92 protein-coding genes, 1 tRNA gene and 4 pseudogenes (1 of these 97 only partly in view) are annotated in these 110,338 nt (G+C 72.3%); 47 read left to right on the top strand and 50 right to left on the bottom strand.

Features of this window, described 5'->3' with window-relative positions; translation table 11 throughout:
* From OO52_RS52905 to OO52_RS23915, 3 genes and pseudogenes are all read right to left on the bottom strand, one after another.
* Window positions 1–637: pseudogene (locus OO52_RS52905) on the bottom strand (twin-arginine translocation signal domain-containing protein); the annotation flags it as partial.
* Between the two features lie 449 nt (window positions 638–1,086).
* Window positions 1,087–3,389 (bottom strand): annotated as a pseudogene (locus OO52_RS23920) (ATP-binding protein).
* Between the two features lie 908 nt (window positions 3,390–4,297).
* Entirely contained in the window at window positions 4,298–4,786 is a 489-nt protein-coding gene (locus OO52_RS23915; RefSeq protein WP_030646234.1) for a TetR family transcriptional regulator, read from the bottom strand.
* A gap of 192 nt (window positions 4,787–4,978) precedes the next feature.
* On the opposite strand from OO52_RS23915, the gene OO52_RS23910 reads away from it, so the two are divergent.
* Window positions 4,979–6,421, top strand: coding sequence for an aldehyde dehydrogenase (locus tag OO52_RS23910; RefSeq protein ID WP_030646235.1), 1,443 nt, complete (start codon window positions 4,979–4,981; stop codon window positions 6,419–6,421).
* Between the two features lie 119 nt (window positions 6,422–6,540).
* Here OO52_RS23910 and OO52_RS23905 read toward each other — a convergent pair whose 3' ends face one another.
* From OO52_RS23905 to OO52_RS23880, 6 genes are all read right to left on the bottom strand, one after another.
* Window positions 6,541–6,945 carry a hypothetical protein gene (locus OO52_RS23905; RefSeq protein WP_030646236.1) on the bottom strand — a complete coding sequence of 135 codons (405 nt, stop codon included), beginning with the start codon at window positions 6,943–6,945 and terminating at the stop codon, window positions 6,541–6,543.
* A 44-nt stretch (window positions 6,946–6,989) separates the two neighbouring features.
* The gene (locus OO52_RS23900; RefSeq protein WP_030646237.1) at window positions 6,990–7,847 is read right to left on the bottom strand and encodes an oxidoreductase; all 858 of its coding nucleotides are present in this window, start codon (window positions 7,845–7,847) and stop codon (window positions 6,990–6,992) included.
* Window positions 7,848–7,973: 126 nt separating this feature from the next.
* On the bottom strand, window positions 7,974–8,807 hold the full coding sequence (locus tag OO52_RS23895; RefSeq protein ID WP_030646239.1) for an oxidoreductase: 834 nt from the start codon (window positions 8,805–8,807) through the stop codon (window positions 7,974–7,976).
* Between the two features lie 206 nt (window positions 8,808–9,013).
* Entirely contained in the window at window positions 9,014–12,760 is a 3,747-nt protein-coding gene (locus tag OO52_RS23890; RefSeq protein WP_234339707.1) for a S8 family serine peptidase, read from the bottom strand.
* 379 nt (window positions 12,761–13,139) lie between these two features.
* Window positions 13,140–13,502: a hypothetical protein gene (locus OO52_RS23885; RefSeq protein ID WP_030646251.1), complete on the bottom strand. Its 363-nt coding sequence runs from the start codon at window positions 13,500–13,502 to the stop codon at window positions 13,140–13,142.
* Between the two features lie 140 nt (window positions 13,503–13,642).
* Window positions 13,643–14,221 carry an RICIN domain-containing protein gene (locus tag OO52_RS23880; RefSeq protein WP_051818518.1) on the bottom strand — a complete coding sequence of 193 codons (579 nt, stop codon included), beginning with the start codon at window positions 14,219–14,221 and terminating at the stop codon, window positions 13,643–13,645.
* 212 nt (window positions 14,222–14,433) lie between these two features.
* Here OO52_RS23880 and OO52_RS23875 point away from each other — a divergent pair, with 212 nt between their 5' ends.
* From OO52_RS23875 to OO52_RS23855, 5 genes are all read left to right on the top strand, one after another.
* Entirely contained in the window at window positions 14,434–15,486 is a 1,053-nt protein-coding gene (locus OO52_RS23875; RefSeq protein ID WP_051854388.1) for an aldo/keto reductase, read from the top strand.
* Window positions 15,487–15,526: 40 nt separating this feature from the next.
* Window positions 15,527–16,351, top strand: a complete 825-nt coding sequence (locus OO52_RS23870; RefSeq protein ID WP_030646259.1) for an oxidoreductase — start codon at window positions 15,527–15,529, stop codon at window positions 16,349–16,351.
* A 65-nt stretch (window positions 16,352–16,416) separates the two neighbouring features.
* The gene (locus OO52_RS23865) at window positions 16,417–17,082 is read left to right on the top strand and encodes a TetR/AcrR family transcriptional regulator (RefSeq protein WP_030646261.1); all 666 of its coding nucleotides are present in this window, start codon (window positions 16,417–16,419) and stop codon (window positions 17,080–17,082) included.
* A gap of 188 nt (window positions 17,083–17,270) precedes the next feature.
* Window positions 17,271–18,050, top strand: a complete 780-nt coding sequence (locus OO52_RS23860; protein WP_030646263.1) for an SDR family NAD(P)-dependent oxidoreductase — start codon at window positions 17,271–17,273, stop codon at window positions 18,048–18,050.
* A gap of 286 nt (window positions 18,051–18,336) precedes the next feature.
* Window positions 18,337–18,639: a WhiB family transcriptional regulator gene (locus OO52_RS23855; RefSeq protein ID WP_030646265.1), complete on the top strand. Its 303-nt coding sequence runs from the start codon at window positions 18,337–18,339 to the stop codon at window positions 18,637–18,639.
* Window positions 18,640–18,894: 255 nt separating this feature from the next.
* Here the strand turns inward: OO52_RS23855 and rpmF are convergent, their stop codons facing one another.
* On the bottom strand, window positions 18,895–19,068 hold the full coding sequence (gene rpmF / locus OO52_RS47720) for a 50S ribosomal protein L32 (RefSeq protein ID WP_078629983.1): 174 nt from the start codon (window positions 19,066–19,068) through the stop codon (window positions 18,895–18,897).
* A gap of 716 nt (window positions 19,069–19,784) precedes the next feature.
* Here rpmF and OO52_RS23850 point away from each other — a divergent pair.
* From OO52_RS23850 to OO52_RS46130, 4 genes and pseudogenes are all read left to right on the top strand, one after another.
* A complete protein-coding gene (locus OO52_RS23850; protein ID WP_030646267.1) occupies window positions 19,785–20,720 on the top strand; it encodes an SDR family NAD(P)-dependent oxidoreductase in 936 nt (311 codons plus the stop codon).
* 68 nt (window positions 20,721–20,788) lie between these two features.
* Window positions 20,789–21,499 (top strand): alpha/beta hydrolase, encoded by a 711-nt coding sequence (locus OO52_RS50960; protein ID WP_030646269.1) that lies wholly within the window; start codon window positions 20,789–20,791, stop codon window positions 21,497–21,499.
* 55 nt (window positions 21,500–21,554) lie between these two features.
* Window positions 21,555–22,190 (top strand): TetR/AcrR family transcriptional regulator, encoded by a 636-nt coding sequence (locus tag OO52_RS23840; RefSeq protein ID WP_030646271.1) that lies wholly within the window; start codon window positions 21,555–21,557, stop codon window positions 22,188–22,190.
* A gap of 37 nt (window positions 22,191–22,227) precedes the next feature.
* A pseudogene (locus tag OO52_RS46130) lies at window positions 22,228–22,603 on the top strand (transposase); the annotation flags it as partial.
* 99 nt (window positions 22,604–22,702) lie between these two features.
* Here the strand turns inward: OO52_RS46130 and OO52_RS23830 are convergent.
* Window positions 22,703–23,176 carry a winged helix-turn-helix transcriptional regulator gene (locus OO52_RS23830; protein WP_030646275.1) on the bottom strand — a complete coding sequence of 158 codons (474 nt, stop codon included), beginning with the start codon at window positions 23,174–23,176 and terminating at the stop codon, window positions 22,703–22,705.
* Window positions 23,177–23,263: 87 nt separating this feature from the next.
* Between OO52_RS23830 and OO52_RS23825 the strand changes: the two genes are divergently transcribed.
* Window positions 23,264–24,577, top strand: a complete 1,314-nt coding sequence (locus tag OO52_RS23825; RefSeq protein ID WP_167347922.1) for an MFS transporter — start codon at window positions 23,264–23,266, stop codon at window positions 24,575–24,577.
* 59 nt (window positions 24,578–24,636) lie between these two features.
* On the opposite strand, the pseudogene OO52_RS23820 reads toward OO52_RS23825, so the two are convergent.
* Window positions 24,637–24,945, bottom strand: a pseudogene (locus OO52_RS23820) (GNAT family N-acetyltransferase); the annotation flags it as partial.
* Between the two features lie 275 nt (window positions 24,946–25,220).
* Here OO52_RS23820 and OO52_RS23815 point away from each other — a divergent pair.
* On the top strand, window positions 25,221–26,261 hold the full coding sequence (locus OO52_RS23815; RefSeq protein WP_030646281.1) for an alpha/beta fold hydrolase: 1,041 nt from the start codon (window positions 25,221–25,223) through the stop codon (window positions 26,259–26,261).
* A 112-nt stretch (window positions 26,262–26,373) separates the two neighbouring features.
* Window positions 26,374–26,571 carry a hypothetical protein gene (locus OO52_RS23810; protein WP_030646283.1) on the top strand — a complete coding sequence of 66 codons (198 nt, stop codon included), beginning with the start codon at window positions 26,374–26,376 and terminating at the stop codon, window positions 26,569–26,571.
* 710 nt (window positions 26,572–27,281) lie between these two features.
* On the opposite strand, the gene OO52_RS23805 is transcribed toward OO52_RS23810, so the two are convergent.
* Complete coding sequence (locus OO52_RS23805; protein ID WP_158712548.1) at window positions 27,282–28,706, bottom strand: hypothetical protein; 1,425 nt, start codon at window positions 28,704–28,706, stop codon at window positions 27,282–27,284.
* Between the two features lie 192 nt (window positions 28,707–28,898).
* On the opposite strand from OO52_RS23805, the gene OO52_RS50955 reads away from it, so the two are divergent.
* From OO52_RS50955 to OO52_RS23785, 4 genes are read left to right on the top strand one after another with little or no spacing between them, the layout of a single operon-like run.
* A complete protein-coding gene (locus OO52_RS50955) occupies window positions 28,899–30,626 on the top strand; it encodes an RNase A-like domain-containing protein (protein ID WP_037670885.1) in 1,728 nt (575 codons plus the stop codon).
* A 3-nt stretch (window positions 30,627–30,629) separates the two neighbouring features.
* Window positions 30,630–30,914, top strand: coding sequence for a contact-dependent growth inhibition system immunity protein (locus OO52_RS50950; RefSeq protein ID WP_030646290.1), 285 nt, complete (start codon window positions 30,630–30,632; stop codon window positions 30,912–30,914).
* Window positions 30,915–30,969: 55 nt separating this feature from the next.
* Window positions 30,970–31,263 (top strand): WXG100 family type VII secretion target, encoded by a 294-nt coding sequence (locus OO52_RS23790; protein WP_030646291.1) that lies wholly within the window; start codon window positions 30,970–30,972, stop codon window positions 31,261–31,263.
* A 36-nt stretch (window positions 31,264–31,299) separates the two neighbouring features.
* A complete protein-coding gene (locus OO52_RS23785; protein WP_234339714.1) occupies window positions 31,300–35,679 on the top strand; it encodes an FtsK/SpoIIIE domain-containing protein in 4,380 nt (1,459 codons plus the stop codon).
* A 91-nt stretch (window positions 35,680–35,770) separates the two neighbouring features.
* On the opposite strand, the gene OO52_RS23780 is transcribed toward OO52_RS23785, so the two are convergent.
* A complete protein-coding gene (locus tag OO52_RS23780) occupies window positions 35,771–36,439 on the bottom strand; it encodes a hypothetical protein (protein WP_031028544.1) in 669 nt (222 codons plus the stop codon).
* A 149-nt stretch (window positions 36,440–36,588) separates the two neighbouring features.
* Here OO52_RS23780 and OO52_RS23775 point away from each other — a divergent pair, with 149 nt between their 5' ends.
* On the top strand, window positions 36,589–36,885 hold the full coding sequence (locus tag OO52_RS23775) for a hypothetical protein (RefSeq protein ID WP_030646298.1): 297 nt from the start codon (window positions 36,589–36,591) through the stop codon (window positions 36,883–36,885).
* A gap of 10 nt (window positions 36,886–36,895) precedes the next feature.
* A complete protein-coding gene (locus OO52_RS23770; RefSeq protein ID WP_030646300.1) occupies window positions 36,896–37,531 on the top strand; it encodes a hypothetical protein in 636 nt (211 codons plus the stop codon).
* Window positions 37,532–37,591: 60 nt separating this feature from the next.
* Here OO52_RS23770 and OO52_RS23765 read toward each other — a convergent pair whose 3' ends face one another.
* The gene (locus tag OO52_RS23765; RefSeq protein WP_030646302.1) at window positions 37,592–37,864 is read right to left on the bottom strand and encodes a hypothetical protein; all 273 of its coding nucleotides are present in this window, start codon (window positions 37,862–37,864) and stop codon (window positions 37,592–37,594) included.
* A gap of 535 nt (window positions 37,865–38,399) precedes the next feature.
* Here OO52_RS23765 and OO52_RS23760 point away from each other — a divergent pair.
* Both OO52_RS23760 and OO52_RS23755 read left to right on the top strand, forming a co-directional pair.
* On the top strand, window positions 38,400–39,893 hold the full coding sequence (locus tag OO52_RS23760; RefSeq protein WP_208618270.1) for a catalase: 1,494 nt from the start codon (window positions 38,400–38,402) through the stop codon (window positions 39,891–39,893).
* 145 nt (window positions 39,894–40,038) lie between these two features.
* Complete coding sequence (locus OO52_RS23755) at window positions 40,039–40,425, top strand: ankyrin repeat domain-containing protein (protein ID WP_030646306.1); 387 nt, start codon at window positions 40,039–40,041, stop codon at window positions 40,423–40,425.
* A gap of 567 nt (window positions 40,426–40,992) precedes the next feature.
* Here the strand turns inward: OO52_RS23755 and OO52_RS23750 are convergent.
* A complete protein-coding gene (locus tag OO52_RS23750; RefSeq protein ID WP_037629360.1) occupies window positions 40,993–41,964 on the bottom strand; it encodes an Lrp/AsnC family transcriptional regulator in 972 nt (323 codons plus the stop codon).
* A 175-nt stretch (window positions 41,965–42,139) separates the two neighbouring features.
* Between OO52_RS23750 and OO52_RS23745 the strand changes: the two genes are divergently transcribed.
* From OO52_RS23745 to OO52_RS54635, 4 genes are all read left to right on the top strand, one after another.
* A complete protein-coding gene (locus tag OO52_RS23745; RefSeq protein WP_030646310.1) occupies window positions 42,140–42,730 on the top strand; it encodes an NADPH-dependent FMN reductase in 591 nt (196 codons plus the stop codon).
* A 32-nt stretch (window positions 42,731–42,762) separates the two neighbouring features.
* Entirely contained in the window at window positions 42,763–43,647 is an 885-nt protein-coding gene (locus OO52_RS23740; RefSeq protein ID WP_030646312.1) for an MBL fold metallo-hydrolase, read from the top strand.
* A 122-nt stretch (window positions 43,648–43,769) separates the two neighbouring features.
* Window positions 43,770–43,991 (top strand): hypothetical protein, encoded by a 222-nt coding sequence (locus tag OO52_RS54640; RefSeq protein ID WP_420711418.1) that lies wholly within the window; start codon window positions 43,770–43,772, stop codon window positions 43,989–43,991.
* The gene (locus OO52_RS54635; RefSeq protein WP_420711420.1) at window positions 43,919–44,194 is read left to right on the top strand and encodes an OsmC family protein; all 276 of its coding nucleotides are present in this window, start codon (window positions 43,919–43,921) and stop codon (window positions 44,192–44,194) included. The genes OO52_RS54640 and OO52_RS54635 overlap by 73 nt, the downstream gene beginning before the upstream one ends.
* Window positions 44,195–44,669: 475 nt before the next feature.
* Here OO52_RS54635 and OO52_RS23730 read toward each other — a convergent pair whose 3' ends face one another.
* The 3 genes from OO52_RS23730 to OO52_RS23720 form a co-directional block, all read right to left on the bottom strand.
* Window positions 44,670–45,221 carry a hypothetical protein gene (locus tag OO52_RS23730; RefSeq protein ID WP_030646317.1) on the bottom strand — a complete coding sequence of 184 codons (552 nt, stop codon included), beginning with the start codon at window positions 45,219–45,221 and terminating at the stop codon, window positions 44,670–44,672.
* Between the two features lie 373 nt (window positions 45,222–45,594).
* Complete coding sequence (locus OO52_RS23725) at window positions 45,595–46,533, bottom strand: alpha/beta fold hydrolase (RefSeq protein ID WP_030646319.1); 939 nt, start codon at window positions 46,531–46,533, stop codon at window positions 45,595–45,597.
* A gap of 111 nt (window positions 46,534–46,644) precedes the next feature.
* Window positions 46,645–47,610, bottom strand: a complete 966-nt coding sequence (locus OO52_RS23720) for an RNA polymerase sigma factor (RefSeq protein WP_030646321.1) — start codon at window positions 47,608–47,610, stop codon at window positions 46,645–46,647.
* Between the two features lie 896 nt (window positions 47,611–48,506).
* On the opposite strand from OO52_RS23720, the gene OO52_RS23715 reads away from it, so the two are divergent.
* Window positions 48,507–49,442 (top strand): pyridoxamine 5'-phosphate oxidase family protein, encoded by a 936-nt coding sequence (locus OO52_RS23715; RefSeq protein WP_030646322.1) that lies wholly within the window; start codon window positions 48,507–48,509, stop codon window positions 49,440–49,442.
* A 261-nt stretch (window positions 49,443–49,703) separates the two neighbouring features.
* Here OO52_RS23715 and mqnP read toward each other — a convergent pair whose 3' ends face one another.
* The 3 genes from mqnP to OO52_RS23705 form a co-directional block, all read right to left on the bottom strand.
* Window positions 49,704–50,609 (bottom strand): menaquinone biosynthesis prenyltransferase MqnP, encoded by a 906-nt coding sequence (gene mqnP, locus OO52_RS23710; RefSeq protein ID WP_030646324.1) that lies wholly within the window; start codon window positions 50,607–50,609, stop codon window positions 49,704–49,706.
* Between the two features lie 791 nt (window positions 50,610–51,400).
* Window positions 51,401–51,553, bottom strand: coding sequence for a hypothetical protein (locus tag OO52_RS52900; protein WP_234337932.1), 153 nt, complete (start codon window positions 51,551–51,553; stop codon window positions 51,401–51,403).
* A gap of 852 nt (window positions 51,554–52,405) precedes the next feature.
* On the bottom strand, window positions 52,406–53,212 hold the full coding sequence (locus tag OO52_RS23705) for a mycofactocin-coupled SDR family oxidoreductase (RefSeq protein ID WP_030646326.1): 807 nt from the start codon (window positions 53,210–53,212) through the stop codon (window positions 52,406–52,408).
* 362 nt (window positions 53,213–53,574) lie between these two features.
* Here OO52_RS23705 and OO52_RS23700 point away from each other — a divergent pair, with 362 nt between their 5' ends.
* Together OO52_RS23700 and OO52_RS23695 are read left to right on the top strand one after the other, a co-directional pair.
* Window positions 53,575–54,177 carry a VOC family protein gene (locus OO52_RS23700; RefSeq protein WP_030646328.1) on the top strand — a complete coding sequence of 201 codons (603 nt, stop codon included), beginning with the start codon at window positions 53,575–53,577 and terminating at the stop codon, window positions 54,175–54,177.
* Window positions 54,178–54,324: 147 nt separating this feature from the next.
* Window positions 54,325–54,807, top strand: a complete 483-nt coding sequence (locus OO52_RS23695; protein ID WP_030646331.1) for an SRPBCC family protein — start codon at window positions 54,325–54,327, stop codon at window positions 54,805–54,807.
* Window positions 54,808–55,026: 219 nt separating this feature from the next.
* On the opposite strand, the gene OO52_RS23690 is transcribed toward OO52_RS23695, so the two are convergent.
* Window positions 55,027–55,803 (bottom strand): GNAT family N-acetyltransferase, encoded by a 777-nt coding sequence (locus OO52_RS23690; RefSeq protein WP_030646333.1) that lies wholly within the window; start codon window positions 55,801–55,803, stop codon window positions 55,027–55,029.
* A gap of 184 nt (window positions 55,804–55,987) precedes the next feature.
* Here OO52_RS23690 and OO52_RS23685 point away from each other — a divergent pair, with 184 nt between their 5' ends.
* Window positions 55,988–57,097: a trypsin-like serine peptidase gene (locus tag OO52_RS23685; protein ID WP_030646335.1), complete on the top strand. Its 1,110-nt coding sequence runs from the start codon at window positions 55,988–55,990 to the stop codon at window positions 57,095–57,097.
* A gap of 113 nt (window positions 57,098–57,210) precedes the next feature.
* Here OO52_RS23685 and OO52_RS23680 read toward each other — a convergent pair whose 3' ends face one another.
* The 6 genes from OO52_RS23680 to OO52_RS23655 all read right to left on the bottom strand — a co-directional run bounded on the left by OO52_RS23680 (window position 57,211) and on the right by OO52_RS23655 (window position 63,178).
* Complete coding sequence (locus tag OO52_RS23680; RefSeq protein ID WP_234337931.1) at window positions 57,211–57,855, bottom strand: hypothetical protein; 645 nt, start codon at window positions 57,853–57,855, stop codon at window positions 57,211–57,213.
* Between the two features lie 795 nt (window positions 57,856–58,650).
* The gene (locus OO52_RS46125; RefSeq protein ID WP_051816334.1) at window positions 58,651–59,295 is read right to left on the bottom strand and encodes an HAD family hydrolase; all 645 of its coding nucleotides are present in this window, start codon (window positions 59,293–59,295) and stop codon (window positions 58,651–58,653) included.
* Window positions 59,292–60,440: a hypothetical protein gene (locus tag OO52_RS23670; protein WP_030646340.1), complete on the bottom strand. Its 1,149-nt coding sequence runs from the start codon at window positions 60,438–60,440 to the stop codon at window positions 59,292–59,294. The genes OO52_RS46125 and OO52_RS23670 overlap by 4 nt, the downstream gene beginning before the upstream one ends.
* A gap of 60 nt (window positions 60,441–60,500) precedes the next feature.
* Window positions 60,501–62,108: an amino acid adenylation domain-containing protein gene (locus tag OO52_RS23665; RefSeq protein WP_030646343.1), complete on the bottom strand. Its 1,608-nt coding sequence runs from the start codon at window positions 62,106–62,108 to the stop codon at window positions 60,501–60,503.
* Window positions 62,109–62,140: 32 nt separating this feature from the next.
* A complete protein-coding gene (locus OO52_RS23660) occupies window positions 62,141–62,878 on the bottom strand; it encodes a thioesterase II family protein (protein ID WP_234339716.1) in 738 nt (245 codons plus the stop codon).
* A 51-nt stretch (window positions 62,879–62,929) separates the two neighbouring features.
* Window positions 62,930–63,178, bottom strand: a complete 249-nt coding sequence (locus OO52_RS23655) for a phosphopantetheine-binding protein (RefSeq protein ID WP_030646346.1) — start codon at window positions 63,176–63,178, stop codon at window positions 62,930–62,932.
* Window positions 63,179–63,496: 318 nt separating this feature from the next.
* Between OO52_RS23655 and OO52_RS46120 the strand changes: the two genes are divergently transcribed.
* The 8 genes from OO52_RS46120 (at window position 63,497) to OO52_RS23615 (ending at window position 80,777) form a co-directional block, all read left to right on the top strand.
* Window positions 63,497–64,741: an ATP-grasp domain-containing protein gene (locus tag OO52_RS46120; RefSeq protein WP_051818526.1), complete on the top strand. Its 1,245-nt coding sequence runs from the start codon at window positions 63,497–63,499 to the stop codon at window positions 64,739–64,741.
* A 144-nt stretch (window positions 64,742–64,885) separates the two neighbouring features.
* Window positions 64,886–68,071 carry a non-ribosomal peptide synthetase gene (locus OO52_RS23645; RefSeq protein ID WP_051818528.1) on the top strand — a complete coding sequence of 1,062 codons (3,186 nt, stop codon included), beginning with the start codon at window positions 64,886–64,888 and terminating at the stop codon, window positions 68,069–68,071.
* The gene (locus OO52_RS23640) at window positions 68,068–71,256 is read left to right on the top strand and encodes a non-ribosomal peptide synthetase (protein ID WP_030646352.1); all 3,189 of its coding nucleotides are present in this window, start codon (window positions 68,068–68,070) and stop codon (window positions 71,254–71,256) included. The genes OO52_RS23645 and OO52_RS23640 overlap by 4 nt, the downstream gene beginning before the upstream one ends.
* Window positions 71,243–74,248: a type I polyketide synthase gene (locus OO52_RS23635; protein ID WP_037629344.1), complete on the top strand. Its 3,006-nt coding sequence runs from the start codon at window positions 71,243–71,245 to the stop codon at window positions 74,246–74,248. The genes OO52_RS23640 and OO52_RS23635 overlap by 14 nt, the downstream gene beginning before the upstream one ends.
* Window positions 74,245–75,390: a MupA/Atu3671 family FMN-dependent luciferase-like monooxygenase gene (locus OO52_RS23630; RefSeq protein ID WP_051818532.1), complete on the top strand. Its 1,146-nt coding sequence runs from the start codon at window positions 74,245–74,247 to the stop codon at window positions 75,388–75,390. Before OO52_RS23635 ends, OO52_RS23630 begins: the two co-directional genes overlap by 4 nt.
* A gap of 2 nt (window positions 75,391–75,392) precedes the next feature.
* Window positions 75,393–78,422, top strand: coding sequence for a condensation domain-containing protein (locus OO52_RS23625; protein ID WP_158712547.1), 3,030 nt, complete (start codon window positions 75,393–75,395; stop codon window positions 78,420–78,422).
* Entirely contained in the window at window positions 78,419–79,723 is a 1,305-nt protein-coding gene (locus OO52_RS23620; protein WP_051818534.1) for an MFS transporter, read from the top strand. Before OO52_RS23625 ends, OO52_RS23620 begins: the two co-directional genes overlap by 4 nt.
* An 82-nt stretch (window positions 79,724–79,805) precedes the next feature.
* Entirely contained in the window at window positions 79,806–80,777 is a 972-nt protein-coding gene (locus OO52_RS23615) for an LLM class flavin-dependent oxidoreductase (RefSeq protein ID WP_051818536.1), read from the top strand.
* A gap of 288 nt (window positions 80,778–81,065) precedes the next feature.
* On the opposite strand, the gene OO52_RS23610 is transcribed toward OO52_RS23615, so the two are convergent.
* The 4 genes from OO52_RS23610 to OO52_RS23595 all read right to left on the bottom strand — a co-directional run bounded on the left by OO52_RS23610 (window position 81,066) and on the right by OO52_RS23595 (window position 84,472).
* On the bottom strand, window positions 81,066–82,286 hold the full coding sequence (locus OO52_RS23610; RefSeq protein ID WP_030646364.1) for a cytochrome P450: 1,221 nt from the start codon (window positions 82,284–82,286) through the stop codon (window positions 81,066–81,068).
* On the bottom strand, window positions 82,283–83,689 hold the full coding sequence (locus OO52_RS23605) for an NAD(P)/FAD-dependent oxidoreductase (RefSeq protein ID WP_051818538.1): 1,407 nt from the start codon (window positions 83,687–83,689) through the stop codon (window positions 82,283–82,285). Before OO52_RS23605 ends, OO52_RS23610 begins: the two co-directional genes overlap by 4 nt.
* On the bottom strand, window positions 83,686–83,913 hold the full coding sequence (locus tag OO52_RS23600) for a ferredoxin (protein WP_037629372.1): 228 nt from the start codon (window positions 83,911–83,913) through the stop codon (window positions 83,686–83,688). The genes OO52_RS23605 and OO52_RS23600 overlap by 4 nt, the downstream gene beginning before the upstream one ends.
* A gap of 124 nt (window positions 83,914–84,037) precedes the next feature.
* On the bottom strand, window positions 84,038–84,472 hold the full coding sequence (locus tag OO52_RS23595) for a VOC family protein (RefSeq protein ID WP_051818540.1): 435 nt from the start codon (window positions 84,470–84,472) through the stop codon (window positions 84,038–84,040).
* A 94-nt stretch (window positions 84,473–84,566) separates the two neighbouring features.
* Here OO52_RS23595 and OO52_RS23590 point away from each other — a divergent pair, with 94 nt between their 5' ends.
* Window positions 84,567–85,556: a helix-turn-helix transcriptional regulator gene (locus OO52_RS23590; protein WP_030646371.1), complete on the top strand. Its 990-nt coding sequence runs from the start codon at window positions 84,567–84,569 to the stop codon at window positions 85,554–85,556.
* A 21-nt stretch (window positions 85,557–85,577) separates the two neighbouring features.
* Here the strand turns inward: OO52_RS23590 and OO52_RS23585 are convergent.
* The 6 genes from OO52_RS23585 to OO52_RS23565 form a co-directional block, all read right to left on the bottom strand.
* Window positions 85,578–85,649, bottom strand: a tRNA-Arg gene (locus OO52_RS23585).
* 390 nt (window positions 85,650–86,039) lie between these two features.
* Window positions 86,040–86,312, bottom strand: coding sequence for a hypothetical protein (locus tag OO52_RS23580; protein WP_030646373.1), 273 nt, complete (start codon window positions 86,310–86,312; stop codon window positions 86,040–86,042).
* Window positions 86,313–86,332: 20 nt separating this feature from the next.
* Window positions 86,333–86,782 carry a hypothetical protein gene (locus OO52_RS23575; RefSeq protein WP_030646375.1) on the bottom strand — a complete coding sequence of 150 codons (450 nt, stop codon included), beginning with the start codon at window positions 86,780–86,782 and terminating at the stop codon, window positions 86,333–86,335.
* Entirely contained in the window at window positions 86,779–87,357 is a 579-nt protein-coding gene (locus OO52_RS52895) for a metallophosphoesterase family protein (RefSeq protein WP_234339718.1), read from the bottom strand. Before OO52_RS52895 ends, OO52_RS23575 begins: the two co-directional genes overlap by 4 nt.
* 15 nt (window positions 87,358–87,372) lie before the next feature.
* Window positions 87,373–87,780, bottom strand: a complete 408-nt coding sequence (locus OO52_RS52890) for a hypothetical protein (RefSeq protein ID WP_234339719.1) — start codon at window positions 87,778–87,780, stop codon at window positions 87,373–87,375.
* A complete protein-coding gene (locus OO52_RS23565) occupies window positions 87,777–88,085 on the bottom strand; it encodes a plastocyanin/azurin family copper-binding protein (RefSeq protein WP_234339721.1) in 309 nt (102 codons plus the stop codon). The genes OO52_RS52890 and OO52_RS23565 overlap by 4 nt, the downstream gene beginning before the upstream one ends.
* Before the next feature lie 777 nt (window positions 88,086–88,862).
* Here OO52_RS23565 and OO52_RS23560 point away from each other — a divergent pair.
* From OO52_RS23560 to OO52_RS23545, 4 genes are all read left to right on the top strand, one after another.
* Complete coding sequence (locus OO52_RS23560) at window positions 88,863–89,462, top strand: sigma-70 family RNA polymerase sigma factor (RefSeq protein WP_078629985.1); 600 nt, start codon at window positions 88,863–88,865, stop codon at window positions 89,460–89,462.
* Window positions 89,463–89,487: 25 nt separating this feature from the next.
* Window positions 89,488–90,279 carry an anti-sigma factor family protein gene (locus OO52_RS23555; protein ID WP_030646381.1) on the top strand — a complete coding sequence of 264 codons (792 nt, stop codon included), beginning with the start codon at window positions 89,488–89,490 and terminating at the stop codon, window positions 90,277–90,279.
* Window positions 90,280–91,060: 781 nt separating this feature from the next.
* A complete protein-coding gene (locus tag OO52_RS23550; protein ID WP_234337929.1) occupies window positions 91,061–91,501 on the top strand; it encodes an ATP-binding protein in 441 nt (146 codons plus the stop codon).
* Window positions 91,502–91,503: 2 nt separating this feature from the next.
* A complete protein-coding gene (locus OO52_RS23545; RefSeq protein ID WP_030646385.1) occupies window positions 91,504–91,920 on the top strand; it encodes a hypothetical protein in 417 nt (138 codons plus the stop codon).
* A gap of 109 nt (window positions 91,921–92,029) precedes the next feature.
* On the opposite strand, the gene OO52_RS23540 is transcribed toward OO52_RS23545, so the two are convergent.
* From OO52_RS23540 to OO52_RS23495, 11 genes are all read right to left on the bottom strand, one after another.
* Window positions 92,030–93,259: a helix-turn-helix domain-containing protein gene (locus OO52_RS23540; RefSeq protein WP_030646387.1), complete on the bottom strand. Its 1,230-nt coding sequence runs from the start codon at window positions 93,257–93,259 to the stop codon at window positions 92,030–92,032.
* A 170-nt stretch (window positions 93,260–93,429) separates the two neighbouring features.
* On the bottom strand, window positions 93,430–93,570 hold the full coding sequence (locus tag OO52_RS50945; protein WP_158712546.1) for a hypothetical protein: 141 nt from the start codon (window positions 93,568–93,570) through the stop codon (window positions 93,430–93,432).
* 254 nt (window positions 93,571–93,824) lie between these two features.
* Window positions 93,825–94,520, bottom strand: a complete 696-nt coding sequence (locus OO52_RS23535; RefSeq protein WP_234337928.1) for an MSMEG_1061 family FMN-dependent PPOX-type flavoprotein — start codon at window positions 94,518–94,520, stop codon at window positions 93,825–93,827.
* Entirely contained in the window at window positions 94,507–95,751 is a 1,245-nt protein-coding gene (locus OO52_RS23530) for an ATP-grasp domain-containing protein (RefSeq protein ID WP_030646395.1), read from the bottom strand. The genes OO52_RS23535 and OO52_RS23530 overlap by 14 nt, the downstream gene beginning before the upstream one ends.
* Window positions 95,752–95,805: 54 nt before the next feature.
* The gene (locus tag OO52_RS23525) at window positions 95,806–97,053 is read right to left on the bottom strand and encodes an ATP-grasp domain-containing protein (protein ID WP_051818542.1); all 1,248 of its coding nucleotides are present in this window, start codon (window positions 97,051–97,053) and stop codon (window positions 95,806–95,808) included.
* Window positions 97,054–97,102: 49 nt separating this feature from the next.
* The gene (locus OO52_RS23520) at window positions 97,103–98,473 is read right to left on the bottom strand and encodes a hypothetical protein (RefSeq protein WP_030646397.1); all 1,371 of its coding nucleotides are present in this window, start codon (window positions 98,471–98,473) and stop codon (window positions 97,103–97,105) included.
* A 59-nt stretch (window positions 98,474–98,532) separates the two neighbouring features.
* Window positions 98,533–99,801: an ATP-grasp domain-containing protein gene (locus tag OO52_RS23515; protein ID WP_051818544.1), complete on the bottom strand. Its 1,269-nt coding sequence runs from the start codon at window positions 99,799–99,801 to the stop codon at window positions 98,533–98,535.
* 11 nt (window positions 99,802–99,812) lie between these two features.
* Window positions 99,813–101,072 (bottom strand): MFS transporter, encoded by a 1,260-nt coding sequence (locus OO52_RS23510; protein ID WP_030646399.1) that lies wholly within the window; start codon window positions 101,070–101,072, stop codon window positions 99,813–99,815.
* Window positions 101,073–101,088: 16 nt separating this feature from the next.
* Entirely contained in the window at window positions 101,089–102,432 is a 1,344-nt protein-coding gene (locus OO52_RS23505) for a TldD/PmbA family protein (RefSeq protein WP_030646400.1), read from the bottom strand.
* The gene (locus tag OO52_RS23500; RefSeq protein ID WP_051818546.1) at window positions 102,429–103,772 is read right to left on the bottom strand and encodes a TldD/PmbA family protein; all 1,344 of its coding nucleotides are present in this window, start codon (window positions 103,770–103,772) and stop codon (window positions 102,429–102,431) included. The genes OO52_RS23505 and OO52_RS23500 overlap by 4 nt, the downstream gene beginning before the upstream one ends.
* Window positions 103,773–103,826: 54 nt before the next feature.
* Window positions 103,827–104,795, bottom strand: a complete 969-nt coding sequence (locus OO52_RS23495; RefSeq protein ID WP_030646402.1) for a TauD/TfdA family dioxygenase — start codon at window positions 104,793–104,795, stop codon at window positions 103,827–103,829.
* A gap of 252 nt (window positions 104,796–105,047) precedes the next feature.
* On the opposite strand from OO52_RS23495, the gene OO52_RS23490 reads away from it, so the two are divergent.
* The 5 genes from OO52_RS23490 to OO52_RS23470 all read left to right on the top strand — a co-directional run.
* Window positions 105,048–105,908 carry an isocitrate lyase/phosphoenolpyruvate mutase family protein gene (locus tag OO52_RS23490; protein WP_030646403.1) on the top strand — a complete coding sequence of 287 codons (861 nt, stop codon included), beginning with the start codon at window positions 105,048–105,050 and terminating at the stop codon, window positions 105,906–105,908.
* A gap of 82 nt (window positions 105,909–105,990) precedes the next feature.
* Window positions 105,991–106,965 carry a 2,3-diaminopropionate biosynthesis protein SbnA gene (gene sbnA, locus OO52_RS23485; protein WP_030646404.1) on the top strand — a complete coding sequence of 325 codons (975 nt, stop codon included), beginning with the start codon at window positions 105,991–105,993 and terminating at the stop codon, window positions 106,963–106,965.
* Entirely contained in the window at window positions 106,958–108,007 is a 1,050-nt protein-coding gene (sbnB, locus tag OO52_RS23480) for a 2,3-diaminopropionate biosynthesis protein SbnB (protein WP_030646405.1), read from the top strand. Before sbnA ends, sbnB begins: the two co-directional genes overlap by 8 nt.
* The gene (locus tag OO52_RS23475; RefSeq protein WP_030646407.1) at window positions 108,004–109,695 is read left to right on the top strand and encodes an amino acid adenylation domain-containing protein; all 1,692 of its coding nucleotides are present in this window, start codon (window positions 108,004–108,006) and stop codon (window positions 109,693–109,695) included. The genes sbnB and OO52_RS23475 overlap by 4 nt, the downstream gene beginning before the upstream one ends.
* 1 nt (window position 109,696) lies before the next feature.
* Window positions 109,697–110,338 carry the 5' portion of a nucleotidyltransferase domain-containing protein gene (locus OO52_RS23470; protein WP_030646409.1) on the top strand. 546 nt of this gene lie beyond the right edge of the window, so the window shows 642 of its 1,188 coding nt (coding positions 1–642); its start codon is at window positions 109,697–109,699; the stop codon falls past the right edge of the window.

Raw genomic sequence — 110,338 nt, 5'->3', positions numbered from 1 at the left:
CCCTCGATCAGGCCGATGCGCCAGCGGTAGTTGTAGAGGACGATGGCGGCGTAGTCGGGGTTGTGGAAGGCCTGGGCGGTGCGGTCGAAGGTGGCGTCGGAGAAGTTCCAGTTGGGGGAGACCAGGGTCCACACGTAGCGGCACAGCGGTATGCGGTCCTTGACGTCCTCCAGGGCCTGCTTGCCGCGGGGGGTGGCGAAGTACCACTCGTACCACCAGAGGTGTTCGACGGCCGGGGCGGCGGGCGCCAGCTGCGCCTTGACGTTGGTGATGACGTAACCGCTGGTGGAGACCAGGGCCTTGACGCGCTCGGGCCACAGGGCGGCGATGATGTCGGCGGTGCGCGAGCCCCAGTCGAAGCCGGCGAAGACCGCCAGCCGTGCAGCAGGATGACCACCGGGCCGTGCGCCGGGCCGGCCTCGGCGTAGCCGATGTCGAGGACGCCCGCCTTGACCTGCTTCAGCGCGGGGAAAGTGGTGTGCGTGCCCGGGGTGATGGTGGGCACGGTGGGGACGGGCCTGCCGCTCGCCTGGTGCGAGGTGGCGGCGGACGCCTGGTTCTGCAGGCCGGACAGGGAGATGGCGGCCGCGCCGGTGCCCAGGCCGACGGCCTTGCTGAAAGTACGCCTGTTGATCATCTGAAACCCTCCGTCGTGCGTGTTCGATGACCCGTCCGTGCCCGGGGAACCTTCGCTCGCATCGGCGGTACGGGATCACTGCGACTGTTGGCGCGATGACCCTCGCACACGACCCGTCACCTGTCAAACAGGTGACGCGAGGACGTTCCCGGTGGTCGGAAGGGGGACGGAGACCGTCTCCTTTCCGTGGCCGGACCGGCGGCACATACTCTCGTCTGTCGCGAATCAGGACACATCAGTCACATGACGGTCCGATGCGGTGACAGGGCCCGGTGGGTGGACTGCCTCCCGCGATGCCCGGCGTTCCGCTACGGCGGCGCAGGTGGCGACCCCGGCCACCACATCCGCCACCGTGACGGCCGACACCTCGTCCGCGGTACGGAATCCGGGCACCTAAGTCATTCGACTGAGGTGACACTCACGGCCGTCGTTCGGCACGACTTTTCACCTCAGGTGTCCTCCTCCAGCCTGGCCAGGGCGTCGCGCAGGGCGGCGCGGGAGGTGATGCCCAGCTTCGGGAAGACCCGGTAGAGGTGGGAGCTGACCGTGCGCGGCGACAGGTGCATCCGCGCGCCGATCTCCTTGTTGGTCAGGCCGATGGCGGCGAGATCGGCGATCCGGCGTTCCTGCCACGTCAGCTCCGCCTGATGCCGATGGCGTGGAGGTAGGCGGCTTCGTAGTCGCCTTCGCTGAGGGCGGCGGCGGTGCCGATGGCGTCGGCGATCTGGGTGAGGAAGCCGACGCTGCGGGGGCGGGCCCAGGCGTCGACGGTGGCCTGGAGTTCCCGGGCGCGTTCGGTCTGGCCGCGCATCGCGGCCAGCAGCCCCAGATACGCACGTGTGTGCTGGGCGAGCAACGCGTATCCGTGGGACGACGTCAGCTCCAGGTCGCGCTGTCCGGTCCGCTCGGCCTCGTCCCACTCGCCGACCGCCATCTGGTCGAGCATGATCAGGTGCAGCATGGTCATGCTGTTGCGGACGAAGCCCGTCTCGGCCTCGCGGTCGACGGTGCGCTGGAGGAGCGGCCGGTACTGGCTGAGCGTGTCCACGTGGTAGGCGGCGACCGACAGCCGGGTGATGTCCCAGGGTTCCATGCCCGACAGATCGGTGAACTCACGTTCCACCCGCTCCGCCACACCGGCACCGTGCCGGACCACGTCGCCCCACGCGTCCCGGTAGATCAGCGAGCGCGACGGAACCGGATCGCCCGGCGAGCCGAGCAACGCTCGGGTCTCCTCCCACTGGGCGGGGTCGCCCGCGTACTGGTCGATCGCGAGCAGCAGGTTCACCAGCCGGGTGAGCACGTCGGACGCCCTGCCCGGCTCACGCTCGCGCAGGGTCTTGATCGCCGTGACCACCTGGCGGTGCGAGTGCCGTACGTCCCCGTCCTCGAAGAACGCCAGATAGGCCGATGTCACCACGGAGGCGGGGGGCTCGTCCGCGCCCGCCGCGTGATCGGAGCGGATGAGGCGCTGGGCCTGGTCGAAGAGCCCTGCGTGTCCGGCGGCGAAGGCCGCGTCACCGAGCCGGCGGGACCGGTCCTCGCGGTTCTCGCTCAGCTCCGCGGCCCGGGTCAGCCAGGCCACGGCGGCCACGGCGCTGCCGCGCCGGGTCGCGGAGTCGGCCGCCGCCTCCAGCGCGGCCGCCACCTCCTCGTCCGGGTCGACCGCCGCGGCCGCCAGGTGCGTGGCGCTCCTCTCCACGTCGTCACGGTGCACGCGCGCGAGGGCCGCGTGGGCGGCCCGGCGCTCATTGGGCGTCGCCGTCTGGACCACGGTGGAACGCACCAGCGGGTGCCGGAAGACGAAGTCGCCGCTGACCGGGTCGATGCCCAACAGGCCCGCCTCCAACGCCTCTTCGGCGTCACGCATGCGGTAACGCCTCGATCCGGGCGCGGGCACGGTTCCCGGTGTCGCCCCGACACCGTCGAGAGCGCCGCGCAGCAGCTCCTGACGCACGTCGTCACCGAGGGCTCTGATCCGGGTGCCGTACACGTGTTGCAGACGCCGGGGCACCGGCAGCGGCACCGCGGCGTCGGGTGAGCCGAGGAGCTGGGCGGCCCCGGCTCCCGTGCGGTCGCCGTCGAGGTGGGCGGAGAGTTCGAGCAGCGCCAGCGGGTTGCCCCGGGCCTGGTCCAGCACCAGACGGCTGACGTGCGTGTCCAGGCCGGGCCGGCGCAGGTCGAGCAGTCGCCGCGCGGCCTCGTCGGCAAGGGACCTGACCGGCAGTTCCGGCAGGGCGGCGGTGTCGAAACCCGACGCCACGTCCGAGCGCAGGCCGACGACGAGCTTCACCGAGCTGCCGGTGAGTCGGCGCCCCACGAACCCGATCACCGCGACGCTGGAGGCGTCCAGCCACTGGCCGTCGTCGAGCACCAGCAGCAGGGGCTTCGCCGAGGAGGCCAGGGACAGCAGGTCGAGGACGGCGATGCCGAGCGACATCACGGAGGGTGGCTTTCCGGCACTGCGCCCGAAGACGGTGTCGAACACACCGCGATGCACCTGGTCCAGGCCGTCGACGGCGGGGAGCAGGGGGTGGACCAGCTGGTGCAGGCCCGAGAACGGCAGTCCGGACTCCGCCTCGACCCCTGCGGTCCGGATCACCTCGTGGCCCGCCTGCGCTGCCAGCCGGGCGACATGGTCGAGCAAGGCGCTCTTGCCCACCCCCGTCTCCCCTCTGAGGACGAGGGCCTGCCTTTCCACGGCCGTCACGAACGCGGACAGCTGCCGCAGTTCGTCGTCCCGGCCGATCATCGTTACGAGCGACTCCACGGCGCCCCACTCCCTTTCCCACCGGACCCGCCTCGTGCCTTCACCTTCCGAGCCTATGTGTGCGCAGCCGTGCTCTCCCGGCGAAGAGGACGGATACACGTAGCCGAGGCCCCCCTGTGAACGAGTGTGACGGGGATGGTGTGAGCGAGTGTCCAGGGCGATGTAGCCGATCTCCCCGATGCCGGGGATCTCCTTCGCGGAGCCGCCGAAGTGCTTCTGCGTCGGCGAGGCCACGCCGTAGGCCGCGGCCGTGCCGTGGATCATGCCGACCGCCCAGCCGGCGAGCAACGCCCAGCGGTGGAACCAGCGGGTGAACAGGCCGCCGACCAGCGCCGGGAAGGTATGCAGGATCCAGATGCCGCCCAGGAGCGGGTGACGCAAGCGCTGACACCTGGTGAACGCTCCGACAGGGCACCGGAGTTCACACCCGGAGCGGCCCGCAATGCCGACATCGCCGCAGACAACGGACGTTCCGCCGCCCGGCCGGTGAACATGTGATCACGCACGGAGCTGAACGTGTGTCCGGTGTTGATCGCATGTGACAGGGTGCACGTTGGCGAGACGGCCGTCGGCCCTTCGAAGGTGTCACGGCAGGCGTGCTCGCCGGCCGGCCCGCCCGTGTCGCGACGACCGCGGCGGTTCGTCCCACCCGTCTCACACTGGAGAGAGCATGCACGGTCCGAGACGCCGACGCGGCGGCGGATGAACGTTGGGCCTGGCGGTCCTGCTGCTGTACTGGCGGAAGGGGGCATGTCAGGTCTCCATAGTGGGCGGAGACCCAGGTGTCAACAACGTCCGGCAGTTTTATACCTAGCTCCTGCGACGGACGCCGGGCCCGGTGGGACGTGTTCCCGCCGGGCCCGAGCCATGTCACCGTCCGGATCTCCGCCTCAGGACGCTCCGACGCCGTGCAGAAAGGTGTCGACCACCACGTCGGCGGCCTTTCCGGGAGCCAGGTGCCTCTGCTGGTGCGATGCCAGGTGCACCAGCTCGGGCAGCAGCGGTGCTGCCCATCCCTCCGGCTGGTCCCGGCGCAGGAGCCCCTCGTCGGTGGCCCTGCGGAGAAAGGCGTCGACCTCGGCGATACAGGCGTCCCGGCGCCGGCGGATGGTGTCGTCGGCGAGCATGCGGGTGAGGTCGACGGGCCACGTGCGGTTGACGGTGATGATGTTCTCGACGTAGCGGTGCAGGGCCACGGCGACGGGTGCCTCGCGCAGCCGCGCGTCCTCGATGGCCCGCTCGATGGCCGTGACACGCGATTCGTAGATGGCCGCGAGGAGCTCCTCGCGGCAGGCGAAGCGCCGGTAGACGGTGCGCCTGTCCACACCCGCCTCGGCGGCGATGCTCGCGATGCTCGCGCCGGGGTCGGCGGCGAGCATGCGCGCTCCGGTGGTCAGGACTGTTTCCAGGTTGCGTGCAGCGTCGGCTCTCATCCCTTAAGAGTACCTCCACTGAGGCCTATCTGAGTTTTGTCACCACGTCTATGTGCACCTAACCAACAGAAGTGCTACATTGAAGTGGCGGTTGGACGAGAGGTCCGAACGACCGAGAGCACGGAAAAGAGAAAGCGCATGATCACGTATGACCGGCTTTTCATCGGTGGGTCCTGGGTCGAGCCGAGCAACCCGGAGCTGCTCGACATCGCCTCGCCGCACGACCAGTCGGTGGTCGCCCGCGCCGCCCAGGCGCAGCCCGCCGACATCGACCGCGCGGTCGCCGCGGCACGCAAGTCCTTCGACGAGGGGGAGTGGCGGCTGACCCCGCCGGCGGAGCGGATCGCGCTCCTGCGCCGGTTCAACGCGCTGCGCGAGGAGAACGCGGAGAAGATCGCCGCCCTGATCACCCTGGAGAACGGCTCGGCCGGCTGGTTCACCCGCGCCGGACAGCCCGGTCTCACCCGGCAGGCCAACGCCTACCTGAAGGCCGCGGAGGAGTTCGGCTGGGAGGAGACGTTCGCCCCGTCGGACCCGGCGTCCCCCGTGCGCAGCGTGGTGCGCCGTGAAGCGGTCGGCGTGGTGGCCGCGATCATCCCGTGGAACTCGCCCTTCTCCTCCGCCACCTCCAAGATCATCCCGGCGCTGGTGGCCGGCAACTCCGTGGTCCTGAAGGTCTCCCCGGAGAACTCCCCGAGCATGGGCTTCCTCGCCGAGCTGCTGGAGCAGGTGGGCCTGCCCGAGGGTGTCATCAGCGTCCTGCCCGCCGACCGGGAGACCAGCGAGTACCTGGTCAGGCACCCGGACGTCGACAAGATCGCCTTCACCGGATCCACGCGCGCCGGCCGCCGCATCGCCTCCCTCGCCGGCGAGCAGCTCAAGCGGGTCAGTCTGGAGCTGGGCGGCAAGTCCGCCGCCATCATCCTGCCGGACGCCGACGTCGAGAAGGCGGTCGCGGGCCTGAAGTTCGGCTCCCTGCTCAACAACGGCGAGTCGTGCATCGCCCAGACCAGGATCCTGGCTCCCCGCAGCCGGTACGAGGAGGTCGTGACCGCGCTGAAGGAGCTGATGGAGTCGCTGAAGGTCGGCGACCCGAACGAACCCGACACCTTCATCGGCCCCATGATCCGCCCCGACCAGCAGCAGCGGGTGCGCAACTACATCCAGCTCGGCATCGAGGAGGGCGCCCGCCTGGTCACCGGCGGCCCGCAGGTCCCCGAGGGCCTGGAGAAGGGCAACTACGTCACCCCCACCCTCTTCGCCGACGTCGACAACTCCATGCGGATCGCGCAGGAGGAGATCTTCGGCCCGGTCCTGGTCGTCATCGCCTACGACGACGAGGACGACGCGGTCCGCATCGCCAACGACTCCGAGTACGGCCTCTCCGGCGGCGTCTGGTCCTCCGACGAGGAGCACGCCCTGGCGGTCGCCCGCCGTGTCCGCACCGGCACCGTCACGGTCAACGGCGCCTCCGTCGCCTTCGACGGCCCGTTCGGCGGGTTCAAGGCCAGCGGCATCGGCCGCGAGTACGGCACGGTCGGCCTCGGCACCTACACCGAGTACAAGACGATCACCGTCTGACCTCCGGAGCGACCCGCACACAGCAGACGCACCACAGACAGAGACCGCCGACGGCGGCAGGTGGCCCCGACCACCTGCCGCCGGCGCGGCGTTCCGGGCTGTCCGTGGACAGCCCCGGCTCACGCGTTCACCCAGCAGGGGCCGTCCCCGCCCCGGCGGACACCGGGGGCTGTCGCCACGGTGTCCCCCTCGACGGGCTCCAGGACGCCGGCCGCGCGGGCGGCTTCCATGACGGTGCGCGAGAGGCCGCCCTCCGGCGCCGGCGCGAGCGCCACGGCGAACCCGGCGAGTTCGTCGGGCAGCGCACCGCCGACCGCGATGAACTCAAGTCGCACCGGGCCGGTGCCGGCGTCCACCAGCACGGTGCAGCCCTCGCCCTGCACCAGGTAGCAGGCGGTGGGCATCTGGTAGGTGCCGTCGCCGTCCAGCAGGCCGGGGTGGGCGGTGGGGTCGACCGGCGCGGACGCGCCAAGGGGCGGGGCGCCGGATACGGCGAGAGGCGCACCCGGGGTCGGGACGACCACCTCGAGTGCGCCTCTCGCGGTCGCCGGGGGGCGACGCGCCGGCTTCAGAGCACCGCGTTGTCGGCGGCCCCCGGGAAGTCCGTGCTGAACGCCCGCTCCTTGCCGGCGTCGAACTCGGCGCGCAGCTGGTCGAGCTTGGCGCCGATGCGGCGCTGGGCGTCGCTGCCCAGGACCACCCAGTGGGGCGGCTCGGGGGCGGTCACGGCCTGCCGGATCACCTCGGCGGCCCGCTCGGGGTCGCCGGGGAACATCTCCGGGGTGAGGCTGCCCATCATGGTGCGGAAGACCCCGGCCGTGGCGGAGTAGTCGGCGATGGCCTCGCCGGAGACCTTCGTCCGGTTCTCGATCCCGGTGCGGAAGGAACCGGGCTGGACGATCACCGCGTGCAGGCCGATGGGCTCGATCTCCTGCCAGAGCGACTCGGTGAAGCCCTCCAGCGCGAACTTGGTGGCCGAGTAGTAGCCGTTGGCGGGGAGACTGGCCAGGCCGTCCATCGAGGAGATGTTGACGACGGTGCCGCTGCGCCGGGCGCGCATGCCGGGCAGCACCGCGCGGGTGAGTTCGACCGCGCCGAAGAAGTTGACCTCGAACATACGGCGGTAGTCGCTCTCCTCCTGCTCCTCCAGGGCGCCGACGAAGTCGATCGCGGCGTTGTTGACCAGGATGTCGATGCCACCGAAGCGCTCCTCGGCGGCCCGCACCGCGTTCTCGCGGTCCGCGGGCAGGGTGACGTCCAGCTTCACCGCCAGTGCGGTCTGCGGGTACCGGGAGGCCAGCTCGGTGGTGGCCGCGGTCGAGCTGGCGGTCGCCACCACCTGGTCGCCGCTGGCCAGGACGTGTTCGGCCAGAGCCTTGCCGAGCCCGCTGGAGGCGCCGGTGATGAGCCAGGTCTTGGGGGACATGATGTGTTTCCCTTCGGGATGACGTGTGCGAGGGGCAGAAGACGGAACGGAGGAGGACGGGGCGGCCCCGGAGGCCGGGCACCGGAGGCGCCGGGTCGGCCGGGAGGGGTACGGCCCCGGACGTGCCTAGGCCGGGAAGTCCGCGGCGGCGCTGGCCGCGGCCCACTTGCGGGTCTCTACGGCGCGGGCCTCGCCCGCTTCCAGGGCCGCGGTCACGGCCGCGGCGCCGAGCAGGAGCCGACGCGGCGGGTCGTCGTCGTTCACGACGTCGATGAGGACCTTGGCGGCGCGGACCGGGTCGCCGGGCTGTGTGCCGTTGTTCTCCGACCGGTACTTGTTCATGGCGCCGACGGTCTCCTCGTAGTCGGGACCCACGGCGTGCAGCTCCATCGAGGAGCCCTGCCAGTCGGTGCGGAAGGCGCCCGGCTCGACGATGACGACCCTGACGCCGAACGGGGCCACCTCGTTCGCCAGGACCTCCGAGAAGCCCTCCACGGCGAACTTCGCGCTCTGGTAGGCGCCCATGCCGGGGGTGCCGCCGACCCGGCCGCCGAGCGAGGAGAACTGCACGAACGTGCCCGAGCGCTGCGCGCGCAGCACCGGCAGGGCGGCACGGGTGACGTTGACGACACCGAAGAAGTTCGCCTCGAACTGGGCGCGGAAGTCGTCCTCCGCCATCTCCTCGATGGGAGCGCTGTTGGCGTACCCGGCGTTGTTCACCACCACGTCGAGCGTGCCGAAGACGTCGACGGCCGACTGGACGGCGCGCCGGGCGGCGGCGACGTCGGTGACGTCCAGGGCCACCGGCAGCACCCGGTCGCCGTACAGGGTGACGAGGGGCTCCAGTTGCTCCGGACGGCGGGCCGTCGCCACCAGCCGGTCACCCGCCTCCAGGACCGCCTCCGCGAGGGCGCGGCCGAAGCCTCGGGACGCGCCGGTGATCAACCATGTACGAGACATGTTTCTTCCTTCGTGAAAGGTGCGGTTTCTCCGGTATGCCTCCCAATGTGGCTGTAAGTCAGGCGAAGTGCGTCCGTCGTTTGACTGCCGTGTTTCCCGCGGAAGCGGCGAGCGGGACGCGCGGGTAAGTCATCGGACGGAAGGCGGGGCCGTCGGCCCGCACCGGGAGTCTCGGTGCGGGCACATGGCTTGTGCCGGAAGGTGTCCTACTTCAGGCCGAACGCCCGGACCACGGTCTGGGTCACGCCGCTGCCCGCTCCGTCCCGGGCGGACGCCCGCAGCGTCACGAACCGGGCTCCGGCCGGGGCCTCGAGACGGAAACGCGTCCCCTCGCCCCGGCTCCGGCCCGTCGTGGCGGCCCGGTGCCAGGTCGCGCCGTCGTCGTAGGAGACGTCGAGCGTGACGATCCCGAACCGGCCCCCGGCGACGCCGGCCAGGTGCGAGGGGGTGACCGTCACCTCGGTCCGCCGCCGCGCCCTGCCGGACAGGTCCGTGGCCACGGCGTAGTCGAGCTGCGCGAGGGGCAGCGTGTGCAGAGCCGTCGCGTCCGCGTGCCCCGAGCGGAACTCCCACTCGGTGTGCGTGCGCGTCGAGTACGGACGGCCGGGCAGGTCACGCGTGGTGTCCGCCACCAGACGGTAGGGGAGGGTGTCCGGTGCCACCTCGGCGCTGATCCGGTCGTCTCCTTCGGCGAGCAGTTCGTCGCCCTGGTAGAGGGCGGCCCGGACGGTCGCCGCCGGGTCGAAGGCGCTGCCCGCATGGCCGCCGGAGTCGCCGTAGGCGGGCAGGCCGTAGAGGGCGACGAGGTCGCCCACCCGCGCGGGCGGCACGTCGATGACGCTGTCGCCCAGCAGCCGCGGATGCTGTACGCCGCCGAACCAGGTGGCTTCGGTCGTCCCACGCGGCCGGTAGGAGCGGGCCGGGCCGGTCTCCGTCAGGTCGGGCACCGCCGCCGCGTCCACCCAGACGGCGTCCGGGCCGGCGGTCACCCACGCCGTGTGGGAACCCTGCGCCCGCACCGCGGTGACCGGCGTCCCGACCGCCCAGGTGCCGTCGGGCGAGACGTCACTGCGCATGTCGACGGCCTCGCCCTGCCGGGTGTCCCGGTCGGTCACGTCGATCCGGGCCAGGTCGCCGGGGCCGGGCCGGTAGGTGAGGTCGGGCGGGACGGACCCGTCGTGCCGCAGCAGCAGGTCGTACAGGTGGTCCGGGTACGGGTGGGAGGTCACCCTCAGGACCGGCGTCCCGCCGTGCCGGAAGCGGGCGAGCAGGTCACGGCCCTCGTCGGTGCCGACGGACGCCACCGGCAGCGGGGCACCCTCGGGAAGGTCGGCCCAGGCGTCCAGCGGTCCGGTGCCGTCGTTGACGATCAGCAGCAGCCGGGCGCCGGCCGAGGCGGCGGCCCTCGCCTGGTCGACCGGCGTCACCGCGTCGTCGCGCCGGACGACCGCCACCCGTCCCTCGGCGTGCACCCTGGCGAAGTCGTCGGCCGAGCCGGTGCCCGCGTCGACGGCACGGTATCCGCCGGCGCCCTCGGGAAGGCTGGGGGACATGGTCTGCGGCAGCACACTGGCGTAGGTGTGCGAGCCGGCCACGACGGTCAACCGCGGCTGGACCTGGCGCCAGCGGCTGGTGAACGTGTACGAACCCCGGGTCACCTCCGGTGTCGGGGTGACCCACACGCTGTCGTACTTCCAGGGTTCGAGCTGGTAGCCCTCGTGGAACGGCACGAGGTCCCGGTAGGAGCGGTACTGGTCGAGACGGACGTAGGCGTTCGTCGTCCGCTTCGGCGTGACGGCCGTGAGCCTGCGCAGCCGGGAGGCGTCGAGCACCAGGCTCCGGTCGCCGTCGACGACGACCTCGGGGGCGGTGAGCACCGCCCGGGACAGCGAGTGCGGGTCGTCCAGCCCGGGGACGTCGGCGTACAGCCAGGCCGCGTACGTGCCGGGCCGCAGCCGGGTGTCCAGCCGGCCGGAGCCGTCGATGTCGACGACCTGCGGCACCGTGTTGCGGGTGATGTCCTTGAGCACGAGCTGACCGGGCAGACCCGCGCCGTGGCGGTCCTTCGTCGTGACCGACAGCAGCGCCCGGCGGCTCTCCTTGTTCACGCCGACGGTGGTGCGCACGTGGGCGGTGCCGTCCGCCGCCGAGGCGTCGAGGAAACCACTGTAGGAGGTGTCCTCGGCCGCCGGCCCGAGACGGGTGAGCACGCCCACGGTGGCGGTGCCGTGCGCGGGCACGGTCACCCGCGAGTCGGTCAGGGTGAACAGGCCGGCCGGGGCGCCCGGAGTACCGAGCGTCAGATCCAGCCTGACGGGCGCGGCACCGGTGTTGGTGTAGGTGACGTCCCTGCGGACCGTGCCGCTGTCCGGGTAGGGCCACCGCGGCCGGGCGAAGGCGGAACCGGTGGCGTACAGGGTGCCGTGCACCGCCGCGGCGGCGTCGAGCCGTCCGGCACCGGCGGCGTACGGGCTGTACCGCGAGGTCGCCACCGTGGTGCTGACCAGGGCGTCCTTGAGCTGCTGCCCCGTCCAGCCGGGGTGCTCGCGGGACAGCAGGGCCGCGGCTCCGGCCACGTGCGGGGTGGCCATGGAGGTGCCGCTCAGGGATGTGTAGGGGCCCTCGCCCTCGGGACTGCGGGCCGCCCGGGCCGCCAGGATGTCGACGCCAGGGGCGGTGAGGTCGGGCTTGAGGCCACCGTCGCCCAGCCGCGGGCCGCGGCTGGAGAAGGACGCCAGTCGGTCGGAGCCGTCCACCGCGCCCACCGTCAGCGCCGCGTCCGCTGCGCCGGGGGCACTCACCGACGACGGACCCGGACCCGAATTGCCCGCGGCGATCACGAACAGGGCGCCGGTCTCGGCGCTGAGCCGGTTCACCGCCTGGCTCATCGGGTCCGTGCCGTCGGAGGGACCGCTGCCGAGGCTCATGCTGATGATCCTGGCGTGCTGGTCCCGGGCGGCCCATTCCATGCCGGCGAGGATCCACGAGTCCTGACCGGAACCGCTGTCGTCGAGCACCTTGCCGATGTGCAGCGACGCCCCGGGGGCGACACCCTTCTCCCTGCCGTCCGAGGCGGCGCCGGTGCCCGCGACGGTCGACGCGACGTGGGTGCCGTGGCCGTTGCCGTCCTCGACGCTCTCGCCGGGCACGAAGCTGGCGGACGCGGAGATCTGTCCGGCGAGGTCCGGGTGCCCGGTGTCGACGCCGGTGTCGAGCACGGCCACGTCCACGCCCTGGCCGGTGTCACCGTCCTTCCACACCTTCGGGGCACCGATCTGCGCGGTGCTGTCGGCGAGCAGGGCCTTGGCCTTGCCGTCCAGCCACACCTTGGCGATGCCGCCGGCCAGCGAACCGGAGGCCGCGCGGGCGCCGTGCGCCGCCTCGCCGGTCAGGGACTTCCAGAAGACGGACGCCGAGGAGTGGTCCGCGGACAGGGCGGCGCCCTGGACGCTGTCCAGGGTGAGGGTCCTGCGGGCGCCCTTCGGCACGGTGGTGGCCCGGGAGCGGAAGGCCGCGTCGGTGTAGGACACGATCAGCGGCAGCCGGTCGCTGTGCGCGTCGTCGTAGCCGTCCGCGAGGAGCCCGGTCACGTCGAAGAGGGCGGGATCGAGCGCGCCGGAGGCCACGTAGGGCAGTGCCGCGTCCGGGTACACCCAGGTGTGCTCGCCCTGGGTCATGACGTGGGCGCCGGCCGCCCTGCCGTGCGCGTCGGTCACGGTGACCGTGGTGGGTCCGCCGGCGCCGGCCGTCACGGCGACCTTGTCGCCGGTGATCAGCGTGAGTGTGCGCGGGGCGCCGGACCGTGCGGCGCCGGAGGGGGCCCCGAACGGGACGGCCGGGTCCGGCGGGTGTCCGGTGGCGGCGTTCGCGGAAACCGGGAACACCGAGGCCAGCGCCGCCACAGCGGTGCCGAGCACGAGCAGCCCACGTCTGTGGGCCTGGTACAGGGTCAAGTCGACTCCCCAGCAGGGTCTTACGAGCAGCGCGCCGGGACTCTGACAACGGGACGTTGCGCGAGCTGACACATCTGATGACGCGGAAGTTACCGCACACCGAGCGCGTTGAGGTGTTAGGTGTTCCGCGGCATAAAAGCGCACACGCGCTGTGGATGTGTGACAGAACGGAGCCGATCGCCGTCCCCACGGCCGACTCGCCCTTCGACGACCGACCCGGCCGGGACGCCCCGCGTACCCTCCGGCGGACGGATCTGACCCGGGATGCGCGGCTGACCCGGCTCACCGTGCCCACCTCGGTGGTGTGGGGCACGGCGCACCGGGTCAGCCGGCCGTCCGGCGCACGCCTGCCTGCCGGGCGGCTGCCTGCGGCGCCGGGTCAGTTGGTGATGGGGACCACCCGGTAGCTCAACTGCGGCAGGCCGAAGTCGAACTGGGCCAGTCCGCCGCTCTTGAAGGCGTAGCCGGTGCAGTCCGTCCCGCTGTACGTCGTGATGGACGACGTCTCACTGACGATGAGCAGCGAGTTGACCGGCTTCGACAGGTTGTGGCACGTGCCGAAGTCGGTGAGGTCGACCACCGTCTCGGTGCCCGAGTTATGGTAGCCCGTGTAGAGGTAACCGCCCCACTTCAAGGGGGGCCAGTCCGAGGCGCTCGCCGTTCCGGCGCCGACGCCGATCAGGGCGGCGGCGGCGGTCGCGACGACGGCTGCGGTGCGGAGCTTCGCCTTGGGGGAGAACATACGACCCACCCTTTCTCGTGTGTGCCGACGCCGGGGAGACGTCGGCACAACTGATTCGATCGTGTGTGGCCGGCCGGGCAGAATTTTTGCGCCTTCAAGCATGTCGGGGGAAGAGCGGAAACCGGCCACCGGAATATGTGTCAGACGGACGCGGGCAGGCTCCACTTCTGCTGCGCGGAGCCGCCGCACGTCCAGATCTGCAGCTTGGTGCCGTTGGCGGAGCTGGCGTCGGTGGCGTCCAGGCAGCGGCCGGACGAGGTGTTGACGAGGCTGCCGTCGGCACCCGCCGTCCACTTCTGCCCGTTGCTCCCGTTGCACACCTGGAGCGTGACCGCCGTACCGCTGGCTGTGCCGTTGTTCGCGACCCCCATGCAGTCGCCGAGGACCTGCACGGTGCCGTCGGCGGCGACGGACCAGTCCTGCGAGACTCCCGTACCGCAGGTGTTCAACTGGACGGCCGTACCGGCGGCGTTGGTCGAGCCGGACCCGCCCAGGTCGGCGCACTTGCCGCCGAGTCCGCCGATGTGACCGGTCGGCACCCCGGCGGGCAGCTGCCAGCGCTGGTTGTCGGAGTAGGCGCAGGCCCAGATCTGCAACGGGGTGCCGTTGACGGAGCTGGGACCGGTGGCGTCGAGGCAGGTGCCCGACTTCTCGGAGACCAGGCCGCGCTTGGCGACCCACGTCCACCGCTGGGACCGGTGTTTCGCGTGCCCGGGCACGTTCGCCGCCCAGGACGAAGAGGTCGACGCATGTCCAGTAACCCGTACCACCGCACGGCCGAAGCCGCGGCGAAGTGTGTCCGGCATACGTGAAACCTGTCACTCGCGGGCCTCGGGTGTTCGACAAGAGGCCAGTGGACCTTTATGGTCGGAGAGGTAAGGTTCCAGTGGCCTCTTAAGCAGGGGCTCGTGTGACAAGGCGGCCCAGGCCCATGACCGACACCACCGCACCCCCACCCCCGGCCCGCACCCCGCTGGGCGACTCCGGCATCTCGGTCCGCCCCGTGGGGCTCGGCCTGATGGGGATGTCCCAGTTCTACGGCGCCGCCGACCCGGACACCTCGGTCGCCGTCATCCGGGACGCGATCGAGCTCGGCGTGGAACTGCTGGACACCTCGGACTACTACGGCGCCGGCAGCGCGGTCCCCGGCCGCCCGGTGGCCGGCTTCGGCCACAACGAGGAACTGCTGGGACGCGCCCTGCGCGGACGCCGGGACCGGGCCGTCGTCGCCACCAAGTTCTCCGCGCGCCCCGCCCCCGGGGGCGGCAGCTTCTTCGACGGCCGCCCCGAGTACGTCAGGGCCGCCTGCGAGGCCAGCCTGAGGCGGCTCGGCACCGACCGGATCGACCTGTACTACTACCACCGGCTCGACCCGTCCGTGCCCGTCGAGGACACCGTGGGCGCCATGGCCGGCCTGGTCGCCGAGGGCAAGGTCCGGGCGATCGGCCTGAGCGAGGTCGGCCCCGAGATCCTGCGGCGCGCCCACGCGGTCCACCCCGTCGCCGCCCTCCAGAGCGAGTACTCGCTGTGGGAGCGCGGCGTCGAGGCCGAGGTGCTGCCGGAGTGCCGCCGCCTCGGCATCACCCTCGTGCCCTACAGCCCGCTGGGCCGCGGCATGCTCACCGGAGCCATCGGCCGGGACGCCACCTTCGGCTCCGACGACTTCCGTTCCACGCTGCCGAAGTTCCAGGGCGAGAACCTCGACCACAACCGGCGGCTCGTGGACGGACTGGAGCGGTTCGCCGCGAGCACCGGCGACACACCCGGCCAGATCGCGCTGGCCTGGCTGCTGGCCCGGCACCACGACATCGTCCCGATCCCCGGCACCCGGCGCCCGGCCAACGTCCGCGCCAACCTCGCGGCCACCTCCGTACGGCTCAGCGCCGACGACGTCGCCCGTCTGGACGCCCTCTTCGATCCCGCGCGGGTCCGGGGCGGCCGGTACGGGAACCTCCACACGACCCCCCGCGCCACCGGCGCCTGAGAACGACCACTCCGCCACCACCTCCGAAAGAGACACCGTCATGAGCAGAACCTGGCTGATCACCGGCAGTTCCCGCGGCCTGGGACGCACCCTCGCCGAGACCGTCCTGGCGGACGGCCACAACGTCGTCGCCACGGCCCGCCGCACCGAGCCCCTGAGCCACCTCACCGAGCAGTACGGCGACCGGGTCCGCCTCGTGCCCCTGGACGTGACCGACTCCGCCGCCGCCGAGCGGGCCGTACGGGCGGCCGTGCAGGCGTTCGGAGCGTTGGACGTCGTCGTCAACAACGCCGGTTACGCCGACATGGCCGCCGTCGAGGACATGAGCGAGCAGATGTTCCGCGACCAGATCGAGGCCAACCTCTTCGGGGTCGTCAACGTCAGCCGCGCCGCCCTGCCCGTCCTGCGCGAACAGGGCGCGGGGCACATCATCCAGATCTCCTCCGTCGGCGGCCGCGTCGGCGTCCCCGGCCTTTCCGCCTACCAGGCCGCCAAGTGGGCCGTCGGCGGTTTCTCCGAGGTCCTCGCCCAGGAGGTCGCCCCCCTCGGCATCAAGGTCACCGTCGTCGAACCCGGCGGCATGCGCACCGACTGGGCCGGCTCCTCCATGGAGACCCCGCCGGTCAGCGAGCCGTACCGGCAAGTCGTCGGCGGTACCATCGCCGCCATCCGGGCGGCCGACGGCAACCAGCCCGGCGACCCCGGCCGCATCTCCCGCATCCTCCTGGACGTCGTCGAGTCCGAAGAGCCCCCGCTGCGCCTGCTGCTCGGCAAGGACGCCGTCGCCGTCGCCCAGCGGATGGCGGACCGGCTCGCGGCCGAGGACGCCCGGTGGCGGGAGGTCAGCGAGTCCGCGTCGGTATGACCCGGCGCGTAGGGTGTCCGCAGGCGGCGCCGGGGAGGGCCGTCCGCACCGAACGGGAAGCGACGATGACAGACGAGCGGCCGCAGCAGTTCCAGCGCGCGCGCAGTGCCGCGCAGCGTGAGATCCGCAGGCAGAGCATCCTCGACGCCGCCGCCCAGCTCCTGACGGAGATGCCGGTCGCCGAGATCAGCCTGCGGGAGCTGAGCCGGCGGGTGGGGCTGTCGAAGACCAACGTCGTGCGGTACTTCGAGACCAGGGAAGCGGTTTTCTTCGAACTGCTCAACCGCTCCCTGGCCCGGTGGATCGAGGACCTCCCCGCCAAACTGCCGCCCGCCGGCACGGCCGGGCCCCGGGTCGTGACGGACGCCCTGGCCCGGTCGCTGGCCGCACGCCCGCTGCTGTGCGAGCTGTTCGCCGCGCTCGGTTCCGAACTCGAACGGAACATCTCCGCCGAGTCGGTGCGCGACTTCAAACTCGCTCACGTCCGGCTGCTGGGCGCGCTGGCGGACCTCCTGAGAGGACACCTGGCCGGGCTGAGCCCGGCCGCCGCAGGGGAACTGGTCGCCCTGTGCGTGGTCTGCACGGCCGGGCTCTGGCCCTTCGCCCACCCCTCGGAGGCGGTCGCCCAGGCACAGCTCCACCCCGAACTCGCCGACACCAGGGTGGACTTCGCCGAACGACTCGGCCGCACCCTGTACGTCGTCGTCAGCGGGCTGCTGAACCCGGCCTGACCTCCGCGCGGGTCACGTGCCCTTCGTCGGCGCCGGTGTGTCACCCGGATACGTACCTCATCCGCAACTCTGTCGGTCGTGACAGGTAGGTACCCTCGGGTGAGGTGGCGAACTCCGACGCCATCCACACCGTTCCGCACATGTCTGTGAACTCGACACACGTCTGTGCCTGACAGAAACGAGACGAAGTGGATCTGCAACTCGCGGGTAAACGAGCCGTCGTCACCGGCGGCAGCCGTGGCATCGGCTTCGCTGCGGGGCGGGCACTCGCGGCAGAGGGCGCGTCCGTCGCGCTGGTCGCCAGAACCGCCTCCGCCGTCGAGGAGCAGGCGAAGGTCCTCCGTGCGGAGACCGGAGCCGACGTCATCGGAGTCGTGGCCGACACCGGCGACGACGCATCGGTGACCGAGATGGCCGGCATCGTGAAAGACCGGTTCGGTGGTGTGGACATCCTGGTGAACAACGCCGCCATGACCAACCCCGGGTTCATTCCCGAGGACGATCTGGAAGCCGAGATCAACGTCAAGGTCCGCGGATATCTCCGCTGCGTCCGCGCCTTCGCCCCGGAGATGACGGAACGCGGCTGGGGCAGGATCATCAACATCAGTGGACTGGCGGCACGGCACGCCGGGTCGGTGACCGGTTCGATCCGCAACGTCGCCGTGGTCGCCATGTCGAAGAACCTGGCGGACGAACTCGGGCCGTCCGGGGTCAACGTCGTCTCGGTGCAGCCCGCAGCCACCCGGACCGACACATGGCTCGACAACCTCGGCCGCAGAGCCGAAGCCATGGGGCGCGAACGGGCGGAGCTGGAGCGGCAGGTCGCCGCGACCGTCTCCATCGAGAGAGTCGTGGAGCCTCACGAAGTGGCGGCTGTCATCGCCTTCCTGGCGAGCCCGCTCAGCGTGGCCATCAACGGTGACACGGTCATCACCAGCGGCGGGGTGAAGGGACCGATCTACTACTGAGGTAGGCGCGCGGCGGGACGAGTCCCGCCGTTGTGGCTCGTGGGCGGCTCCCTCACGCGGGCGCTGCGGCCCCGCGGAAGGCCGCGCCGGCCCCCGAGCCACATCGGCCGCCGGGAGCCCCGACCCGGGCACGGCAGCAGCCCCATCACTGGGGCTGCACTCTCCTATTGTTCGAATAGACCGGATAGATACCCGAAAATACTGCTATAACCGACCTCACGGATGTACGCATGACCACACCGTCGCCGTCCCAGGGCACGCCCCGACGCATCCATGAGAGGTCTTGATGTACCGCAATCTCCTCACCGCCGTCGACTGGCAGGCCAGGAGCGTCTGCAGAGACGAGGACCCGGAGCTGTTCTTCCCCATCGGAGAGACCGGCCCCTCCGCGCTCCAGATAGAAGAGGCCAAGGCCGTGTGCGCGCTCTGCCCCGTCGTCGAGCCCTGTCTGCGCTGGGCGATGGACACCAGGGAGGTGTACGGCATCTGGGGCGGCACGACGGAGGCGGACCGTCGCCTGCTCCACCACCGGGCAGCCCGCGCAAACCCCCGCGCCGCCGCCGGCCCTGGGGTGGCGGCACAGGTGTGAGTGTCGCCAGTGGGCAGCCTGGTGCCCGACCAGCCGATGACGGCGAAGCCGCCCCGGCGCCCCTCGCGCTCGTACCGCCCTGGCGGACACGGAAGATGACGAGCCGCCGGGACGGGCTGGTCCGAGCCGTGCAGGTACCCGCTTGTCCTGGCATGCTGCTGGCCTGCCGGCCGGTCCGGCTCGATCACTGAGCCGAAGCGGAACGAGCGGCCGGGCCCGGTGACCGAGGTCGTCGGGCCCGGCCCTCGACGTCTGTCAGGCCGGGGGCAGCACCTGACGGCCCCGGTACGTTCCGCAGTGCTGACAGGCGGCGTGCGGCGGTGTCGGCAGACCGCACGCCGAGTTGGCGCACTTCACGAGGAGCGGCCGAGCGGCCTTCCAGTGGGCTCGGCGGTGACGTGTCCGGGAGCGGGACTTCTTGTGCATCATGGGCGTTGATCCGTTTCCGTGTGTCAGCGCTCTGACCGGGCGGGGCACGCTGGAATCCGACGGGGCTGCGCACACACATCCCCAGGTGTCCTGGTCGGACAGGTTTTCTCGAGGCAGCGCGAAGTTCGGCGGAGCACGGGCCGATGAAGGTCAGAGCCGGTGGGCGCGGGCACAGTGGGCCCGCCGGGCGTGGCAAAGTGAGCACGCGTCCGCCATGCCGGGTCCTGACAGGGGTTTCGGCCGTCCGCCACCAGTGGAGGGAACCCGCGATGCGGGCGATGGTGTGCGAGGCGGCTGGGCTGTCCTCAACCGCTGGTGACCAGGGTGAAGCCTGGACCGGCGCCGATGGGCGGTGGGCTCAGGCTAGGCTCTGTCGACTTCGATCAGCACGTCGAGGAGGCTAGCAACTGCCGGGCCGGGCCGCAAAACACGCATGGCCTCCTGGCCGGCGGCCACACGCCGCCCCCGCGTGGCACCGCGCCGAGCGGGCCTGGCACCTCGACTCCTGGAGGTCGGCCCGCCGGCTCCCGCGAGGCCGTCCCGGCAGACGCTCCTCCCGGACCTCTCCCTGCGGACACATGTGTTCATGCACGTGTCCTGCTGCCCGACTTCATGTCTGAACACGCTGTATGGTTGCTCCGTAGGATGTCTTGGCGTAAGCGGCGTGTGCGACGTCATGCCAAGCGAGACCACGTTTCTGAAGGCAGGGCCTACGTATGACGCTGATCACCACTCCGTTCGGAATGCGCGCCACCGCCGCGGAGGTGCTCGACCGAGTCGATCTGACCGGGCGCCGGATGATCGTCACCGGAGGGTCCTCCGGTCTCGGTGCGGAGACGGTGCGCGCGCTCGCCGGTGCGGGAGCGCAGGTGACCGTTGCCACCCGGAACCCCGCCGCTGCCGAGCCGCTGGTCGAGGAGTTCCCGGGCACGCGGGCCGTCGCGCTCGACCTCGCCGACCCGGCTTCCGTCCGTGCCTTCTGCGATGACTGGAGCGGGCCGGTCGACGCCCTCATCGCCAACGCCGGCGTGATGATGCTCCCGACCCGGCAGGTGAACGCACAGGGCTGGGAGATGCAGCTCGCCATCAACTACCTCGGCCACTTCGCCCTGGCCGTCGGCCTGCGCTCCGCTCTGCAGACGGCCGAGAAGCCGCGCGTGGTCGTGGTCAGCTCCGGCGCCCAACTGCGGGCGGGCTTCGACTTCGAGGACCCGCAGTTCGAGCGACGCCCCTACGACCCGTTCCTCGCCTACGCGCAGTCGAAGACCGCCGACGTGCTGCTCGCCGCCGGGATCAGCCGCCGGTGGGCCGAACACGGAATCACCGCCAACGCCTGCGCGCCCGGCTGGATCCACACCAACCTGACACGCCACCTCGACCAGGCGACCATGCAGGCCTTCGGAGCCATGGACGCGGACGGCAACCTCCTCACGCCCGACTACTACAAGACCCCGGCCCAGGGCGCCGCCACCACGGTGCTGCTGGCCGCCTCCCCGCTCCTCGACGGTGTGACCGGGCGGTACTTCGAGGACAACCAGGAATCCGAGGTCGTCGACGGGGGCCCCGAGGTGATGGCGGGCGTCGCCAGGTGGTCGGTCGACCCCGCCGCCGCGGACCGTTTGTGGGACCTCGCCCTTCCCGCGGTGAGCTGACCCCCCTGACCCCTGTGAACGATGCGGGGCCGAGCCCCCGCGGCCGCGCGGACAAGCGAAGGAACGAGATGAACGAGACCACGCGAAGCCCCCAGTTCCTCCTGGTGCACGGGGCGTGGCACGGGTCATGGTGCTGGCGAGAGCTTCAGGACGTCCTTGCCGACCGGGGCTGGACGAGCCACACGGTCGACCTGCCGAGCGTCGTCCCCGAGGGGTCCGGCGGGCGGCTTCCCGGCCTGCTGGACGACGCCCGGGTGATCCGCGAGAAGATCGACTCCCTCGGGGCGCCCCTGGTGGTCGTCGCGCACTCCTACGCGGGCGCTCCGGTCACCCAGGCGACCGCGGGAGCCGCCAACGTGTCCCACATCGTGTACGTGGCCGCTTTCGCCCTGGACGAGGGGGAGAGCCTCATGACGTGCTTCGGCGGTGAGCAGCCCGACCCCGCCACGGTGGAGGGTGTCATCCCCGTCCGGGAGGACCCGGCGGTGACGCTCTACAACGACGTGCCCGAGGACAAGAGGGAGGCCGCTCTGGCACGGCTGCGGCCCCAGACCGCGCTCTCCTTCGCCGAGCCGGTGAGCCTGGTCGGCTGGAAGGACATCAACAGCAGCTACGTCCTCTGCGACGACGACCGAAGCCTGCCCCCGGCCTACCAGGAGCCGTTCGCCGAGCGGACCGGTGCCACGCATCACCTCCCCAGCGGGCACACCCCGCTGCTCTCCATGCCCGACAAGCTGGCCGACCTCCTCGAACACATCGCGCACGGCACTCCGGCATAGGGTGCTGGAGCGGCCTGCCGAGCCGCGGAACCGCACGATGCCCGGAAGGTACCCGATGAGACCCGTGACCCGACGCCAGGCCGACCACCATGCCGCGCGGTCGGCCGCGACCCGGGCGCAGGTGATGTCCACCCTGGAGCGGCTGCTCGATTCCGGGGAAGCCTTCTCGGAGATCAGTGTCCAGCGGATCCTCGACGAGGCGGGCGTGTCCCGGGCCACGTTCTACGCGCACTTCCACAGCAAGTCGGACGTCCTGGTGCGGCTCACCGACGAGCTGCGGGAGTCACTGCTGACGCTGGCACGGCAGTGGGAGCCGGGCGCCGGGCAGGACGGGGCCGACCGGTTCGCCCGCTTCTTCGAGGACGTGATCGCCATCCACCGCGCCCACCAGGGTGTGCTCACCGCGGTCCGTGAGGCGGCGTCCTACGACTCCGCAGTCGGCGACTTCTACACCGCCGACCTCGAAGGTTTCGACGAGGCGGTGCTGAGGACCCTGCTGTCCGAACAGGCCGCCGGCTCGACACCGGCCGACCTCGACGCCGTCGCCGCGAGCCGGATCATCGTCTGGGGAGGCGCCCAGGCGATCGCGCACCACATCCGCGTCGACGACGGCACCGGTGACGCCGTCTTCGCCCGCGAACTCGCCCGGATCTGGTGGCACGGCGCCTACCGGCGCCCCGCCGGGGCCTAGCGCGTGTCTCTTCGGTCGGTAAGGCAGTTGATCGGATGTGTCTGTCCGATTAGTGATGACTGATGCGATGTGGGACCGGATCGAGCCGTTGATGCCGGCCGATCCGGTTCGTGGCCGGCGGTGGGCCGACCACCGTCGCACTCTTGAGGCCATCGCGTGGAAGTACCGCACCAACTCCCCCTGCTGATCAGGTGGGCCATCGACGGCACCTGGGAGATGATCCTCGCCGCTGTCCTGTCGGCGGCGGACGCCGACGACGACATCGACTGGGCGGTGTCGGTTGGCTCCGCGGTCATCCGGGCTCACCAGCACGCCGCCGGGGCACGTAAAAGGGGGCGGCCCGCTCCGGTGAACCAGCCGACCACGCTCTCGGACGCTCTCGCGGCGGGCTGAGTACGAAGGTGCACCTGGCAGGTCGTCTGGCCTGCCGGTGCCGCCCGTGAACCGGCCGGGCACACCGCGTCGCTGCGCGTGCCCGAGCGCGGGCGCTGACCGTCTCGCCGGCCGTCGCCTCACCGCTGTCGTTCGCCGCCGGTCTTCTGCACGTGAGTGGTGTCGGCGTCGAGGAGGGCACCGTCGGCGCCGGTCGGCCTGATGTCCGGCACACGGGCGCCCTGCCGGTCGACCAGGGTGGAGTGGGTCTCGCCGGGTTCGAAGGCGTGGCGTTCCCCCCACTGGCGGAGGGTGAGCAGGACGGGGAAGAGATCGCGGCCGACGTCGGTGAGGACGTACTGCAGGCGGCGGCCCGAGGGCGCGGTCTGCTGGGTCAGGACTCCGTGGGCGGTGAGCTTGCGCAGGCGGTCGGTGAGGATGTTGCGGGCGATGCCGGTCCGTTGCTGGAACTCGGTGAAGGACCGTGCGCCGTCCATCGCGTCCCGGACGACCAGGAGGCTCCACCGGTCACCGACGAGGTCGAGCGTGCGGGCCACCGGGCAGTCGGGATCGGTCCAGGCGGGGCTCGGAGTGCCCGTGGAGGGGCGCGGCATGACACCTCCCGATGAGTTGCGGATTGAAACCATCATGCCCTACGGTCAAAATAGTTTCAATTTGCTACTCATTTTGTGGGGAGTGCGATGGACGTCTGGCGACGGTTACTCCTCGCGACCGTGTGCGGTGTCGCGGTGGCGAGCATCTACGCTGCGCAAACGGTGCTGCCGCCCATGGGAGACAGCCTCGGGGTGCCGGCACAGCACGCCGGGTGGATCGTCTCCACCGGCCAGTTCGGCTATCTGGTCGGTCTGGTACTGCTCGTGCCGCTCGGCGACGTGGTCGCCAACAGGCGCCGGCTCATCGCGGTGCACATGACCGTCACCGCGGCCGGCCTGTTCGTGACGGCCGCGGCTTCGGCCGCGTGGACGGCCTTCGCCGGGCTCGCCCTGGCCGGCATGTTCGCGGTCGTGGTACAGACCACGGTGGCCTACGCCGCGACGGTCTCGCCGCCCGCCGAGCGCGGACGCAACATCGGTGTCGTGACGTCGGGTGTGGTGGTGGGCATCCTGGGCGCGCGGTTTGTCACCGGCGTGCTCGCGCAGGTGTGGGGCTGGCGCAGCATGTACGCCGTGCTCGGCGTGCTCGGCCTCGCCCTCGCCGCCCTCGTCCTGCGCGTACTGCCGCCCGAGGACGGCTCCCGCCGGCCCGCGGGCTACCGACAGGCCGTCGTCTCGCTCGGCGGGCTGTTCGGGCAGCGTCTGTTCCTGACGCGCGGTCTCATCGCGTTCTTCCTGTTCGCGTCGTTCGGCACTCTGTGGAGTGGCCTGTCCCTGCCGCTGGCGCACGCACCGTGGCACCTGAGCGAGACCCAGATCGGACTGTTCGGCATCGCCGGACTCGCCGGCGCTCTGGGCGCGGCACGTGCGGGGCGGTGGGCGGACGCGGGACGGGCGATCCCGATCAGCGGCCTCGCGCTGCTGCTGCTCATCGTCTCCTGGGCCGCGACCGCGCAGCTGTCCTGGTCCCTGTGGCTGCTCGCCATCGGCATCGTGGTGCTCGACTTCTCGGTCCAGGTCGTGCACGTGAGCAACCAGCACGTGCTCACCACCGCACACCCGGAGCGCACCAGCAGCGTCATCGGCGGCTACATGGTCTTCTACTCCCTCGGCTCCGCCCTCGGCGCAGCCGCCACCACCTCCGTCTTCACCTCCCACGGCTGGGCCGCCTCCAGCCGTCTCGGGGCCGCATTCGCGACCTGTGCGCTGATCGTCTGGGCAACCGACGCACGCCGGCGCTCCAGGACCGCGCAGGCCGGCGCCGAGGCGGCGGACGCGCACCGCGACGAGGAGGAGAAGCGGAAGGCCAAGGCCTCTCGGGGAGAGTCCACCGGCCCGGCCGAGGTGCACGAGCCGCCACAGCCGAAGTGGGCCGCCGCGAAGAAACAGCCTGCCAAATAGACCGCGGCGAAGAAGGCGGCCACGAAGAATGGGCAGACAGCGTGTGGAGTTCTCGGCGTTCAGGGGTTGATGGTGTGTTCGGTGAACTGGCCGCAGGAACGGAATCCCAGGCGGCGGTATACGGGCTCACCGTCGGCGGACGCCTGCAGCACCGCGATGCGGTGCTCTCGGTCGCGGGCGGTGTGGAGTGCGGCGAGCGTGATGGCACCGCCGTAGCCACGTCGGCGGTGGGCGGCCAGGGTGCAGATGTTGTAGATCCCGGCAACCCCCGCGTGATGAAACACTTCGGCCGAACAGACCGGACGACCGTCCACGTAGCCGACCAGGTAACGGGCCGGACAGTGTTCGGCCAAGGCCTGTGGGGCGGCGGCTCACCCGACCAACAACCGACTGATCCGCACGAAACCCCTGGCAGGGGCTCCACTCCTCGCCGGCCGAAGACGCCACCCACCCCTGGAGCACGACACACCCGGTGAGCTCCTGCTCGCACATCTTCCTACGCAACTCGACGGTGCCTCCCTGCTGTTGGTTCCTTGACAGCGGCGTCCGGCACGGAGATCCTCGTTACCAGTTAGATCGGTGACGCATGGTGCGTGTGTGCACATGTGTCTCGCACGCTCCGGACCGAACACGAGGAAGCGACATGATCAGCAGGCGGAGACTGACCCAGGCCATGACGGCGGCAGCGGCGACGGGGGCCGCCGGTCTCGCCGGGGCCGGCCGGGCGTCGGCGGACACGGGCACGGCGGCCGTCAAGGCGTCGACCGGACCGGCCGCGCACGATCTGGGACCGGTGCGCTTGGCCCGTACCGACGTCCTGGACATCGCCTATCACGCGGTCGGCCCGGCCCACGGAAAGCCGGTGATCCTTCTGCACGGCTGGCCGTTCAGCCCCGTCGGCTCCTACGCCGAGGTGGCCCCCGCGCTCGCCCGGCGCGGATACCGCTGCTACATCCCGTACCTGCGCGGCCACGGGGAGACCCGGTTCCTGCGCGAGGGCACCTTCCGGTCCGGTGAGCAGGCCGCGCTCGGCGCGGACCTCATCGCCTTCATGGACGCGCTGCGCATCCCGCGGGCCCTGTACGCCGGGTACGACTGGGGCGGCCGCGCCGCCGACGTCGCCGCCGCGCTGTGGCCGCAGCGCTGCACCGGCCTGGTCTCCGTGAACGGCTACCTCATCCAGAACCTCGCCGTCGCCGAGGAGCCGCTGGCCCCCTCGATCGAGTCGGGCTACTGGTACTTCTTCTACTTCCTCACCGAGCGAGGGCGGAAGGGGCTGCTGCGCAACCGCGAGGACCTCGCCCGCGTCGTCTGGCACCGCAACTCGCCCGAATGGCAGTTCACCGAGGCGGAGTTCGCGCAGGCGGCCGAGCTGTGGACCAACCCCGACTACGTCGACGTGGTGATCCACAGCTACCGGCACCGCCTGGCCGACGCCCCGGGCGACCCCCGGTACGCCGGACTGGAGCGCAGGCTGCTGGACCAGCCGAAGATCACCGTCCCCACGGTCACCCTGGACGGGCAGGCCGACGGAGTCATCCCGGCGACCGACGGAAGCGGGTACGCCGCCCACTTCACGGGCCCCTGGACGCACCACGTCGTCCCGGGGGCCGGCCACAACCTGCCCCAGGAGCGACCCGAGGCGTTCACCGCCGCGATCCTCGAAGTCGACGCCATGAGGTGACCAGCGGCACACGCGTCACCGCCTTGACAGGTGACGAGGGGCGGTGCACGCTGATAGTCGTCCCCGGCAGAAACGAGGACGACATCCACGATCGACGAAGTGGAGCATGGTCATGAACAAGGAACTCCCCGGTGATGCAGCCGCCGCGGCGGTGCGGCACGCTCGCTTCGGCAAGCTTCCCGAGCGCATCCGCTTCGAGGACATGACCCAAGAGGTGGAGGTCGAGAAGGGCGGCACGGCGAACGTCTCGTACAACCCCGAGGGCTCGTGGCAGTACTTCTCGTGCCTCGCGCTCGACATGGGGCTGTAGTCCGGCCCCAGCGCTTTCCCCAGGGGGTAGCGCCCCCCGAAGCGACGGTCGGCGCGCCACTGCGTCGCCCGCCGCGTCGGCGAGGACAGGAATTGCCGTGAGCCGAGCGGCGCGCGCACACCCAGTCACCGTTACGGCCCCGGTTCCGCACATCCGGCACGTGTGAGGGGTGACACACCCGCAGGCCGGTGAAGGCCTCGTCCTGGCTGAGCAGCACGGTCACCGCCCTCGGCGCCGACGACTTCCGAGGCCGCCCACCGGCATGCCACCGCCCTCGGCCCGCCCGGAGCCCTCGCCCCCTGCCTCCCGGGTCTTCCACGGCGAACACCCGCGACGCCGGCGCCTCAGGACGGAAGCCCCCGCGAGCACCAGACCCAGGTAGCGCAGGCATTCGAGAAGGTGGGCGCGGCCCCGGATGACGCGTGCCACGACCGGACTGCGCGCCGGCGCCATGGCACGCCGGTCACCGCGCAGCCGGGGAAGGGCGCACTGACCGCTCGGGAGTGGGAGATCGCCACGCCGGCGGCCACCGGACCGACACCAGGCAGATCGCCGAACGACCGCTCCCGTCGCGTCGCACCACGAGAACGCACGCACCTGTACCGGACCCACCCCGAACTCGGCATCACCTCCCGAGTCGCGCGCTCGCCACACTCTGGCCGCTCTCGACCCGCACGACACCGGTCGAGCCGGCGAGGCGGGCGGGGGACTCAGGCCGGGACGATGAGACGCACTCCCAGCACGGGAAGGTCCACATCCCCGTCCGCGTCGGTGTGCCACCGCCAGTGCGCGCCGCCCACATCGCCGTACACCAGCCCCGTCCACCCCGCGCCGCCCGGCCCGCAGAGCGCCGCCAGGTCCGCCGCCTCGTGCTCGGACGGGGTGCCCGTCATGACGACCAGCCCCCGGACCGGACGTCGTGACGCGGTGGCGCGCACCGTTCCGCCCTCGGGTTCGCCCGGTCCCGCCGTCGGCACGGTGGGGCGTGGAACCTGGACCAGGGTGCCCGGCACCGGCAGAGGAACGCTGTCCGGACCGGACAGCACGGTCACCGGGATGCCCGGTCGGCTGAGGGCGATCTCCGTCAGCAGGTTGCCCAGCACGTCTCTCGCCACGGACTGGTCGCCGGTCACGCTCAGGACCCCGTCCAGCCGGCTGAGGTCGACGAACACCGGCTCGCCTTCGGCGTCGTAACCCACCCGCACCAGACAGGCCTCGGTGGCCGAGTCCGGCGCCGGGGCGGCGGCCCCGCCGGCGGGGCGGCTCCACCGGGTGCCGTCGGTGTGCCGCCAGGGCGGGGCGACCGTGTCGGAGGCCTCCAGCCATACGGTCGCCCCGGCGTCGTCCACGCGCACCGCGTACACCGGCCTCTCCCGGCCTTCGGGGGCGGCGGTCACTTCGCCGAGCACGGCGTACGCGCGTCGGAGCGACGCGGTGTCGGCGGCGAGCCGCCGGCCCAGTGCGCGGCGCAGGGTCAGGCGCCGGCGCCGTCGTACCGGCGCTCCCAGCCTGCGGACCGCCCGCGCGACGGCGTCGACCGTGGCGCGCGTCCTGCCCCTGGCCACGAGGGCGCCGGTGACCAGCGCGAGCAGTACGGCGACGACCACCGCTATCGCCGCGGCCAGGGGAATCGTGAACACGGAGGTCGTCGTGCCGCCCCCGCCGTCCGCCGGTGGCGCGGTGCCCGTCCCGGTGCCCGGGGAGGACCCCGACGCGACCGAGCCGTCCCTGGCCAGCTGTACGTCGGGTCCCGAGGCGTCCGGCGGCAGGCGCAGGATCCAGCCCGGGTGCAGCGGTTCGTCGGGGCTGGTGAGGGCGGAACCGTCCCGCTGGGTCTGACCGCGGTTGAGCGTGAAGATCTCCCCGGACCGGGACGCGTCGCCCAGCGTGTCGGCGGCGATCGTCCGCAACGTGTCGAGTGTGCCGCCGGTCTGCGCGGGATCGGGGACGACGAAGACCTTGACCAGGCCGTCGCCGTCCGCGCTGTCCGCCGCGTTCGCCGCGCAGGCCGCGCCGAATGCCGTGAGACAGACGAGCAGCAGAACCGTCAGGGCACGCAGCACCCCGTGCGCGGTGTCGCGTCCCGTGGCGTGGCGCGGACCGCGTCCCGGCGGTCCGCCCGCGGTGTTGCTCATGTCGTCCACCGATGTCCTCCGCTGCGTGTGCCGACATACGTGTGCCGACGGGTCTGTCGGTGTGTGCCGGTGCCTCCTGTCCACTACACGGAACTGCTCCCCTCAAATGTTCGGGGTGAATGTGAACTTTTGACCTCGCTGGTCCCGTGTATCAGGCGACAACCTGTTTGGTCGCCACGGCGAGGTATGTACATGGCACGTCGGTATGCGAGTCCCGAGGACTTCCGGCTCGTCGGCATGGACTCGGACCCGACGCCGGGTGACCCGGACCTGATCCAGGGCGTCGTGCAGCGCTATCGGGACATAGGTGACGCCGCCGAGAAGGCCCTGAACGTGCTGAAGCGGGACGGCACGATCGCGCAGGGCCGGGGTTCGGCGATGGACCAGTTGAAGCAGAAGATCGGCGATGACCTTCCGGACAAGCTGACCAAGACGGCGACCTCGTACCACGACGCCGCCCAGGCCTACAGCGACTACGCGCCCCGGCTGCGCGAGGCGCAGGACACCTTCGACCGGGCCGTGGACCGGGCCCGCGCGGCCGCGCCCCAAGCCGGCCAAGCGCCGCAACAGCTGGGCGAGAACCCGACGGACGAGCAGAAGGCCGAGGCCCGCAGGACCCAGGACGCCATCGACGCGGGCAAGAGCGAGCTGAACGCGGCCAAGGGGCTGGCCGAGCAGGCGAAGGCGATGCGCCAGAGCGCGCAGCGGGCGTGCGCCGACGTACTGGACCGGGCGGCCAAGGAGGCCATTCCGGAGCGGAACGTCTTCCAGAAGATCGCGGACTTCTTCAAGGACTTCCCGTTCGTCCAGATCCTGCTGAGCCTGCTGGTCGCCGTGGTCTCCGTGTTCTTCCCGGTGGCCGGACTCCTGCTAGGCGGGGCGCTGTTCGTCCTCAGCCAGGTCTCCGCGATAGCCGACGGCGATTTCAGTCTCGGCGACTTCCTCACCGGCCTGCTCGGGTCCGTACCGGGCGGGGCGCTGCTGAAGGCGGGCGGCGCCGCGGTCAAGGCCGGGGCGGGTGCCGTGGCCAAGGCAGCGCCGGGTGTGAGCAAGACGGCGGGCGGCAGCATCAAGGGCATCAAGGCCTCCCTCGACAGCAGCAAGACCGTCGGCGCGGTGACGGGCAGCACCGGTGGCCGCGTCGTGGGGGAGGCGGCCAAGGAGTTCGGCAAGGAGGCCGGTTCCGAGGCGGCGAGCGAGGCGATCGACGGTCGGCCGCTGGACGCGGGCGCCATCCTCGGCGCCGGCGCGCTCGGCGCGGTCGGTGGCGGACTGCTCGGCGCGGCCATTCCCAAGAAGACGGCCGGTGCCTCGTCCGGCACGGCGACCCGTGCGCCGGGGGCGGGCGGCGGGGCCCGTGGCGGCGGCCGCAGGCCCGGCGGTGGTCGCGGCGGCGGTGCCGCGGCGGGCCCGCCGCCCATCCCCGTGAAGACGGCCTCCACCACGAGCGGCCCGCCCCGCACCACCACGACACCGGCGGTGGGCACCTCGGCGGCGACGACCGCGCCGGCCACGACGACGCCCGCCACCACGACGCCCGCCATCGCGCCGATCACGCTGGGCGCGCACGAGGCGCCGCCGGGAGGCCGGGGCGGTCACACCATCGCCCGCCACGTGGGCAAGACCCTCACGGACCTCAAGGCCCGTGGCATCCCCCTGGCGTCGACGTTCAACGACCTGGCCGCGGCCGAGCGGGCCACCAACGCGAACATCACCCACAACGCCGCCGCCGTCAGCGCGTTCATCGGCGGTGCCGGGCCGGCCCGCCTCGCCATCAGCGGCCCCATGAACGCGGCCGACGGGGTGGTGTTCAAGAGCGCCACCAACACGACCGTGCCACCGAGGACGGTCACTACCGTTCTCCAGCGAAGCAGGAACCCACCCGGGTTCACCGTCATCACCTCATTTCCGGGACCTTGAGATATGCACACCCAGATCACCTACCTGGCCAGTTCCTACTTCCACCAGGACTACGACCTGGAGGCGGACAGCCCGCTCGGGGTCGTCGAGCTGTTCCGGGAGTCGGAGGAGCCCGCGACGGCCCAGGCGCTGGCCGCCGAGATCACGACGCTGCTCGCGTCCCCGGACGCCACCGAGGACCGGCTCGCGGAGATCTGGCTCGACGAGGCGCAGGCCGCCTACGACCCACGCCGGGACGGCGTCTCCGTGCGGGACTGGCTGAGCCAGGTCGCCGGCGCGCTGTCCTGACCCACGGACCCCACGAAAACCACCACCAGGATCACTCAGCAGAAGGAGCACCACCATGCCCAGCTACAGCGTCAACTCCGACGAGACCAGCAGCACGTCCCAGGCCCTGCTCAACGACTTCGCGCAACTGCAGGACAAGCTCACCGAGGTCAAGGGAAAGATCTCCAACCTGCTCGCCAACGGCTACAGCACGCCCGCCGCACAGCAGAAGTTCTCGCCCTTCTTCGACGAGTTCGCCAAGGGCTTCGACCAGGTCAACCAGGGCCTGCAGGGGATCGGCCAGTACGTGCGGTCCGTCGGCGAGGCCTTCTCGCAGACCGACGACCAGCTCGGTTCGAACCTCGGCTGACCCGCGCGCACCCGACACCAGAGAGACGACGAAGCAGTGCGACTGACCGTCAGCGTCCGTGACGCCCAGGCACCGGGTACGTCCACCACGGTCGCCGTCGACACCGAACCCTCCGCACCGGTGGGCCGGTTCGCGGCCGAGCTGGCACGTGCCGTGGGCGGGCCGGCGTCCGCGGAGCCGGTGCTGTACCTCGGCTCCGAGCCCGTCGACCCGCGGCTGTCGATCCAGGCGGCCGGGGTGCGCGACGGCATGGACCTCGGGCTCGGCGGCCCCCTGCCGAGCCGGGCCGAGCCCGAGGGCCGTACCGAGGTCCGGGTGGTGTCGGGACCGGGCGCGGGGACGGTCTACCGCCTCGTGCCCGGTGACTACGACATCGGCAGCGCACCGGCCTGCCGCGTCCGGCTGGCCGGATCCGCGCCCGCGCTCGCCGCCCGGGTCCGGGTCCGGGTCGACGGGAGCGCCGAACTGCCGGTGACGGGCACGGCGCTGCTGGACGGCAGGAGCGCCGAAAGCGGCTCCCCGTGGCGGGCGGGCAGCCTGCTCGCCGTCGGCGACATCCTGCTGGAGCTGACCGCGCGCCGGACGAACCGGGCGCCGCTGACCCCGGCGCAGGACGGCCTGGGCCTGGAGTTCAACCGGCCGCCGCGGTTCCTGCCACCGGCCGCGGGCGCCCGGTTCCGGCTGCCCGCACCGCCGGTCAAGCCGGACAAGCGGCCGATCCCCCTGCTGCCGATCCTGCTGCTGCCCGCGGCGAGCGCCGTCGTCACCATCCTCGTCACCCACCGCTGGTCCTTCGTCTTCATCGCCCTGCTCTCGCCGGTCGCCGCGCTGGTCACCCAGTTCGGCAGCCGCAAGCAGGCCATGGTCAAGTACCTGGAGAAGAAGGAGGAGTACGAGCAGACCCTGGCCCGGGTGCACGCCGACATCGACGCCGCGGTCCTGGAGGAACAGCACAACCTGCGGCTGTCCCTGCCGGACCCGGCCGCCCTCCTGCAGATGGCGGTCCAGCCCTCCGACCGGCTGTGGGAGCGCCGCTGGCAGGACCCCGACTTCCTGTCGGTGCGCGTCGGCACCACCGACCTGCCCTCCTCGCTGGGCGTGGACGACCCCACCCAGGACGAACACCGGCGCACCACCGTGCCGACGCTGAACCAGGTGCCCGTCGCCCTGCCCCTGCGCGAGGCCGGGGTCGCCGGCGTGGCCGGACCGGGCGCGGCCGAACTGGCGGGCTGGCTCACCGCCCAGGCCGCCGCCCTGCACAGCCCGGCCGATCTGCGGATCGTCGTGCTCGCCGGGCCGGACGGCGAACGCCCCTGGTCCTGGACGCGCTGGCTGCCCCACGTCCAGCCACAGGGCGAGGACACCTACGCGCTGGTGGGCAGCACGGCGGAGTCACTGGCCCGGCGCATCGGCGAACTCGGCCAGACCGTCGCGGCCCGCGCCGCCGCCGGACCCGACCTCGGCCGGGGCGGCGCGAACGGCTACCCCGACATCCTCGTCGTCCTCGACCAGGCCCGCCGGGCGCGATCGCTGCCCGGGGTGATCGGCCTGCTGCGCGACGGACCGGCGGTGGGAGTGCACACCCTCTGCGTCGACCGGGAGGAGCGGCTGCTGCCGGAGGAGTGCGGCGCCGTCGTCGTCACCGAGGGCGCCGTCGCCACGGTCCGAGCGGGCCGCGGCGCGACGGTGGAACAGGTGCGCGTCGACTCGCCGGAGCGCGCCTGGTACGAGCACTTCGCGCGCGCCCTCGCCCCACTGCGGGGCGTCGGCGACAGCGACGAAAGCGCGCTGCCCGGCTCCGTGCGCCTGCTGGACCTGCTGCGGATCGAGCCGCCCACCGCCGAGGCGCTGGCGGCCGGCTGGGCACTGGGCGGCCGCAGCACCCGGGCCGTCCTCGGGGTCGGCTACGACGGCGAGTTCGCCGTCGACCTGGTACGCGACGGCCCGCACGCGCTCATCGCCGGGACCACCGGTTCCGGCAAGTCCGAGCTGCTGCAAACCCTCGTCGCCACCCTCGCCGTGGTCAACCGGCCCGACGAGATGACGTTCGTGCTGATCGACTACAAGGGCGGCAGCGCCTTCGCCGAGTGCGCCGCACTGCCGCACACCGTGGGCCTGGTCACCGACCTCGACACCCACCTCGTGGAACGCGCCCTGGTCTCCCTGGGCGCCGAACTGCGCCGCCGGGAGACGCAGCTCGCCCAGGCCGGCGCCAAGGACCTGGAGGACTACCTCGACAAGCGCTCGCGCGGCGGTGACGTACTGCCGCCGCTGCCCCGGCTGCTGCTGGTCGTGGACGAGTTCGCGTCCATGGTGCGGGAACTGCCCGACTTCATCTCCGGCCTGGTCAACATCGCCCAGCGCGGCCGGTCGCTCGGCATCCACATGGTGCTGGCGACCCAGCGCCCCGGCGGAGCGGTCACCCCGGACATCCGGGCCAACACCAACCTGCGCATCGCGCTGCGCACCACCGACACCACCGAGAGCCGGGACATCATCGACGCCCCCGACTCCGGCGAGATCTCCCCGGCCAACCCCGGCCGCGCCTACGCCCGGCTGGGTCCGTCGGCGCTGCTGCCGTTCCAGTCCGGCCGGGTCGGCGGCCGGCGCCCGGGCGGCGAGGCCGCCGAGGGCATGGAGACACCGGTCACGGCTCATACGGTGTCGTGGCCGCAGCTCGGCGGCCCGCTGCCCGCCGACCGCTCGCGCGCCGCCTCGGGCCTGTCGGGCCTGGAGGCCGTCACCGACCTCGCCGTCCTGGTGGAGGCGCTGGCCGGGGCGGCGCGGTTCGCCGGGGTGCCGCCGCAGCCCAGCCCCTGGCTGCCGCCACTGCCCGACCTGCTCACCTGGACGCCGTCGCCCGCCCCCGAGCCCACCGCCGAGCGGCCGGCCGCACTGCCCGCGGTGGCGTACGGCATGGTCGACCTGCCCGCCACGCAGAGCCGCGAGCCGCTGGTCCTCGACCTCGACCGGACCGGCCATCTGCACGTCATCGGCTCACCACGCAGCGGACGTTCCCAGACCCTGCGCACCGTGGCCGCGGCGCTGGCCCAGGCACACGGCGCCGACGACGTGCACCTCTACGGCATCGACTGCGGAAACGGCGCTTTGAACGCGCTGACCGCGCTGCCTCACTGCGGCGCGGTCGTCGACCGCAACCAGACCGAGCGCCTGGGCCGCCTGCTGGACCGGCTGAACACCGAACTCACCGCCCGCCAGGCGGTCCTGGGCGCCCGGGGCACCGCCGACCTGACCGAGTTGCGCGCGGCGCAGGCCCCGGGCGAGCGGCTCGCCCACATCGTCCTCATGGTCGACCGGTTCGAGGTCTTCGAACGCGAATTCACCTCGTTCGACAACGGCAGCTACATGGAGCGCATGCTCCGCCTGCTGCGCGACGGCGCGGGCGCCGGCATCCACGTCGTCCTCGCCGGCGACCGGGTCCTCGCCGGCAGCCGGTTCTCCGGCACGACGGAGGAGAAGATCGTCCTTCGGCTCAACGACCGCCAGGACTACTCCAGCGTCGGCATCCCCACCAGGTCCGCCCCGAGCGACCCGGCACCGGGACGCGGCATCCGCACCCAGGACCTGAGCGAGGCGCAGATCGCGGTCCTCGGCGAGGATCTCGCGGGCACTGCGCAGGCCGAGATCCTGGTCGGGCTCGGCCGAGAGCTGACGGAGCGAGAGTCGGCGGTCCCCGCCGGCCGCCGGCCGATCCGGCTGGACGTGCTGCCGGACCGGATCGGCTACGACGACGCCCTCGCCCTGCACACCCACGGCGGGCCGATGCGCCCGCTGGTGGCCGTCGGCGGCGACACCCTGACATCCCTGGGACCCGACCTGACGGACGTGCCCACCTTCGTCATCGCCGGGCCGCCGCGCACCGGCCGCAGCACCGCCCTGCTCACCGCGGCCCACTCCCTGCTGGCCGCCGGCACCGGTCTGATCGTGCTGGCGCCGCGCCGCTCGCCCCTGCGCACGCTGCGGGACCGGCCCGGGGTGGCCGCCGTCATCACCGACGCGGAGGTGACGGTCAACGAGTTCCGGGAGGCGCTGGGCAACATCCCGGAGGAGCACGGGGTGATCGTCGTGGACGACGCCGAACTGTTCATGGGCGCCGAGATCGACTCCGACCTGGCCCTGCTCGCCCGGGGCGGCGCCGGGACCGGCTGGGGCCTGCTGGCGGCCGGCAACGCCGAGTCGCTGTCGCTGAGCCTGGCGGGCTGGATGGGACAGGTCAAGCGCAACCGCACCGGCATGCTGCTCTCCCCGCAGGGACTCGCCGACGGCGAGGTCATCGGGGTCAAGCTGACCCGGGGCGTCGTGGGGCAGGCACCCCGGCCCGGCCGGGGCCTGCTGCACCTGGGCGACGGCACGCTCCGCACCGTGCAGGTGCCGTTCACCGACCCGGAGCCGTGAGGCGACCCGCCGGGAGCCGCCTCTCACGTGGTCTTGGGCCGCCGGGGGACACGACGGCGCGCGAGTCCTCCCGGGGGCCTCCGGCCGCCCGCTACTGCGTGACCTTGTCCCCGGCCGGACCGACGGCGAACCACTTGCCGTCGACACCCTGGCCGTTCAGGTCGCCCGGACCGCTGTCGCCCGAGAAGCGGTAGACGGGCCGGCCGCCCACGGTCACCTGGATCTGCCCGTCCGTCCGGCGGATCGCGCCGACGGCCTTCGGGTCCACGCCCGCCAGATACACGTTGCCGCCCTCCTGAATGGTCACCGGCGGCCACTTCTGGGCGCAGGTGCCCTCACAGGCGGATCGCGAGGGGTCGGCGCCGTCGTCGTCGAAGCGGTACAGCGCCGCCTGGTTGATGTTGATCAGGTGCGGCCCCGACAGCTGTGGCGACGTCACCGCCGACAGCTGCACCCACTTGGGCGGCGCCTCCTGCGGGGCGGTGCCGACGACCGTGCCGCCGTTCCCGGTCAGACCGGCCTGCCGCGCGGTGGAGTCGACCACCTGGAGCGCCGCGTTGCCGGCGCTCTGCGGGGGACTCGTGGCCGGGGCGGAGGGCGCCGAGGACGGGGTCGGCTCGCTGCCGCCGATCTGGATCGTCTTGCCGCAGGCGGACAGACCGCTCACCGCACCCAGGACGAGGGCCGAGGCGACCGCGGCACGACGCAGACGACGGGACGCGGCGGCGCCGGGCCGCGCGGTAAAGGAGAAGGACCTCATGCCTGCAACACGAGCGAGGCAACCGGAAGAGTTCATCCCGGACATCCCCGTATGGGGTTTTTGCCGCAACGATGTGAACGATTCACCGGGCGGCGTACGTGTGCCATGTGGAGGTTTGTTCACACCGCTTGGCAAATGAGGGGACCGGGATGGCTTCGGACGTCAACATACCCGGCAGCGAACTCCAGGAAGCCCAGGACATGCTGGGCTTCGTGCACGACTACATCGACATCGGACACCACACCTTCGACTTCGACGCGGCGTTCGGCCCCGAACTGTCGCACGGCTCCGCCCAGAACTTCGAGAAGCGCTGGACGGACGGCAAGCACCAGCTCCAGAAGCAGGTGCAGGGGGTCAGGGACGCCATCGGCAACATCCTCAGTTCCTTCGAGAAGACCGACCAGGACGCCGCGTCGAACCTCGACGACGGCTCCGGCGCGAGGTGAGCAGGCCGCGATGAGCACCGCACGACACTTTCTGCTGGACATCCCCGACCTGTGGGACCAGGCCGACCTCAGCGGTGAGGAACTCGCCCGGACCCGGGCGAGGGCCCTGGCGGCGACCGACGTCCCGCGCGAGCGGGCCCGGATCAACGACATGTTCCGCCAGGGCCGGGACGTGACCCGGGCGGCCCGCAGGCACGGAGCCCTGCTGGCCGCGGGCACCGCCACGCTCTACGCCGACGGCCTCTTCATGGCGTACGGCATGGTGTTCGCCGTCACCACTCCCGAGGGCCAGGAGCTGACGCTGCCGGTGCTCTCCGCGCAGCTCGGCGTCTCGACGGCGACGGGTGTCGCCCCCAAGGACCGGGTCATCACCTCGGTCGACCTCCCCCACGCGGGGAAGGCCGCCCGGGTCACCGGCACCGAGACCACCCGGCTGACCGGTGACATCGACGTGAGACTGCTGACGATGCACACCATGGTGCCCGTGCCGGGCACCGCGGACGACTTCCTCGTGGTCACCCTCGCCAGCCCCAACCTGCCGCTCAAGGAAGAGGTGTACGACCTCTTCGACGCCATCACGAGCACCTTCCGCTTCGTCGCGGCGGACGGCCGGCAGGCCGTGGCAGCCGGACCCGCGGCCGGCTGAGCGGTGGCGGCTGTCCGGCTCGGACCGCACGCCGCCGGACGCAACGGGTGTGGCGCCTCGTCAGACCGTGGGGACCCCGCCGGCGTTCCGCACCTCGGACAGCGCCTTCTTGATGGTGACCTTCGCGAAGTAGCCGGCACCGAAGAAGATGCACTGGACGACGTACCAGAACTTCTCGGCCCCGGTCATCTCGACCAGCCCGTACTCGCTCAACGCCTTCTTGACCGGGACCTTCTGGAAGTAGGCGGCACCGAAATATATGCAACCCAGGACGTACCAGAACTTCTCCCAGGAGGTGTTGGTGCCCTGACCGAGGTACTGCCGTTCCGCCATGACGTTCTCTGCCTTCCGATGACCGTGGGATCCGGGAAATGTGCCGATCCGGACCCTTTCGGGCTGTCTCGGGCCGCAGCCGCGAACAGGCGCGGACGCCTGGCGGTATGCGGAACCACGAGTCGAGACGGCGTGGCGATGCACACTTGTCACGCTGCTGGTCGTCGAGACGTCCAGCCACCCCCCGGATGTGCAAGCCGCAGCATAGGGCAAGAGACCCTGATCGTCACCTCCGGGGCGCCGGAGCCAGGGAGCGCCATCGGGCTTCGTTTTCCGGGGGGAGACCACTGGCTACGTCGGGGAGACCACCGGCTTACGTCGGGAGGACCACCGGCCTCCGCCGGGGGCACCGCCGGCTGATTCCGCCTGGACCGCCGATACCGGCTGAGCGGCGAGGGCACACCCCGCCGCACTCGGAAACACGTATGTCGGTAGTTCACGCTTGACGTGGATATGTTCCACCATAGGATGTGTGTCGGTGCAAGCTGCGGGGGGCTCGCGCGGGCTCGTCCGGCCTGACGCCACGCGTTGACACATGTGTGGACCACTCAGCGAGGAGCGAGCTGTGCCCGAGAACAATCAGAAGCCGTTGACCACGGCTGCCGGTGCACCGGTACCCGACAACCAGAACTCCCTGACGTCCGGTCCGCGTGGCCCGATGCTCCTGCAGGACGTGTGGTTCCTGGAGAAGCTCGCTCACTTCGACCGCGAGGTCATTCCGGAGCGTCGTATGCACGCCAAGGGCTCCGGCGCCTTCGGGACCTTCACGGTGACCCACGACATCACGCGGTACACGAGCGCGAAGATCTTCTCCGAGGTCGGCAAGAAGACCGAGCTGTTCGCCCGCTTCTCCACCGTCGCGGGCGAGCGCGGCGCGGCCGACGCCGAGCGCGACATCCGCGGTTTCGCCCTGAAGTTCTACACGGACGAAGGCAACTGGGACCTGGTCGGGAACAACACCCCGGTGTTCTTCTTCCGCGACCCGCTGAAGTTCCCCGACCTCAACCACGCGGTGAAGCGCGACCCACGCACCAACCTCCGCGACCCCGAGAACAACTGGGACTTCTGGACGAATCTCCCGGAATCCCTGCACCAGGTCACGATCGTGATGTCCGACCGGGGCATCCCCGCCTCGTACCGGCACATGCACGGCTTCGGCTCCCACACCTACAGTCTGGTCAATGCCGAGGGCGAACGGTTCTGGGTCAAGTTCCACCACCGCACCCAGCAGGGCATCAAGAACCTCACCGACGCCGAGGCCCAGGCCCTCATCGGCAAGGACCGCGAGTCGCACCAGCGTGACCTCTTCGAAGCGATCGAGAACGGCGACTTCCCGAAGTGGAAGCTGTTCATCCAGGTCATGCCGGAGGCCGACGCGCAGAGCTACCGTTTCCACCCCTTCGACCTCACCAAGGTCTGGTCGAAGAAGGACTACCCGCTGATCGAGGTCGGCGAGTGGGAACTCAACCGCAACCCCGACAACTACTTCGCGGACGTCGAGCAGGCCGCCTTCACCCCGGCGAACGTGGTTCCGGGCATCGGCTTCTCGCCCGACAGGATGCTGCAGGGCCGTCTCTTCTCCTACGGTGACGCCCAGCGCTACCGCCTCGGTGTGAACCACCACCAGATCCCCGTCAACGCCCCGAAGAACCCGGTGAACTCCTACCACCGCGACGGCGGCATGCGCGTCGACGGCAACCAGGGAGCGACGCCGGGCATCGAGCCCAACTCCTACGGACGCTGGCAGGAACAGCCCGCCTACCGGGAACCGAGCCAGGCCGTGGGCGCCGTCGCCGACCGGTTCGACTTCCGCGCGGACGACGACAACTACTTCGAGCAGCCCGGCGACCTGTTCCGCCTGATGAGCCCCGAGCAGCGGCAAGCCCTCTTCGAGAACACGGCCCGCGCGATCGACGGCGCGTCCCCGCGGACCGTCGAACGGCACATCGCCAACTGCACCCGGGCCGACCCGGCCTACGGCGAAGGCGTCCGCAAGGCCATCGAGGCCCTGGCCGCCGGCGACCTCTGACCCCTACGCCCCGCGACAGCACCCGCGAGGCGCCCCACCCGGTCCGGCGCGAGCGCAGGACACGCTCACGCCGGGCCCGCACACCCCCGACCGCGCACGGACATGAGCGGAACCGCTGTGACCGCACGATCCGGAGGAGGGACACATGACCGGCGGTGGACTGACCCCTGAGCAGACACGACGCGTCCTGGCCGTCGCCGTGGACCTGGCCCGGGAGGGCAGCACCGGACCATTGGTGGAATTCGTGGAGCACGGGCTCCCGGTGGACGCCTGCGACGCCGCCGGCAACACGCTTCTGATGCTCGCCGCCTATCACGGCCACGCCGCCACCGTACAGGCCCTGATCGCGCTCGGCGCCGACCCGGACCTGCGCAACGCCCGCGACCAGTCGCCCCTCGCCGGTGCCCTGTTCAAGGGCGCGGACGACGTCGTGGTGGTACTGCGGCAGGCCGGCGCGGACCTGGACTCCGGCACGCCGACGCCGCGGGCGGCCGCCGCCATGTTCGGCCGCGCCCACCTGCTGGCGAACTGATCCGCGAACCCCCACTGCCCGGCTTCGGAACCCACCGGTATCGGCGTCCACCGCCCCGGTGGGTCACACCACCGGGGCGGGGAGCCGAAGCGCAGCGACAGCCGGGCAGCGCGTCACAGGCTGACCGCCCGGTAGCTCAGCATCGCCCAGGGCAGGTTCTGCTGGGCCAGCGAGCCGGTGCCCCACGGATACCGGGCGGTGCAGTCGGGTCCGGAGTAGAGCAGCACGGCCGCGGAGTCGGAAAAAGTTCAACCATGCAGGCGAAAAGAGCGGAACTGGCCACACCGCCACATGACGTGCCGAGGAGTCGACGTGTGCCAGGAACCGGCGCAGGTGCGCACGTGCGCTGTCCGCACGCCCTGTCAAGTGGCTCGACACACCGTCTCCCGTGTCCGCCGGAGAGGGGTCCCGACCGACGTACTGGACCGTGGCGAGCATCGGCGGCGGACTTGGCCGTCGTCCGCGACGGGCAGGCGGGGGAGCCGACGGCGTCCTGGGTCCTCGACTGGGCATCGGCGACCTGGGCTTCACAGGCCCGGCATCACACCCGGCCGTCGCACCAGTCGATCAGAAACCCGGTCGGGTCAGGCCGGTGCGTTTGACCGTGGCCAGGACCGGTGTGGTGTCGACGGAGGTGATCTGCGTCATGGCTCCTACGGTGTCGGTGAGGAAGCGGTAGAGCGCGTCCAGGTCGGTGGTGGTGACCATGACCAGGAGGTTGGCGGGTCCGGTGGTCGCGGCGGTGAAGCGCACGGCAGGTTCGCGGCTGAGCCGCTCGCCGGCGGCCTGGAGAGCGCTGGGCTCGACGGACAGCCACAGTTGGGCCTTGGTGCGCAGTCCGAGCAGGGCCAGGTCGGTCTCGGTGACCAGCCGGACCGTGCCGTCGTGCAGCAGTGCTTCCAGGCGGCGCCGGGCGGTGCGCGGTGTGGTGCCGGTCCGCTCGGCGAGCGTGGCGTAGTCGGCGCGGGCGTTCTCGGTCAGGGCCTGGATCAGTGCCAGGTCCGCGGCGGGCAGCGGGGCCGCCGGCGGGGAGCTCAGCGGGAACGGCCGTACTCCGAGGCGCGCGGCCTCCTCGTCGTCCAGCAGCCGGGCGCCCCAGTTGAGGGAGGCGGGGAAGACCCGCAGCAGGGTGTGGGAGGTCCAGCCGTGGACGGCGTCGGTGGCCGGCAGGTCGCGCAGCAGGAGGCGGTTGCGTGCCTCGGCCCCGTCCAGGAACAGGATGGTGCTGATCTCGTCGCCGCCGCCGAGGATGTCGACCCACAGGGTGTCGGCGCGGCGTGCCAGGGTAGAGGCGACCGTTCGGATGCGCTCAGGACGGCAGCGGATGCGCAGGGCGATGGGCACCAGGTGGGGGAAGCGGATCGGATTGCGCTCCACGGTGGCACGCAGCGTGCCGTCGGCGTACAGCGGACCGACCCGGCGCACCACGGTGCGTTCGGACAGTCCCAGGCATGTGGCGACGGCCCGCCAGGAGGCGCGTGGTGAAGCGATCAGCGCGGCGGCGATCCGCTGATCCGTCTCATCAAGACTCTGGCGCACAATCAGCACTTTAGACTGTTCTCCTGGCGCACAATGGGGTTTTCGGAAGCCGTTTCTGGCGTGGTATCGCCCGGCTGATGAGGATGGATCACGTGGAGGCCGACGGGCCCGCACACCACCCACCACCCGTCCACGGCGGCACACCCGGGACGGTCCGAACCGCGAAGGAAACCCCGTGACACCCCTCAACGTCCTCGCCCTGTCGGGGAGCCTGCGCCGCAGCTCCCTGAACACCACCCTGCTGCGGGAGGCCGAACGTCTGTGCCCGCAGCACCGCTTCGACCACTACGACGGGCTCGGCCGTCTGCCTCACTTCAACGAGGACCAGGAACACCCGGCGCCGTCCGAGGTCATCGATCTGCGCCGGCGTGTCCGGGAGGCGGACGCGGTACTGATCGCCTCACCCGAATACAACGCCTCGGTGCCCGGAGCGCTGAAGAACGCCCTCGACTGGCTGTCCCGCCCGGCCGGTGAGGACGGCCCGGCGCTCGCGCTGAAGCCGGTCGCCGTCATCGGGGCCTCTCCCGGTCCTTTCGGCACCGTCCGGGCCCAGCTGGCCCTGCGCCAGGTGCTGCACAAGATGAACGCCCACGTCGTGCAGCAGCCCGAGTTCCTCCTGTTCCAGGCGCACCAGCAGCTCGGGGACGACGGCCGCCTCCCGGACGGCTCACCGGCCCAGCAGCTGCTGTGCGCGGTGCTCGACGCCCTCGCTCGACTCGCCACCCGCGAGCGGCGGCAGGCCCCGACGGGCGCAGCCGTCCGCTGACCGTGGTGACCCGCGAAAGGAGGGGAAACGAGATGCACATCGGAACGCTGAACCGGCAGTCCGCCGTCCGGTCGCTCGTGTTGGGTGACGTACGTCTGACGTATGTCGTGGACGGTGCGATGGCCATGCTGCCGTCGGGCTTCTTCCCGGGTTTCGCCATGGACTACTGGGACGACCAAGCGGAGCTGCTCGACGAGAAGGGCCGGGTGGCCATGTCGGCGGGCGGGCTGCTGGTCGAACGCGACGGCCGCCGCCTGCTGATCGATGCCGGGATGGGGCCTGTGCGCGGGCCGGTCCACGTCTCCGGCGAACTGGTCGGCCACAGCGACTGCGGTGCGCTGCCCCAGGTGCTCGCCGCGCTGGGGCACAGGCCCGAGGACATCGGGACGGTGGCCTTCACCCACCTGCACGTCGATCACACCGGCTGGGCGTTCACACCGGAGAAGACCTTCCCGAAGGCCCGTTACCTCGTCGCCGCCCAGGAGTGGGCCCCGCACAGCTGTGGCACGACCGTGCCGGGCGCCCCGGCAGCGGACGTCCTCGCACTCATGGGCGCGGCGCACACTCCCGTCGACGACGGCGAGGAGGTCTTTCCCGGGGTGCGCGCACTGGCCACTCCGGGCCATTCCCCGGGACACACCTCGTACGTCATATCCGCCGGGAGCGAGCGGCTGATCGTACTCGGGGACGTGTTCCACACGCCGGCGCAGCTGGCGCACCCCGAGTGGCCCTCGCGGCCGGACGCGGACCAGGGCGGGGTGGTGGCCGCACGGAAGCGCCTCGCGGCGGAACTCGGGCGGCCGGGAACACTCGGCTTCGCGTTCCACTTCGGCGACCAGGCGTTCGGGCACCTGACCGGCACGGACTGGACGCCGGTCCCCGCCCGGGCACTCCTCCCGACGCCGAGGACGGTCTGACCGTCATCACCGTCTTGACTGGTGATGCGTAGCCCTGCCACGACTGCGTCACCGCCTCAACCGGTGACACGGCGGGTGTCCGGCCGGAGGTGTCCGCACAGCACTCGTTCCGAGCAGCAGCCATGGCAGTCAGCTACACCGCCGTCGTCGACGTCGACGGAGAGGATCGCAACGGCGGGCACGTTCGCTCCTCCGACGGCCTGCTTCAGGTCAGCCTCGCCCTGCCCAAGGAGCTGGGCGGTGCCGGCACCGCGACCACCCCGAGCAGCTCCTGGCCGCCGGCTGGGCCGCCTGCTTCCTCGGCGCACTGCGCCGCGCCGCCACCACCCGCAAGATTCGCCTGACCAGCATCACCATCACCGCCGAGTTCACCCTCACCCACGGCGACGACGGCGAGTTCAACCTCTCCGCCGTCCTCAACCCCGTCCTCGGCGGCGTCGACCAGGCCACCGCCGAGGCACTCGCCCACGCGGCCCACCGGGTCTGCCCGTACTCCAAGGCCACGCGCGACGACATCCCCGTCACCATCGACGCCACCACCGTCTGACACCCACACCCACCAGACCGCGGGTCCCGTGCCCCTTCCCCCGGCACGGGACCCGCCACCTGCTTCACACCCACACCGCCGACCGGACAGCGAGGGCGGGACATGACCTACGGCACATCGGCCTCTGTCGTGCCCTCCTCAGCCGTGTCGCCGCCGTTCCGGGCGAGCGGCCGGCCCCGGCGGCACCGGGCTCCACCGAGCCGGCCGGGACACAGGTGTGGAACCAGGCGGAGAGCGCGGTGCTCATGGGATACGGCCCCAGGCCGTCCAGCCTTCTCTGACAGAGCACGCCGTGCGCCCGACGGAACAGCGAAGGCCGGTCCGGTACGCGAAGTACCGGACCGGCCCGTGGCACCGACGGGGCGGCCGGGCCGGAGTGGACGGGTCGTCGCACATGTCCGAGGGAGATTCACCCATCCCGAGAACAGGGCGGTGTCCGCTGGTGGACAGCCTGCCTGCGGGACGGGCGCAGATGTCAGGCGCCGGACCCCCGCAGGGTGTACATGACCGAACGCTGCTGCTTGTGACGCCGGACGCGGCCCTTGGCGACCAGCGACTCAAGGGTGTTGCGCACCACCTGCGGGGTGGGGGCGCGGTCCGGGTACTTCGCCATCAGCTCGTCCCGCAGTTCCTTCGCCGGCCGCGCCTCGTCGTGGTGGCTGAGCAGATCCGTGAGCAGGTCACCGAGCAGGGGCAGGCGCGACTTCCCCTCCGCGCCCGCCTGCGCCGCGCCGCCCGCGGTGGCGGGCCCGGCCGATACCGACCGCCGTGACCCGACTCCACCCGAAGCGCGCTTCGCCTTCCCGACGGCCGGCTCGGCCTGCAACTGCTCCGGCAGACGCGATGCGTCCGCGAAGCCCTCGTACCGCTCGGCGAGGTTCAAGATGTCCGCCAGAAGTGCCTCCTCCTGCTTCAACATCTCGATCTTCGACGTCAGCTCCTGCTGCCGTCGGTGGTTCTCCTCGAGGTCCGATGCGGCCTGCTGCACGTACCGCGATCGGAGTGTGGTGGCTGACTTCGTGGTCACGACCAATCACTCCTTGATGGGGACGGTTCGTCGGTCATGTTCACTCTTCACGATAAGTGCTGATGTGCCCTCGCGGGGAAAGACGACGCCGACGTTTCTTACCCACACGAGTCGCCTCCCGAACAGGATGCCCGGTACGTGTGCCGACGAATCTCGCAGACCTCCCAGAGACATGTGTGAGCGCGCTCAGGGGTGCGGAGCGATAGGTGTGCCAGGCTGCATGAGACCCGTCATGACGGCTCAGGCCAAGTACGCGCTGCACGGTCCGGGCGAGGCGGTCCGCCCGCGCCGCTTCCGAGGAGCGCGCCCCTGCCGAGGCTTCCGTGCGCCGGCCGGAACGGGCCGGCGCACATCACGTCGGGGGACGCGGTTGCTACGCGGCCTCGTCCCGCGGTGTCGTTTCCCGGACGAAGTCGCGGACCGCCTCCGCGAACCTCTCGGGCTCCTCGATGTGCCCCATGTGACCGCTGTTCTCCAGGATCAGCAGCCGCGAGTCGGGGATCAGTTCGTGCAGTTCGCGGCTCCAGCGCACTCCGCAGATCACGTCGTGTCGGCCCACGATGACCAGAGCCGGCACCGTCAGTCCTTTGAGGGCGGCACGGTCGTCGATGACGTCGGGGGTGAGGTCCTCGTCCAGGCCCGAGATGTAGGTGGCCCGGACCGCGTCCCGGAAGGGTGCGAACGTCTCCTCGTTGCCCCAGTAGTCGGCGAAGTACGACGGCAGCACGCCCCGTGCGACCGCCACGGTGTCCTCGTCGCTGGACATGCTGGACATCGCGGCGAACGCGGCCAGCACGTCCGGCAGTCCCGGATGGCCGGCGTGCTTCGCGACGAACGCCTCCACCATGCGGCCCGCCTCCGCGGCGTGTTCGGGGCCCGTGACAGGAGCGCCGTCGTAGAGCACGACACCCGCCAGCTGCTCGGGGTGGTGCAGGGCGTGGTAGGCGGCCACGAACGCTCCGTGCGAGTGCCCCAGCAGATGAACCTCGGGCACCCCGAGCCGGTTGATCAGCGTCTTGAGGAAGCTGCTGTAGCGCTCCCGGGTGTAGCCGTGCGGGTGCGAGGGAAGACGGCTGTCCTCGGCAGTGCCCACGGGCTCCACGTACACCATGGTCAGGTGCTCTTCCAGGGCGGGCATCCGCATGTACTCCCAGAAGATGCCGGGCCCGCCCGAGTGGGCCACGCACACCGGACCGCTGCCATGGACGTGATAACGCTGGACCAGTCCGGCAAGCCGGTAGGTGTGGGTGCCGGGGGAGAGGGGGTCGGTGTCGGGAGTCAAGCCGTCGTGCTGCGCGTTCGACGCGGTCATCGGGGCCTCCATGAGCCGTGTGGATGTGGGATACACCGACACGACGCCGCCGCAGCCGGAAAGTTGGATCCGGTTTACGTGATCCGGGTCACAGGGTGGACAGGGGTGGGCTCAGACCGCCACGGGCTTGGCGAGCGCCTCCGGGCGGGGGCTGTGGTACAGCGAGACCCGGTCGACGCGACCCCCGTCCAGCGTCATGATCCAGGCGACTGCCGGCGGGCAGTGGTCCGGGTCGTCCGCCGGGTTGATCAGGTCCATCTCCCACACGACCAGGGACCGGCCGGCCACGATGTGACGGGGCCGCTGGCGCACCCCCGCCGAGAGGTCGCAGTCCATGCCCGCCAGCATCAGGTCGACACCGCCGAGCCGTTCCCCGCCCACCAGCAGTGCGACCCCGGGCGAGTAGCGGTCCTCGACCACCCTGTGGAACTCGCCGCGCTCGGCGGCCGCGAGCGTGTCGTGCGCCTCCCGCCAGCTCTCGGCCGTACGGCGCAGCACGTCCTCGTGCCCGGAGTCCACCGTGGCCGCCAGGGTCCGGGCCAGGGCGGCGCGGGCGTCGTGCAGGCGGCTGCGCACGGTACGCACCGGCACCGCACAGGCCTCGGCGATCTGCTGGTAGGAGGTGATCCCGGTGGAGAAGTAGCGCAGCACCACCGGCAGCCGCAGGGTGGGGGACAGCGACTCGACCGCCTCCCAGATCCAGTCCCGCAGCGCGTGGCTCTCCAGCACCTGCTCGGGTGTGCCGTCGTCCTGCGGCAGCGGCACCTCGTCCACGAGTTCCGTCCGCCAGGAGGACCGCAGCAGGCTGCGGCAGTGGTTGCGTACCACCATGCGCAGCCACGGTCCCACCGCTTCGGGATCGCGTACGTCCACGATCCGCCGAAGCGCCACCAGCGCCGCCTCCTGCATGACGTCGTCCACGTCCGGACCCGGCCCCAGCAGGCTGAGTGCCACCGCGCGCATCCTGGGCCGGTGCCGCTCCAGCAGCAGGGCCAGGGCCGACACATCGCCGGCCTGCGCGGCCCGGGTCAGGGCGGCGTCCTCCCATGTCCCGGCGTCATCCCACGACCCGCCCATACCTTGTCCTTCACACCGAGACACCTGACTGCCCTCGACTCTAACGCTTCGAAGGGGGACAGGTGCGTCAGCGTAGCGAGGGCCGGGGCCGGCCCGAGTGAGGGTGGGCCCCGTGGCGGTTCGATCACCGCTTCGCTCGGAAGAGCGTTCCCGGGCCGACGGGGGTGAAGCGGCCGCCCCCACATCAGGGAAGTACGTGTGGACGGCCGCTCCCTTCCTGCGGCCGGGCCAGCCGATGAACACACCGGCCGCAGGAGTCCTCCGCTGAGACAACGGACCGGTAACCTGCGCGGGTTCACGGATCGGGCGAGGAAAACACGCGCGTCCATGCTGCCTCGGGCCTGTGCGAGGGTGCGGCGGTGATCGTCTCCGACCCACTGGAGGAGGACCAGGAAGACGAATGTGTCCCCAGCGTGCCGCTGCGCCATGCCGTGGTGCGGCCGCAGTCGGCCTGCCACCCACGCGCACGGGCCCCGGAAGGGAGCCGGAGCCTGACCCGATCCCCGGCCCTGCGCACCGGTGCGCAAGTCGGCCCAAGCCAGTCCTGCGACCGGAGCCGGCGCCGTTTCGACACGACCCGTCTTCAGTGCCGCAGACCACGTGTCCCGGCACGTGACCCTCCTCTGACGACCGATGTTGGTACGGCCGGGACCGGCGGGCACGTGCGGCACACACTGGTAGCCTGCCCACGACGGCCGGCCCCGAGTGCCGAACGAACCACCCGATGACGGGCGGCAGTTGCCCCACCACCAGTCATGAACACGTGTCTCCCGAAGCGGGTCCTCGTCGGGAGGCGCCGGGCGAAGCGCGGCCCCGGGAAACCCGGCGCCCGCGTCCGATGACCACGGGGAGGCCGCACCGCCGTCTGCCACGCCTGCTCACTGGAGAGAAGAACCGTGACAACGCTCGACGAAGCGCCCCTGGACGTCCTGGACGCCTACCGAACCTGCGAGTTCGTCACTCTCGGACGAGACGGCACCCCAGCCGCCTGGCCGACGGCCGTACGCCGGAACGAGGACGGCACCCTGCTGCTGACCACCTCGCTCGCCTTCGCGCAGAAGGCACTGAACGTCCGCCGCGACGGACGCGTCGGCCTGCTCTTCTCCGACCCCACGGGCAGCGATCTCACCGACGCGCCGCAGATCTTCGTGGGCGGCAGGGCGGAATGCCCCGACGAGATCATGACGGGCCCCGAAGGCGCCGAGGACTACTGGCGGATGCTCTTCGAACGGCAGCCGCACAGCCGGTCGTACGTCTCCGCTCCCGTGCGCTGGACGATGGACTGGTACTACCTGCGACTGCTGATCACGGTGACGCCCGAGCGGGTCGTCGTCAGGCCGCCGTTCAACGTGACCGGGCCGCAGGACGGCCGGCCGGACGCCGGCCCGAGCCCGCTGCCGGGCGCCGAGCAGCTGTCCAGGTACGCCAGCGCGGTGCTGGCGGCCCGCGACGCGTCCGGAGCACCGGTCCTGGCCCGTACGCGTCCGGCGCCCACCGACGGCGGCTACGCCATGGAGGTGCCCGCCGACTGCGCCGCGGTTCCCGGGCCCGCCTCGCTGCTGGTGCACCGCCACGACGAGTTGATGAACAACATGCACAACGCGCTGGTCCGCGGCCGGCTGGAGACAGCCGGTGACCGACTGCTGCTGGTCCCGGAGAAGGTCGTGGAACCGATGGGCTCCGGGCGCGCCAGTGACGCCCTGGGCGTGCTGCGCCGGACGAAGCGGGCCACCGAGCGCTATCTCGAACGGCGCGCGCTGCCGCGGCCCAAGGTGCGCTGGGACGAGTTCCGGGCCCTGGCCGCCGCCGCTCGCCGGGGGAACGGCGACTGAAACCGGCGTCCCGAGCGCGGCGCCCGCGCCTCGGTCCCGGCATGACGTCGGCGTGGGACAGCTCGGACGCGTATCACCGGTTCACGGTCGATCCGGCACGACCGGCCGTGGGCCGGTGCGGACCACATCCGTCATCCTGGAATCCTCGCCCCCCGCCGGACCGTCGAACAGCACATCGCCAACTGCACCCAGGCCGCCCCGGCCTGCGGCGAAGGCGTCCGCAAGCCGTCGAGGCCCTGGCCGCCGGCACCCGCTGGGAGCTCAGCGGAGGGAGAGACCCCGCACCAGCAGGTCGAGCAGTGCGCACACGAACAGGGCGATGCCGATGAAGCCGTTCACCTGGAAGAAGGCGCGCTTGAGGCGGGACAGGTCGTGCGGGCGGACCAGGGTGTGCTCATAGCCGAAGGCCCCGGCCACGATGAGCAGACCCAGCCACAGAAGCGGGCCCGCGTGGGTGGCGAGGGCGTACCAGACGAACAGGGCCGTCGTGATGGTGTGGCAGGCCCGCGCTCCCCAGATGGCGGCCGGGACACCGAATCGCGCCGGCACCGACTTCACACCGATCGCGCGGTCGGTGTCGACGTCCTGGCAGGCGTAGATCAGGTCGAAGCCGCCGATCCATATGCCCACCGCGCCGCCGAGGATGACCGCGTCCCAGTTCCAGGTACCGGTCACGGCCAGCCAGGCTCCGACCGGCCCCATCGTCTGGGCCAGGGCGAGGAAGGCCTGCGGGAAGTTCGTGAAGCGCTTGGCGTAGGGGTAGACCACCATGGGCACCACGGCGACGGGTGCCAGCGCCAGGCACAGGGGGTTCAACAGGGCCGCGGCGGCGAGGAAGACCACGACGGCGATCAGCGCGCCCGTCCGCGCGTTCCGCACGGACACGGCCCCGGTCACCAGCTCACGGCCGGCGGTGCGCGGGTTGCGGGCGTCGATCTCACGGTCGATGATCCGGTTCGCGGCCATCGCGAAGGTGCGCAGGGCCACCATCGCCACGGTCACCAGCAGCAGGTCCACCCACTGGACGGCGCGGTCCCGCTCGTACATGGCGGTGAGGGCGGCGATGTAGGCGAAGGGCAGCGCGAACACCGAGTGCTCGATCATCACCAGGCGCAGGAACGCCCGGGTGTGCCCCGGTCCCGGGACTGCCACGGAAGCTGTACTCACCCGCTCATACTCCTTGCTCCACCGTAGGTCGCAAGGTGGCGACAGGTGTGAGGGTGGCGTCGGTATGTCTGTGGTCGCTCATACTAGCCATGTGTGTACGCGAGGCACACACCCACGCCGACTGACCCACCAACGGCCGACCGGTATTGCTCGGGGCCCGGTGACGAACGTCTGCCCTACGGGGTGTGAGGGGTGCCTGTCCGCGGGAGCGGCGACCGGGAGCAGGGCTGAGCATCTTGCCCTGGGGAAGTCCTCGGGCTGCCGGGTCGGATGGGCGTCGATCCGGGCACCGTCGCCCTCGGGGACCATCGTGGACGTCCGGCCGCCGCCACGACCGTCCGGCACGGCCCGGCAGAACCAGCAGAGCGTGGCCGGGGCAGCCGCCCGGCAGCGCTGGACGTCGAAAGCCGGCCCGCGCACCGGCCCTGACTCCGTCCCTTCCCACCCGGGTCGTACCGCGACACCACTGGCCGCGGTACGACCGGATTCCACCGGTATCCGCGGATTCCGTGCGCTGCCGAAGAGACCGAAGGGACCGACATCGGAACCATGGCGCGGCGCCGTGCTATCAGAGATTGCGGGTACGCAGCGCGAGGAGTTCGGTCCGGTGCCGCTCGGCCACCGCGGCGGTGTCGGACCGGGTGCAGCCGTGGGTTGTCGGCGGCATGCGCGACGTACAGCTCGGCGGTGACCCGGTCGGGCGAGCAGGTGAGGGCTGTCGGGTGCCTCGATCGCCGGCCCGGCGCCACGGGGCCCGTCCGCATGGGTGCCCGCCGTGACATGTGCGTCTCTCATCGGACGGGGAGGGGCAGGGGGCCGACGCTATTGCCGAACACGGCACCGGCGTGCGCGCCGGCGAAGTCCTCGCTGCTCAGCCGTACCCCCGGCGGCAGGAAGGCGTCTCCCTCGTCCTCTCGGTACCGGCCCGTGCCGATCTGCTCCATGAACGGGACGAAGACGGTCCGCTCGGCTCCCCTGGGGGTCGCCTTGCCGTGCTCCAGCCGGGTGGAGTCGGCCTCTTGTACGGGCCCTCTGACAGGTCCAGCAGGTCGAACCAGTCCCGGGGCAGGCCGGTGTCGGCCGGACGCGCACCCGGCGAGCTGACCCTGGGCACCGACGGCATCCTGCGCGCCGGCACTCCATGCCCGTCCGGGTAAGTGAGGACGAGGCGCCCCTGGTCGGTGACCATGGCGGTGACCGCTCGGGGGTCGGGGCCCCCCGAGATCCGGACGGGCACTCCGGGCCAGGCCTCCAGCGCCAGACACTGGTCGCGGAGCAGGGTGAGCTGCCCCGGCGTCGTGCCGGGAATGGCGACCTGCCACAGGTCGCGCCCCTGGACGCGGCCACGCAGGACGGCCCTGCCGGCGCGCCCGTGCTCCGGGGCGTAGGCGACACCAGGGACGCGAGGGCGAGTGGCCGGCCCGCCCTCGGCACGGTCACGTCAGCGCTGCTCATCGCGGGCGTCGGGGCTGTTGGACAGCGCGGTGACGCGCGCGGCGGAAGGCGGCCGTCCCGCCGGGGGAGAAGGGACGGCCGCCGGGTCCGCCGCACCTCGATCGTGCGGCGGAGCTTCCCATCCGACAACGCGGACGGGACCCCGAAAGGTTCACACCCGTCGGCTCAAGCCCGAGATGGTCCGCCGCCTCGGACTTCCTCGTCTCCGGGTTCCGCTGCGAACGAGTCGGCGGAACCGGCCGGATGGCGAACCCGTGGGCCGGTCACCTGGCCTGGAGGGGACCGGCGAAGGACTCGCGCAGCGACGATGCGCCCGTGAACCCGCGGAGCGCGTCGCGTGGTCAGCGACTGATCAGGCCGGCGTTCACGGGCATGGCGGTACCGGTGACGTACCGTGATTCGTCGGAGGCCAGATACAGCACCGCGTTGCTGACCTCCGCGGGTTCGACGGTGTCGGCCGCGAACCCTTGGTGGAACGTGGACCCCACCCGGGTGTCCGCCTGGACGTCCGCCACCGCGGGCAGCGTCTGCGGCATGCCCGTCCCGGATACGCCGATCGGGCGGACCGCGTTGACACGGATGCGGTCCTCGATCAGTTCGGCGGACAGCGAGCGCACCAGTCCGAAGACACCGTGCTGGGAGGCCGTGTAGGCCTCCGCGCAGGGCAGGCCCTCGACGCTGGCGACCGAGCCGATGACCACGACCGAACCGCCGCCGCGGGCCTGCAGATGCGGAATCGTGGCGACCATCGTGTTCCAGGTGCCGGTGAGGTTCACACCTATCACCGCCTCCCACTGCTGCCCGTCCGTGTCGTTCCAGCGCCCGAACGCCGCCACACCCGCGTTGGCCACCACGATGTCCAGGCCCCCGAGTTCGGCGACCCCGGCTTGCACCGCCTCCGCGAGAGCCTGGCGTTCTCGGACGTCCACCTGGGCCGTCACGACCCGGCGGCCCGCCTCGGTCACCAGGTCCCCGGTGATGCGCAGATCGCCGGGGGTGGCCATCGGATAGCCGATGCCGGCGACCGTTGCGCAGATGTCCAGCGCGATGATGTCGGCACCCTCCTCGGCGAGGCGTACGGCGTGACTGCGGCCCAGCCCGCGTGCCGCGCCCGTCACCAGGGCGATCTTGTTCTCCACACGTCCCATACCGTCTCCTCGAAGAAGAAGTGTGTGTCCGCCGCCGGAGGGGCGGAGGCCGTCCACCGAGCCGGTGCGCGACCGGCGGACCGGTGCGGCCGGCTCGGGGCGCCGGGGTTCGGCCCGCTCACTAGGGACACGGAATCCGGGGGCGCCGGGGATCACATGTCCGTCGCGGGGCACGGCGCCCGGTGACGGACCGTCGTAGCGGCTGCTCAGGCGGGTGGCACTGTACGGGCAGAGACGACGCGTCCTCGGCGATCGACCTCGAGTACTTAGATACATATCCAACCTTATTGGTTTTGATGCTGGTGGAGACGTAGGGTTCATCCAGGTACGTGTGAGATGTCCGAAGTGAGGAGGCATACGTCATGGCGGCAGAACCGGCGCGGTTCATCTCCGACGAGCGGCTCGAGGTGGTGACGATCCCCGTGTCCGACGTAGAGCGGGCCAAGGAGTTCTATCTACGGCTCGGTTGGCGACTGGACCGCACGCCACCCGCGAAGGTGCAGGTCACCCCGCCGGGCTCGGCGTGTTCGGTGCAGTTCGGAACGGGCCTGACCACGGCCGCACCCGGCTCGGCCCAGAACATGTACCTGTGCGTCCCCGACATCGTCGCGGAACGGAACAGGCTGGTGGAACTGGGGGTCGAGGTGGGCGACTACTACCACACCGGAGGGGCCGTTCCCGAGCCCGGACTGCACCCCGAGCGGGAGAGCTACCGTTCGCACTTTCCCTTCCGCGATCCGGACGGCAACTCGTGGCTGGTCCAGGAGGTCACCTCCCGCCTGCCGGGCCGTATCGGTCCCGGCCCGACGGCTTTCACCTCAGCGGACGACCTCGCCCGGGCCCTGCGCCGGGCGGCCGCGGCGCACGCCGAGCGGCTGAAGAGCACCGGCGACGTGGACACGGGCTGGGCAGAGTGGTACGCCGCGTATCTGGTGGCCGAGCAGACCGGAAGCGGCGGGAGCTGACCTGCCGGGCCGGTGAACGGCAAGTCGGATGACGTATGGACCCCCATGGGGGATGCCGCATCCTGGGCAGGGGCAGGTCCTCCGGCTCGCGCCGCCAGCGCCGCCGGAGGGTGACCTGAAGCCGCGAGCAGCGTGAGAGAGAGTCGGATGCGCGTCCCCGCAGAAAGCCACCCGGACATCCACTGGCCGTCCGGCTTCTCACCTGCCGAAGCCCACGGCTTCCATCACGTCCAGGCCGTCGTACCGGGCCCGCCCGAACGGGTCTTTCGCCTGCTCACCGACGTGGCGGGCTGGACCGGCTGGATTCCGGGGTGCGAGGCGGTCAGCACTCCGACCTTCACCCGGACCTTCGAGGTGCTCTGGTCCGGTCACCGGTTCGAGGTCTACGTGGGGGAGCACGTACCGCCCCGCCGGCTCGGCTGGATGAGTGTCGGGACCGGTGTCCGGCTTTATCAGACGTATCTGCTCACCGAGGCCGGGGACGGCACGGAGATCGTCGCCGAGAGCGCCGTCCGCGCCTCTCTCCCCAAGACGTTCGACACGCTGTCGCCCGCCTGGGTGGAGCGCCTCGACGACCTGTGGCACGCCCAGCTCACGCGGCTGACGGACGAACGGCCGCCGAGCGCGTGATCCGTTTCCCGCCGCCCCGGCTCGCGACGGCGGGCACCCCGCGGATCACGGACACCTTCCGGATGACCGGGCATCCTCCCGACGGCCGGGCGCCGCGGCCCCTGCTCCGTCCGGGGCGCGCGGTCGTCGTACGACGGCACACGTGATCCGCCCCGGGCGGCGTGGGCCCGGCGCAGCGGCCCACCGGCCGACCCCAGGGGCCGCTGAACACCCACGCGTTCAGGCCGTGAAAGTCGCCCACGACTCCTCGGTGCGGAAACCGACCTGTTCGAAGAGCGGCAGCGCCTCGTCGCTGGAGTGCAGATACGCAGTGTGCGCCCCGGCGGCCCGGCCGTCCCGCAGGATCGCCTCGGTCACCGCGCGGCCGACCCCCTGCCGCCGGTGGTCGCGCAGGGTACCGATGTTGGCGAGCCCGACATGCCGTTCGGTGAGGATCGCCAGCCCCGCTCCGGCCGGCACCCCGTCCACCTCGGCGAGGTAGGCCCGGACGAAGGGCTGCCCGAGGACGAAGGGCGTGTACAGGCTGCTGATGATCATCGGTGGAGCCCCGAAGGCGGCGCCGAGGACGGTGGCGAAGGTCTGGTGTTCGTCGTCGTCGAGCGGACGCACGGTCACGGTCCCCTGGCCGGACTCCCGGTTGTCGCGGTCCTCGTCCAGCGAAAGCAGCATGAAGGGCTGCTGAGTGAGCGTGCGGAGCCCGTGAGCGGCGGCGATGCCGAGGATCTCCGCACCGGGCTCGCCCCGCAGCCGGATGCTCCAGGGGAGCCGAGCGACATGCGGGGCGGCCTTCTCGCAGAGCAGCTCGATCTCCGCCGCGTACGGCACGTCGGTCACACTCATGATGCTGTTGAGCATGGGGATCATCGAGCCGGTGACGGCCAGCAGCGCACCGCGGGGACCGCGCTCGTGCAGGCCGTTCGGGAGGACATCAGCAAGCCGCTCCGTCGCCGCCTGGAAGGCCTCGGCCGCCTCGGAAACCGCACCATTCTTGGTCATACGTGTGAGTGTACAGTTTCCGTGCACTTGATACGTATGAACGGATACCGGTTCGCCGTTGTAGCTGGGGAGTACTCGCAGCGAAGACCGTCCGGGTCCGGCATCGAACCGCCTGCCCGCGCGCAGACACCGTCCGCACACTCCCATGACCGCTTCCTGACATCACGTGACTACCGTCCCGCGCATGCCCACACCTTCTCACGGCCCATACGGTCACCAGGACAGCACCCGCAGGACCCTCCGGCACACGATCGGCGCCTCCGTCGCGGTGTCGGCCGCCGTCGTCGCACTGGTCACGCCGACCGCGGCCGCCGACACCGCACGGCACAGCCCGTCGTCCACCAGCGCCGGCGCGGCGCGAGCGGACACCATCACCACGCACGTCGGCGCCACGACCACACAGGAGCGCAACCGGATCGACGCCTACTGGACCCCCGAGCGGATGAAGCTGGCAGGCGCCCTGGTCCCCGAGATCACCCCCGTCCCCGAGGACGACAACACGCCGGAGGATCCGCGGCCGCTTCCCTCGAACACGCCGGACTCCGGGGCGGTGTGGACACACGGCGGGGCGGTGGAGAAGAACGTCGGCCGCCTGTTCTTCACCTTCTCGGACGGCTACGACGGCAGTTGCACCGCGACGGTCGTCACCAGCGCCAACCGCAGTACCGTCATCACCGCAGCACACTGCCTGCGGGGCGTCGGCTCGCCTTCCGCCGACGACACCTGGAACCACAACTTCTACTTCGTGCCGGGCTACCGCAACGGAACGAAGCCGCTCGGCGGCTTCACCATTAGGACCATGGCCACCTCTTCCCGCTGGAACGCCGATCCGGACACCACCGCATCGTCGGACGTCGCCGCCGCCGGATACGACACGGGACTCCTCGTGGCGAACCCCGCTGCGGAGGGGCGCCCGATCGCGGTCATCACCGGAAGCCAGGGAATCGGTTTCGGCAAGCCCGCAGCGGACGAGTTCGTCCACGCCTTCGGATACCCGGACTACGGACTCAACGACCCCGGGGACAAGTACGTCGGGTCCCGCATGATCCACTGCGCGGGCACGAGCCACCCCGGTACCGAGGTCCCCCTGCTGTGGGGTGAAACCTGCGACATGTCGGCCGGGTCGAGCGGCGGCCCTCACCTGGCCCACTTCGACACCCGCACCGGCACGGGCACTGTCGTGGGCGTCACCACCACCGACGAGGAACTCGCGGGCGGGCAGACCCCCACGCTCTACGCCACGCGCTTCGGTGACAGCGCCCGCCGTCTCTACGACTGGGCGCAGTCGCGTTAGGACCCTCCCTGACACAGGGTTCGACTGCTGCCGCCGGGACCCGCAGCATGGGCGGGTCCCGGCGGCGTGCGGTCAGCCCGAACTCAGGCCCGCAGGGCGTTGGCCAGCCGACATCAGAGTCCGAACGCGGCGATCACCCGCTCAGTGAGATCGTCTTCCGTCATCGAGGTATCGACGTGGATGGTGTGCAGTTGGAGACGCTCGGCTTCCTCCTGAAGGCGACTTGTGAACATTGCGTCACGTTCCGCAATGTTGCGGCCGGCCTTTGCGGGATCGCTGGTCTTCCACACGAACCCTTGCCCTGGTACCGACCGACTCTGGATGGCGGCCTGGCGGAAATCGGGTGTGGGAAGAAGCCACACTGCGCGCTCAGGAGCAGCGAGCAGAGGTTTCACGAGGTGTGGCAGCAGCCGGAATCCCTCGACGATGACGTACGGCTCCTGCGGCAGGCGAAGGAGATCTTCAATGATCAGGCCGAAGCCCTCGCCTTGAAACCAGTGGAAGGTCTCAAGCATGACCTCCGGCGTCCGATTCACCCATCGCTCGTCCATGTCCATGGTGATGAACTTGTGTAGGTGGGGGGCCTCTTCAGGGGTGGTCCGCCTCGCGTGATCAGGCATCACGTCATCGGTCGCGTAGAGACGCCACCCGTAGCGATCGGCGAGTCGGCGGGCGATGGTCGACTTGCCCGCACCACTCCCGCCACCAATCCAGAAAACGTTCCGCAGCCGTGCCGGAAGCTCTGCGGCGTCGGCCACCTCTTTATACTGCCCAGGCTGCATCTCTCTCCGATCCGGTGGGACGACCAAGGCGAGCCTCGTTGCGGTCGTTGTGGTTGGTGGCCCCCCCTGAAACGCCGCCTGCTGCCGCCAGGGCCGCCCGGATTCGATGGTAGTCACCGCGCGAGCCGGACCAGCTTCTCGTCGGCGCCGGAGTTTTCAGGGCCGTTCACCGGCGCCGTCGCCTGTGCACCGCTCACCGTGGCGGAACCCGTCACGGCCCGGGCCGGCCTGGCCGACGACCGGGCGACAGCCCAATGGCGTCCAAACCGGTGGGCCGACCTCGTGCCTCCAGCCGTGGGGCGCCTGGCGCCAGAAGCACAGGTGGGCGACGACCTCCTGGTCCCCGGGCAGCAGCACCCACCGTGTGCCGCCTCGTGGACCCCCGTGCGCCCCGCGGGTCGTGTGCCAGGTGCGCCACCGGCACCTGGCGGCCGGTCGCCAGGCCCATGCCGCCGCCGCGCATCCGGGTGGTGAACTCCACCCGGTTGCCGCGCTGGTCGACGAAGGCGATGACCGGCGACCACGAGGGGTCCGCGTCACGCCTCTCCACCCGCACGCTTCCACCACGGCGCCCCAGGTGCGTATGGCCGTGCCGCCGCAGCCGCCGGAACACCGCGGTGTCCGAAGTCCGACCGCCGGGAACAGCACCGCGACCGCCCCGCACACGAGGACGCCGATGAACGCGTTTCCTGCCTTGCCGCCTCTTCCGTCCCCTCCCGTGCCGCCCGAATCACGGAAACAGGGGACGCGGATTCCGCGCGGGCGGTCCCGTCACACCCGCGCCGCGAGCAGTTCGGGCAGTGCCCTCATGTCCCCGAAGACCCGGACGCGCCCCGAGTACCGGCTCTCCTCCGGCCGGCCGGGCCGGTACCAGTGGACGCGCAGGCCCGCGTCGTGGGCGGAGCGCACGCCGACCTCGCTGTCCTCGACCGCGACGACGGTCTCGGGGTCCAACCCCAGCGCGCGTACCGCCTGCCGGTAGAGGCCGGGGTCCGGCTTCCAGGTGCCCAGTTCGTACGCCGAGAAGTGGGGGCCGGTGAAGAAGCCGGCGAGGCCGGTGCGGTGCAGGCGGTCCTCGATCATGCCGAGCGGGGAGTTCGACACCACGTACGCGGGTGCCGTGATCTCCCGTAGGGCCGCCGCCATCCCGGGGGTGGCGCGCAACCGGTTCGCCAGGTGCCGCTCGGCGATCTCCCTGACCCGCTCCACAGCGTCGTCCGGCAACGGGGCGTCCGTGTACCGGCCGATGATCGCGACCGACTCGCTCATCCGGCGGCCCGCGACCCGCTCGGCGAAGCCCTCGGCCGGGACCCGGGCGTGCACGGTCCCGGCGAACTCCAGCAGGGCCAGTACCTCGGCGTCCTGGCTGTCCACGAGCACGCCGTCGAGGTCGAAGAGCACGGTGCGCGCGGTCATGCGCCCAGCCCGTGCCGGCGCAGGAAGGCGTCGTAGCGCCCGGCGAGTTCGGTCGCCGCGGAGCGGGCGTCGGCGACCTTCAGCTCGGTGCAGTGGTAGCCCAGCATCTCCCGCATCACCGCCATGCGTTCCTCGGTGAACTGGACCGTTCCGTTGGCGGCCACGCGCTCGATCCCGTCCAGGAGCTGGCAGCGCCGATTGACGGCCTGGGCCGCCGAGGGGGTGGTGCCGGGCGGCAGGTCGAGTCGTACGCCGTCGCGCGACACCCGGACCGGGTAGCCGCCGGTCATGCCGCCGGGGGCGGGCGCGTGCAGGGTGTGCTCCGTGAGGGACAGCAGCGCGAGCAGGAGGCGCGCGGCGGAGGTGGCCGTCAGCTGCTGGCCCTCCTTGCCGCCCTGGCGCCGCAGGCCGCCGGCCAGCCGGGCGTACACCGCGTCGGCGTCGACCGTGGCCGGCGTCCCCGCGACGCGGACGTCGAGCAGGTGCGGGATGTCGCGGGCCTCGCCGAACCGGTGCACGTGGTGGCTGAAGTAGTGGTGCCCCACGGCCTTCACCTCGACCTCGGCCGGGGAGACGCCCAGTTCCTCGGCGGCCGCCCAGGTGATGCCGGGCACGATGTTGCCGATGTTGCCGATCCCGACGTCGGGCGCCAGGTCGAGGGCCGCGAGGGCGGGGCCGACCGCGTCGGGGTAGGCGCCGTTGACGACGACGGCCCGCGACTCCGCGAGGCGTACGGCCTGCATCAGCTCGTGCACGAGCGTGAGGTGCATCGGCAGCCAGGGGCCGAGCTGTGCCTCGTCGAGCCGTCGGAACAGGTCCTCGGGCAGGTCCATGATGGCGCGGGCGGCCTGGATGGAGGCGCCCATGAAGATGATCGTCGGTCGGATGCGCCTCAGTTGCTCCGCGGTGCGGTCCACGTCGGCCATGTCCATGGCCACCGCCTCGACCTCGCGTATCCGGCCGAGGTTGGCGGCCGCCAGCTTGGTCAGGTTCGCGAAGCGGGTGGCCCGCTCCGCCGAGCGGCTCGCGAGGACGAGCCGCGTCTCCGGCTCCGCGCTCGCCAGCAGATGACCCAACCGTATGGTGAGGTCACCGGAACCGATGAGGAGGATCTTCGGTACCTCACCGGTCGTGGTGCCTGACATGTCTCCTCCGCAGCGGGTCGAAGTGGTGGTGGGCGCGCGCACCCCGGCCGGGCGCGCGGCTCAGTGCGGTGTCTGTCCGAGGTCGGGGGCCGGCAGCGAGCGACGGTCGATCTTGCCGTTGGTGTTCAGCGGGAACGACTCCCGGTGCAGGAAGCGGCTCGGCAGCATGTAGCGCGGGAGCCGTTCGCGCAGGAAGCCGGTGAGTTCGGCGGGCGGGGTGACGGTACCCGTGTAGTGGGCGACCAGCGTCGCCTCCGGCCCGGCGTGGTGGGCGACCACGACGGCCTCCCGGACCGCGGGGTGGCGCGCCAACTGCGCCTCCACCTCGCCCACTTCGATGCGGTGTCCGCGCACCTTCACCTGGTCGTCCAGCCTGCCGAGGAAGACCAGTCCCTCGCCCTCCGCGCGGACCAGGTCGCCGGTGCGGTACCAGTCCGTGTCGCGGGGTGCCTCCCCCGCCGGCAGGGCGAGCGCGGCCGCCCCGGGCCGGCGGCGCAGGAACCGCCCCTCGTTGTGGGCCGGGTCGAGGTAGCCGGCGAACCGCTGGGGCCCGCGCAGACACAACTCGCCGGTCGTGGCGGGCTGTCCGTCCTCCCCGAGCACGACGCTCTCCAGGTGCGGCAGCACCTCGCCGATGGGCATCGTCCCGTTGGAGCCGGCGGGCACGAGCCGGCCGAAGCCGCCGAGGTCCTTGTGCACGCAGACGACGCTCATCTCGGTCGGCCCGTACATGTTGTGCAGTACGGCGTTGGGCGCGGCCTCGGCCCACTGCCGCGCCTGTTCGGCGGTGAGGCGTTCGCCGCCCAGCATGACCTTGGTCAGGGTGGGCATCGAGCCGGGGGCGAGCGCGCCGGTGCGTTCGGCGAGGCTGCCGAGGGACGGCACGCAGAACCAGTGCGTGATCCGGTGCTCGCCCACGAACCGGGAGGGCCGCAGCACGTCGTTGGCGCGTGGCACGACCAGCGCGCCGCCGGCCGCCCAGGTCACGAACATCTCATAGACGGCCACGTCGAAGGAGAACTCGACGTTCTGGGAGGTGCGGTCCTGCGGGCCGAGACCGCAGGCGTCGACGGCCCAGTCGATGAACGGCACGATGTTCGCGTGCCGGACGGGCACACCGCGCGGCGCACCGGTGGAGCCCGAGGTGTACAGGATGTAGGCGATGTCGTCCGGCCGTGGCGGGGCGGCGGCCGTTCCGCCCGGCCGGTCCCCGCCGTCGTCGCCCTCCGCCGCGCCGGTGCCGTCGGCCGGTTCCGTCAGCGACGCCTCGTCGACGAGCAGCGAGGGCACGCCGAGGTCGGGCCGCGCCCGGGTGCCGTCCCGCGTGCGCGAGGGCGCGCCGACGACGAGGTCGAGGGCGCCGTCCTTGACGACGGCCAGCTGCCGGGCGGGCGGGTGCGCGGGGTTGATCGGCACCGCCGCCGCGCCCAGCCGCAACGCGGCCAGATAGCCCGCGTAGGCCGTGAGGCTGCGGGCGGCCAGCAGCCCCACCCGTGCGGGGCGGCGGCCGGCCCGGCGCAGGATCAGTCCGGCCAGCCGGTCCGACAGGCGGTCCAGTTCCGCGTAGCTGAACGTCCGGCCGTCCACTTCCAGCGCGGTGCGGTCCGGATGGCGTGCGGCGGAACGGGCGAACAGCTCATGCAGGGTCGCGGGGGCGGCCGCTGCCACGGGCGGCTCCTTTCGTTGCGTACCGGGGGTCGTCACACCAGCTCCGCGACGGCGCGCAGCACGGCGGGCCAGGACTCGGTGAGGTACATGTGGCCGCCGGGGAACTCGACGGCCTGGAAGCCCGCCGAGGTGTAGGCCGCCCAGTCCCGCCAGTCGGGGGCCGGGACGGAGGCGTCGGCGGTGCCGCGAAGGGCCGTGAGCGGGACCGGCAGCGGACGGTGCGGCTGCGGGCGGTAGCCCTCGGACATCGCGATGTCGGCGCGCAGGGCGGGCAGCAGGAGGTCGCGGATCTCGGGGTCGGCGAAGGCTTCCGGCTGCCCGGTCAGCTCGCGCAACTGGGCGACGGCCAGCGCCGGATCGTCGGACAGTTTCTCGGGGCGGCGGCGCCGGGGGCTGACCGAGCCGCTGACCACCAGGTGCCGGGGCGGGGGACCGCCGGTCTCCAGCAGGTGGCGGGTCGCCTCGTAGGCGAGGAGGGCGCCGAGGCTGTGGCCGAAGAGGACGTAGGGGGCCCCGTCGGCGTGCCCGGCGACCCGGCCGGCGACGTCCTCTGCGGCCGCCCGGAGCGTACGGTGGAACGGCGCCGTGAACTCCTCCTCGCGTCCGGGGAGTTGAATCGGCACCACGTCGAGGTCGGCACCGGGTTCCGGCCGCCACCGCCGGTACACGCCGGCGCCCGCCCCCGCGTAGGGGACGCACATCATCGGCAGGGGCCGGGGAGTGGCCGGTTCAGGGAAGGGCGTCTCTTCCGCGACACGCGGAGCGGACACGTGTTTCCTCCGATCGCGGATTCTGATGTCCGGGGCCCTCCGTCCGCTGCGTCAGGACGAGTCGGCCGCGGAGCGCACAAGGTCGCGCAGCGCGTGGACGTTCTCGCTTTCCAGGATGTCGAGGAAATCTATCTCGACGCCCGTCTCCTCGTGGATCTTGGTGGAGAGAGTGAGGGCCCGGAAAGAATCCCCACCGTTCTCCAGAAAACCCAGATTCGGGTCGGAACCCACTCCGAGGACTTCTGCCCACAACACCGGAATACGGTCCGCACCGTTTTCCGTACCGGGGGTCTGGTTCATCTGGCTCCTCACCTCATCAAACGCACGACGATTCCGAGACCGACGCGGACCAACGGACGGGATTGGGCTGCCAACGCTATGAAATTGGTCGGCGCCTCATGTGGTGAAACCTTTCGTCGGTGAATGTGACGCAGCTCACTCCGCAATTACCGGCGAAATCACCCGGAAAGCGATGGCCGGAAATCGATGATTGCCGGGGCCCTGGTCAGTGGCTATGCTTCTCGCCGCCTCTCATGTACACAGACGCCTTTCTCGCCACGTGAGCCCCGCTGCGGCCCGGCGAGAGAACCGTCGATCACTTGGGAAGGACCACCCCACTTGAGCGATTCACCGGTACTCCTCGCCGTCTACGACGTCGGAAGCCTCGCCCCGCTCCGTCTTTCCCAGGTCGCCCGCGGCAATGGCTGCGAAGTCGCATTCGTGGCCGCGGACTCGGCACACGCGCAGCAGATGATCCCGGTCCTCGGCAGACTGGGCCGGGTGGTGAACACGGCGGGCCGCACCGAAGCGTCGGTCGTCGACGAAGTACGCGGGCTGAACCCCGCCGGAATCATCACGTTCAGCGAATTCCGTATCGCCGACACGGTCCGGCTGGCCGCCGCGCTCGGTCTGCCCTATCACGCCCCCGCCCTGCGGGAGGCGGTCACCAACAAAGACCGCCAGCGCGAGCGGTTCGCCGAAGTGGGCCTGGACACCGTCCGGTTCTGCACGGTGACCGCCACCGACCAGGTGGACGCGGCCATCGCGCGGGTGGGACTGCCCGCGATCGTCAAACCGGTCGTCGGCGCGTCGAGCCGCAACACCACGGCCGTCGCCACGGCGGACGAGTGCCGCGCGGTGGTCGCGGCGGCGCTCGGCGGCATCGGCGGGCCGGCCGAAACCGCGGTCGTCCTGGAGGAGTTGCTGGTCGGCATGCCGGTCGAGGCCCCCTGGGGCGACTACATGGCGGTGGACTGCGTCGCCCGCGGCGACGACGTGCGCCCGGTCTTCGTCAGCAGCAAGTTCGCGCTCGCCGAGCCCTTCCGGGAACGCGGCGCCTACGGCGGGCAGTCGGTGGTGCCGGACGACCTGGTCCGGGAGGTGGCCGACCTGGCGTGCCGGGCGGTCGGCGCCCTCGGTGTGCACGGGGTGGCCGACGTCGAGATCAAGCTGACCCCCGACGGCCCGCGGGTCATCGAGGTCAACGGCCGCCTGGGCGCCTGGGTGGACGACCTCGGCGTGCGCGCGGGCAGCAGCGTGCCGGCCGACATCGCCGTCAAGGCGGCGCTGGGACGCCCGTACACCACCCCCGACCCGGTGGGGCGCGGCCCCGCCGTCTTCCACTATCTGATCGTGCCGCCCGTGGGCGCCACCCGCGTCAAGGCGATACGCGACCTGACCGGGCTGCGCCGGCTGCCGTACGTGGACCGGGTGGTGCCGCTGGTCGAACCGGGCGCGCCCGTCGACTGGCGGATCGGCGCGGCCGGCAACGTGGCCGCGCTCAGCGGGTCCGCTCCCGATCCGGCGGCGCTCGCCGAGACCGTGGCCGCGATCGAGGCCACGGACTGGATCGACTATGAGTGAGCCGGTCGGCGCGGGGCCGCACGCGCGGGACGGCGCACACAGCCGTACCGGCCGGCCCCGGGCGACCGGCCGGCGGTCCGCGCCGCCGCCCGCGCCGCGGCCCAGCCCCTCACCAGCAGGACCCGCACCGATTGGAGGCAAGCCGTGACCGACCGCAGTGGCGGGCTCGCGGGGCCGGGCCCGGACGACGGCGCGATCGACGGCGGCGACCCGGCGGGCGCCGCCCGTCCGGCCGGGGCCGACTGGCCGCTCGCACCCAACCAGGTCGGCGTCCACCTCGCCGACGCCCTGGCCGAACGGCCGGGCCTGCACACGGTGGTCGCCGCCTACCGCCTCACCGGCACGTTCGACGGCGAGCTGCTCGCGGAGCGGTTCCGCGCCCTCGTCCGCAGGCATCCGGCCTTGTCCTCCCGCCTCGTCGACGACGGCCCGGCCCTCGGCATGGCCCGGTCGGACACCGCCCCGGAATGGCGGGACGAGACCCTCCCGCCGTCCGCGGCGGACGACGACGGCGCGGCCCTGCGCCTGGCGGAGTGCCTGCGCCCGATCGACACCCGGAACGGACCGCTGATGCGCGGGGCGCTGCTGCGCCGCCAGGACGGCAGCGCCGATCTGGTGCTGACGGCCAGTCACCTCGTCGTCGACGACCAGGCGATGGAGACGGCCGTCGCCGAGGTGCTCACGGGCGACACCACACGGTCCCCGGGCGACTATCCGGGCTGGGCGACGGCCGCGGCCGGGGCCGCCCGGCGCGAAGCCGGCCGGGCGGCCGCCCGCCGCGCCGAACTGTCCGCCCTCCCGCTCGGCTCCGGACCGGGCTGGGGGTGCGGCGACGGCGACGCGGCCGACGCCGACGGCGGCCAGCTGCCGTTCACCGTCCCGGACGACGTATGGCGGAAACTGGCCGGCACCGCCCGCGGCCTGGGCATCTCCCGCCACTCGGCGCTGACCGCCGCGGCGGGGCTGGTACTCGCGCGCAACGGCGGCACGGACGCCTCACTGATCGGCAGCTTCGTCACCCGCCGGCCGGCAGCGCAGCGGCACACCATCGGCTACTTCAGCAACACCGTCCCCGTTCCGGTGCGCCTCGCGGAGGACGGCACCGTGGCCGATTTCCTGCGCACCTGCCACCGCCAGTGCCTCACCGCCTACCGGGACGCGGACCTGCCGCTCTTCGACGTGCTGCCCACCGGCCACCAGTCGGGCCCCGGTCCACTGACCGCCGCGGTCGCCCCCCTGTGGAACCCGCCGCCCCTGCGTCTGCCGGGACTCACCGCGCGGCCGCTGCCCCACCCCTTCGCGGGCGCCGCGAAGTTCCCCCTGCTCGTATACGTCGACCTGGCGGCCGACGGCGCCGCGCGGGGGCTGCTCCAGTTCCGCCACCGGCGGTTCTCGCCCGACCAGGCGGCGCTGTTCACGCGCCAGCTCGTCGCCGTACTGCGCGAGTTCGCAGAACGGCCCGACGCGCGCCTGGCCTCGGTGACCGTCCTCGACGACGCCGACCGCCGGCGGGTCCTGGACGCCGGGCGCGGCGCCCGTCTCGCGCCCGAGGAACTGTCCGTGCCCGCGCTGTTCACCCGGCGCGCCGGGCTGTCGCCCGACCGCATCGCCGTCAACGACGGGCGGACCGCGCTGCGCTACGCCGAGGTCGAGGAGCGCTCCGGCACGGTGGCCCGCGCGCTGGCCGAGGCCGGGGTGCGGCCCGGGGACCGGGTGGGCGTGCGCATGGAACGCTCCTGCGACCTGATCGTCGCCCTGCTGGGCGTGCTGAAGACCGGAGCGGCGTACGTACCGCTGGACCCCTCCTACCCCGAGGCGCGGCTGGCCCTCGTGATCGGCGACGCGGACGTGCGGGTCGTGGTCGGCGACGCGGACTCCCGCCCGGCGGACCTGCCGGAACACATCGACTGGCTGCCGGTGCACACCCGGCCGCGGGACCCGGCCCGGCCGCTGCCCGCCGTCGACCCGGATCTGCCCTGCTACGCCATCCACACCTCCGGGTCCACCGGCCGGCCCAAGGGCGTGCTGGTGACACACCGCAACGTCACCTCGCTGCTGAACGCCACGCGCGACGACTTCGGCCTCGGCCCGGACGACGTGTGGTCGCTGTTCCACTCGTTCGCCTTCGACTTCTCCGCCTGGGAGATCTGGGTCTGCCTGCTCACCGGCGGCCGGCTGGTGATCGTGCCCCGGGCGGTCTCGCGCAACCCGGAGGAGTTCCACCAATTGCTGGAGGACGAGGAGGTGACCGTCCTCAGCCAGACGCCGACCGCGTTCGGGCTCCTGCTCGCCACCGACCGGCTGGCGCGGGGCCGCCTGTCGGTGCGCCTGGTGGTCTTCGGTGGCGAACCGCTGGACACGCGCACCCTGTCGCCCTGGTTCGAGCGTTATCCCCGGGTCCGCGTGGAGAACATGTACGGCATCACCGAGACGACCGTGCACAGCACCACCCACACGGTCACCCCCGAGGACGCCCGTACCGGCAGCCGGGTCGTCGGCCGTCCGCTGCCCGGCTGGGAGATATACGTCCTGGACGCGCGCGGCCGTCCGGTGGCGCCCGGCGTCGCGGGAGAACTCCACGTGGGCGGTGCGGGGGTGGCGCTCGGCTATCTCGACCGTCCCGAGCTGACGGCCGAACGCTTCACCACCGACCGCCACCCGCGGGTGCCGGGAGGACGGCTCTACCGCAGCGGCGACCAGGGCCGGCTGCTGCCCAGCGGGAAGCTGGAACACCTGGGACGGCTGGACGACCAGGTGAAGGTGCGCGGCTTCCGCATCGAACTCGGCGAGGTCCGCGACGTCCTGCTGCGGGACCCGTCGGTCACGTCCGCGGCGGTCGTCGTGCACGGCGCCGGCACCGCCGAGGCACGTCTCGACGCCTACGTGGTGCTCACGGCCGGGGGCTCCACCGACGGGCTGCTCCGGCGGGCGGGGGCCCGGCTGCCCGAGTACATGGTCCCGCAGACCGTCACCGCGCTCACGACCCTTCCGGTCACCGCCAACGGCAAACTCGACACCGCGCTGCTGCCCGCCCCCGAGCCGGACGCGGACGCCCCGGCCGGCCCGGCCGGCTCCCCGGACGCGGCCGGTGACGTCCTCGACCGGGTGGTCGGGGTCTGGCGCGACGTGCTGGACGTGCCCGTCGCCCCGGACGACAACTTCTTCGACCTCGGCGGCACCTCCCTGCTCGCGCTGCGGCTCAAGACGGCGCTGCGCGGCGCCGGACTGCCGGAACTGGCCCTGAAGGAAGTCATCCGCCATGCCACCCCGGCGGCCATGACGGCACTGCTGCGCGTCAGGGCCGGCGCACGTCCGGAGAACGCCGGATGAGCCGCCCCGACACCCGCCCGGCCACCCCCGGACAGCTGCGGTTCTACCTGCTGGACCAGCAGGACGGCGGCGCCGCCCGCACCCTCGTCAAGCGGATCACCGCGGAGGGGACGGCCGATCCCGGGCGGCTCCGGGACGCGCTGCGCGCGGTGGTCACGGCCCATCCGGCGCTGCGCACCTCGCTGCACCTCGACCCCGAGGGGCTGCGCCGGCGGGTGCACGACCCCGACGCAGTGGACATGGTCGTCCAGGCGACCGCGGACCCGGACGCGCTGGTGGCGGCCCAGTCCGCGGAGCTGGCGGCGCCGTTCGAACACGGCGGGGGCCCGTTGTGCCGGATCAGGGCGCTGGTCGGCCCGCGGCACACCCACTGTCTGATCGCCGTGCACCACGCGGTCTTCGACGACGATTCCACGGCCCTGCTGCTGTCGGCGCTCACCGGCGCCTACGCCGACCCCGCCACGACCGGACCGGCCGCCGACGACCGGGACGACGACGAGCCGGCGCCACGGGCGGACGAGGAGCGACTGCGCGCCTTCTGGCGGCGGTACCTGGAGGGCTGCCCGCAGCGGACCGAACTGCCCTGGACGCGGTCCGCGGCCGGCCGGCGCAAGCGGACCGTCGTCCGGGACCTGCCGGCCGCGCTCCGCGACCGGCTGCGGCACCGCGCGCGGACCACCGGCGCCAGTCCGTTCGCCCACTTCCTCGGCGCGGTGGCCGCGGTGACGGCCTGGTACCTGGACCGGGACGACGTCGTCCTCGCGGTCCCGGTGAGCGGCCGGGGGGACGGCGGCGACCGCCGCATCGACTGTCTCCAGAACACCGTCCCGGTCCGCGTCGACCTGGCCGGGGCGGACACCTCGACGGTGGTGGACCGGGCCGTGGACGCCCTGTTCGACGCGCTCGACCACGCCGAACTGCCCTTCGAGGAGATCCTGTCCGGCGTACGCGCCGTACGGGAGCCCGGCCGCAAGCCGCTCGCCCAGATCCTGTGCACCGAGACCGTCCCGGTGCCGGCGGTCGAGGCGGGCGGGCTGCGCTGGACGATCGGCGAGACGGACACCGGGGAGGCGGAGTACGACTGCTGCCTGGCCCTGCGCCATCTGCCCGGCGGCGGGATGCGGCTGGAACTCGTCCACCGCGAGGGCGCGTTGCCGCCGGAGCGGGCCCGCAACACCGTGGACCACGTGGCCCGTCTCCTGGAGCGGCTCACCGACGACCCGGTGCGCCCGCTCGCCGCCGTCGACCTCCTCGGCGAGACGGAGGAGGCCGAACTGGCCGTCCTGGAGGGCGCCCCGCTGGACCCCGACCCGCGGCCCGTGCACGAACTCGTCCTGCGGCACGCCCGTACGACCCCGGAGGCCACCGCCGTCACCGACGGGGTCCGCACGCTCTCCTACGCCGCCCTGGAGCGGCGGTCGCGCGCGGTGGCCCGCGCACTCACCGGGCGGGGGGTGCGGCCCGGGGACCGGGTGGGCATCTGCCTGCCGCGGGGCACGGACCTGGTGGTGGCCGTGCTCGCCGTCTGGCGGGCGGGCGCGGTGTACGTGCCACTGGATCCCGAGTACCCGGCCGACCGGCTGCGGTTCATCGTGGCGGACACCGCCCCGGCCGTCGTCCTGGGCGACCGGGCCCTGCCGGGGGCGCTGCGGGACGCGCCCGGCGTCCTGCCCCTGGACATGGCCGACGCCGGGGCCGCCGTACCGGTGGACGGCGAGGGCGGCGATGCGGCGCCGGCGGACCCGGACGGGCGCGCGTACATCCTGCACACGTCCGGCTCGACCGGCCGGCCCAAGGGCGTCGTGGTGGGACACGCCCGGTTGACCGCGCTCTTCGACGCGTGCGACCGGGCCCTGCCCGGGGCGCCGTTGACCGTCGCGGGCACCAGCCTGTCCTTCGACATCAGCGTCCTGGAACTGCTGTGGCCGCTCACCCGGGGCCGCACCGTCCTGGTGACCGGGCACCGGCAGGCGGCCGAGCAGGACGTGCCGGCCGGGGCGCTGTACCAGTGCACGCCCACCATCGCCCGGCTGCTGCTCGCCGACCCGGCGGGCCGCGCCCTGCTGGGCCGGCTGGGCGCCCTGCTGGTGGGCGGCGAGCCCCTCGCCCCCGACCTGGCGGAGGAGCTGGCGGCGACCGTCCCGGGGCCGGTCGTCAACTGCTACGGCCCCACGGAGACCACCGTGTGGTCCACCACCTGGCGGGTCGCCCGGGGCGCCGCCGTCCGGATCGGGCTGCCGCTGCCGGGCGAGTCCTGCCATGTGCTGGACGGGCTGGGCCGGCGGCTGCCCCCCGGCTGCCCCGGCCGGCTGGTCATCGGCGGCCTGGGCGTCGCCGAAGGGTACTGGTGCCGCCCGGAGCTGACCGCCGAACGGTTCGTGGCGCTCGGCGGGGACCGTGGACGCGGCTACGACACCGGGGACCTGGTCGTCCTCGACGGCCCGGAGGGGCTGCGGTTCCTCGGCCGCCGGGACGGACAGTGCAAGATCCTCGGCCAGCGGATCGAGGTGGAGGAGGTGGAGGCCACCCTGCGCGCGGGCGGCGCGCCGGAGGTCGCCGTGGCCCCGAACGCCGACTCCACCCACCTGGTGGCGTTCCTGCCGGACGGCGTCGCGGCGGACGGACCGCCCGGCCCGGCGGCCCCCGACCCGCTGCGGGAGCTCCGCGCCCACGCCGAGGCCTGGCTCCCCGCGGCCGCGGTCCCCGGCGCATGGCTGCGCGTCCCCGCGCTGCCGCAGCTGCCCAACGGCAAACTCGACCGCGACACCCTGGCGCGCTGGGCGGCCGACCGGCGGCCGGCCGCGCCCGCCGGGCCGCCCCCGGCGGACGGGTCCACCGCGGCGCGCCTGTGCCAGGTGTGGGAGACCGTCCTCGGCCGTCCCGTCCAGGACCACGACGCGACCTTCTTCGAGCTCGGCGGGACCTCGCACGGAGTGCTGCGGGTGCTGGCGGCGCTGCGCACCGCCCATCCCCGGCTCACGGCGGCCGAGTTGTTCCGCCACACCACCGTGCGCGCCCTCGCGGCACACCTCGACGGTGCCGCCGCGGCCGACGGACCCGCGGCGCGCGGCGCGGCCAGGGGCCGCGACCGCTCCCGCGCCCTCAGCGGCTGGCGCGCCGGCCGGCGGCCCTCATCGACCCTCCAGGCACCAGGAATCGAGGCGGACGCAGATGCACGCACCTGAGAACGCGGTGGCGGTAATCGGAGTGGCCGTCCGAGTGCCCGGAGCCGCCGACCCGGACACCTTCTGGGCCGACGTGGTCCGCGGGCACGTGGCCCTGCCGGGGGAGCTGCCCGACGGCACCCTGGGCGTCGGCGGGATCGACCGCGTCGACCGGTTCGACGCGGAGCTGTTCGGCATGAGCCCGACCCAGGCCGCGGTGACCGACCCCCAGCAGCGGATCATCACCGAGGTCGCCTGGCAGGCGCTGGAGGACGCCGGCGTCGACACCGAGCGCGACCCGGGCCGGGTGGGAGTCTTCTTGGGCTGCGGCGACAGCGGCTACCGGCACCGCTACGTCGACGCCGACCCCACGCTGGTCCGGGCCGCGGGCCGCCAGCAGATCTCCCTCGGCAACGACAAGGACTACCTGGCGACCTCCCTCGCGTTCCGGCTGGGCCTCACCGGCCCGGCCCTCACCGTGCAGACCGCCTGCTCCACCTCGCTGGTCGCCGTCCACGTGGCCCTGCGCAGCCTGCTCACCTACGAGTGCGACCTCGCGATCGCGGGCGGGGTCACCGTCCAGCTGCCGCCGGGCGCGGGCTACACCTACCAGGAGGGCGACGTGCTCTCCCCCGACGGCCGCTGCCGGCCCTTCACCCGGGGCAGCCGGGGCACCGTGCCCGCCAGTGGTGCCGGGGTCGTGGTGCTGCGCCGGGCCGAGGAGGCCGGGCGCGGTGCCCGGGCGGTGCTGCTGGGCAGCGCGGTCAACAACGACGGCGCCGACCGGATGAGCCTCGTCGCGCCCAGCCCCCGGGGCCAGGCGGCGGTGCTGGAGGAGGCGCTGGCGGTGGCCGGGCGCAAACCCGCGGACATCGGCTTCATCGAGACGCACGGCACCGCGACCGAACTCGGCGACCAGGTCGAACTCGCGGCGCTGGCCCAGGCGTACGGCGACGCGGCGGAGCCGTGCGCGCTCGGCGCGGTGAAGGCCGGCATCGGGCACACGGACACCGCGGCGGGCGTGGTCGGTCTGATCAAGGCGGTGCTCGCCGTCCAGCACGGGGTGATCCCGCCGGTCCCCGCACAGCCCGGGGACGGCCCCGACGCGCCGCTGGGCGCGGACCGCTTCCACCTGCCGCGCGAGGCGATGCCCTGGCCCGGCGGGCGCACCCGGTACGCGGCGGTCAGCTCCTTCGGGCTGGGCGGCACCAACGCCCATGTCGTCCTCGCCGAACCGGCCGTCGCCGCAGGGCCGCCGGAGCCGCCCGCGGGCCCGCCCGGGCGCGGACCCGCGGTGCTCTCCGCCGCGAGCCCGGACGCGCTGGAGCGCACCGCGGCCCGGCTCGCCGCCGCGGTGCGCGAGGGCACCCGGCCGGTGAACGACGTCCTCGGCACGCTCTGGCACGGCCGGCGGCGGCTGCCGTACCGCTGGGCCTGCCCGATCGAGGCGGCGGACGAGGCATCGGCGCGCGCCGCGCTGGCGGACGCGCTGGAGTCGGCGTCGGCCCAGGCGAAGGCGGTGCCCGAACCGACCGTGGCCGTGCTCCTGCCGGGCCAGGGAGTGGCCCTGGCCGGTACCGGGCGCGGACTGCTCGCGGCCGACGACGGGTTCGCCCGGGACTGGGCCGGCACCCGGGCCCTCGTCCGCGCGTGCGGCGGACCGGACCTGGAGGGCTGCTGGACCTGGCCGGACGACGATCCGCGCTGGCTGCGCACCGACGTCGTCCAGCCGCTGCTGTTCAGCGTGGAACTCGCCCTGCTGCACGGCCTGCGGCGGCACGGCGTCACCCCGTCGGTCCTCCTCGGCCACAGCGTCGGGGAACTGGTCGCCGCCACCTGGGCGGGCGTGTTCTCCGAGGCGGACGGGGCGCGGGCGGTGGTCGAACGCGGCCGGCTGATGAGCCGCGCACCGGCCGGTGCGATGGCCGCCGTGCTGACCGGGGAGAACACGGCGCGGGAGCTGGCGGCGGGCCTGCCCGTGGACGTCTGCGCGGTGAACGCGCCCGACACCGTGGTCCTCGGCGGGGCGGCGGAGCACCTGGCGGAGGTGGAACGCCGGTGCGCCGCCGCGGGGGTGAAGGTGCGCCGGCTGGCCACCGCGCACGCCTTCCACTCCCCGTCCATGGCCGAGGCCGCCGAGGCGTTCACCGAGGTGGTGGGCGGCCTCTCGCTGCACGCGCCGCGCGAACTGGTGCTGTCCAACGTCACCGGGGCGCCGCTGGACGCGGCGCAGGCGACCGACCCGGCCTACTGGGGCCGTCAGCTGCGCACCACCGTCCGCTTCGCCGAGGGGGTGCGGGTGCTGCTCGACGCGGCACCCCACGTGGTGCTGGAGGCCGGTCCGGGGCGGACGTTCGCCTCGCAGCTGCGGCGCGCCACCCGGGGCGCGGAGCACCGACCCGTCATCGCCGAACTCCTCGGCGACGGCAAGCGCGACGAGGCGACGGTGCACCTGGCCGCGCTCGGCGCCGCCTGGACGGCGGGCTGCGCGACCGACGACCTCGTCGCCCCGCCGGCCGCCCCGGCCCGGGTGCCCGGCTACGCGTTCGCCGACACCCGCCACTGGCCGGCCGCCGGTCCGGACGGCACGCCCGCGCAGGGCGCGGCCTCGGGCGGCGCGCCCTCGCCGGGGGTGGCCGTGCCGGGTGTCCCCGAGACCGTGCCGGCCCGCTCGGGGCAGGAGGAGCCGGGCGCCGGTGACGCGCCCGACGGCGCCGGGACGCGGTCCCTGCTGGCCGCCCTGTGGCAGGAGTCGTTCGGCGGCCCGGCGATCCGCCCGCAGGACAACTTCTTCGAACTGGGCGGCACTTCGCTCCAGGCGGCGCAGCTTATCTCCGTCGTCAACGACCAGTTGCTGGTCGAGGTCCGCCTGCAGGACCTGTACGAGCACTCCACGTTCGGCGACTTCGCGGCGCGGGTGGACGAGATCCTCGGCGAACGCGACGACGCCGAACTGCTGGAGCTGCTGGCCGAGATCGAGGGGCAGGGCGCGGAAGAGGAGGGACAGGCGTGAGCGACATCGGCGAACGACTCGGACAGCTGACCCCCGAGCAGCGCGCGGCCCTGCGGCTGCGGCTGCGCGAACGCGCCCGGCAGGCCCCGGCCGCCGACGGGCCGCCGGACGCGGTGCCGCGGGTCCGGCTCAGCCTGTACTTCTTCCCACAGGCCCGCGCGCTCGCGGCCCCCGACTACTACGCCATGGTGCTGCGGGCCTGCGAGTTCGCCGACGAGCGGGGATTCCACGCCGCGTGGTTCCCCGAGCGGCACTTCGTCGACTTCGGCGGCTCGCACCCCAACCCCTCCGTCCTCGCCGCCGCGGTGGCGGCCGTGACCCGGCGGCTGCGGCTGCGCGCCGGCAGCGTCGCCGCGCCGCTGCACCATCCGGTCCGCGTCGCCGAGGAGTGGGCGGTGGTGGACAACATCTCCGGCGGCCGCGTGGGCGTCTCCTTCGCGAGCGGCTGGCACCCGGACGACTTCGTGCTGGCCCGGGAACCGTACGACGAACGCAAGAAGACGCTGATGCGCACCGTCGAACAGGTGCGGCGGCTGTGGGCGGGGGAGGAGCTGGCCTTCCCCGGCACCGCGGGCACGACGGCACGGGTGCTCACCCAGCCGCGCCCGGTGCAGCCCGAACTGCCGGTGTGGATCACCGCGGCCGGGCACCCGGAGACCTTCCGGGCCGCGGGCACCGCCGGGTACGGCGTGATGACCGCGCTGCTCGGCCAGACCCTGCCCCAGCTGAGGGAGAACGTGGCCCGGTACCGGGCCGCCTGGCGGGACGCCGGGCACGCCGGGCGCGGTGACGTCGTGGTGATGACCCACGCGCACGTCAGTGACGAGCCCGACGTGGAGGACAGGCTGCGGCCCGCGCTGCACGACTACCTGTCCTCCTACCGGGCGCAGACCGGCGGCGGCGACGAACCCGTCCTGCTGGAGGCCGCCTTCCAGGACTACCTGGCAGGACCCTCGCTCCTGGGCACGCCGGCCAAGGCCGCCCGGGTGCTGGCCCGGCTCGCCGAGGCGGGCGCCGACGAGGTGGGCTGCCTCGTCGACTTCGGGCTGCCGGCCGGGGACGTGCTGGCGGGCCTGCCCCGGCTGGCCGAGCTGCTGCCGGCCGACCGACCCACCACCGCCGACGCCGACAGGAGCCAGTGACCGTGACCCGACCGCGCACCGTCGCCGACCGGCTGGCCCGGCTGACGCCCGAGCAGCGGGCGGCCCTCCAGCGCCGACTGCGGCACGGGGAGGAGGGCCCGGCCGCCGAGCCGGAACTCACCCGGCGCCCCGGCGACCGCTCCGTCTCTCCGCTGGGCCTGGACCAGGAGCGCATCTGGATCCTCGACCAGCTCGATCCCGGCCGGCACACGTACAACATCAGCACCGGGCTCCGGTTCAAGGGCGCCTTCGACGAGGAGGCGTTCCGGGCGGCCGTCACCGCGCTGGTGCGCCGCCACGAACTGCTGCGCTCACGGGTGGAGGTCCGCGACGGCCTGCCGGTGCTGCGGGTGAGCGAGGAGTTCGCGACGCCGGTCGAGTTCTTCGACCTGCGGGCCGAGCCGGACGCCGTCGCGGAGACCGTGCGCGCGCTGGTGCGGCGGCCGTTCGACCTCGCCGCCGGCGGGCTGCTGCGGGTGGTCGTGGTGCGCGCCGCGGACGACGAGTACCACGTGATCGAGACGATGCACCACTCGGTGACCGACCAGTGGTCGTTCGTCCGCCTCAACCGCGAACTCCTGGAGCACTACCGCGCGGCCCGCGAGAACCGTCCCGCACGGGTGCCCGAACTCCCCGTGCAGTACGGTGACTTCGCCGTCTGGCAGCGGCAGTGCTTCACCGGTGCCCGCCGCCGGGCGCACCGCGACTTCTGGCGCTCCCACCTGGAGGGCATGCCGGCGCATCTGCCGCTGCCCTACGACGCGCCTCCCGAGGGCCGCGGGCACGAGGGCAAGCACCACTACTTCCGGCTCGACGACGAGCTCAGCGCCGCCTTCCTGGCGATGTGCCGCTCCTCGCGGCTGACCCTGTCCGACGCGCTGCTGGCCGTCTACGTGGGCCTGCTGCACGAGGAGACCGGATCGCGTGACATCGTCGTCGGCCTGCCGAGCGCGACCCGCGGCCGGCCCGAGACCCACGACCTGATCGGCTTCCTGCTGACCAACGTCCCGCTGCGCGCCAGGCTGCCCGCCGGCCCTACGCCCACGCAGATCCTGCACGCGGTGCGGCAGGCCTCGGCCGCCGTCGCCGACCACCGTGAAGTGCCCTTCAGCGAGATCGTCGACGCGGTGTCGCCCGAGCGGAGCCTCGACCGGTACCCCCTGTTGCAGACCATGCACCTCGTGCTGGACTTCGACGACACCGTGATCCGGGTGCCCGACGCCGAGGTGCACGGCGTCGAGGTCGAGGACGGCGTGTCGCCGATGGACATCACGGTCGGCTGGTGGCGGGCGGGCGACCGGATGTACGGGCGGTTCGAGTACCGCACCGAGCTGTTCACCGACGCCACCGTCGACCGGCTCGTCGGGCGTCTCCTGGAACTGGTGCGGGTCTTCGTGGAGCGGCCGGACGAACCGTTGCGCGCCCGTGCCGCGGCTCCCGCGCCCGTCCCCGCGCGGGCCGCCACGGCGGCGCCCGCGGCCCCCGCTCCGGTGGACCCCGGCGAGCTGCGCCGGATCGCGGAGGTCTGGCGGGAGGTGCTGGGCACCGAGCCGGGCCCGGACGACAACTTCTTCGAGTGCGGCGGTACGTCCCTGACGGCGATCCGGCTGGCCCACGCGCTGCGCCGGGCCGGGTTCGCCCTCACCGCCCGGCAGCTGTTCCGCGCCCCCACCATGCGTGGTCAACTGGCCCTGGTCCGGCCGGAGCCGGACACCACCCGAGGCGGTGCCGAGCCGGCGGAAGGGGCGGTCAGCCCCGAGCAGGAGGACCTGCTGGAGGGCGGCCTGCCGCACCCGGAGCTGTGGGCGCACAGCCTGGTGCTGACCGCCGCCCGGCCGCTGGACCCCGAGTGGCTGGCCGTGGTCGTCAAACGGGTGGCGGCCGCCCATCCCGGCCTGTGCTCGGCGTTCCGGCGCACGGACACCGGCTGGCGTGCGGACGCCACGGACCGCCGGCTGTGGCGCGTCGAGGCGCCGGGCGCCGATCCGGCCCGGGTGGCGGCCGCCCACCGAGCCGCCTTCGACCTGCGCGAGGGACCGCTGTTCGCGGCCTCCCTGATCCCCGGCGAGCCGGACCGGATCGTCCTGACCGCACACCACCTGGTCGTGGACGGCCTGTCCTGGCAGATCCTGGTGGACGACCTCGACCGGGCCTACCACGGCGCCAGGCCGGCCGCCGAGGCCCGGCACCCGTCGGCGTACGCGGCCGCCTGGCGCGACCACGACGTGCGCGACCAACGCGAGTACTGGCGAGACCAGTTGGCGGGTGCCGCCGCCCTGGGCTGCCGCACCGGCGGGCCGGACCGGATCGGCGGCGAGACGGCGTACCGGGTGCGTGCGGCGATACCGTCGGGCGCCGACGCCGCGGACCGGCCGGCCGTGGCGCTGACGGCGGTCGCCCGGGCCACCCGGCCCTGGTTCGGCGGCCGTGACGTCGTCCTCGATCTCATCGCCCCCGGACGGGAGTTGCCGCTCGCGGACGGCTGGGACCCGGCCCGCGCCGTGGGCTTCTACGCCACCAGCCACCCGCTCCGCCTCCCCTTCGCCGACGACCCCGGCCGCCACCTGCGGCAGGTCGGCCGCGCCCTGGACGCCGTACCGGACGGTGGCAAGGGCTATCTGGCGCTGCGCTGGTCCGCCGATCCCGAGCTGCGCCGCGAGGCCGCCGGCTGGGGACGGGCCGAGCTGTCCTTCAACTACCTGGGAACGCTGCTCGCGGGCGCGGAGAACGGGCGGCTGTTCACCGTCGGCGAGCAGATCGGGGCCTCGGGGAACGACGACGCCACGCGCTACCACGCCGTCGCCGTCCTCTTCGAAACCGACGGCGAGGAAGCGGTGTTCACCTGGAAGTTCGACCCGGACGCCGTCGACGGGGCGGCCGTGCGGGCCGTGGCGGCCGACGCCGCCGAGGAGTTCACTCGGCTGACCCGGCGGCACGGCGCCCAGCCGCCCTCGACGACGGGCATGTCCCTGCACGAAGTGAACCGCATGCTCGCCGAACTGACCCGAGAGAAGAAGAGCCCCTCCGCATGACATCGACGACCACCCGTGACAGGCGCCCCCTCACCGCGCTGGTGACGGCGAACTACCTGTCCTGGATCGGCAACACCATGACCTTGGTCGCGGTGCCGCTCTACGTGCTCCAGATCTCGTCCAGCGCCACCGAGGCGGGCGCGGCGGGGTTCGCCAACGCGCTGCCCATGATCGTGGCCGGCCTCGCCGGGGGCGTGATCGCCGACCGGGTCGGGCCCAAGCGCACCAGTGTGGTCGCCGACCTGGCCGCCGGGGCGTGCATGGCCGCGGTGCCGTTGCTGCACGGCACGGTCGGTCTGGCGCTGCCGGCACTGATGGCGCTGCTGTTCCTGCGCACCCTCGCCGACGCGCCGGGCGCCGCGGCCCGGCTGGCGCTGCTGCCCCGGGTGACCGCGCGCGGGCAGGTGCGCTCGGAGACCGCCAACTCGCTGTTCGCCTCGGCCCAGCGGGTGGCGTTCGTGGTCGGACCGCCGCTCGCCGCGTTGATGGCGGGCCTGACCGGCCCGACCACCGTGCTCTACGTGGACGCGGGCACGTTCCTCGCGTCGGCCCTGCTGATCATGGCGGTGCCGGGCGGGGAGCCGGCCGCGCGGTCCAAGGAGGCGGAACCGGGCGCCGCGGCGGAGCCCGCCGGGGCCCGTCCGGGCCTGCTGCGGGAGGTCACCGAGGGCGCGCGCTACATCCTGCGCACCCCGGTACTGGCGGCCATCATCAGCGTGGTGGTGTGCACCAACTTCCTGGACGACGCGCTGACCCCGGTGGTGCTGCCGGTCTACAGCCGCGAACTGCTGGGCGGCGAGCGGGCGGTGGGGCTGCTGCTGGCGGCCAACGGCATCGGCGCGGTCGTCGGATCGTTCGCCTACGCCCCGGCGAGCCGCAGGCTGCTGGCCAACCGGTGGGCGACCTTCGTGGGCTGCTTCGCGCTGATCTGCGTCGCCCGGCTGGCCATGGTCGCCGAACCCGGGCTGTGGATCATGCTGGTGATCACCTTCGCCATCGGACTGGCCAGCGGACCGGTCAACCCCCTCGTCACCGGCGTGGTGGAGCGCTCCACCCCGCCGGACGCGCTGGGCCGGGTCTGGGGCGCGGTGATGGCCATGGCCTTCGCCGCCGCGCCGGTCGGCATCTTCGCCACGGGCTGGCTCGCGCAGAACATCGGCCTGCGCCCCACCCTCGGGCTGTTCGGCGGTCTGTACGTGCTGCTCATCTGCTACGTGGTCCGGAACCGCCCGCTGCGCGGCCTCGCCGCGCCCGCGGAGGCGCGGACACCGCTCTCCGAGGACGCGGCGACGGCGGGCTGACGCCGTGCCCGAGCCGGGCGGGACGGTTTCGCCACACGCGCAAAGCCCACCGCCCGGCGGGGCCTCGCCCTAGCCTCCTGACATGCAGTCACCGATCGTTTCCGTACAGGCCCAACCGCGAGACGCCGCCTCCTGGACCGCACTGGCCCGGCGCGCGGAGGCAGGGGGGTACGACGCGCTGCTCGCGGCCGACCACCCGGGCACCGCCGCCTCCCCCTTCGTCGCGCTGGCCGCCGCGGCGGCGGTCACCGAACGCCTCGGCGTGGGCTCCTACGTCTCCCACGCGGGGGTGCGCGAGCCGCTGCTGCTGGCGTCGGACGTCGCGACCCTGGACCTCGTCTCCGGCGGACGCGCGCGCCTGGCCCTGGGCGCGGGCCACACCCCGGCCGAGTGGGAGATGCTGGGCGGGCAGCGGCCGGACGTCGCGGGGCGCGTCCGGCGCTTCCAGGCCGTGGCCGAAGCCTGCCGCGCGCTCCTCGCGGGCGAGACCGTCACCCTCGACGGCCCCGAGGCGCGCGCCCGCCAGGCCCGGCTCACCAGGCCGCGCCCGGTCCGGGGCGACGTGCCGTTCACCTTCGGGGGCGGCAACACCGCGCTGCTGCGCTGGGCGGGGGCCCACGCGGACGTCGTGGGCCTGAGCGGGCTGGGCCGCACCCTGCCCGACGGCCACACGCACGAGGCGCGCTGGAACGCCGAGGACATCGACCGCCAGATCGACCTGATCGAACAGGGCGCCGCCGGCCGGTCCACCGCCCCGGCGCGCGAAGCGCTGGTCCAGATGGTGGAGGTCACCGACGACGCCGAGGCCGCGGCCCACCGCATCGCCGGGCAGCTGAACTGCTCCCCGGCCGACGTGCTCGCCTCGCCCTACGCGTGGGTCGGCACGGCACGGGAGATCACGGCCGCGCTGGACGAGCACCGGCGCCGCTGGGGGATCACTCGCTACGTCGTCCGCGAGGCACACCTGGACGCGGTGGACCGCGTGCGCGCCCACTTCCCGGACGGCGGCGCGGCCGTCACCGAACGCGGACAGAAAGCGATGAACGGCGCGTAGCCGGACGCCATTCGTCGCGAGGTGCGGCCGGGACCACGCCTCTTGGCACCCCGTGGGGGACTCGGATCATGACCACTCGCCGTACCGCCCGCTCCGCCGGCCCGGAGCGGCAGGTCTCCGCCTCAGGCTCCGACGGCGACGGCGCCGCGCACCGCAGTGGCACACCGGTCGCCGCTGCCACGTCGGGGTCCCCGGCCCGCACCCGGAAGCTGCCCGACGGCAGCACGGCCGACCGGCACCTCTCGCCTCATGAGCCCCGTAACCGGCCTCGCCACTGGGCTCGCCGCGTCAATCGTCACCTTGCTCGACGTCCAGATGGATAGGACCCCGGAGAATGGGGCTGGGCCGGTACGGCGGCGGGTCGGCGACCAGCCTGGGGCGGTCGAGTCGGCGTACCAGCTCGGTCAGCGCGATCTGGGTTTCCCGCCGGGCCAGCGGGGCGCCGAAGCACGAGTGGACGCCGCTGCCGAACCCCAGGTGCTGGTTGTCACGCCGTTCCGGGTCGAAGCGGTCGGGATCGTGGAAGCGCTTCGGATCGCGGCTGCCTGCGGCCAACATGAGCATGATCTGCGAACCTTCGGGGATGACGGTGTCCCCGACGGTGATGTCGCTGTACGCCGCCCGCCAGGGAATGATGTGTACGGGCGGCTCGTAGCGCAGCAGTTCCTCGACCAGCGGCACGACGAGGTCGGGTTCGTGGCGCAGTCGCAGCAGCACCTGCGGGTGGCGCAGCAGCGTCAGCATGCCGTTGGCGATGAGGTTGACGACGGTCTCATGGCCGGCGATGAGAAGCAGTTTGCCGGTGGCGACGATTTCGGCGTCGGTCATCCGGCCGTCGGGCCCGTCGTCGTTCGCCAGCCGTGAGAGCAGGCCGTCGCCCGGCCGGCCGTGGCGCTGTTCCACCAGCTCGCCGAGGCGCCGGCGCACGTCCTTGCGGGCCTGTACGCCCTTGTCCAGCTTCTCCTTGGGGTCGGTCTCGGGGTCGTAGTCGACCGCGTCCATGATGTCGTTCACCCAGAGGTGGAACCGCGGTTCGTCCTCGCGTGGGACGCCGAGCAAGTGGCAGGTCACGGTGACGGGGAACGGGCAGGCGAAATCGTCGACGACGTCGATCCGCTCCTTGCCCGCGAAACCGTCGATCAGGCTGCCGACGACGGCGGTCAGGTCGCTTTCCATGCCGGCCACCAACCCCGGGGTGTGCGGGGGGCCGAAGTGGCGCATCGCCATACGCCGCAGGCGGTCGTGCTCGGGCGGGTCCCTCTTGATGAACGCGGTCGTGACGCCTTCCTCGAGTGCGGGCACCGGACGCGACAGACTGTGCATGTCCGAGCTCAGGTGCGGGTCGTGCAGTAGGTCTGTGATCTCGCGATAGGTGCTGATGACGTAGCTGCCGTCCTCCTGCCGGGCCACCGGCGTCTCGCGCAGCTCGGCATACAGCGGGTAGGGGTCGGCCCGGGCGGAGTAGTCGAAGATCCGTCGCAGCGTGCCTCGTGTATCGGTCGTGGTCATCCCGCCCTCTTCCTACGGCTGCCGGTGCGCGGCCGTGACGCGGTGCTCGCCCGGGTCCGGCCGGTGGCGACCGCGGTGGCGCCCTGAGCGAGCAGGCTGGGGCCGGGGAGCTCGACGGGTACTGGTTTCACGTCGGTCGGCTGGTCCGGCGTGGGGCAGCGTGGCGGGAAAGGTGCGGTCGTCTCGATCAACCGTCGGTAGTGGTGCAGCCACTTGGCGTCGTCGAAGCTCACGGCAGCCGTGACGCGGCCCCGATAGCCGTATGCGGCGACGAATCGGTGGTCCTCCAGGGACCCCTGGGTGACGACCACCTCGTCGGCGAAGGTCGGCACGCCGACGGACTTGATGTTGACGCCGAACTGGATCGACCAGAACAGCGGGATCGACAGATACGGCCGGCGGTCCGCCTGGGCGCTGACCATGTTGTGGGCCGCGACCTCGGCCTGTTCCACGGCGTTGGCCCAGTGCTCCAGGGAGAGGAGCCGGTGTTCGTAGAGGGGGTGTGGGCAACGTGCCACGTCTCCGGCGGCGAAGACGTCGTCGGTGGCTCGGCCGTTGATGTCGAGGGCGCGGCAGCCCGTGTCGCAGGTGATTCCCCACACGCCCGCCGCCAGCCCCGACCCCCGTAGCCACTCGGTGTTGCGGATGCTCCCGAGTGCCACTACCGCCACATCGGCGTCGACCGTGCTGCCGTCGTCGAAGTGAGCACGGCGGAACCGCCCCTGCGCGTCGCCCTCGAGCCGGGTGACGTTGACACCGCACCGCAGGTCGACGCCGTGAGTGCGCTGCAAGTCCGCCGCGACCTCACCGATCACGGCACCCAGTGCCCCGGCCAGCGGGGCCGCTGCGAGTTCGGCGACGGTCACCGGCAGTTCCCGCTCTCGGCAGACGGAGGCGATCTCGGAGCCGGTGAATCCCGCCCCGATGACCAGAACGCGGGAAGGCCCTGCGGCGAGGGCTCGCTGCAGGCTCTCGGCATGTTCACGCGTACGCACGACGAACACCCTGTCCATGGCCGCCTCGGACTCGACGAACCACGGCCGGGCCCGTACCCCGGTGGCGATCAGTACCCGGTCGAAGGGAACCTCGCGTCCGTCGGCGAGTCGTACGTGGTTCGTCGCGAGGTCCAGCCCGCTGGCGGGCACGCCCAGCAGCCACTCCGCGTCGATGCCGCGACGGCGGGGCAACGCGGTGTCCCCGGCCGGCACCCACCCGGTCATCACCTGCTTGGACAGGGGAGGCCGGTCGTAGGGTTCGCCCAGCTCGTCACCGATCATGGTCAACGACCCTGTGAAACCCTCGGCGCGCAGGGCCTCCGCGGCCCGCAACCCCGCCAGTGACGCCCCGACGACCACGATGCGGCCATCGCGTTTGAAGGCTGGCAGAGCGTCGGCACCGGTCACGGCGGCGACGCCTCCGCCGGGGCGTTCCGTCGTTCCAGCCGGTCGACCAGAATCGCTTGGAGCGGGCAGGCCGCCGCGGCGCGGAGCACCAGGCTGTGCTGGGCGTCGTCGGGGTTCGGGTCGTACATCAGCGCTTCCTCACCGTGCATCCGGAACACCTCCGGAGCCAGGAACGCGCACTGCGCATACCCTTCACATCGGGAAAGATCAACGACAACTCTCATCCCGGCCTCCACAGAGAGCAAGCCGCGAAAGGGCATTTCGATCGCTGCCCACCCCTGCGATGTGCGCGCGGCTAAGGCAATCGAAATTCGAAAATTTCTCCAAATCTCATGTTATGGCCCGAAATCAGTGAAGCGTAGGGAGCGCTGATGCTGTCGGCACCCAGCGTGCGAACTTTTCGACGGCCGCCGGGGTGACGGGGGTGAAGAAGTTGACGAGGTTGCCGTCGGGGTCGCGGAACAGCAGGGACCGGTTGCCCCAGGGCATCGTGGTGGGCTCGCTGACGAAGTCGGTGACGAAGCCGGTCAGGTTCTGGTGCACGCGGTCCACGTCGTCGACGAGGAACTCGATGATCACGCTGTGGTTGTCCGCCGGGCGGGCGGAGCCCGGGGCGAACAGCGGGACGGTGCGGGTGCCGGCGATCGCGAGGGTGGCGCCCGCGGTCCTGAGTTCGGCGAAGTCTTCGGTGGCCCACGTCGCCCGCGCTCCTGTGGCTCGCTCGTAGAACTCGACGAGGCGCGCTACGTCGCCGGTGATGATGCGGATCGAGACGAAGTCCATGGGAATCTCCTATGGCCGTGCTGAAGGCGTGCACGTCGCAGGCTAGGAGAAATAGTGGACAGAATCGGTCCGGTATTCGCGTTAGGCTGCGAACATGCCCCGACCCACCGGCCGCGTGCTGACACTCCTGGAGCTGCTGCAGTCCGGAGGCACCCGGACGGTGGCCGAACTCGCCGACCGGCTCGGCGTCGAAGGGCGCACCGTGCGGCGGTACGTGGACCAGCTGATCGACCTGGACGTGCCCGTGGAATCGGTGCGCGGCCGCTACGGCGGGTACCGGCTCGCCCCCGGGTACCGCTTGCCCCCGCTCATGCTCAGCGACGACGAGGCGCTGGCCGTGCTGCTCGGCCTGGTCGCCGGCCGCCGAGCGGGGTTGACGACGACGGATCGCACGGCGAGCGAGACGGCGTCGGCGAAGATCCGGCGGGTGCTGCCCAAGCACGTCGCCCGTCGGCTCGACACACTCCTGGAGGCTCTCGCCTTCACGGATCGGCCCGGCGAGTTCGACACCCCGGACGCCGAGGTCCTGCTCACCATCGCCGACGCGGTGCACCACCGCCGGCCGGTCTCGATCCGCTACACCGACCGCGACGGACAGCGCAGCGAACGCACGCTGCACCCGTACGGGATCGTCGCCCATGCGGGCCGGTGGTACGTCACGGCCGAGGACGCCCGGATCGGCGAGGACCGGACCTTCCGGCTCGATCGCATCGCGGACGCGAGGACCCTGCCCGGCTCCTTCGAAGCGCCCGCGGGGCCCGGTCCGGCACAGCGCGTGCTGTCGGGGTTCGCCACGGCCGAGTACCGGCATGAGGTGACCTTGCGGATCCACGGGACGGTCGAGCAGATCCGCGCCCGCCTTCCCGCGGGCGTCGCGAGCCTGGAGGAGTACGCGCCCGTGGCGGACGAGGACCGGGCGACCGAACGCTGGCTGCGCGTCGAGCTGCGGGTGGAGCGGCTCGACTGGTTGCCTCCGGTACTCGCCTCACTGGACCGGCCGTTCGTCATCGAGCGCCCCGACGAACTGCGCGACCTCGTCATCACGCTCGCCGAACGCCTCACGTCGTACGCCCGCGAAGCCTGACACCCAGGAGCCGGATCCCGGTAAGGGGGCGGTATTTGAACCACGCGACCTCCGGGTCAGGATTCCGGCGAGCTACCGAGCTGCTGCCCCCCCGCGTCGGTGTCTCAAGGCGTACGGGACACCGACGGACCCCTGATCCGTTGCTGCTCCCCACCCCGGGCCGCGCCCGGTTCCTGGCCGCCTTGTGCGAGGACCTGCCCGGTACGCCTGGCGCGGCTTCCGGCAGAGCGGGAAGGGGCCCGCCCGCCAGGAAGGCCGAGCCGCAGTACGGCAGGAGTACCGGCTGCTGACTCGTCCTGCCTCCCCGGCCGGTCCCGGCTCCGCGCCCGGCGACCGTGCCGTACGCCGGTGCGCATCCGTGCACCGGCGCGAAGGCGACGGCGGGCCGGCTCGGCTCGGGCGCGGCTCGGTCGCTCATCGGCGCCGTCACCCGTGGCCCTTCACCGCGCGGTGCTCGCGATCTCCGGGGCCGCCCGGTGCCGGTCAGCGCGGCGCGTGGCCGAGCAGGGTGGCCCGCAGCTCGTGCTCGGTGATCTGCTCGGCGGGGCGGTGGAGCACCCAGCGGTGGGGTTCGCCATCCATGGGCAGCACCGCGACGACGGTCTCCGGCTGTGGGTGGCCGGCCGCGCCACGGCTGAGCTGACGGATGACGACGGCTGTGTCGTCGTCCAGGTCGAGCAGGGCGCGTACGGCATTGTTCAGTTCCCGCAGGCGCGGGCTGGGCCAGGCGATCCCTGGGCGTGGTTGCAGGTACATGGGGGTGTCCCTCGGGTGGTTCAGCCGGGTGGTGTGCGGGTGGTGGCGCAGGCGGCAGCCCCGACGGGCGGCCGGGCAGCGCGCGGGCGTCCGGCCAGGGTCACCTGCCAGACGGCGAGGAGCAGCAGCGTGCCGGTTTCGGCGAGGAGGCTGAGGACGGCTTGCGGCGCGGGTCGCAGACCGTGCTCGGTGAATCCGAACACTCCGACTGTTCGCGAAGCGGCGAAGCCGCCCAGAGCGCCGAGCGCGATGCCTGCCGCGGCGATCCTCAGCAGCAGGGGTGGCGTTTCGACCAGCAGCAGGACGGCGAGGGCGAGGGAGGCGCCGGCCTGGAGCAGGAACAGGGGACCGATGACGGGGATGGAGTGGTAGCCGTCGATGTAGAGCCGGGCGTGGAGGTATCCGCCGGCGGCGAGGGTCGCGGCGGTCGCCGGCGGCAGGACGGGGGCGAGGAGTCGTCGGGTGTTCATGTGAGCCTCTGGTCCGTGACGGCCAGTTCGCGCTCGCCCCGGTGGTAGCCGACGGTGCGGATACCGAGTGCCTCTTTGAGCTGCCGGGCGGGGACGACCTGCGGGGTGGGGGCGGGAGCGCGGCCCGGATGGGGCAGGGGGTAGGCGGTGGTGGTGGCGGAGTGGAAGGTGATGTTGCCCTCCGTCTTGGTGAAGAGCTGGTGGACGTGCCCGTTGAGGCAGGTGACGGAGGAGAAGCGGCGCAGGAGGGCGATGACCTTCAGGGCGTCGTCCGTGCTCCAGCCCCACCGCGGGTACATGGCGAACAGCGGGATGTGGCTGAAGACCACGATGGGGGTGTCCGACGGCAGTCCGGCGAGGTCCTTGCGGACGAAGTCGATCTGGGCGTGGCCGAGGTGGCCGAGCTTCTCCAGGCTCAGGGTGTTGACCAGGGCGATGAAGTGCACGCCGTGGGTGTCGAAGCTGTACCAGCCGTCGCCGAGCGTGCCCGCGCCGAAGGTCCGCCGGTAGGCGCGGCCCGCGTCGCCGATGGAGTCGTGCTCGCCCGGCACGGTGAAGACGCGGTCCGTCCGCATACCGCTCATCATCTGCTAGACCTGGTCGAACTGCCCGGCCGTGGACAGGTGGGTCAGGTCGCCGCTGTGCATCACGAAGTCGGGCCGGAAGCCGAGCGTGTTGACCTGGTGAATCGCCTCGGAGAACGAGCCGGCCACATCCATGTTGGCCGGACCCTGGAACCCGATGTGGCTGTCGGAGACCTGTACGAACCGCAGCGCCCCGCTGTCCGCGTCGGCGGCCCCGGCGATGCCCCGGGAGGTGCCTTCCCGGGAGTCGGCGATCTCACTGATCACCTGCCCACTGGCTACGGTGAGCACCACCGCGCCTCCGAACCAGGCGGTGTGCCGCATGAGTTGACGCCGCGTCATACCGTGCTCGGCGTCGGGCCGGCCGGTGTCGTCGGCCGGTGCTCCATCGTGGCTGTTCCAGTGGTCGTTCATCGGGTCACCTCCACGGTGGCGGTCATGAACGGGTGGATGGTGCAGAGGTAGGCGTAGGTGCCGGGCTTGGTGAACGTGTGGCGGTAGGTGGCGTGGGTGGCCAGGGCGGCCGAGCGCAACGGGCCGCCCGATCCGGTGCTGGTGACGGTGTGGGCGTCGGTGTCCTGGTTGGTCCACGTCACCGTCGTGCCCACCCTGATCTTCAGCTTGGCCGGGGAGAACGCGAAGTTCTTGATCGCCACCGCGTTGCCGGTGACCGGCGCGGCCTGCGCGCCCTTGGCCGGGGGACTCATGGGCATGCTCATGCTCGGCATGGCCGAGGCGCCGGGAGCGGAGCCCGCCGCGCCCCCCGGCCCCGTGGCGCCGGGCATCCCCGCCATCCGGTGCTGGCCCGGGCCGGGTGTGAGGGCACCGGCTCCGGTTGCCGGGGATTGCGACGACTGGCCGCAGGCGCTCAGGAGCCCCAGAGCGCCGCCGGTGGTGACGATGACGGCGGCCATCCCGGCCGCCGCGCGTGACCGGCGGCCTGGCGTGCGAAGGTTCAGGTACATGGTGTCCGTTCCTCGTTGATCAGGCGGAGGCGTGAACCGCGCCGGAGCGGCGCGCGCACCCGCGCGGATGTGTGGTGGATGCCGTGTCTCGTGGGCGCGTGCCCCTCACCGAGCGGCCGGCGGACGAACAGGGGTACTGCCCCGTGCACGCCGCTCGCCTCGACGCGCCCCGCGCCGCGAGGGTGCGGTCGGGGGCGGGGCGGGCGGCGCCGGGAGCGCCTCCGTCGCGTGGCGTGTCCCGGCCACTTCCGCCCCCTCCTCTGCCACGAGGGGAACCGGTGGGACATCGCCTCGGAGTCGGCTCTTGTCCGGCTTCACGGACGGCGAGGCCCCACGGTTCGACAGATACGCACCTTTTCGGGGCGAATCGGTGTCGCCGCAGGTCGGCCCGGGTTCCCGGCATCACACACGCTGGGTGTCGGCGGTGCGCCGGTCCGGCCGGGACACCTCGCCCACGAGACTCGCCGAACGTCATCTGTGCCTTCCTGTGCATTACAGGACAAAGGCGTACATGTGCGCGACGATCGACTCATGCCCTGGAACCAAAAACGTGGCCAGCGGACCCGTCCGGATCGCTCCGCAGACCGTGTCTCTGGTGAAGGGACCCTTTCGACCGCGGACGAGGAACTGCTGCGCACGCTGTACGCCGAGCACGCGGGACCTCTGTTCCACTACGTACTGCGGCTGACCTCGGGAGACTGGCAATGGGCAGAGGACGTGGTGCAGGAGACGCTGCTCCGGGCGTGGCAGCACCCCGCCGCGTTCGACCCCGCACGCGGCCCGGCCCGGGCGTGGCTGTGCACGGTCGCCCGGCACCTGGTCATCGACGCCCACCGGGCCCGGCAGGCGAGGCCGGCCGAGACCGGCGGCGAGGCGCTGGAGCGGGCCGACGAGCAGAACCCGGGGGAGGACGAGATCGATCAGGCACTGCAGAGCTGGGCGGTCGCCGACGCCGTCCGGTCGCTGTCCCCGGACCACCGCGCCGTCCTCCTGGAGACCTACTACCAGGGCCGGACCATGGCGGAGGCGGCACGCAGGCTGGGCATCCCGCTGGGCACGGTGAAGTCGCGGACGTACTACGCCCTTCACGCCCTGCGGCTGGCGTTGCAGGAACGCGGGATCGAGCCATGACAGAGGCGTGCGGGAGGTGGCGACCGTGAGTGCGGAACACGACGATCTCCGGCTGGCGCTCGGAGCGTACGTTCTGGGCACCCTGCCACCGGAGGAAGCGGAGCCGGTGCGTGCCCACCTCGCGCACTGCGCCGAGTGCCAGGCGGAGCACGCCCGGCTGGCGGGACTGCCCGCGCTGCTGGCGACGGTGACCCTGGCGGAGGCTTCGGGGCGTACGGTGCCGGCGGCCGACGGGAACCTGGCCGACCGGCTGGTGGCGCGGGCGGGCGAAACCGTGCGCGGCCCCTCACCCGAAGGGCCCACGGCGTCCGCCGTGCCCGTGACACCCCGGACGCCGGATGTGCTGGAGAGGCTGCTCCAGCAGGCCGCGACCCGGCGCCGCAGAACCCGGCGCCTGCAACTGGCCGGGGCGGCCGCCTCAGTGGTGCTCGTCGCGGCAGCGGCCGGCGGCACGTGGCTGGCCACCGTTGGCACCGTGGGCAGCGTGGCGACGCCGCCCGGGCCGAGCGCGCCCACGTTCACGCGCACCTTTTCCGGCAGCGATCCCGCCACCGGCGTCTCCGCCTCGGTGAAGGTCTCGCCCTCCGCTTGGGGCAGTGTCCTACAGGTCTCGGCCAGGGGGGCGCCCGCCGGGACCACCTGCCGGCTGCAAGCGGTCGGGCCCGGCGGAGTCAGGGCGGACGGCGCCACCTGGTGGGCCGGCAAGTACCCGTCCGGCACCACGATCCCCGGGACGGTCGCCATGGCCCCCGAGGCCATCCAGCACTTCGAGATCATCGCGGACAACGGCCAGAAGCTGGTCACGATCCGGGCGTGACCCGACGACGGCCACCCGTTGCGAGCGCGGGGCGGGACGAGAGGCCGGGAGGGGCCCGGGCACCCGACGGGACGTGAGCCGCCTACGACCGGTGGCCCAGCCCGAGGGCGCGCACAGGACGACGCGCACGGCCTTCTCCGGCACGCGCGTGGCCGCCGGCATGGCCTCCTCCGGCACGCGCGTGGCCGCCGTCGCCGGCCGGTTCCACCAGGCGGCACGGCTCCGGCGGCGGTGGGGCCGTCCGACCACGACAGCTCACGGATCGGCGTGGCGGACCTCGGGAGCCGGCACCGGTCCCTCCGTCGCTGAGAAGCTGACCGGCGTGGCCCGGCCGGTGCGCGGGCAGGGGCGGGGTGTTGCTCCCCGGCTCCGTGGCACGACGGTCCGCAGGGGCGTTTCTGCCCGTTCAGCGGCGCTACGCACAGCGCCCCGTGCGGGACGACCACGGGCGGGGAAGCGAGCACGTTTCTGCCCGGTTCAGCGGCGCTACGTACAGCACCCCACCCGGCACGACCACCGGCGGGGAAGCGAGCTACAGGTGCCCGGTCCGCCCGCGTACGGCGGCGCGTGCCGGCAGAGGGCCGCGAGCCCGGCCGGGCCACCCCCTGATGTGAACCGAAAGAAGCCGAACAAAGAGGCCGACCACCCGAACCGTTCGGCATGCGTCACCCGTGAAACCACATGAGCGCGCCATGCAGGTCAGCCCGCCGACAACCCGAAAGGGCGCTGCCGGTGGTCCCCCTTCCCGGTCTCCGCACACTCACAGAAGAGCCAGAAGACCATGTTCGTGACCGACTCCCCCCGCACCAGTCCGCAGCCCGGCTGGCCCTGCCGCCACGAGGCGCTGCTCACCCTGCCCGCGCAGGAGGCGCACGTCTACGCGGTCCGTCACTTCACGGCGGATCTGCTGGAAGCCTGGCAGGTACCCGCGAGCGAGCGGGACTCCGCCATTCTCATCGTCGACGAACTCGCCGCCAACGCCGCCCAGTACGGCCGCGAGCGCATGACCCTGCGGCTCGTCCTCCACGACGGCACGCTGCACATCGTGGTCACCGACTCCGGCGGGGCGGTGGAACGCCACCGCCCCGACATCTCCTCCGACGAACACGGCCGCGGCACGGGCATCGTCCAGTACCTTGCCCAGTCGACCGAGGCCCGCCAGACCGGCAGTGGCCGCGAGGTCCGCGCCTGCCTGAGTGCTCGTCATGACCAGGAGGAGTGACCATGGACATCACCCCGGACGACGGCGAGGGCATCGACGTCCCGCCCCTGCACGAGGCGTACGCCAACGCACCGGGCCTGCGCCGCGAGCTGCACCAGGTGCTCGCACTCGAGGCCGAGCGCGACGGCCGCCGGGCCGGGCCCGGCACCGGTCCCCCGGCCGACGCGACGGCCGCCGAACGCGCCCGACTGCTGCGCCGGGCCGCCCTCATGGACCGACTGGCCTGCGCCGCCCCCGGTCCCGGCCCGGTCGCGGCCGCCGCGGAAGCCGCCGAACAACTCGTCCTGCACGACCGCCACCACCCCGACCTCGTGGCCGGTCCGCACCATCCCGACGCGATCGCACTCGGCCGCGGCCGCCGCCTCTACGTACGCCAGGAGTACGCCGCCTGGACGGCTGCCGGGCACCCCGGAACCTGAACCGGCCCCGACCCGACCAGGACCAGGCTCCGGCCAACCCGACTCACCTCGCCACCCGCGCCCGCTCCGAGGCCGCCCTGTTCAGCACAGGGAGGCCTCGACTTCTGGATCAGGCCGACTTCTGGACCAGGGCGCTCTCGGCGACCGCGCGCCACACCTCCGCGCTGAGGTCCGGCATCCGCGCCGCCTGCACCTGCGCGGCCAGGTCCCGCATGCGGTGGACCGCGTCGGCGTCGCCGCCGTAGTTGGCGAGCAGTTCCTGCAGCAGCCTGAAGCGGATCTGGTCCCGGTACGTCAGCAGGTGCACTTCGTCCTCGCCGGCCGCGACGATTTCGGCGGAACGCTCCATGTTTCCCTGCCGGTAGGCCAGTTGGGCCTTGAGGAGGAGCAGTTCCTGTACGTTCCGCTGCGGACCGGCGAGCCCCAGCGCGGGCTCCACCTCGGTCAGCAGGGCCTCGGCCCGGTCGAGGCGGGGCGGCAGGGACTGGAGCGACAGGCTTGCCGCGGCCAGCCTGAGGCGCATCCACAGGGTGAGCTCCTCGCGGCTGTCCAGGGCCGCGAGCGCCCTCTCGATGAACTCGAACGCCTGGCTGAAGTTGCCCTGCCTGGCCTGGACGGTGGACGCGGTCCAGTAGGTCTCGGCGGCGAGCGCACCCTCGCCGTGCGGCAGACTCTCGCAGACTTCGGTGCTGAGGGCGGCTGCTTCCGCGAGGTTGCCGAGTTCCGCCTCGGCGGAGATGAGCAGGAGCTTGGCGCGGACGAGGTCCGCGGTCAGTACGCGCAGTTGGTGCCGGCGGGTGAGCTCCAGCGCTTCCTGGGCCGAGCGCCGGGCACCCTCCATGTCGCCGAGGTTGCGGCAACATCGGGCGATGCGCTGCAGGACGTAGACGTGCAGCGCCGGGCGGTTCAGCTCGCGGCTCATCACCTCCAGCTTCTCCAGGACGGTGCGCTCCTCCTGGAACTCGCCGAGTGCCGAGTGCTGGCGGGCGAAGAGGGCGAGAGCCTCCCAGCGCGTCGTGGCGTCCACGTCGATGGCGGTGCTGAGCGCGTCGTTGAGAAGGTCGCGGATCTCCCCGTCACGCTCACCGGGCGGTCGGGAGGAGAGGGTCATGACCAGATCAGCCAGATCGTTCTCGGAGTACTGGGCGAAGCTTTCGACCGGCACGTCCAGCCGCTCGGCCAGGTACGCCACGGCGCGGTCGGTCGGAGGGCGTGCCCCGGATTCGAGCCTGGACAGATAGGCGGCCGACATTCCGGGTCCGGTCAGCTCCGACTGCGACTTTCCCTGCTGCAGTCGCAACTGACGCAGGCGTCGGCCGAAGCTCGGCTGCTCCAGCATGAGTGGATCCGTCCTCGAGGGTGATGATCGGGTTCAGCCAGCGGCGCCCCGCACAGGCGCGTACGGCCCTAGAAGGCACTCTGGGGGAGTCGCCGCGGCGACTCCCCCAGACCAAGTATGGCAAACCTTGTCTAAAGTTGGCAAGGTTGCGTTTTTGCAAGTGTTGACCCTCAGGGCCAGTCGATGGGCTCGGTGACCGCGGACGCCTGGGTGCTCACGGACCTCTCGAGCGAGGGCTGGGCCGGAGTGTGCCCCACGGAGAGGAGCAGGGAGAGCGCCAGGGCGGCCAGTCCGCCCACGAGAACCTTCACGATGATCGATCCTTGCCTTGTCGCTGGTTGAGTGAGAGATGCGATCACCGTTGACCGCGGGCAAGGCACGCTCCAGAGGTGGCCAATTCCCCCGTGCGGCCCGCCTGACGCCATCAAGCTAGCCCTGTCGTCACCGACTTGGCAAGGCTTGACAAGAGTTGGCAATTACCGAATGTTCACTTCGTCATTCCATGGACGATCCCTGGCATCCACGACGTCGGTGGTCGTGCCCGTCGTCACGCGCGGTCCGCCGGTCACGGGTAGAGGCGGCGCTCGTAGGACGCCCCGTACCGCTCTTCGAGCACGTCAAGGGGCACGTCCTTCCACTCCGTGCTCCTGGCGATGCGCGCCCTGGACGGCGCCGCTTCGGGAGTCCAGGACCCGGGATCCCAGACACCGGCTCGCATGAACGACTTCGCGCAGTGGAAATAGGCCTCCTCGACGTCCACCAGAAGCGCCAGTTTCGGCCGGTTGCCCTTGACGACCATCCCGTCCAGCAGCGCCGGCGAACGGACCAGCCGCGCCCGTCCGTTGACCCGCAGAGTGTCGCCCCGCCCCGGAATCACGAAGATCATTCCGACGTGCGGGTTCTGCAGGACGTTGCGCCAGCTGTCGAGCCGCCGGTTGCCCGGCCGGTCCGGCACCGCCAGTGTCGAGTCGTCGAGGACCTGCACGAAGCCCGCAGGATCGCCCTTGGGGGACACGTCGCAGGTGCCGTCCACAGCCGCCGTCGCGATCATCACCAGCGGTGTGTGCCGGATCCACGCCCGCTCGAACTCGCCCAGCCGCCGGGTCGCCTTGCCGAAGACGACCGGGTTCGCCTCACCGATCAGGCCGCGCAGCTCCTCCTCGGACGTGATCTCGACGTGGCCGGAACCCGCGGGGGCGCCGGGCTGCTGGACGGGCGGGTCCGCCTGCGGCGCGGGGCGCGCCGGGTCACTCGGGGGCATCGGCCGGAACCTCCGTGCGGACGACGACGCTCGCGCCGGTCTTCTCGCACAGGGCGAGCGCGGCGTCCGCGTCCGGCCCCACGGCGACCACCTGCCCGATCCGGTCCCAGCTGGAGCGCAGCGGCCGTACGGTGTCGCCGACGGCGACGTCGAGGGCGACGGTCAGCACGTCCGTCCGCTCCGCGGCCTCCGCCACCCCCTCCACCGCCGTCACCGTGCCCGGCTCCGCGCTCAGGAAGCGGGTCGCCGCGGCCTGACGCAACGGGGGCCTGCTCTCCAGCGCCGGCAGTGTGCCACTCGCCCAGGCGACGGTGTACCGCTCGATGTCGAAGCCGTACGCCGCCTCCACCAGGTCCCGGATGCGGTCGCCGCCCGGCCGGTTGTGCGACTCGATCACCCGGGGCCCCCGGCCCGAGAGCCGCACCTCCGTGTGGCTCGGGCCCTCCTGGAGACCGATCGCGTCGAGGAAGGCCCGCACGCAGCGCTCGATCGCGCGGGCCGACTCCGGGGCCAGCCGGGCGGGCACGACATGGCCGAGTTCCACGAAGTTGTCGGAGGTCAGCTTCTCGGTGATCGCCACGATCACGTGCCGGCCGGCGAAGGTGAAGGCCTCGACGCTGACCTCCGGACCGTCGACGTACTCCTCCATGATGAACCGCTCGAGGGGGAACGCCGAGGCGAACTGGTGCTCCGCCCCGCGCAGTCCGCGGGCCGTCTCCCAGACGCGGTCGAGTTCCGCCTCCTCCGTGACCAGTTGGAGGCCGAGGCTGGCGATGCCGTCCACCGGCTTCACGATGAACGGGTATCCGTGGGCCGCCGCGAACCGGTCGAGGCTCTCCCGGCCGTCGAGTTCCTCGGCGGCGACGGTGATCTCCGGTGCGACGGAGGCGAGATGGCGGCGCATGCGGAGCTTGTCCCGCAGCAGCAGGGTCACCTCGTGGGAGACTCCGCCGAGCCCCAGCAGGTCGTTGATGCGCGCGGCGGGTTCCAGCCCGGCCTCGCTCGTCGTCACGGCGGCCGTGAAGCCGTACACCTGATGGGCCGCGGTGATCAGGGGTTCGAGGATGTCCCAGTCCCGGTAGTCGACCAGCAGCGCGGCTTCCACCAGCTTGGCGTGCTCCGCGAGGAACAGTTCGGGGCGCTGCAGGAAGACGACCTCGTACCCCTGCTCCTTGGCTTTGCGGACGTTCTCGATCCGTCCGCCGACGATCAGGACGCGCTGTTTGGACATGGGACTCCTCGATCTGATGGGGGTGTTGGCAGGACGTGGCCGGTGCGACGCGGCTCACGCCCCGGGGGCGGGCGCGTCGGCCGGGTCGATCTCCACCACGGCCTCGCTGACCAGCCGCTTCGCCAGCAGGCGCAGTTCCTGCCCGGTCGAGCACTCGAGCACCGCCCAGGCGAGGCGATCTCCCGAGTTCTGCGCGGGGCGCACCCGCGCGCCGGACGAGAGGCGGGCGTCGTGTCCGGCGACCTCGGGCCGGGCCGCCCACGCGGCCAGGTCGAGCGCGGTCAAGCGGCCCGCTTCCGGCGCCGACAGGAAGAGGCTGCCCGCGGCGCGTACCGGCTCCTCGGGCGTCTCCGGAACCTCGCCGAGGGCCAGGCTCAGACAGGCGGCGAAGACGTCGAAGTCATGGGCACGGGCGACGAGTTCCATGATGTGGTCGCCCGGGGTGCGGACGGCCACCTCCATGATCACCAAATCCTGGTCGGCGCGTGCGCGGAACTCCAGGTGGACGACGCCGGTGGAGAAGTTCAGGGCCTCCACGACGCCCGCACACAGCTCGTCAGCGGCCTTGCGCAGCAGGGGCCGGTCGGCGCCGTAGCCGGCTTCGTGGAACAGCTCGACGAAGTACGGCGGGCCGCTGGTCTCCTTGCGGGTGAGGTTGGTGAACAGGACCCGGCCCTGATGCACCAGCGCCTCCACGCTGTACTCCTGGCCCTCCACGTACTCCTCGACCAGCAGGGGGCCCTCGCTCTCCCGCCTGGCCACCACGTCGTCCCACTCAGCGGCGCTCGCCACCCGCTCCACGCCCTGGCTGCCCTGCAGCGACACGGGCTTCACCACGACGGGCAGCCGGGCGAGCGCCCACTCCCGCTGGTCCGACAGCCGCAGTGTGTGCCGGTGGCCGGGCTGCGGCAGGCCCGCGCGGTGGAACTCGGCGCGCTGGAACGCCTTGTTGCGGGAGACGGTCGCGGCGTCGAGACCGGGGCCCGGCAGTCCGAGGCGGTGCTGCACCATGGCCGCGGCCATGACGTGGGCCTCCGCGAACGCCCACACGGCGTCCGGAGCGAGCCGGCCGGCCAGGGTCATGGCCGGGGACAACCAGCTCTCGTCCCGGGTCGCGGTCACCTCCGCCACCGGTTCGAAGTCCACGATGCAAGGGAAACGCCCGGTCAGGGCCGCGTGCCGGGCAGGCGTCTCGACGACGCCCACCCGCAGGCCCGCCGCCTGGGCCGCGCGCAGATAGCCCTCGGCCATCACACCCGCGCCGATCAGGAGAACGGTCTGCTGCTGTCGCGTGTCTGTCATGGAGCTCTCCGGATTCGTGTGTGTCGAGGGGGTGCGCGGCGTCGGAGGGTCAGCCGGGTCGGGCGGGCGTGCGGGTCGCGGTGGCGTCCGTCGCGGCGGCGCGGAGCAGGTCTTCCAGGTCGGCCAGCCAGCGTTCGGCCCACCGGGGAGTCCGGACGTCCGTGTCCACCTGCAGCAGCAGCCGCACGCCCGATTCGTCGACGTCGGCGCTGAGGTAGTGGGCGGACTGCCAGAGCATGGCGCTGTCCACCCACGCGGTCTCGGCGTCGGCCGCGGCCCGGCGCAGCTCTTCGGCGCCGGCCTCCCGCACGGGCAGCGAGGTCGCCCGTGGGCGGTAGTTGAGGGTCGGGGAGCCGTCCAGCCGTACGCCCCGCTCCTTCTCGATGGTGGCGCGCAGTTCCGCAAGGGCGGCGGGCGGGCAGGGACCGGCCGCGTAGGCGCGCAGGGACGCGGACGCGGTACGGCGAACCAGCTCCGCGAAGGACGCGTCCCGCGTGTCGACGCAGCACAGCACCGGCTGGGAGCAGGGGACGACCGCGCCGACGGTCTCCGGGCGCAGCCGGTTCGCGGAGATCAGCTGGACGGCGCCGTACCGCTCGCCGGTGCGTGCGGCGTCGGTGGCCAGTACGGCCGCGGTCAGTACGGAGGCGGGACTCTCGCCGGTGCGTGCCGCCACCGCGCCCACGGCGAGGTCGAGCGCGGCCGACCTGCGACGCAGAAAACGGAACCGCTCGCCGGCTCCCGACGGACCGGTACCGGCGGGCGCCGCGGGCATGCGCCGCAGGGCCCGCTCGGCGTGCCGCAGCGCCCGTCGGGCGGTGCGGGACGCCGTCTCGGACGCCTCGGCCCCGGCCAGCTCACGCGGTTGCAGTCCCTCGGCGGCGGAACCGGGCGCGGTCCGCGCGACCGGGTCCGCCTGTGCGCACCGGTCGGTCAGGAACGCGCCGACCGGCAGCAGTGCGAAGGCGTCCACGGCGACGTGGCTGAAGGCCAGGGCGAGAAAGCGGGGTTGCCCGCCGACGCCGATCAGGGCGGCCCGCAGCGGCCACTCCTCGGCGACGTCGAAGGGGACGCGGGCGAGGTCCGTGAGCACGGCCTCGGCCGCCGCGTGGACCTCGTGGGCCGCGGCGGGCGCGGCGAGATCGTGCGCCGTCACCCGCAACGAGCCGTGGCGGTGCACCTGCTGGCCGGGAGGAGCGGTCCGTGTCACCCGGCTGCGCAGGCTCTCGTAGCGTTCGACGAGCTCGCGCAGCGCGGCCGTCGCCTCCTCCTCGCGGACTCCGGCCCGCAGGGGGTAGAGCCGGGTGATGGCCAGGCTGCGGCCGTGCGGGCGGGCCGCGTCCAGCTCCGCCAGGTAGTACTGCTGACTCCAGGTCAGTGGAGCCCGGCCGGCCCAGCCCGCCGCGAAGGGCACGGCCACGGTGCGACGGGACACCGGAACGGGCGGGCTCGCCGGCCCGCGCTCGGGCGCCATGCCGGCTAGGCCCCCTCGGCCGCGGCGCCGGCCGGCGACCAGACGAAGGTGAGTTCCCCGCCCGCCGCGCGCGCCCGCCCGAGTGCCTCGTCCCGGTCGGCACCCTCGGCGATGATCCAGGCCGCGCGGTCCCGGTTGGAGCCGTTGGCCTCGTAGGTGATGCCCGCCTGGACTCCCGGGCGCAGGTGCACCTCGTGCACGCCCTTCACCGCCTTGGCCTCCGACATGCCGTGAATGGCGTCGAGCCGGCCGCTGCGCTGCAGCATCAGGAAGTGGATCGCGGCCGTACGGTCGCAGCGCAGGGTCAGATCGGGGGTGCCGCCGAGGAGCGCGATCATGTGCAGACGGCACATGTCGACGCCGCTGGCGATCCGGACGGCCTCGGGGATGCGGTCGCCCGCGATCCGGCCGTTCACCTCGATGACGCGGGCGTCCGTGCCGTCGGCGGTGAGCTTCAGTTCCACGTGCGCGGGACCCCAGGTGACACCGATCGCCCGCACCGCCTGCTCGGCCTTCTCGACCAGGAGCCGTTCGCGCTCGGGCGGCAGGGCCGCGGGGAAGACGTGCCCCATCTCCAGGAACAGCGGCGGCTCGCTGCCGATCTTCTCGGTGAGGCCGAGGACCTTGCCGTGCACGATCTCGGCCGAGTACTCGGCGCCGGGCACGCACTCCTCCACGACGACCTTCGGGGTCACCGTGTGTCCGAGGTACTCGCCGAGCTCCATGACCTGCGCGGTGATCGCGGCGACGTCGTCGGCCGAGTCGCAGCGGCGTACGAACAGGCTGCCCGTCAGGTCCAGCGGCTTGACGACCACGGGGTAGCCGATGCTCTCGGCGGCGGCCACGGCCTGCGCGGGGGAGTCGGCGACCTGGAAGAGCGGGTTGAGACCCGGTGTGCCCGCCATGGCCTCGCGCATCGCGGCCTTGGAGCGGCACTTCGCCACCGCCTCGGGGTCCGGGCCGGCCAGGCCCAGGCGGGCGGCGACCGCCGCGCCGGTGTCGCAGTAGTACTCGTACACGGAGGTCACGCCGATCACCTCGCCCTGTGTGCCGAGTTCGCGGCAGAAGTCCACGACGGCGTCGACGGAGTCCACGTCGCAGGCCCGGATCTCCACGCCGAGTTCGGCGTAGTCGTGCAGCAGGGAGGGGTGCAGTGCGGCCGGGTCGGTGGCGACGATGATCGGCGTGACGCCCTGTTCCAGCAGGTAGCGGGCGCAGTCCTGGCCCGCGCCGGTCCACGGCGAGTCGATGAAGACCACGAAACGGGAAGACATGATTGCTCCATTCACTTGCTCAGGGGGGCGGTGTGCGCCGAGGGGAAGTCCTCCGGCGCGGGCAGGTCGCGCATGCTCCGCAGCCGGGAACAGATCAGCCACAGTCCGCCGGCGCTCATCCCCGCCCCGGCGACGACCAGGGCGGTCCGCACTCCGGCCCACTCGCCCAGCGCGCCGCCCGCGAGGGAGCCGAGCGGCAGGATTCCCCAGACGAGGAAGCGCACGCTGGCGTTCATCCGGCCCAGCAGGTCGGGCGGGCACAGCGCCTGCCGGATGCTGGCCTGGCCGACGTTGTAGACGATGATTCCGAAGGCCGTGGCGAACCAGGGCCCGGCGAACAGCAGCGCGGCCCAGCCATGGCCCGCGAGCGGGATCAGCAGGGTGGTCGGCACTGTCGTGAGATAGCCCAGCCGCATCGCGCGGACCTGGCCGAGCCGGAGCGCGAGCCGGCCGGACAGGGCGGCGCCGAGCACTCCGCCGACCCCGCCGATGGTCATGAGGACGCCGACGAGGGTGCCGGAGAACCCGATATCGTCCACCAGCAGCAGCGTCACCAGCGGCACGGTCATGGCGTAAAAGAAGTTGTACGTGGCGGCGGAACCCGTGATGGCGCGGAACACCGGGTGGCGCAGTACGAAACGCAGACCCGCTCGGATCTCGGCTCCCATGCGCCGGTCGGGGCGTCCTTCCGGGACCGGTTCGGCGGTGCGGATGCGGGACAGCAGGAACACCGACAGCAGGTGTGCGACCGACTGGGCGCACAGGGTGGCGGTGGCGCCGGCGAGTTCCACGAGGGAGCCGCCGAGGGTGGGGCCGACCGTCCGGGAGACCGAATTGGTGCTCTCCAGACGGGCGTTGCCCTCCACGAGCCGGTCGCGGCCCACCACGACCGGTATGTAGGACTGGTAGGCGATCTCGAAGAAGACGGTGGCGAATCCGATGAGCAGCATGCCTGCCAGCAGGGCCGGGAAGGAGATCCGGTCCAGGAAGAAGCCCACGCCGATCAGGATCATCAGCGCGGCCCGCAGCAGATCGCAGACGATGAGGACGGGACGTCGCCGGGCCCGGTCGACCAGCACTCCGGCGGGCAGCCCGACGAGCAGGAAGGCGAAGGTCTGCGCCGCCCCCAGCACCCCCATCTGCATCGGCGTCGCGGCGAGCGTGGTCGCGGCGAGCAGCGGGATGGCGGTCCTGCTCGTGTTCGTCCCGATCATGCTGACCGTCTGGGCGCCCCAGAACAGCCGGAACTCGGGGTTCTTCAGCAGTGACATGTGGACTCCCCGTGGCCTAGCGGCCGGTCGTGAGGCTGGTGGTCCATACCCCGGGGCCCGCGACGAAGGAGTTGTGGCTGCGGTTGACCCGTACCCGGCCGTCGTGTCCGTCGATGTTCCGCAGCAGCTCGAAGACGTTGCCGGCGAGGGTGATGTTGCCCGCGTTGTTCCGGGTGCCGTCCGGCCCGACGACCACCGCGTTGGCGCCGATGGAGAACTCGCCCGTGATGGGGTTGGAGGTGTGCGCTCCGTTGGCCTGCACCACGTGCAGCACGGTGCGGCCGGGCCGGTGCTCGGTGCCGAGGTCGGTGGTGTGACTCAGCAGCAGGAAGCCGGGCTGGACGGTGACCATCTCGCCGGCGGGGCCGCGCTGCCCGGAGCCGGTACTGGTCGTGCCCGCCTCGGCTGCCGTGCGGCGGGCGCTGAGGAAGCCGCGCAGCGTACCGTCCTCGATCAGCGCGGTGCGGCCGCAGACGGTTCCCTCGCCGTCCCAGGGGACCGGGAGCGGGCTGTCGGGTGCGGTCGGGTCGTCCACGAGGCCGACGCCGGGGGAGGCGACCGCTTCGCCGGTGCGGTCCGCGAGCGGGGAGCGCCCTTCGAGGACGGAGTCCAGCAGGAAGGCGGGGACGATCAGCGAGAGCAGCTTGACCAGCACCCGGCCGTCGACCAGGAGGTCGTCGTAGACGAGCCGCGGGACGGGCTTCGCGGCCAGCAGACGTGCCAGACCGACGAGCTCGGGCAGTTCCGTGCTCTCCACCCGGTCGAGCAGGTCCGGCACGGAGCGGCCGTAGGACTGGTGGCCGATGTATCCGGTGCCGTCGCCGCGGGCGGTGACGCGGGTGTGCAGCTGGACGACGCCGGTGTCGTACCCGATGGGCGCGGCGCCGGCGCGGTGCAGCCTTATGCGGGAGCGGTCGGCGCCGGCGCGCAGTTCGACCTCCAGGCCGTCGTCGCCCGCGCTGAGCGCCCGGAGCCGTTCGGTGGCCTCGGCGTCCAGGTGCGGTGGTGGGGTGTCCGGGGCCCGGTGCGGGGTGGTGAGGGCGGGCGGGGGCGGCGGGACGGCGCCGGTCCCGGACAGTGCCCGGCCCGCCGCGAGGGCGGCGGTGACCAGGGCGGGGTCGCGGGAGTCGGGGACGTTCTGCACCGCGTAGCCCTCGGTGCCCTCCGCCCACACGGTGAGGGCGGTGGCGCCGGTGGCCACGTCGCTGCGGCGTTCGACCGTGCCGAGCCGGCACACCAGTTCGTCGGTCCGCCGGCGCAGCGTCCACACCTCGGCGTCCGCGCCGTGCCGTGCCGCTTCCTCGATCAGGGCGTCGCTCGCCGTCGCGGCGGTGGCGCTCGTGCGCTGTGTGCCGCTCATCGCTCGGTACCGCCCACCAGCAGCGAACCGACCCTGAGGGTGGGGCCGACCACGCCGACCGTCACCCACTGTCCGAACTTGCCGCACTTGGCGGCGCCGACCGTGCTGTCGTCGGCCACGGCGTCGATGTCCCGGAGCACCTGCGTTCCCGTTCCCGTGATGGTCGTCTCTTCTATCGGGTCGGTGATCCGCCCGTTCTCGATGAGGTATCCGTTGGTCACCCGGAAGGTGAACTCGCCGGTGGACTCGACGACTTCGCCGCCGCCGACGTGCTGGGCGTAGATGCCGTGGTCGGTGGAGGCGATGATGTCGGCCACGCTCGAGGTGCCGGCCGCCAGACAGGTGTTGGTCATCCGTGGCTGGGGCGGGTGCAGCACCGTCGTGCACCGGCCGTTGCCGCTGGAGGCCCGGCCGAGGCGGGCCGCCGACTCCTGGTCGGTCAGATAGCCGGTGAGCACGCCGTTCTCGATGAGGGTGGTCGGGCTGCCCGCGGTGCCCTCGTCGTCGTAGGTGTAACTGCCCACCGCCTGCGGCACCGTGGGGTCGTCGACCAGGGTGACGAGGGGGGAGGCGATGTCCTCGCCGAGCCGGCCGGCGTAGACGGAGCCGCGCAGCACCTCGTCGCCCTCCAGCGGATGGCAGCAGGCCTCGTGCAGCAGGACCATGCCCCGGCCGCCCGCCACGACGACGGGGAGCCGGCCGACCGGCGCGGGTCTGGCGTCGAGCCCGGTCACCGCGCGGCGGGCCACCTCCTGTCCGGCGGCGCGGACGTCGATGCCGCTCAGCGGCCCGCTGACGCCGGGAGTGTAGAAGCCGGTGGCGACGCGGCCGCCGCGGCGGGCGATCACCCGGATCGTGAGGTAGCTCAGCAGCCGGTGTTCGGCGTACAGTCCGGCGTCGTCGGCGAGCACCAGGTCCTGGTCCCCGAGCTCGAAGTCCACCACGACCTGCGTGACCGAGGGGTCGAACGCGCGGGCCGACTCCTCCAGTTCGGCCAGGGCGCCGAGCGCGGAGGACAGCTCCATCCACTCCGGCACGGGACCCGTGTCCGGGGCGCGGTGGCTGACCGGGTCCCGGGCGTCGTCGGCGGCGAGCCGCGCCACCGCCGGGTCGAGGCCGGAGACGGCGTGGTGCCGGTAGGAGTCGCGCAGCACATAGCGCGCGGCCGTGGCCTGCCCCCGCTGCACGCTGATGTCACGGACGCGCCCCTCGGCGTACCGGCCGCCGACGCGGTGCCACGACTGCACCGCGGCCGAAGTCGCGACGCAGTCGTGCGGGCGCTGCCGGCGCATCTCGGCGGCCAGGTCGTGGCCCACCGAGCGGAGGGAGTCACTGGGCATGGGTGTTCTCCTCGGCTGAACGTGCTGCGCTGCGTGACGGTGGGCGATGCGGGGCTACTTGCTCGACCACATGCGGAACATGTAGCGGTTGACCTGGTCCGGGCTGTCGTTGCCCAGGTCGATCTCGCGGGGCGCGAACCGGTCGTAGAAGGCCGTGCGGGTGTGCAGGAACCGGTCGTCGGCGGACACCAGGGTCTGGCCTCGTTCGAGACGGATGCGGTACTGCACGGACGACTGGTCGAGGACCGCGTCGAAGAAGTCGAGGGCGGCGCGCTGTTCGTCGGTGATCGGCTCGCCCTTCTTCTCGTGGGCGACCTCGATGTACGTCCGGAAATAGCGGACCAGCGGTTCGCCCTCGGCGGTGTACCGGATGATCGGGGAGCGGAAGAAGCCGGTCTCCGCGGTCAGCGACATGCCGCGCTTCTCGAACCAGAAGTCCTGGGTGAGGATCTTGAGGACGTCGGGGTGCTCGGCGAGGACGTCGTGGACGGGCTTGGCGTCGACGAGGATGCTCTCGCCGCCGATGTAGGCGGACTGGCCGCAGGACAGCAGCAGGTAGTCGATGGGGTCGACGTCGTTGACGGCGTCGTTGTGCATGTACGAGCCCTGCTTGGTCTGGTGGTAGCGGGCGCCGTCCTCGATGGTCCTGCGCACCCCGCGGTCGTACACCTCGATCAGGCGCCAGCCGTCGGTGTTCTGGACCATGGGCCGGCCCAGCGCGGTGCCCAGCACCCAGGCGTACAGGGCCTGCTGGCGCAGCGACCGGACGCCCGCCACGCGGTCGTACACGATGAAGTGGACGCGGGAGTCGATGACGTCGCGGGTCGCGTCGACCTCCGCGGCGAACAGCGGGACGGCGGAGAGGTCCGCCTCGACGGAGTCGACGCGTCCCTGCGGGTGCTGCCGGTCGAGCTCGGCCACGTAGGCGGCCAGTTCGCTCTGAGCCTGCTCCGAGAAGGTGTGGAACGCCTCGGCGGGGACTTCCAGAGTGCGTGGGTGAGTAGGCACGAGCGCAGTGCTCATTCTCTGCTGTTCCTCTCTTCTTCCCGTCGGCCCGACAGCCGGGCCAAGACGATTGCAGCACGTTGGCAATGAGTTGACAAGCCATTGACAAGCCTTGCCAAGCCCATCTAGTTTTTCGGGCTGTGCCGATCGATCAAACGCCTCAGTGGCTGGATCTCGGCAGTTCACAGCAAGCTCAGCGCACAGCTCAGCGCAGCCCAGCGCTTTGGCAAGGGTTGCCACCTCACTGTCAAAAGACCAGGAGTTTCAGGCGTGCAGCGACCCATATACCCCTCATTCCGCTCCGTCCTGGCGGACAACGACGTCGTCCGGGTCGCGGGAGCGAACCACGCACTGGGCGGACTGCTGGCCGAAGAGGCCGGCTTCCAGGCCGTGTGGTCGTCGAGCCTCGAGGTCTCCGCGTCCCGCGGCCTGCCCGACGCCAGCATCCTGAGCATGACCGAGTACCTCGAAGCCGCCGCGAACATCCAGAAGGTGCTGCGCATCCCGGTCGTGGCCGACTGCGACACCGGCTACGGGGGCAACCTCAACGTGGCGCACATGGTCCACGAGTTCGAGGCGGCCGGCATCACCGGACTCTGCATCGAGGACAAGCTGTTCCCCAAGATGAACAGCTTCGTGGCGGGCGGCCAGACGCTGCTCGGCACCAAGGAGTTCGCCAAGAAGATCAAGATTGCCAAGGAGGCGCAGGCCTCCACGGAGACCTTCGTCATCGCCCGCACCGAGGCACTCATCAGCGGCCTCGACGTGGACGCCGCCCTGGAGCGCTGCCGCACCTACGCCGACTCCGGCGCGGACGCCGTGCTCGTCCACTCCAAGGCGAAGACGCGTGACCAGGTCGTCGCCTTCCTGGAGGGCTGGGACTTCCGCGTCCCCGTGGTCATCGTCCCGACCACCTACCCCGACTGGCACATCGAGGACATCCGGAAGGCCGGCGTCTCCGTCGTCATCTACGCCAACCACGGCCTGCGCGCCACGGTCAGCGCACTGCGCGACACCTACCGCTCCGTTTACGAGAACGGCGACACCACGGCACTCGAGGGATCCATCGCCTCCGTCAAGGACATCTTCGCGCTCCAGGGGCTCGACACCTGGCAGAAGCTCGACAGCTGACCGCCAGGACAACCGCGCGGCGCGCGAGGAACGAGCGGACGGCGGCCGTGAGCGGACCAGTGCACAGAAGCGGACAGGACCCTTGGCAATCATCTCTACGGCGGACGACCTGCTCGACAGCGACGTCTACATCGACCTGGACCACACGCTCGGCATCCCGCTGAACCTCAAGTGCGAGGGTTTCAACTTCGCGGGCTCCGTGAAGCTCAGGGCCGCCACGTCCATGGTCGCCTCCGGCCTCAGGAACGGTCTGATCGACGAGGGCTCCACCCTCGTCGAATCCTCCTCGGGCAACCTCGGCGTGGCGCTGAGCATCGTCGCGGCGGCGCGGTCGATCCCCTTCGTCTGCGTCACCGACCCCAAGTGCAACCCGGCGACGGTCAAACTGATGCGGGCGCTCGGCAGCGAGGTCGTGGTGGTGGACCGGCCCGACGCGAGCGGCAGCTACCTCTCCGCGCGCAAGGCACTCGTACGGGAGCTGTGCGAGCACAACACCGGCTACGTGTGGCTCAACCAGTACGAGAACCCGGCCAACTGGCTGGCCCACTACGAGAACACCGCGCCTTTGATAGCGAAGCAGTTCCCCGCTCTCGACGTGCTCTTCGTCGGCGTGGGGACCGGCGGGACGCTCAGCGGATGCGCCGAGTACTTCCGGGAGAACCGCCCCGGGGTGCGCATCGTCGCGGTGGACACCGTGGGCTCGGTCAACTTCGGCCTGGCAGCCGGCCCACGTCATCTGCCCGGGCTCGGGGCCAGCGAACCCATGCCCTTCGTGCACCGGGGCCTGGTCCACGACGTGGTCCAGGTGCCGGAGCGGGACGCGGTACGGATGTGCCGGCGTCTGGCCCGGCACGGGTTCCTCCTCGGCGGCTCCACCGGGACCGTCGTCAGCGGCGCCGCCCGGTGGCTGGCCGAGCACGACCCGGGCCGCTCGCTGAACGCGGTGGCCATCTCCGCTGACCTTGGCGACCGCTACATCGAAACGGTTTACGACGACGCGTGGGTCCAGGACACCTACGGCGACCTCCACACGGAACGGGAAGACAGCAATGGCTGAGCAACAGGCCGGCCCCCCGGGATTCTCCGTCGTCCCGGGCGAGGCCGTCCACAGAAGCCTGGCGGGACGCCGGGCGGAGATCATCGACCTGGTCGAGGACGCCTACCGGCTCCACGGCGAGGGACGGACCGTGAACCCGCCGTCCTACTTCCTCCGCTTCCCCGACCGGCCCACCGCGCGCATCATCGCGCTGCCGGCCTCGGTGGGCGGCGAGGTCGGGGTGGACGGCATCAAATGGATCTCCAGCTTCCCCACCAACCTCGACCTGGGCATTCCGCGCGCATCGGCGCTGCTGCTGCTCAACGACCCGCGCACCGGGTACCCGTACGCCTGTCTCGAAGGGTCGATCATCAGCGCGGTGCGCACCGCGGCGTCGGCCGCCTCCGCCGCCCGCCGGCTGGCCGAGCAGCGGGGCACCCCGCGCCGCGTCGGCTTCTTCGGCACCGGGCTGATCGCCCGGTTCGTCCAGGACTACCTGTCCGAGCTGGGCTGGCAGATCGACGAGTTCGGGGTGTTCGACCTCAGCGCGGAGTACGCCGCCTCCTTCGCCAAGCAGGTCCTCGGACCGACCGACAGGCCGGTGCGGGTGCACCAGGACGCGGAGTCCCTCGTCCGGTCCTCGGACCTGATCGTGTTCGCGACCACCGCGGCCACCCCGCACGTGGTCGATCCCTCCTGGTTCGACCACAACCCCCTCGTGCTGCACGTCTCGCTGCGCGACCTGGGCACCGAGGTCGTGCTGCGCAGCGCCAACGTCGTCGACGACGTCGAGCACGTGCTGAAGGCCGACACCTCCGTGCACCTGGCCGAACAGCGGACCGGCAACCGCGACTTCCTGGACGCCACGCTGTACGACGTCCTCACCGGCAAGTTCACGGCACCCACCGACCGGCCCGTCATCTTCTCGCCGTTCGGCCTGGGCGTGCTGGACCTCGTCGTCGGCGCCCATGTGCACCGGCTGGCCACCGCCGCCGGCGACACCGTCCCGATCGGCGGCTTCTTCCACGAGCTGGACCGTCACCAGAGCGCGGGTGCCTCATGACCGCGCCCCTGACGCCGGCGACCCTGCCGCTCGCACCGGGTGCCGCCGAGCGGGCCCGCGCGCTGGGCCTGGGCCGGGACGGCGGCCGGTCCGACACCGCGTCCGGTGTGCTGACGCGAGTGGCCCGCACCGCGGCACGGACGCCGGAGCGGACCGCGGTCGTCGACGGCGAGTCCGCCCTGACCTACGCCGGACTGCTCGCCCGCGTCGACCGGTTCCGCACCGTGCTGAGCGCGGCCGGCTGCTCGGCCGGCACGGTCGTCGCGGCGGTCGGCGACCGCTCGGCCGACACGATCGCGGCGTTCCTCGCCCTCGAGAGCCTCGGCGCCGTCTACCTGCCCATCGCCCCCGACTGGCCGGCCCAGCGGGTCGGCGAGGTGCTGACGCGCAGCGGCGCCGACCTGCTGCTCGACTACTCCGGCGACCCGGGCGGCGACGGCCCGCGCGGCCGTACGGCCGTGAAGACGGCGGACGAGCTGGGGACGACGGTGGTCGCGGCACCCGGCGCAGACACCTTCGGGCCCGGCGCGCCGGTGCCCGTCCCGTCCGCCGACGACGCCCCGGACCGCTCCCTGGAGCCCCGCTACTGCATCTTCACCTCCGGCACCACCGGACGGCCCAAGGGCGCCTCGGTGGAGCACCGCGGCATGATGAACCACCTCTGGGCCAAGGTCGAGGACCTCGGCCTGACCGAGGCGGACCGGCTCGCCTTCACCGCTCCGCTGGTCTTCGACATCTCCATCTGGCAGATGCTGGCCCCGCTGCTCGTCGGCGGCACCGTGGTCGTGCTGCGCGAACCGGAGCTGGCCTACCCGCGGCGCCTGACGAACGCCCTGGAGCGGTCCGGCGTCACCGTCGTCGAACTCGTGCCGACCGTCGTCGGCTGGATCACCGACCAGGCAGAGCGCCGCACCGGTGTCACCCTGCCCGCGCTGCGCTGGCTGATCTCCACCGGCGAGGAGCTGCACACCCATCTCGCCGCCCGCTTCCTGGCCGCCGCACCCCACATCCGGCTGCTCAACGCCTACGGCCCCACGGAGTGTTCGGACGACATCACCCACCACGAGGTGACCGCACAGGACACCACCCGCTCCCGGCTCCCCGTCGGCGCACCGGTCACCGGCGCCCGTCTCTACCTCCTCACCCGCCAGGACGGCGGACGGTGGCGGGCCGCCGACCCCGGCGAACCGGGCGAGCTGTTCGTCGGCGGAGTGGTCGTCGGACTCGGCTACCTCAACGACCCCGAGAACAACGCCGCCGCGTTCTTCACCGACCCCTTCGACCAGGACTCGCCCACCGGGCGGCTGTACCGCACGGGCGACCTGGCGCGCTTCGAGGACGGCGTCGTCCACTACCTGGGACGCGTGGACCGGCAGGTCAAGGTCGCCGGAGTGCGCATGGAGCTGGACGAGATCGAGGTCGTCCTGCGGCGTCACCCCGCGGTCGACGAGTGCGCCGTCGTGGTGCCCGTCGTCGACGGGCGGCCCGAACTCGCCGCCTGCTACACGCTGCTGCGCCCCGTTTCCGCCGAGGAGCTGAAGACCTACCTGGCCGACTCGCTCCCCGAGGCCATGGTGCCGCGCCGGCTCACCGAGCTCGACGCGCTGCCGCTGACCCAGAACGGCAAGACCGACCACCGTGCACTGCGCCAGCTGACGCAGGACGGCACAACCCCGGCAAAGGTGTGACATGGCAAGCGAGAACACGATCCCCGTACCGGCTGCCGACGCCCCCGCCGTCCCCGAGGTGACCGTCGACGACCTGCCCACCCACGCCCGGCTGCTGCTCAGGCTCGCCCGGCTGCGGCTGAACGAGGCCGACGTCGCCGAGATCCGCGCCCTGGCGGCCCGCCCCGACCACGACTGGGGCGCCTTCCTGGAGGCGGCCGCCTGGCACAAGCTGCTGCCGCTGATCGGCCGGCACGTCGACCGCTACCGCCTGGACCGCAAGGCGGGGGAGTCCCCCGGCTTCCCCTACGCCTGGGTGTTCATCGGCGCCTACCTGAGCAACCGCGCCCGCAACCAGGCACTCGCCGACGAATTCGGCCGCGTCTTCGCCGAACTCACCGCCGCCGGACTGCCGTTCGCGGTCCGCAAGGGCTTCTCCCTCGGCGAGGGCGAGTACCACGACCCGGCGCTGCGCCGCATCGCGGACCTCGATGTCCTGCTGGCCCGCGACGACGCGCCCGCCGCCCACGAGGTGCTCGGCCGGCTCGGCTACCTCCAGGGCCAGGTCGCCGAGGACGGCGAGCGCATCGAACCGTACAACCGCCAGACGCAGCTGTTCTGGAAGCTGAACCTCAGCAACCAGCTGCCGTACCGCAAACCCGGC

It is taken from the genome of Streptomyces flaveolus (genome assembly GCF_000716535.1).
GTDB lineage: Bacteria > Actinomycetota > Actinomycetes > Streptomycetales > Streptomycetaceae > Streptomyces > Streptomyces flaveolus_A.
The sequence above is the reverse complement of the archived record's forward strand: the minus strand, read 5'-3'. Positions and strand labels throughout refer to the sequence as shown.

Coding starts and splice junctions, on each gene's coding strand:
- OO52_RS23915 (WP_030646234.1), bottom strand. CDS start 4,786: ATGCTCGCCGCCGACCCCGGCGCGAGCATCGCGAGCATCGCCGCCGAG.
- OO52_RS23910 (WP_030646235.1), top strand. CDS start 4,979: ATGATCACGTATGACCGGCTTTTCATCGGTGGGTCCTGGGTCGAGCCG.
- OO52_RS23900 (WP_030646237.1), bottom strand. CDS start 7,847: ATGTCCCCCAAGACCTGGCTCATCACCGGCGCCTCCAGCGGGCTCGGC.
- OO52_RS23895 (WP_030646239.1), bottom strand. CDS start 8,807: ATGTCTCGTACATGGTTGATCACCGGCGCGTCCCGAGGCTTCGGCCGC.
- OO52_RS23885 (WP_030646251.1), bottom strand. CDS start 13,502: ATGTTCTCCCCCAAGGCGAAGCTCCGCACCGCAGCCGTCGTCGCGACC.
- OO52_RS23875 (WP_051854388.1), top strand. CDS start 14,434: ATGACCGACACCACCGCACCCCCACCCCCGGCCCGCACCCCGCTGGGC.
- OO52_RS23870 (WP_030646259.1), top strand. CDS start 15,527: ATGAGCAGAACCTGGCTGATCACCGGCAGTTCCCGCGGCCTGGGACGC.
- OO52_RS23865 (WP_030646261.1), top strand. CDS start 16,417: ATGACAGACGAGCGGCCGCAGCAGTTCCAGCGCGCGCGCAGTGCCGCG.
- OO52_RS23855 (WP_030646265.1), top strand. CDS start 18,337: ATGTACCGCAATCTCCTCACCGCCGTCGACTGGCAGGCCAGGAGCGTC.
- rpmF (WP_078629983.1), bottom strand. CDS start 19,068: ATGATGCACAAGAAGTCCCGCTCCCGGACACGTCACCGCCGAGCCCAC.
- OO52_RS23850 (WP_030646267.1), top strand. CDS start 19,785: ATGACGCTGATCACCACTCCGTTCGGAATGCGCGCCACCGCCGCGGAG.
- OO52_RS50960 (WP_030646269.1), top strand. CDS start 20,789: ATGAACGAGACCACGCGAAGCCCCCAGTTCCTCCTGGTGCACGGGGCG.
- OO52_RS23840 (WP_030646271.1), top strand. CDS start 21,555: ATGAGACCCGTGACCCGACGCCAGGCCGACCACCATGCCGCGCGGTCG.
- OO52_RS23830 (WP_030646275.1), bottom strand. CDS start 23,176: ATGCCGCGCCCCTCCACGGGCACTCCGAGCCCCGCCTGGACCGATCCC.
- OO52_RS23825 (WP_167347922.1), top strand. CDS start 23,264: ATGGACGTCTGGCGACGGTTACTCCTCGCGACCGTGTGCGGTGTCGCG.
- OO52_RS23815 (WP_030646281.1), top strand. CDS start 25,221: ATGATCAGCAGGCGGAGACTGACCCAGGCCATGACGGCGGCAGCGGCG.
- OO52_RS23810 (WP_030646283.1), top strand. CDS start 26,374: ATGAACAAGGAACTCCCCGGTGATGCAGCCGCCGCGGCGGTGCGGCAC.
- OO52_RS23805 (WP_158712548.1), bottom strand. CDS start 28,706: ATGAGCAACACCGCGGGCGGACCGCCGGGACGCGGTCCGCGCCACGCC.
- OO52_RS50955 (WP_037670885.1), top strand. CDS start 28,899: ATGGCACGTCGGTATGCGAGTCCCGAGGACTTCCGGCTCGTCGGCATG.
- OO52_RS50950 (WP_030646290.1), top strand. CDS start 30,630: ATGCACACCCAGATCACCTACCTGGCCAGTTCCTACTTCCACCAGGAC.
- OO52_RS23790 (WP_030646291.1), top strand. CDS start 30,970: ATGCCCAGCTACAGCGTCAACTCCGACGAGACCAGCAGCACGTCCCAG.
- OO52_RS23780 (WP_031028544.1), bottom strand. CDS start 36,439: ATGAGGTCCTTCTCCTTTACCGCGCGGCCCGGCGCCGCCGCGTCCCGT.
- OO52_RS23775 (WP_030646298.1), top strand. CDS start 36,589: ATGGCTTCGGACGTCAACATACCCGGCAGCGAACTCCAGGAAGCCCAG.
- OO52_RS23770 (WP_030646300.1), top strand. CDS start 36,896: ATGAGCACCGCACGACACTTTCTGCTGGACATCCCCGACCTGTGGGAC.
- OO52_RS23765 (WP_030646302.1), bottom strand. CDS start 37,864: ATGGCGGAACGGCAGTACCTCGGTCAGGGCACCAACACCTCCTGGGAG.
- OO52_RS23760 (WP_208618270.1), top strand. CDS start 38,400: ATGTGTGGACCACTCAGCGAGGAGCGAGCTGTGCCCGAGAACAATCAG.
- OO52_RS23755 (WP_030646306.1), top strand. CDS start 40,039: ATGACCGGCGGTGGACTGACCCCTGAGCAGACACGACGCGTCCTGGCC.
- OO52_RS23740 (WP_030646312.1), top strand. CDS start 42,763: ATGCACATCGGAACGCTGAACCGGCAGTCCGCCGTCCGGTCGCTCGTG.
- OO52_RS54640 (WP_420711418.1), top strand. CDS start 43,770: ATGGCAGTCAGCTACACCGCCGTCGTCGACGTCGACGGAGAGGATCGC.
- OO52_RS23725 (WP_030646319.1), bottom strand. CDS start 46,533: ATGACCGCGTCGAACGCGCAGCACGACGGCTTGACTCCCGACACCGAC.
- OO52_RS23720 (WP_030646321.1), bottom strand. CDS start 47,610: ATGGGCGGGTCGTGGGATGACGCCGGGACATGGGAGGACGCCGCCCTG.
- OO52_RS52900 (WP_234337932.1), bottom strand. CDS start 51,553: ATGGAGCAGATCGGCACGGGCCGGTACCGAGAGGACGAGGGAGACGCC.
- OO52_RS23705 (WP_030646326.1), bottom strand. CDS start 53,212: ATGGGACGTGTGGAGAACAAGATCGCCCTGGTGACGGGCGCGGCACGC.
- OO52_RS23700 (WP_030646328.1), top strand. CDS start 53,575: ATGGCGGCAGAACCGGCGCGGTTCATCTCCGACGAGCGGCTCGAGGTG.
- OO52_RS23695 (WP_030646331.1), top strand. CDS start 54,325: ATGCGCGTCCCCGCAGAAAGCCACCCGGACATCCACTGGCCGTCCGGC.
- OO52_RS23690 (WP_030646333.1), bottom strand. CDS start 55,803: ATGACCAAGAATGGTGCGGTTTCCGAGGCGGCCGAGGCCTTCCAGGCG.
- OO52_RS23685 (WP_030646335.1), top strand. CDS start 55,988: ATGCCCACACCTTCTCACGGCCCATACGGTCACCAGGACAGCACCCGC.
- OO52_RS46125 (WP_051816334.1), bottom strand. CDS start 59,295: ATGACCGCGCGCACCGTGCTCTTCGACCTCGACGGCGTGCTCGTGGAC.
- OO52_RS23670 (WP_030646340.1), bottom strand. CDS start 60,440: ATGTCAGGCACCACGACCGGTGAGGTACCGAAGATCCTCCTCATCGGT.
- OO52_RS23655 (WP_030646346.1), bottom strand. CDS start 63,178: ATGAACCAGACCCCCGGTACGGAAAACGGTGCGGACCGTATTCCGGTG.
- OO52_RS23640 (WP_030646352.1), top strand. CDS start 68,068: ATGAGCCGCCCCGACACCCGCCCGGCCACCCCCGGACAGCTGCGGTTC.
- OO52_RS23635 (WP_037629344.1), top strand. CDS start 71,243: ATGCACGCACCTGAGAACGCGGTGGCGGTAATCGGAGTGGCCGTCCGA.
- OO52_RS23620 (WP_051818534.1), top strand. CDS start 78,419: ATGACATCGACGACCACCCGTGACAGGCGCCCCCTCACCGCGCTGGTG.
- OO52_RS23615 (WP_051818536.1), top strand. CDS start 79,806: ATGCAGTCACCGATCGTTTCCGTACAGGCCCAACCGCGAGACGCCGCC.
- OO52_RS23610 (WP_030646364.1), bottom strand. CDS start 82,286: ATGACCACGACCGATACACGAGGCACGCTGCGACGGATCTTCGACTAC.
- OO52_RS23600 (WP_037629372.1), bottom strand. CDS start 83,913: ATGAGAGTTGTCGTTGATCTTTCCCGATGTGAAGGGTATGCGCAGTGC.
- OO52_RS23595 (WP_051818540.1), bottom strand. CDS start 84,472: ATGGACTTCGTCTCGATCCGCATCATCACCGGCGACGTAGCGCGCCTC.
- OO52_RS23590 (WP_030646371.1), top strand. CDS start 84,567: ATGCCCCGACCCACCGGCCGCGTGCTGACACTCCTGGAGCTGCTGCAG.
- OO52_RS23580 (WP_030646373.1), bottom strand. CDS start 86,312: ATGTACCTGCAACCACGCCCAGGGATCGCCTGGCCCAGCCCGCGCCTG.
- OO52_RS23575 (WP_030646375.1), bottom strand. CDS start 86,782: ATGAACACCCGACGACTCCTCGCCCCCGTCCTGCCGCCGGCGACCGCC.
- OO52_RS52895 (WP_234339718.1), bottom strand. CDS start 87,357: ATGCGGACGGACCGCGTCTTCACCGTGCCGGGCGAGCACGACTCCATC.
- OO52_RS52890 (WP_234339719.1), bottom strand. CDS start 87,780: ATGAACGACCACTGGAACAGCCACGATGGAGCACCGGCCGACGACACC.
- OO52_RS23565 (WP_234339721.1), bottom strand. CDS start 88,085: ATGAGCATGCCCATGAGTCCCCCGGCCAAGGGCGCGCAGGCCGCGCCG.
- OO52_RS23560 (WP_078629985.1), top strand. CDS start 88,863: ATGCCCTGGAACCAAAAACGTGGCCAGCGGACCCGTCCGGATCGCTCC.
- OO52_RS23550 (WP_234337929.1), top strand. CDS start 91,061: ATGTTCGTGACCGACTCCCCCCGCACCAGTCCGCAGCCCGGCTGGCCC.
- OO52_RS23545 (WP_030646385.1), top strand. CDS start 91,504: ATGGACATCACCCCGGACGACGGCGAGGGCATCGACGTCCCGCCCCTG.
- OO52_RS23540 (WP_030646387.1), bottom strand. CDS start 93,259: ATGCTGGAGCAGCCGAGCTTCGGCCGACGCCTGCGTCAGTTGCGACTG.
- OO52_RS23535 (WP_234337928.1), bottom strand. CDS start 94,520: ATGCCCCCGAGTGACCCGGCGCGCCCCGCGCCGCAGGCGGACCCGCCC.
- OO52_RS23530 (WP_030646395.1), bottom strand. CDS start 95,751: ATGTCCAAACAGCGCGTCCTGATCGTCGGCGGACGGATCGAGAACGTC.
- OO52_RS23525 (WP_051818542.1), bottom strand. CDS start 97,053: ATGACAGACACGCGACAGCAGCAGACCGTTCTCCTGATCGGCGCGGGT.
- OO52_RS23515 (WP_051818544.1), bottom strand. CDS start 99,801: ATGTCTTCCCGTTTCGTGGTCTTCATCGACTCGCCGTGGACCGGCGCG.
- OO52_RS23510 (WP_030646399.1), bottom strand. CDS start 101,072: ATGTCACTGCTGAAGAACCCCGAGTTCCGGCTGTTCTGGGGCGCCCAG.
- OO52_RS23505 (WP_030646400.1), bottom strand. CDS start 102,432: ATGAGCGGCACACAGCGCACGAGCGCCACCGCCGCGACGGCGAGCGAC.
- OO52_RS23500 (WP_051818546.1), bottom strand. CDS start 103,772: ATGCCCAGTGACTCCCTCCGCTCGGTGGGCCACGACCTGGCCGCCGAG.
- OO52_RS23495 (WP_030646402.1), bottom strand. CDS start 104,795: ATGAGCACTGCGCTCGTGCCTACTCACCCACGCACTCTGGAAGTCCCC.
- sbnB (WP_030646405.1), top strand. CDS start 106,958: ATGGCTGAGCAACAGGCCGGCCCCCCGGGATTCTCCGTCGTCCCGGGC.
- OO52_RS23475 (WP_030646407.1), top strand. CDS start 108,004: ATGACCGCGCCCCTGACGCCGGCGACCCTGCCGCTCGCACCGGGTGCC.